Origin of the sequence: Cohnella thailandensis (genome assembly GCF_014212135.1) — a bacterium.
GTDB classification, from domain to species: domain Bacteria; phylum Bacillota; class Bacilli; order Paenibacillales; family Paenibacillaceae; genus Cohnella; species Cohnella thailandensis.
On record NZ_JACJVQ010000006.1, the window covers coordinates 171554 to 286896 of the forward strand.

Annotated in this window: 109 protein-coding genes and 1 pseudogene (2 of these 110 running past the window's edge); 64 read left to right on the forward strand and 46 right to left on the reverse strand. The window is 56.2% G+C overall.

What is annotated here, in order from left to right:
* A protein-coding gene (locus tag H7B67_RS08715) for a TetR/AcrR family transcriptional regulator (RefSeq protein ID WP_246476034.1) crosses the window boundary here: on the forward strand, window positions 1-272 show its 3' portion. It extends 250 nt beyond the left edge of the window; only the last 272 of its 522 coding nucleotides appear in the window; its start codon lies beyond the left edge, outside the window; its stop codon occupies window positions 270-272.
* A gap of 91 nt (window positions 273-363) precedes the next feature.
* Here H7B67_RS08715 and H7B67_RS08720 read toward each other — a convergent pair whose 3' ends face one another.
* Window positions 364-735, reverse strand: coding sequence for a hypothetical protein (locus tag H7B67_RS08720; RefSeq protein ID WP_185119421.1), 372 nt, complete (start codon window positions 733-735; stop codon window positions 364-366).
* A gap of 344 nt (window positions 736-1079) precedes the next feature.
* Here H7B67_RS08720 and H7B67_RS08725 point away from each other — a divergent pair, with 344 nt between their 5' ends.
* From H7B67_RS08725 to H7B67_RS08735, 3 genes are all read left to right on the forward strand, one after another.
* The gene (locus H7B67_RS08725) at window positions 1080-1427 is read left to right on the forward strand and encodes a YciI family protein (protein WP_185119422.1); all 348 of its coding nucleotides are present in this window, start codon (window positions 1080-1082) and stop codon (window positions 1425-1427) included.
* A 7-nt stretch (window positions 1428-1434) separates the two neighbouring features.
* Complete coding sequence (locus H7B67_RS08730; RefSeq protein ID WP_185119423.1) at window positions 1435-2673, forward strand: RNA polymerase sigma factor; 1239 nt, start codon at window positions 1435-1437, stop codon at window positions 2671-2673.
* Window positions 2674-3112: 439 nt separating this feature from the next.
* Complete coding sequence (locus H7B67_RS08735; protein WP_185119424.1) at window positions 3113-3484, forward strand: cupin domain-containing protein; 372 nt, start codon at window positions 3113-3115, stop codon at window positions 3482-3484.
* A gap of 6 nt (window positions 3485-3490) precedes the next feature.
* On the opposite strand, the gene H7B67_RS08740 is transcribed toward H7B67_RS08735, so the two are convergent.
* The 4 genes from H7B67_RS08740 to H7B67_RS08755 form a co-directional block, all read right to left on the reverse strand.
* Complete coding sequence (locus H7B67_RS08740) at window positions 3491-4177, reverse strand: ABC transporter permease (protein ID WP_185119425.1); 687 nt, start codon at window positions 4175-4177, stop codon at window positions 3491-3493.
* Window positions 4170-5093, reverse strand: coding sequence for an ABC transporter ATP-binding protein (locus tag H7B67_RS08745; protein ID WP_185119426.1), 924 nt, complete (start codon window positions 5091-5093; stop codon window positions 4170-4172). Before H7B67_RS08745 ends, H7B67_RS08740 begins: the two co-directional genes overlap by 8 nt.
* A gap of 73 nt (window positions 5094-5166) precedes the next feature.
* Window positions 5167-6111 carry an ATP-binding protein gene (locus H7B67_RS08750; protein ID WP_185119427.1) on the reverse strand — a complete coding sequence of 315 codons (945 nt, stop codon included), beginning with the start codon at window positions 6109-6111 and terminating at the stop codon, window positions 5167-5169.
* Between the two features lies 1 nt (window position 6112).
* Entirely contained in the window at window positions 6113-6814 is a 702-nt protein-coding gene (locus H7B67_RS08755) for a response regulator transcription factor (protein WP_185119428.1), read from the reverse strand.
* 159 nt (window positions 6815-6973) lie between these two features.
* On the opposite strand from H7B67_RS08755, the gene H7B67_RS08760 reads away from it, so the two are divergent.
* Both H7B67_RS08760 and H7B67_RS08765 read left to right on the forward strand, forming a co-directional pair.
* Window positions 6974-7885 carry an SDR family oxidoreductase gene (locus H7B67_RS08760; RefSeq protein WP_185119429.1) on the forward strand — a complete coding sequence of 304 codons (912 nt, stop codon included), beginning with the start codon at window positions 6974-6976 and terminating at the stop codon, window positions 7883-7885.
* A 38-nt stretch (window positions 7886-7923) separates the two neighbouring features.
* Window positions 7924-8517, forward strand: a complete 594-nt coding sequence (locus tag H7B67_RS08765) for a TetR/AcrR family transcriptional regulator (RefSeq protein WP_185119430.1) — start codon at window positions 7924-7926, stop codon at window positions 8515-8517.
* 57 nt (window positions 8518-8574) lie between these two features.
* Here the strand turns inward: H7B67_RS08765 and pdxR are convergent, their stop codons facing one another.
* Window positions 8575-10005: a MocR-like pyridoxine biosynthesis transcription factor PdxR gene (pdxR, locus tag H7B67_RS08770; protein WP_185119431.1), complete on the reverse strand. Its 1431-nt coding sequence runs from the start codon at window positions 10003-10005 to the stop codon at window positions 8575-8577.
* 112 nt (window positions 10006-10117) lie between these two features.
* Here pdxR and H7B67_RS08775 point away from each other — a divergent pair, with 112 nt between their 5' ends.
* Both H7B67_RS08775 and H7B67_RS08780 read left to right on the forward strand, forming a co-directional pair.
* Window positions 10118-10669 carry a GNAT family N-acetyltransferase gene (locus tag H7B67_RS08775; RefSeq protein ID WP_185119432.1) on the forward strand — a complete coding sequence of 184 codons (552 nt, stop codon included), beginning with the start codon at window positions 10118-10120 and terminating at the stop codon, window positions 10667-10669.
* Between the two features lie 76 nt (window positions 10670-10745).
* Complete coding sequence (locus tag H7B67_RS08780) at window positions 10746-11150, forward strand: hypothetical protein (protein ID WP_185119433.1); 405 nt, start codon at window positions 10746-10748, stop codon at window positions 11148-11150.
* A 136-nt stretch (window positions 11151-11286) separates the two neighbouring features.
* Here H7B67_RS08780 and H7B67_RS08785 read toward each other — a convergent pair whose 3' ends face one another.
* From H7B67_RS08785 to H7B67_RS08805, 5 genes are all read right to left on the reverse strand, one after another.
* Entirely contained in the window at window positions 11287-13341 is a 2055-nt protein-coding gene (locus H7B67_RS08785; protein ID WP_185119434.1) for a glycosyl hydrolase family 18 protein, read from the reverse strand.
* Window positions 13342-13580: 239 nt separating this feature from the next.
* Window positions 13581-14624 (reverse strand): acyltransferase, encoded by a 1044-nt coding sequence (locus H7B67_RS08790; protein ID WP_185119435.1) that lies wholly within the window; start codon window positions 14622-14624, stop codon window positions 13581-13583.
* Entirely contained in the window at window positions 14617-15465 is an 849-nt protein-coding gene (locus tag H7B67_RS08795) for a D-alanyl-D-alanine carboxypeptidase family protein (protein ID WP_185119436.1), read from the reverse strand. Before H7B67_RS08795 ends, H7B67_RS08790 begins: the two co-directional genes overlap by 8 nt.
* Window positions 15417-16598, reverse strand: a complete 1182-nt coding sequence (alr, locus tag H7B67_RS08800) for an alanine racemase (protein ID WP_342592380.1) — start codon at window positions 16596-16598, stop codon at window positions 15417-15419. Before alr ends, H7B67_RS08795 begins: the two co-directional genes overlap by 49 nt.
* Before the next feature lie 5 nt (window positions 16599-16603).
* Window positions 16604-17680, reverse strand: coding sequence for a D-alanine--D-alanine ligase family protein (locus tag H7B67_RS08805; protein ID WP_185119437.1), 1077 nt, complete (start codon window positions 17678-17680; stop codon window positions 16604-16606).
* A gap of 185 nt (window positions 17681-17865) precedes the next feature.
* On the opposite strand from H7B67_RS08805, the gene H7B67_RS08810 reads away from it, so the two are divergent.
* Both H7B67_RS08810 and H7B67_RS08815 read left to right on the forward strand, forming a co-directional pair.
* Window positions 17866-18567, forward strand: a complete 702-nt coding sequence (locus tag H7B67_RS08810) for a response regulator transcription factor (RefSeq protein ID WP_185119438.1) — start codon at window positions 17866-17868, stop codon at window positions 18565-18567.
* Window positions 18557-19651 carry a sensor histidine kinase gene (locus H7B67_RS08815; protein ID WP_185119439.1) on the forward strand — a complete coding sequence of 365 codons (1095 nt, stop codon included), beginning with the start codon at window positions 18557-18559 and terminating at the stop codon, window positions 19649-19651. The genes H7B67_RS08810 and H7B67_RS08815 overlap by 11 nt, the downstream gene beginning before the upstream one ends.
* A gap of 13 nt (window positions 19652-19664) precedes the next feature.
* Here H7B67_RS08815 and H7B67_RS08820 read toward each other — a convergent pair whose 3' ends face one another.
* The 9 genes from H7B67_RS08820 to H7B67_RS08860 form a co-directional block, all read right to left on the reverse strand.
* Window positions 19665-20957 carry an ABC transporter substrate-binding protein gene (locus H7B67_RS08820; RefSeq protein WP_185119440.1) on the reverse strand — a complete coding sequence of 431 codons (1293 nt, stop codon included), beginning with the start codon at window positions 20955-20957 and terminating at the stop codon, window positions 19665-19667.
* Window positions 20948-22624, reverse strand: a complete 1677-nt coding sequence (locus H7B67_RS08825) for a response regulator (protein WP_185119441.1) — start codon at window positions 22622-22624, stop codon at window positions 20948-20950. Before H7B67_RS08825 ends, H7B67_RS08820 begins: the two co-directional genes overlap by 10 nt.
* A gap of 17 nt (window positions 22625-22641) precedes the next feature.
* Entirely contained in the window at window positions 22642-24477 is a 1836-nt protein-coding gene (locus tag H7B67_RS08830; protein ID WP_185119442.1) for a sensor histidine kinase, read from the reverse strand.
* Window positions 24478-24506: 29 nt separating this feature from the next.
* A complete protein-coding gene (locus H7B67_RS08835) occupies window positions 24507-25319 on the reverse strand; it encodes a carbohydrate ABC transporter permease (RefSeq protein WP_185119443.1) in 813 nt (270 codons plus the stop codon).
* A gap of 15 nt (window positions 25320-25334) precedes the next feature.
* A complete protein-coding gene (locus tag H7B67_RS08840) occupies window positions 25335-26261 on the reverse strand; it encodes a carbohydrate ABC transporter permease (protein WP_185119444.1) in 927 nt (308 codons plus the stop codon).
* Window positions 26262-26392: 131 nt separating this feature from the next.
* A complete protein-coding gene (locus H7B67_RS08845; protein WP_185119445.1) occupies window positions 26393-27730 on the reverse strand; it encodes an ABC transporter substrate-binding protein in 1338 nt (445 codons plus the stop codon).
* Between the two features lie 226 nt (window positions 27731-27956).
* Complete coding sequence (locus H7B67_RS08850) at window positions 27957-29603, reverse strand: 3-keto-alpha-glucoside-1,2-lyase-like domain-containing protein (RefSeq protein WP_185119446.1); 1647 nt, start codon at window positions 29601-29603, stop codon at window positions 27957-27959.
* 170 nt (window positions 29604-29773) lie between these two features.
* On the reverse strand, window positions 29774-31570 hold the full coding sequence (locus H7B67_RS08855) for a glycoside hydrolase family 2 protein (RefSeq protein WP_185119447.1): 1797 nt from the start codon (window positions 31568-31570) through the stop codon (window positions 29774-29776).
* A gap of 306 nt (window positions 31571-31876) precedes the next feature.
* Entirely contained in the window at window positions 31877-32806 is a 930-nt protein-coding gene (locus tag H7B67_RS08860) for a helix-turn-helix transcriptional regulator (RefSeq protein WP_185119448.1), read from the reverse strand.
* 99 nt (window positions 32807-32905) lie between these two features.
* Between H7B67_RS08860 and H7B67_RS08865 the strand changes: the two genes are divergently transcribed.
* The 3 genes and pseudogenes from H7B67_RS08865 to H7B67_RS31450 all read left to right on the forward strand — a co-directional run.
* Window positions 32906-33370, forward strand: a complete 465-nt coding sequence (locus tag H7B67_RS08865; protein WP_185119449.1) for a VOC family protein — start codon at window positions 32906-32908, stop codon at window positions 33368-33370.
* 73 nt (window positions 33371-33443) lie between these two features.
* Window positions 33444-34019: a YdeI/OmpD-associated family protein gene (locus tag H7B67_RS08870; protein WP_185119659.1), complete on the forward strand. Its 576-nt coding sequence runs from the start codon at window positions 33444-33446 to the stop codon at window positions 34017-34019.
* Between the two features lie 96 nt (window positions 34020-34115).
* A pseudogene (locus tag H7B67_RS31450) lies at window positions 34116-34187 on the forward strand (uracil-DNA glycosylase); the annotation flags it as partial.
* A 22-nt stretch (window positions 34188-34209) separates the two neighbouring features.
* Here H7B67_RS31450 and H7B67_RS08875 read toward each other — a convergent pair.
* A complete protein-coding gene (locus H7B67_RS08875; RefSeq protein WP_185119450.1) occupies window positions 34210-35073 on the reverse strand; it encodes a hypothetical protein in 864 nt (287 codons plus the stop codon).
* A gap of 214 nt (window positions 35074-35287) precedes the next feature.
* On the opposite strand from H7B67_RS08875, the gene H7B67_RS08880 reads away from it, so the two are divergent.
* Both H7B67_RS08880 and H7B67_RS08885 read left to right on the forward strand, forming a co-directional pair.
* Window positions 35288-35704, forward strand: coding sequence for a DoxX family protein (locus H7B67_RS08880; protein WP_185119451.1), 417 nt, complete (start codon window positions 35288-35290; stop codon window positions 35702-35704).
* A 13-nt stretch (window positions 35705-35717) separates the two neighbouring features.
* Complete coding sequence (locus tag H7B67_RS08885; protein ID WP_185119452.1) at window positions 35718-36179, forward strand: phage tail protein; 462 nt, start codon at window positions 35718-35720, stop codon at window positions 36177-36179.
* Window positions 36180-36265: 86 nt separating this feature from the next.
* Here the strand turns inward: H7B67_RS08885 and H7B67_RS08890 are convergent, their stop codons facing one another.
* On the reverse strand, window positions 36266-37471 hold the full coding sequence (locus H7B67_RS08890) for an MFS transporter (protein WP_185119453.1): 1206 nt from the start codon (window positions 37469-37471) through the stop codon (window positions 36266-36268).
* Between the two features lie 228 nt (window positions 37472-37699).
* On the opposite strand from H7B67_RS08890, the gene H7B67_RS08895 reads away from it, so the two are divergent.
* Genes H7B67_RS08895 through H7B67_RS08905 form a run of 3 tightly spaced genes read left to right on the forward strand, consistent with a single transcriptional unit; the run spans window position 37700 to window position 40473 of the window.
* A complete protein-coding gene (locus H7B67_RS08895; protein ID WP_342592378.1) occupies window positions 37700-38401 on the forward strand; it encodes a FadR/GntR family transcriptional regulator in 702 nt (233 codons plus the stop codon).
* A gap of 31 nt (window positions 38402-38432) precedes the next feature.
* Window positions 38433-39794 carry a uracil-xanthine permease family protein gene (locus H7B67_RS08900; protein WP_185119454.1) on the forward strand — a complete coding sequence of 454 codons (1362 nt, stop codon included), beginning with the start codon at window positions 38433-38435 and terminating at the stop codon, window positions 39792-39794.
* Between the two features lie 34 nt (window positions 39795-39828).
* Window positions 39829-40473, forward strand: coding sequence for a cysteine hydrolase family protein (locus tag H7B67_RS08905; protein ID WP_245363182.1), 645 nt, complete (start codon window positions 39829-39831; stop codon window positions 40471-40473).
* A 69-nt stretch (window positions 40474-40542) separates the two neighbouring features.
* Here H7B67_RS08905 and H7B67_RS08910 read toward each other — a convergent pair whose 3' ends face one another.
* Both H7B67_RS08910 and H7B67_RS08915 read right to left on the reverse strand, forming a co-directional pair.
* Complete coding sequence (locus tag H7B67_RS08910; protein WP_185119456.1) at window positions 40543-41979, reverse strand: HD-GYP domain-containing protein; 1437 nt, start codon at window positions 41977-41979, stop codon at window positions 40543-40545.
* A 121-nt stretch (window positions 41980-42100) separates the two neighbouring features.
* Window positions 42101-42943 (reverse strand): MmyB family transcriptional regulator, encoded by an 843-nt coding sequence (locus H7B67_RS08915; protein ID WP_185119457.1) that lies wholly within the window; start codon window positions 42941-42943, stop codon window positions 42101-42103.
* 220 nt (window positions 42944-43163) lie between these two features.
* On the opposite strand from H7B67_RS08915, the gene H7B67_RS08920 reads away from it, so the two are divergent.
* Window positions 43164-43964, forward strand: coding sequence for an SDR family NAD(P)-dependent oxidoreductase (locus tag H7B67_RS08920; protein WP_185119458.1), 801 nt, complete (start codon window positions 43164-43166; stop codon window positions 43962-43964).
* Window positions 43965-43987: 23 nt separating this feature from the next.
* Here the strand turns inward: H7B67_RS08920 and H7B67_RS08925 are convergent, their stop codons facing one another.
* Entirely contained in the window at window positions 43988-45265 is a 1278-nt protein-coding gene (locus H7B67_RS08925) for an MFS transporter (protein ID WP_185119459.1), read from the reverse strand.
* Window positions 45266-45459: 194 nt separating this feature from the next.
* On the opposite strand from H7B67_RS08925, the gene H7B67_RS08930 reads away from it, so the two are divergent.
* The 3 genes from H7B67_RS08930 (at window position 45460) to H7B67_RS08940 (ending at window position 48082) form a co-directional block, all read left to right on the forward strand.
* Window positions 45460-47088 carry a GMC family oxidoreductase N-terminal domain-containing protein gene (locus H7B67_RS08930; protein WP_185119460.1) on the forward strand — a complete coding sequence of 543 codons (1629 nt, stop codon included), beginning with the start codon at window positions 45460-45462 and terminating at the stop codon, window positions 47086-47088.
* Window positions 47089-47195: 107 nt separating this feature from the next.
* A complete protein-coding gene (locus tag H7B67_RS08935) occupies window positions 47196-47615 on the forward strand; it encodes a DUF1259 domain-containing protein (RefSeq protein ID WP_185119461.1) in 420 nt (139 codons plus the stop codon).
* 50 nt (window positions 47616-47665) lie between these two features.
* Window positions 47666-48082 carry a DUF1259 domain-containing protein gene (locus H7B67_RS08940; protein ID WP_185119462.1) on the forward strand — a complete coding sequence of 139 codons (417 nt, stop codon included), beginning with the start codon at window positions 47666-47668 and terminating at the stop codon, window positions 48080-48082.
* Between the two features lie 78 nt (window positions 48083-48160).
* Here H7B67_RS08940 and H7B67_RS08945 read toward each other — a convergent pair whose 3' ends face one another.
* Together H7B67_RS08945 and H7B67_RS08950 are read right to left on the reverse strand one after the other, a co-directional pair.
* Window positions 48161-48553: a hypothetical protein gene (locus H7B67_RS08945; protein ID WP_185119463.1), complete on the reverse strand. Its 393-nt coding sequence runs from the start codon at window positions 48551-48553 to the stop codon at window positions 48161-48163.
* On the reverse strand, window positions 48550-49074 hold the full coding sequence (locus H7B67_RS08950; RefSeq protein WP_185119464.1) for a hypothetical protein: 525 nt from the start codon (window positions 49072-49074) through the stop codon (window positions 48550-48552). Before H7B67_RS08950 ends, H7B67_RS08945 begins: the two co-directional genes overlap by 4 nt.
* Before the next feature lie 187 nt (window positions 49075-49261).
* Between H7B67_RS08950 and H7B67_RS08955 the strand changes: the two genes are divergently transcribed.
* Window positions 49262-49948 (forward strand): response regulator, encoded by a 687-nt coding sequence (locus H7B67_RS08955; protein WP_185119465.1) that lies wholly within the window; start codon window positions 49262-49264, stop codon window positions 49946-49948.
* A complete protein-coding gene (locus H7B67_RS08960; protein WP_185119466.1) occupies window positions 49945-51282 on the forward strand; it encodes a sensor histidine kinase in 1338 nt (445 codons plus the stop codon). The genes H7B67_RS08955 and H7B67_RS08960 overlap by 4 nt, the downstream gene beginning before the upstream one ends.
* 42 nt (window positions 51283-51324) lie before the next feature.
* Here H7B67_RS08960 and H7B67_RS08965 read toward each other — a convergent pair whose 3' ends face one another.
* Complete coding sequence (locus tag H7B67_RS08965; RefSeq protein WP_185119467.1) at window positions 51325-52821, reverse strand: MDR family MFS transporter; 1497 nt, start codon at window positions 52819-52821, stop codon at window positions 51325-51327.
* Window positions 52822-53031: 210 nt separating this feature from the next.
* Here H7B67_RS08965 and H7B67_RS08970 point away from each other — a divergent pair, with 210 nt between their 5' ends.
* Window positions 53032-54171: a 5-methyltetrahydropteroyltriglutamate--homocysteine S-methyltransferase gene (locus tag H7B67_RS08970; RefSeq protein WP_185119468.1), complete on the forward strand. Its 1140-nt coding sequence runs from the start codon at window positions 53032-53034 to the stop codon at window positions 54169-54171.
* Between the two features lie 8 nt (window positions 54172-54179).
* Here the strand turns inward: H7B67_RS08970 and H7B67_RS08975 are convergent, their stop codons facing one another.
* Window positions 54180-54716, reverse strand: coding sequence for a dihydrofolate reductase family protein (locus H7B67_RS08975; protein ID WP_185119469.1), 537 nt, complete (start codon window positions 54714-54716; stop codon window positions 54180-54182).
* Window positions 54717-55058: 342 nt separating this feature from the next.
* On the opposite strand from H7B67_RS08975, the gene H7B67_RS08980 reads away from it, so the two are divergent.
* The gene (locus H7B67_RS08980; RefSeq protein WP_185119470.1) at window positions 55059-56249 is read left to right on the forward strand and encodes a macrolide family glycosyltransferase; all 1191 of its coding nucleotides are present in this window, start codon (window positions 55059-55061) and stop codon (window positions 56247-56249) included.
* 48 nt (window positions 56250-56297) lie between these two features.
* Window positions 56298-56630 (forward strand): antibiotic biosynthesis monooxygenase family protein, encoded by a 333-nt coding sequence (locus H7B67_RS08985; protein WP_185119471.1) that lies wholly within the window; start codon window positions 56298-56300, stop codon window positions 56628-56630.
* A 54-nt stretch (window positions 56631-56684) separates the two neighbouring features.
* Here the strand turns inward: H7B67_RS08985 and H7B67_RS08990 are convergent, their stop codons facing one another.
* The 3 genes from H7B67_RS08990 to H7B67_RS09000 all read right to left on the reverse strand — a co-directional run bounded on the left by H7B67_RS08990 (window position 56685) and on the right by H7B67_RS09000 (window position 59029).
* Complete coding sequence (locus H7B67_RS08990; RefSeq protein WP_185119661.1) at window positions 56685-57638, reverse strand: aldo/keto reductase; 954 nt, start codon at window positions 57636-57638, stop codon at window positions 56685-56687.
* 102 nt (window positions 57639-57740) lie between these two features.
* Window positions 57741-58529 carry a helix-turn-helix transcriptional regulator gene (locus H7B67_RS08995; RefSeq protein WP_185119472.1) on the reverse strand — a complete coding sequence of 263 codons (789 nt, stop codon included), beginning with the start codon at window positions 58527-58529 and terminating at the stop codon, window positions 57741-57743.
* Between the two features lie 134 nt (window positions 58530-58663).
* On the reverse strand, window positions 58664-59029 hold the full coding sequence (locus tag H7B67_RS09000; protein ID WP_185119473.1) for a DoxX family protein: 366 nt from the start codon (window positions 59027-59029) through the stop codon (window positions 58664-58666).
* Window positions 59030-59251: 222 nt separating this feature from the next.
* On the opposite strand from H7B67_RS09000, the gene H7B67_RS09005 reads away from it, so the two are divergent.
* Together H7B67_RS09005 and H7B67_RS09010 are read left to right on the forward strand one after the other, a co-directional pair.
* Window positions 59252-60799: an ATP-binding protein gene (locus H7B67_RS09005; protein ID WP_185119474.1), complete on the forward strand. Its 1548-nt coding sequence runs from the start codon at window positions 59252-59254 to the stop codon at window positions 60797-60799.
* Window positions 60800-60916: 117 nt separating this feature from the next.
* Window positions 60917-61981, forward strand: coding sequence for a permease (locus H7B67_RS09010; RefSeq protein ID WP_185119475.1), 1065 nt, complete (start codon window positions 60917-60919; stop codon window positions 61979-61981).
* A 493-nt stretch (window positions 61982-62474) separates the two neighbouring features.
* Here the strand turns inward: H7B67_RS09010 and H7B67_RS09015 are convergent, their stop codons facing one another.
* On the reverse strand, window positions 62475-62951 hold the full coding sequence (locus H7B67_RS09015) for a hypothetical protein (protein ID WP_185119476.1): 477 nt from the start codon (window positions 62949-62951) through the stop codon (window positions 62475-62477).
* 208 nt (window positions 62952-63159) lie between these two features.
* On the opposite strand from H7B67_RS09015, the gene H7B67_RS09020 reads away from it, so the two are divergent.
* The 5 genes from H7B67_RS09020 to H7B67_RS09040 all read left to right on the forward strand — a co-directional run bounded on the left by H7B67_RS09020 (window position 63160) and on the right by H7B67_RS09040 (window position 66471).
* Window positions 63160-63657 carry a sigma-70 family RNA polymerase sigma factor gene (locus H7B67_RS09020; RefSeq protein ID WP_185119477.1) on the forward strand — a complete coding sequence of 166 codons (498 nt, stop codon included), beginning with the start codon at window positions 63160-63162 and terminating at the stop codon, window positions 63655-63657.
* 121 nt (window positions 63658-63778) lie between these two features.
* Window positions 63779-64267, forward strand: coding sequence for a hypothetical protein (locus tag H7B67_RS09025; RefSeq protein WP_185119478.1), 489 nt, complete (start codon window positions 63779-63781; stop codon window positions 64265-64267).
* Window positions 64268-64467: 200 nt separating this feature from the next.
* Window positions 64468-65322 (forward strand): AraC family transcriptional regulator, encoded by an 855-nt coding sequence (locus tag H7B67_RS09030; protein ID WP_185119479.1) that lies wholly within the window; start codon window positions 64468-64470, stop codon window positions 65320-65322.
* A 98-nt stretch (window positions 65323-65420) separates the two neighbouring features.
* Window positions 65421-65882 (forward strand): signal peptidase II, encoded by a 462-nt coding sequence (gene lspA, locus H7B67_RS09035; protein WP_185119480.1) that lies wholly within the window; start codon window positions 65421-65423, stop codon window positions 65880-65882.
* 70 nt (window positions 65883-65952) lie between these two features.
* Window positions 65953-66471, forward strand: a complete 519-nt coding sequence (locus tag H7B67_RS09040) for an SRPBCC domain-containing protein (RefSeq protein ID WP_185119481.1) — start codon at window positions 65953-65955, stop codon at window positions 66469-66471.
* Window positions 66472-66572: 101 nt separating this feature from the next.
* Here H7B67_RS09040 and H7B67_RS09045 read toward each other — a convergent pair whose 3' ends face one another.
* Window positions 66573-67007 (reverse strand): DoxX family protein, encoded by a 435-nt coding sequence (locus H7B67_RS09045; RefSeq protein WP_185119482.1) that lies wholly within the window; start codon window positions 67005-67007, stop codon window positions 66573-66575.
* A gap of 216 nt (window positions 67008-67223) precedes the next feature.
* On the reverse strand, window positions 67224-69230 hold the full coding sequence (locus H7B67_RS09050; protein WP_185119483.1) for a catalase: 2007 nt from the start codon (window positions 69228-69230) through the stop codon (window positions 67224-67226).
* Between the two features lie 196 nt (window positions 69231-69426).
* Between H7B67_RS09050 and H7B67_RS09055 the strand changes: the two genes are divergently transcribed.
* Window positions 69427-70197: a TerC family protein gene (locus H7B67_RS09055; protein WP_185119662.1), complete on the forward strand. Its 771-nt coding sequence runs from the start codon at window positions 69427-69429 to the stop codon at window positions 70195-70197.
* A 59-nt stretch (window positions 70198-70256) separates the two neighbouring features.
* Here the strand turns inward: H7B67_RS09055 and H7B67_RS09060 are convergent, their stop codons facing one another.
* Complete coding sequence (locus H7B67_RS09060) at window positions 70257-71120, reverse strand: cell wall hydrolase (protein ID WP_185119484.1); 864 nt, start codon at window positions 71118-71120, stop codon at window positions 70257-70259.
* Between the two features lie 283 nt (window positions 71121-71403).
* Between H7B67_RS09060 and H7B67_RS09065 the strand changes: the two genes are divergently transcribed.
* Both H7B67_RS09065 and H7B67_RS09070 read left to right on the forward strand, forming a co-directional pair.
* The gene (locus H7B67_RS09065) at window positions 71404-72648 is read left to right on the forward strand and encodes an NAD(P)/FAD-dependent oxidoreductase (RefSeq protein ID WP_185119485.1); all 1245 of its coding nucleotides are present in this window, start codon (window positions 71404-71406) and stop codon (window positions 72646-72648) included.
* 16 nt (window positions 72649-72664) lie between these two features.
* Complete coding sequence (locus H7B67_RS09070) at window positions 72665-72814, forward strand: hypothetical protein (RefSeq protein ID WP_185119486.1); 150 nt, start codon at window positions 72665-72667, stop codon at window positions 72812-72814.
* A gap of 37 nt (window positions 72815-72851) precedes the next feature.
* On the opposite strand, the gene H7B67_RS09075 is transcribed toward H7B67_RS09070, so the two are convergent.
* On the reverse strand, window positions 72852-73574 hold the full coding sequence (locus tag H7B67_RS09075) for an alpha/beta fold hydrolase (protein ID WP_185119487.1): 723 nt from the start codon (window positions 73572-73574) through the stop codon (window positions 72852-72854).
* A gap of 98 nt (window positions 73575-73672) precedes the next feature.
* On the opposite strand from H7B67_RS09075, the gene H7B67_RS09080 reads away from it, so the two are divergent.
* The gene (locus H7B67_RS09080) at window positions 73673-74611 is read left to right on the forward strand and encodes a helix-turn-helix transcriptional regulator (protein WP_185119488.1); all 939 of its coding nucleotides are present in this window, start codon (window positions 73673-73675) and stop codon (window positions 74609-74611) included.
* Between the two features lie 8 nt (window positions 74612-74619).
* Here H7B67_RS09080 and H7B67_RS09085 read toward each other — a convergent pair whose 3' ends face one another.
* On the reverse strand, window positions 74620-75486 hold the full coding sequence (locus H7B67_RS09085) for a sigma-70 family RNA polymerase sigma factor (RefSeq protein ID WP_185119489.1): 867 nt from the start codon (window positions 75484-75486) through the stop codon (window positions 74620-74622).
* Between the two features lie 168 nt (window positions 75487-75654).
* On the opposite strand from H7B67_RS09085, the gene H7B67_RS09090 reads away from it, so the two are divergent.
* Window positions 75655-76425, forward strand: coding sequence for an SDR family oxidoreductase (locus H7B67_RS09090; protein ID WP_185119490.1), 771 nt, complete (start codon window positions 75655-75657; stop codon window positions 76423-76425).
* Window positions 76426-76476: 51 nt separating this feature from the next.
* Here the strand turns inward: H7B67_RS09090 and H7B67_RS09095 are convergent, their stop codons facing one another.
* Window positions 76477-76683, reverse strand: a complete 207-nt coding sequence (locus tag H7B67_RS09095) for a hypothetical protein (RefSeq protein WP_245363178.1) — start codon at window positions 76681-76683, stop codon at window positions 76477-76479.
* Between the two features lie 96 nt (window positions 76684-76779).
* Here H7B67_RS09095 and H7B67_RS09100 point away from each other — a divergent pair, with 96 nt between their 5' ends.
* On the forward strand, window positions 76780-77121 hold the full coding sequence (locus H7B67_RS09100) for a DUF1801 domain-containing protein (RefSeq protein ID WP_185119491.1): 342 nt from the start codon (window positions 76780-76782) through the stop codon (window positions 77119-77121).
* A gap of 63 nt (window positions 77122-77184) precedes the next feature.
* On the opposite strand, the gene H7B67_RS09105 is transcribed toward H7B67_RS09100, so the two are convergent.
* Entirely contained in the window at window positions 77185-77754 is a 570-nt protein-coding gene (locus H7B67_RS09105; RefSeq protein ID WP_245363176.1) for a spore coat protein, read from the reverse strand.
* A gap of 181 nt (window positions 77755-77935) precedes the next feature.
* Between H7B67_RS09105 and H7B67_RS31455 the strand changes: the two genes are divergently transcribed.
* The 3 genes from H7B67_RS31455 to H7B67_RS09120 all read left to right on the forward strand — a co-directional run bounded on the left by H7B67_RS31455 (window position 77936) and on the right by H7B67_RS09120 (window position 80329).
* Window positions 77936-78139: a hypothetical protein gene (locus H7B67_RS31455; protein ID WP_425489417.1), complete on the forward strand. Its 204-nt coding sequence runs from the start codon at window positions 77936-77938 to the stop codon at window positions 78137-78139.
* A 124-nt stretch (window positions 78140-78263) separates the two neighbouring features.
* Window positions 78264-78986, forward strand: coding sequence for a hypothetical protein (locus tag H7B67_RS09115; RefSeq protein ID WP_185119493.1), 723 nt, complete (start codon window positions 78264-78266; stop codon window positions 78984-78986).
* Between the two features lie 35 nt (window positions 78987-79021).
* A complete protein-coding gene (locus H7B67_RS09120; RefSeq protein WP_185119494.1) occupies window positions 79022-80329 on the forward strand; it encodes a polysaccharide deacetylase family protein in 1308 nt (435 codons plus the stop codon).
* A gap of 116 nt (window positions 80330-80445) precedes the next feature.
* On the opposite strand, the gene H7B67_RS09125 is transcribed toward H7B67_RS09120, so the two are convergent.
* On the reverse strand, window positions 80446-81798 hold the full coding sequence (locus H7B67_RS09125) for an aminotransferase-like domain-containing protein (protein WP_185119495.1): 1353 nt from the start codon (window positions 81796-81798) through the stop codon (window positions 80446-80448).
* Between the two features lie 155 nt (window positions 81799-81953).
* Here H7B67_RS09125 and H7B67_RS09130 point away from each other — a divergent pair, with 155 nt between their 5' ends.
* The 4 genes from H7B67_RS09130 to H7B67_RS09145 all read left to right on the forward strand — a co-directional run bounded on the left by H7B67_RS09130 (window position 81954) and on the right by H7B67_RS09145 (window position 85166).
* The gene (locus H7B67_RS09130) at window positions 81954-82934 is read left to right on the forward strand and encodes a DMT family transporter (protein WP_185119496.1); all 981 of its coding nucleotides are present in this window, start codon (window positions 81954-81956) and stop codon (window positions 82932-82934) included.
* Window positions 82935-83108: 174 nt separating this feature from the next.
* Window positions 83109-83462: a winged helix-turn-helix transcriptional regulator gene (locus H7B67_RS09135; RefSeq protein ID WP_185119497.1), complete on the forward strand. Its 354-nt coding sequence runs from the start codon at window positions 83109-83111 to the stop codon at window positions 83460-83462.
* A gap of 19 nt (window positions 83463-83481) precedes the next feature.
* On the forward strand, window positions 83482-84183 hold the full coding sequence (locus tag H7B67_RS09140) for a response regulator transcription factor (protein ID WP_281067794.1): 702 nt from the start codon (window positions 83482-83484) through the stop codon (window positions 84181-84183).
* The gene (locus H7B67_RS09145) at window positions 84180-85166 is read left to right on the forward strand and encodes a sensor histidine kinase (protein WP_185119498.1); all 987 of its coding nucleotides are present in this window, start codon (window positions 84180-84182) and stop codon (window positions 85164-85166) included. The genes H7B67_RS09140 and H7B67_RS09145 overlap by 4 nt, the downstream gene beginning before the upstream one ends.
* Before the next feature lie 63 nt (window positions 85167-85229).
* On the opposite strand, the gene H7B67_RS09150 is transcribed toward H7B67_RS09145, so the two are convergent.
* Window positions 85230-87200 carry an ABC transporter permease gene (locus tag H7B67_RS09150; protein WP_185119499.1) on the reverse strand — a complete coding sequence of 657 codons (1971 nt, stop codon included), beginning with the start codon at window positions 87198-87200 and terminating at the stop codon, window positions 85230-85232.
* Complete coding sequence (locus tag H7B67_RS09155) at window positions 87197-87943, reverse strand: ABC transporter ATP-binding protein (protein ID WP_185119500.1); 747 nt, start codon at window positions 87941-87943, stop codon at window positions 87197-87199. The genes H7B67_RS09150 and H7B67_RS09155 overlap by 4 nt, the downstream gene beginning before the upstream one ends.
* 240 nt (window positions 87944-88183) lie before the next feature.
* Here H7B67_RS09155 and H7B67_RS09160 point away from each other — a divergent pair, with 240 nt between their 5' ends.
* The 6 genes from H7B67_RS09160 (at window position 88184) to H7B67_RS09185 (ending at window position 95239) form a co-directional block, all read left to right on the forward strand.
* On the forward strand, window positions 88184-89062 hold the full coding sequence (locus H7B67_RS09160; RefSeq protein WP_185119501.1) for a helix-turn-helix transcriptional regulator: 879 nt from the start codon (window positions 88184-88186) through the stop codon (window positions 89060-89062).
* 120 nt (window positions 89063-89182) lie between these two features.
* Window positions 89183-90136 (forward strand): ABC transporter permease, encoded by a 954-nt coding sequence (locus H7B67_RS09165; RefSeq protein ID WP_185119502.1) that lies wholly within the window; start codon window positions 89183-89185, stop codon window positions 90134-90136.
* A gap of 16 nt (window positions 90137-90152) precedes the next feature.
* Window positions 90153-91049 carry a carbohydrate ABC transporter permease gene (locus H7B67_RS09170; RefSeq protein WP_185119503.1) on the forward strand — a complete coding sequence of 299 codons (897 nt, stop codon included), beginning with the start codon at window positions 90153-90155 and terminating at the stop codon, window positions 91047-91049.
* A 99-nt stretch (window positions 91050-91148) separates the two neighbouring features.
* The gene (locus H7B67_RS09175) at window positions 91149-92816 is read left to right on the forward strand and encodes an extracellular solute-binding protein (protein ID WP_185119504.1); all 1668 of its coding nucleotides are present in this window, start codon (window positions 91149-91151) and stop codon (window positions 92814-92816) included.
* 132 nt (window positions 92817-92948) lie between these two features.
* Window positions 92949-93950 (forward strand): BadF/BadG/BcrA/BcrD ATPase family protein, encoded by a 1002-nt coding sequence (locus tag H7B67_RS09180; protein WP_185119505.1) that lies wholly within the window; start codon window positions 92949-92951, stop codon window positions 93948-93950.
* Window positions 93947-95239 (forward strand): 6-phospho-beta-glucosidase, encoded by a 1293-nt coding sequence (locus H7B67_RS09185; protein ID WP_185119506.1) that lies wholly within the window; start codon window positions 93947-93949, stop codon window positions 95237-95239. Before H7B67_RS09180 ends, H7B67_RS09185 begins: the two co-directional genes overlap by 4 nt.
* 94 nt (window positions 95240-95333) lie before the next feature.
* Here H7B67_RS09185 and H7B67_RS09190 read toward each other — a convergent pair whose 3' ends face one another.
* Window positions 95334-97847 (reverse strand): S-layer homology domain-containing protein, encoded by a 2514-nt coding sequence (locus H7B67_RS09190; RefSeq protein WP_425353879.1) that lies wholly within the window; start codon window positions 97845-97847, stop codon window positions 95334-95336.
* Between the two features lie 256 nt (window positions 97848-98103).
* Between H7B67_RS09190 and H7B67_RS09195 the strand changes: the two genes are divergently transcribed.
* The 8 genes from H7B67_RS09195 (at window position 98104) to H7B67_RS09230 (ending at window position 112365) form a co-directional block, all read left to right on the forward strand.
* Entirely contained in the window at window positions 98104-100401 is a 2298-nt protein-coding gene (locus H7B67_RS09195; protein WP_185119508.1) for an AraC family transcriptional regulator, read from the forward strand.
* Window positions 100402-100463: 62 nt separating this feature from the next.
* Window positions 100464-102086 (forward strand): extracellular solute-binding protein, encoded by a 1623-nt coding sequence (locus tag H7B67_RS09200; RefSeq protein WP_185119509.1) that lies wholly within the window; start codon window positions 100464-100466, stop codon window positions 102084-102086.
* Window positions 102087-102332: 246 nt separating this feature from the next.
* Complete coding sequence (locus tag H7B67_RS09205; RefSeq protein WP_209649151.1) at window positions 102333-105980, forward strand: response regulator; 3648 nt, start codon at window positions 102333-102335, stop codon at window positions 105978-105980.
* Window positions 105965-106864 (forward strand): CheR family methyltransferase, encoded by a 900-nt coding sequence (locus tag H7B67_RS09210; protein ID WP_185119511.1) that lies wholly within the window; start codon window positions 105965-105967, stop codon window positions 106862-106864. The genes H7B67_RS09205 and H7B67_RS09210 overlap by 16 nt, the downstream gene beginning before the upstream one ends.
* 36 nt (window positions 106865-106900) lie before the next feature.
* Complete coding sequence (locus H7B67_RS09215) at window positions 106901-108910, forward strand: response regulator (RefSeq protein WP_185119512.1); 2010 nt, start codon at window positions 106901-106903, stop codon at window positions 108908-108910.
* A 90-nt stretch (window positions 108911-109000) separates the two neighbouring features.
* Window positions 109001-109966, forward strand: coding sequence for an AAA family ATPase (locus H7B67_RS09220; protein ID WP_245363173.1), 966 nt, complete (start codon window positions 109001-109003; stop codon window positions 109964-109966).
* A gap of 6 nt (window positions 109967-109972) precedes the next feature.
* Window positions 109973-111067, forward strand: a complete 1095-nt coding sequence (locus H7B67_RS09225; protein ID WP_185119514.1) for a DUF58 domain-containing protein — start codon at window positions 109973-109975, stop codon at window positions 111065-111067.
* The gene (locus H7B67_RS09230) at window positions 111064-112365 is read left to right on the forward strand and encodes a hypothetical protein (RefSeq protein WP_185119515.1); all 1302 of its coding nucleotides are present in this window, start codon (window positions 111064-111066) and stop codon (window positions 112363-112365) included. The genes H7B67_RS09225 and H7B67_RS09230 overlap by 4 nt, the downstream gene beginning before the upstream one ends.
* A gap of 364 nt (window positions 112366-112729) precedes the next feature.
* On the opposite strand, the gene H7B67_RS09235 is transcribed toward H7B67_RS09230, so the two are convergent.
* Window positions 112730-113164 carry a hypothetical protein gene (locus tag H7B67_RS09235; protein ID WP_185119516.1) on the reverse strand — a complete coding sequence of 145 codons (435 nt, stop codon included), beginning with the start codon at window positions 113162-113164 and terminating at the stop codon, window positions 112730-112732.
* Window positions 113165-113292: 128 nt separating this feature from the next.
* Here H7B67_RS09235 and H7B67_RS31080 point away from each other — a divergent pair, with 128 nt between their 5' ends.
* The gene (locus H7B67_RS31080) at window positions 113293-113424 is read left to right on the forward strand and encodes a hypothetical protein (protein ID WP_281067793.1); all 132 of its coding nucleotides are present in this window, start codon (window positions 113293-113295) and stop codon (window positions 113422-113424) included.
* An 82-nt stretch (window positions 113425-113506) separates the two neighbouring features.
* On the opposite strand, the gene H7B67_RS09240 is transcribed toward H7B67_RS31080, so the two are convergent.
* Window positions 113507-113848: a hypothetical protein gene (locus H7B67_RS09240; protein WP_185119517.1), complete on the reverse strand. Its 342-nt coding sequence runs from the start codon at window positions 113846-113848 to the stop codon at window positions 113507-113509.
* A gap of 149 nt (window positions 113849-113997) precedes the next feature.
* Here H7B67_RS09240 and H7B67_RS09245 point away from each other — a divergent pair, with 149 nt between their 5' ends.
* Both H7B67_RS09245 and H7B67_RS09250 read left to right on the forward strand, forming a co-directional pair.
* Window positions 113998-114942: an ABC transporter permease gene (locus tag H7B67_RS09245; protein ID WP_185119518.1), complete on the forward strand. Its 945-nt coding sequence runs from the start codon at window positions 113998-114000 to the stop codon at window positions 114940-114942.
* A 15-nt stretch (window positions 114943-114957) separates the two neighbouring features.
* Window positions 114958-115343 carry the beginning of a carbohydrate ABC transporter permease gene (locus H7B67_RS09250; RefSeq protein WP_185119519.1) on the forward strand. It continues 487 nt past the right edge of the window, so 386 of the gene's 873 nt are visible here — the first part of the coding sequence; it begins with the start codon at window positions 114958-114960; the stop codon falls past the right edge of the window.

Sequence of the window (115343 nt, forward strand, 5' to 3'; positions counted from 1 at the left end):
AATATGAAGCTTATATGCGCGAGCCGGAGATGTTTAAGCTGTATACGGCCTATATCGATAGGAATCCGGCGGTACTTGCTCGGCACATCGGCGATCTGGTGGGCAGCTTAAGGGCAGCGAGCGGCATTGAGGACGTTGGGCGTCTGCAAGCTATTTTGCTGGCTTTTTCTTATTTCTCCGCGCCGGCTTATGCAGACAATTGGCTGCGGATTGACTTCAAAGCAGAGTTCGAAGCGGTCTGGAAGCTGATCGAAGCGGGGATTGCGGGATAGTCGCATCATTAAGAAGAACTCAAACAAAGACGACACCCCCCCGGTCATCGGGACAGGTGTCGTCTTTGCGCGTTGCGCGATTCTGGATCTTCTAGGAGAAGTGCGGGTAGCTGCTCAAGTAATCTAGCGAGCCGCCGTAAGAATATTTGATAAGATACGTGCCTTGCGTAAACGTAGTATTGAAATTAATGGTATAGCTGACGGTCGTCGGATTGCTGAAGATGTTCGACCGGCTGCTCTCGACCAGCGTCTGCGTGCCGTTCTCGACGCGGTAGACATCCGCGAAGATGACCCCGGCGCCCATCGAACCGCTGAAGGATGCCGTTCCGGTAATCGTCAGAGTTCCCTGTCCCGTAATGGTATCCGTTGAGGAGAGCGGGGTTGGATCGGCGCTTGCGGCCGAAGCGAACATAAGCAGCATCACGACAGATAGCATGAGTACGACTAACTTCTTCGACTTCATTAATATCCCTCCTTTCGCACGTGAAATGGCAGAAGGGTATCATGATTCAAGAATGTCGGCTTGCTTCCAAGGGCTTGTACCCTTCTGCCGCCAGTATAACATGACGTACCAATAAATGGAATCTATATTTTGATCGTTTTACCTCATATTTGGAAAAAATCGAGGTCCGTAGAGAAGTTGTAGCGTTTTGCGAGGAGCTTGTAGAGGTATAGGGCAAATCAAAGTGAAATGTAATAAGTAACGACAAATTTCAAAAATTTTTTTTTGGGATGTAGAAATCGGAATTTTCGATACGACATCATAATGAAACCAAATTCCAATAAAGTTAAAGGAGGAGTTTTTGCATGAGTTACACATTGATGTTTTACGAGAGTCAGGAGGACTTCGCGGCCAGAACGGACCCAGCTAGGCAGCAAGAATACTTGGCGGGCTGGATGCATTATGCGCATGCTCTGCGGGAAGCCGGAATCGTGGTGTTCGGTTCTGGTCTTTACGCGCCGGAGACAGCGGCCACGATGAAGCGCCGAGGCGGCGAGATGGCGGTTCAGGACGGTCCGTTTCCGGAGACGAAGGAGCAGCTCGGCGGGATATTCGTCATTGACGTGCCGGACCTGGATACGGCATTGGAGTGGGCTGCCCGAGGGCCGGTCGATACGGTCGAGGTCAGACAGAACCTTCCGGCGTTAAAGTAATCGATCGATGGAAACGTATCGGGTCATTGAAACGACGGCGCGAGATGCTTATGGAAAATTACTGTCGTATTTAGCCGTGAATTGGCGGGATCTGCAGGCCGTTGAGGATGCGATCGGAGACGCTTTTCTCGCTGCGCTGGAGACTTGGCCGAAGGTCGGCGTTCCGGACGTTCCTGAAGCATGGCTGATTACGGCTGCCCGTAGAAGGCTTATCGACCGCGCCCGACGGGCCCGCATCTCCGAAAGCGCGCTGCCGACGCTCCTTGTCATGTCCGAGGATGCGCAGCGCCTGACTTCTTCAAGCGACGCCTTTCCGGACGAACGGCTTAGAATGATGTTTCTTTGTACGGACCCGGCCATTGATCCCGTGATGCGCACGCCGCTTATGCTGCAGACGGTGCTTGGAATCGATGCCGCTCGGATTGCGTCCGCCTTCATCATCAAGCCCTCCGCCATGAGCCAGCGTCTGACTCGGATAAAGGCCAAAATCCGCGCCGAACGCCTCGTTTTTGAGATGCCTGATGACGAAGAAATCCCGGATCGCCTCGACTCCGTTCTGGAGGCCATTTACGCCGCTTACGGAAGCGGGTGGGACGAGGCGGCAGTCGTCGATTCTCCTCGCGGGAGATTGGCGAAGGAGGCCATTTATTTGGGAAGGCTGCTTCTCCCGTTCGCTCCCCGCGAGCCGGAGGTATACGGCCTGCTGGCGCTCATGCTCCACTGCGAGGCTCGCCGCGAAGCTAGACAGGATGAAAAGGGGAACTATGTTCCCCTCTCCGAACAAGATTGCACGCGATGGGACCAGAGTTTGACCATGGAAGCGGAGCGTTATCTGTATATGGCCTCGCGGGCAGGGAGGATCGGTCGCTTTCAACTCATGGCCGCGATTCAGTCGGTGCATGCCCAACGTTCAAGCTCCGGGCGAATCGAGTGGAAGGCGATCGCACAGTTATACGAGGGCCTCATTCGAATGCACCCGACTCTCGGGGCGTTGGTCGGTCGAGCCGCCGCCGTCGCGGAGGCTTATGGAACGGAACGCGGCATGGTTTTGCTGGAAGCCATTCCTTCTACGGAAGTGGTTAACTATCAGCCTTATTGGGCGCTTGCCGGTCATTTGTACAAGCAGATGAATCGCAAGGAAGAGGCTCTTTCCGCTTATAGCCATGCTATAGGACTAAGCACGGATGCTTCGGTTCGGCAATTTCTAAGCCGCCAAGCTTCCGAGATGGAAATGCGGCAGCGATAAAGGATTTCCGGAGGCACCGAACCGAATCGATGGCCAGTAGGGGGATGCTCGAAGCTGGTAAATAGGAATCGCCACGCTTTCAAGCCGGATAGCCGAGGTTCTTACGGACATACAGTCCGTTAAAACATCGAGATGGCCTCTTAGAAATTTTAACGGACATAGGAAACCTTTAGATAGCCAGAAACCTCTTTTTAAAGGCCATTTCCGACGGCTAACGGACTGCATGTCCGTTACATCTCCAAGGGGCGATAAATCAGCGTTTAAGAGTCACCGATGTCCGTTAGCCATCCTGGGCATGAGAGTCACCCTATGATTTTCACGAAAGTCTGAGGCACCCCATTAAGTGCCTTTTCACTTGCCGTTGCGGCCAGCGGGGAGAGAACAAGGAGTCTCGGCTGGAGCTACCTCCATCCGCCGATAGTCTAGCCTTAACCAAGGCATGGAGCTGACGACGCTCGGCCTCGAGCTGGAGCATGTCACGCGCTACTTGCGGCTGCAGCAGGTGAGCTGCGAAGGGCTGTTCGATTATGAGATTCGCCGGCAGCCGGCCGAACCCGGCGTACGCCGAAGGATCGCGGCCGCAGGTACGGCCATCATGGGCATGCTCGTGGAATTCGAAGCCGGCGCGGAGGGCGCCGTGCATGCTCATCCTCACGAGCAGCTGACGTATGTCGCGAAGGGCGAGCTGGTCCTCCGGATCGGGGATTCCGAGCGCCAAGTCTCGGCGGGGGATACCGTCTACATTCCCTCCGATACGCCGCACGGAGTCCGGGCGGTGACGCCCGCACGCTGTTCGACGGTCTCTCTTTAAGCTTCTCTAAATAATATCCTTGCGCTCGATATTGCGGAACGAGGCGTAAGCGATAATCGCTCCGATCCACGACAGGGTGATGGGGATGGCGACTATCGAGTTAAGCGAGAAGTCGTTCGCACTGCCGCAGACGATAAAGACGATCAGGATGGACGCGACGACCGTCGCCGACGTGGAATACTTCCTCATGCCGAAGAACAGCGGAATCAGGCTCATGAAGCTGGCCGCAAGGGCGTTCATGAGAATGGAGAGAGCTTGCCGGCCGACAATGTCCTTCGTCAGCGTCTCGTGCACGAACTCGCGAGAATGGTTGACGGCCAGCATGAGGAGGCCGACGACCAGTTCGGTGAGCACGATGGAGAGGAACGTGAACGAGAAAACGACGATTAGCTTCGCGATCATCAGCTTCTTGCGGTTGATCGGGTACGTGAACAAGACGGAGATCGATTTGGTCCTGTATTCCTCAATGATGAAGCGAGCAAGCAGGACCGCGGCGAATACGATGAAAGTCCCTCTTGTTAAAAGGTCGATCACGCTGAACAACTGTTCGTAGCTGGCAAGCCCCTCGCTTTCCGTCGGGTCGAAGGAGATCAAGCAGATCAAACCGAAAATGCAAGCCATCGCGATAAAAGCTCCGATAACGTAGCCGGTGATCTTGTATTTTCTCAGCTCGAGTTGGATTAGCTTAAGCACTCTGCTCGCCCCCGTTCAATAAGCCGAGGAAGTACTCTTCCAGAGAGCTGTTCTTCTGATGGATCGCCTCTACCGCCACGTCGTTCATGATGAGAGTTTTGTTCACTTGCGGCAGCGGAGTAGAGAGGTCATAAACCCGAATCGTCCTGCTACCGATGACGCGAACATTTGAGATGCCCAGATGATGAGAGAGAACGTAGGCCGCTTTCACGCAATCGTCGGTCTGGAATTCGATATACTCGGCATTCGTCACGCGGACCTGCTCGAGAGAGACTTCCTTGATCAGCCTGCCGTGGTTGATGACCCCGATCGTGTTCGCCACTTGCTCGATCTCCGCGAGAAGATGGCTGGAGATGAGAATGGAGATCCCGTATTCTTGGGAGAGGATGTGCAACAGCTGCCGGATCTCCTTGATGCCGATCGGATCCAGACCGTTAATCGGCTCATCCAGGATCAGCAATTCCGGCTTCGTCGTAATCGCCCTCGCGATGCCCAGCCGCTGCTTCATCCCGAGCGAGAAGTCCTTGACCGGCTTGCCGTCGATGCCGCGCAGTTGAACCAATTCCAGCGCCTCGTCGATCGCTTTCTTGTTGTAATAGCCCATGTATTCGCAATGAAGCTCCAGGTTGTCCCGGGCCGTCAGTTTGTCGTAGAAAATGGGGTATTCGATAATCGAGCCTATTCTTCCCAGCAGGGCGTACGAGGTTGGAGTCAGCTTCTCGCCGAACAATTCGATCTCTCCGGACGTCGGCTTGACGAGATTGGTCAGCATTTTCATAATCGTGGTCTTGCCGGCTCCGTTAGGTCCGAGAAATCCGTAGATTTCTCCTTTTTTGACCCTCATGCTTACCTCGGATACCGATTCTTTGCCCTTGAACGTCTTGGATAACCGATGCGTTTGCAGGACGTAAGTCATGGCTATTCTTCCTTTCCTTCCGTTGTTACGATAATCATAACGGACGAAATGGCGCATTTTCCTTACTCGTTCCTTACGAGTTTCTTAAGTTGAGCTTCTTTAACCGCACCGAGAAAACCGTCCGCTCATGAGGCTTGCTGTTCAGCTCGATCGATCCTCCCATGGCTTCGGCAAGCCTTCGGGCGATCGTAAGGCCAAGACCGCTTCCCTGAACCTTCTTATTCCTGGAGTCGTCCAGCGTGTATAATCGTTCGAATACGAGTCCCTGATGCGCGGCTTCGATTCCTTTTCCCCGATCCCACACCTCCACAAGAACGGACGCGTCTTCCTCTCTCAGCGTCAGACCGATGACTCCTCCGTCTGCTCCGTAACGCAGCGCGTTGGAGATCAGGTTGTCCATGATCCGTTTCAAGGCCCCTTTATTGCCGAGCGCATATAGCTCCTTCGGAGGAATATCGAGGAATACCTCGAGCCCGCGGCTTTCGATCTGCTCATGGAACTGAAGAATGCTTTGCCTGCAGGATTCGCTTACGTTGATACGGCTCAAAGGGATATCCACGTCCCCGGATTCGAGCTTCGCCAAGTCGAAGAACGTATCGATCAAGCGGATTGCTTCTTGCGTCTTGCCGAACAGCTTGGCCAATAGGTCGTTCCGCTCGGCTTCCTCGATAGGAGGTCGCAAATGCAGCGTCTCCGCGTAGCCGAGAACGACCGTCAGCGGCGTCCGGAGATCGTGCGAGACGTTCGCGAGCATTCGGCGGGAGGCGATCCGGGTCCTCTCGTGCTCGGCCGACGCTCTCAGATGGCTGTCGAGCAGCTGATTGATCTCGGTCATGAGCGCTTGAAGCTCGGAATCCCGGGTCATGTGGAGAAGCTTCTCTCCCGAGCGTCTCTCCTTAATCTGCTCCAGCTTGCCGCGAACCTGCCGCAGCTCCGAGGTTCTCCGGGCATTCGATCGGATACGCGAGACGAGGAGGCCGGCGAGAATAACGATAACGCCAAGAAGGAGGACGTTCACTTCATCCGCCCTCCCATTTGTAGCCGATTCCCCATAAGGTCTTGATATAAGCCGGACGGGAGGGATCCTCTTCGATCTTCTCCCTTAACCTCCTGATATGAACGTTGATGACGTTCTCGTCCCCCATGTAGTCGTCGTTCCAAATGAGGCCGTAGAGCTGGGATTTGGTGAAAACCCGGTTTTTGTTCGTGGCAAAAAGCTTTAGAATTTCAAACTCTTTGGCGGTTAGCCGTACTTCTTGGCCTTTTTTCTTAACGGAAAAGTTCTCCAAATCCAACTCGAGCTCCCCAATGCTCATGGACGGATCCGTCTGCCGTTCCGCGCTGGAATACACCGTCGCTCTTCGAATGGCCGCCTTCATCCTTGCGGACAGCTCGATCGTCGAGAAAGGCTTCTGAATATAGTCGTCCGCCCCGAAACCGAGACCTAGCGCCTTATCGACGTCCCCGTCCTTGGCCGACATGATGAGAATCGGCACGTTGCTTTTCTCTCGGATCCTGCGAATGACTTCCATGCCATCGAGCCTCGGCAGCATCAGATCGACCAAGACCAGGTCGTAGTCCCTGCCCGAGAACAATGCCAAGCCCTCGATGCCATCCGTCGCTTCGTCGATCAGAAAGCCTTCGCGGCCAAGAGCGCTGCGAAGCATCTCGAGGATAGCAGGGTCATCTTCTATGATTAAGATGCGATGCGTTCCGGACATAATTCACCCGCCATTTTCCACATATTCTTGTTCCATCATATCAGAAATGAGGCTTAGCTTCTTAACGATGACTCAAAAGTCTTGTTGACAAATGAATGAACGGTTCATACAATAATAATAAATGAACCATTCATTCAATAAACGGAGGGAGAATTCCAAATGAGCGGAATTCATCAAGCGGACGGTCAGAACGTAAAAGGGAAATATGCGGTGATTACGGGCGCCACGAGCGGGATCGGGTTGGCGGCTGCGCAAGAGTTAGCCGCGAGAGGGGCGAATTTGGGCATCGTTGCGCGCAATGCGGCCAAAGCGAACGAGGTCGCGGCCAAACTGCGGGCGTCCTTCGGCAATTCGATTACGGTCGACGTCTTCATCGCCGACATGTCCTCCCAGCGATCCATCCGCCGCGCGGCAAACGAGATATTAGCGAAGTGCCCGAGGATCGATATTCTGATCAATAATGCGGGCGCCATGTTCGTTGACCATAAGACGACGGAGGACGGACTGGAGATGACCTGGGCGGTCAACCATATCGCGCCGTTCTTGTTAACCACAATGCTCCTTGATAAACTGATGTTAAGCGAACATGCCCGCGTCATTACGACGTCGTCCCACGGCCATAAGATGGCCGGGAAAGGCATCGGATTCGACGATTTGAACGGTAAGCGTCGGTTCGGGTTTTGGGGCAAAATGAAGGGCGGCCCTAACTTCCGATACGGCGAGACGAAGCTGGCGAACATTTTGTTTACCGCGGAGCTGGCGGAACGATTGCAAGGCACGAATGTCGACGCGTATTGCTTCGACCCCGGACTCGTCGCCACGAATTTCAATCGGGACAACGGATGGATGGCCCGGATGACGACGGCCGTCATGATGAGATTCGCCCGGACGCCCGAGAAGGGCGCGGAGACGCTTGTATGGCTGGCGGATACCGACGGCAAGAACCTGGAGAGCGGGCGTTACTATGCCGATAAGCAAATAGGGACGCTGTCGGCGCAAGCGAGCAACAGGGAAGCGGCGAAGAAGCTATGGGAAGTAAGCGAGGAGCAGATCCGTCTATCGCAGGCATAACCCGCGGGTCGACGCGCGCAAAGGAAGAAGGATAATCTATGCCAAGAATAGCAAGAGCGCAAGCCGAGCAGGCGTTCGACGAACGCAAAGACCAGATCAAGAAGGCGGCTCTTAAAATATTTGCGGAGAAAGGGCTCGCCGGCACGAAGATGAGCATGATCGCGGAGGAGGCCGGCATCAGCCAAGGTTTATCGTACCGCTATTTCCAATCCAAAGACGAGATCTTCGCGCTTCTCGTGGAAGAGGCGATCGAGGAATCCCGGAACGCCGTGCGGGATATCGGAAGTTTACCCGGTTCGCCTCTTGAGCAGCTAAGGGCGTTCACGCTGCGACTGCTGGATGAGAACCACAAGCACTATTTCCTGCTCGTTCAACAGGCGCAAACGTCGGAAGGCGTTCCGAGCCAGGCGAGGGAAGCGATCCAGCGGTATTCCCCCCAGGATACCATCGAGCAGATGATCCCGATTTTCGTCCGAGGGCAGCAAGAAGGACAATTCGCGGAGGGCGATGCCTACAAGCGATTGATCTTGTTTCTCTCGGTGGTTACCGGTCTTATGCTTCAAGATGCGAAGGCGATGGGAATGGATTGGACGCAGGAAGTCGATAGTCTGCTGAATATCTTGACGAAATAGCTGCCGCGGCAGCTATTTTCGCCCTTTCCGCCGATAAACTCGTTAAGCAGAACCGTATCATAGATAACGGCTCCATAACTCTCTCAAACGGCATATGCCTTCCTCTATCTTTTCCAACTCTATGCCTCCAAAGCCGATGATGAATTTCTTCTCTCCGCTTTGAGATTTATCATCGGAGTAGAACGGAGTGGCTGCCGCAACGCGAATCCCGTAAGGCCGTACCGCATCGACCATCTCTTGCTCCGATGCGGGAGTTCGGATCTTGAGAATGAGGTGCAGGCCTGCTTCCGCATTCATCACCTCGCCTACCCCCTGAAACTGAACCTCCAGCGTGTCGGCCAGCTTGCGATTTTTTTTGCGGTACAGATTCCGCATTCTGCGGACATGCTTCTCAAAGTGGCCTTGCTCCATAAATCGCTGAAGGGTGCGTTGATAGACCCGGGAAGATGACAGTTCGACCATCAATCTTCTTGTGATCTTGCGAAACGGCTCCAATAAGGCTTCCGGCAGAACCATGTAATGGATGCAAAGATCCGGCGCGAGAATTTGGGAGAAGCCCCCGACATAAATGACATTGGCGGACGAGCCGAGACCTTGCAGAGCGGGAATGGGCTGCCCATAGTAGCGGAGTTCTCCCCCATAGTCGTCTTCAATAATATAAGCGTGATTCTCCTTAGCCCATTCCAATAATTCCAACCTTTCATGGAACGGCATCACGCGCCCGCCGGGAAACTGATGGGAGGGGGATACGGCAACGATGCGGGCATCGGTGTTTCCGAGGCGCGATATCGAAATCCCTTTATCCGCTTCGGTTACGGGGAACAACTCGTACCCTTGCGCTTGAAACGCGTAAGGAATAAGAGGATAACACGGATTCTCCACGGCTATGCCGGGCGAGAGATCCTTCATCGTTATCGCGAGATAGTTCATGAGAAGATGCTGCTCCGCTCCGATGACAATCTGTTCCGGGCGGCAGACCACTCCGCGAAAACGATAAAGATAAGCCGCCAGCTCATTGCGCAAACCAGCTTCGCCTAGCGGATCCCCATAGTAGAGCAACTCCTTATATTCCTCAAGGAGCGTGTGATTCAGCAAGCGTCTCCAGGCGCGGAGCGGGAAGGAAATGAAATCGTTTTTGGACATATGAAAATCGTAAGAGTAAACGGGAGCGGCATCCTCGGGAGGGATAAAATTCAAGGACGAGAATGTAGAGTCGTTTAAAGCGAGTTTTCCATAAGAATCGGGCAGTTGCGTTATATAAAAACCGCGCCGCGGCCGGCTCTCCATAAAACCCTCGGCGATAAGTTGTTGATAAGCGGTTTCGACCGGCGTAGTGCTGATCGACAAATTCTTCGCCAGCGCGCGAATCGAGGGCAGACGATCGCTCGGGCGTAATTTGCCTCCGACGATGTCCCGTTTGATAGCCTCATATAGCGCAATATAGACGGGTAAATTGGAAGGGGATTGTAAATTTGGCGTGTATAGCATGTAGTCGCATCCATTCTGTCATCTGAAAAATTGCACAATCTGTATATTTTTAAGTATACAGATAATTGGTAAATTAGGATACAAATCAACACGAAGGGAGACGGGATCGAGAATGGCGCCCGTACGTTTTTTGGAAGGAAAACAGGTCTATTTAAGACCGATCGAGCTGGCCGACGCCGATTGGTATTTCGCTAATCTGTACGACAAGGACACAAGGAGACTCACCGGTACGCAAAAGCACTTTAGCCGGGAACAGATTGCCAAGTATATCGAAGGAAAGTCGCAGGACAGCTCGTCCGTGCTTCTGTTGATCGCAACTTGCGACGGCGATATACCGATCGGGGACATTGCCATCCAAGATATCGATACCATTAATCGCAATGCGAATATTCGCATTGCGATTAATAGCGGCAGTCATCAAGGCAAAGGGTATGGCACGGAGGCGCTGCGGCTCATGCTGGACTATGGCTTCGGCATCCTCAATCTTCACCGGATCGAGCTCAACGTATTTTCCTTTAACGAGCGTGCCGTGCATGTATACGAGAAAGTGGGTTTCAAGCGGGAAGGAGTTCAAAGAGAGGCACTTTTCTATGATCATAAATATTACGATTCGATTCTTATGAGTATTTTGGAAAGCGAGTATCGGTCTGGAGACATATCATGATTTAACGGCGTGCCCGAACCTTGTCCAGGGAGCAGAATAAGATAGGAGTCAACAATCCCTGACAGGAGGAATTTCTTTGGGCAATAAAGACATTCAAGGCTGTCCTGCCCCTCAGAACATCACGTTGGCTCAGCGCCTGAGGCCGGTCGTCGGCCGGACGGTAACCGTGTTCCAACCCGGGTTTCCACGGCTGACGAGAACGACAGGCAAGCTCTCCAATGTGACCCCGTCCTCTTTTACAGTGGGACGAACGGTCGTGGATACCCAAACCTCCTTCTTTATTGTCCTTAACGAGCCCGTTAGAAGAACAAAGCCATTTGAATTGACGGCCACCGCGGAAGACATCGGCGAGCTTCGCGGGAGGCTAATCCGTGTTGGAAGAAATTTTGTCGAGTTTATCAAGATGCCAGGCCGGAGGGTTCCTACTCTGTTTCCGTTAAATCTGTTCACGGGAGTCGTTTGCGAAAGCGAAGAGGAATAGGAACGGCGAATGACCCGCAAGAAGCGCGCATGAAGATAGAGCGCCTTCTTGCGGGTCGTTTCATTTGCATCAAGTATATTTACGGACTTCTCCGAAGCGACGTCCGGAATACACTAAGGTAACCTAATGGCACGACTTAGTTCAAGGACCATAAAGCCGGAACGTTCGGGGGTTCCCAACCGACCAGGGAGGTATGAGCTTGGATACAGGAGTATGCCTTGCCCCCGTAACTTACGATATCGCCGACCTTGTAGGCGACGTTTGGCGCCCAGGAAGTCGCTCCCGAGCCGGGATCGGTCGTCGCCTGGATCGATGCGCCGGCCGAGACATTGCCCGCCGAGTCGCGCGCCGTTACTATGAAGGTGTACGTCGTGCTTGCCGCGAGTCCGCTGATCGTGGCGGAAGGTCCAGTGACGGTGGTGCTGGTCGAGCCGTAGGCAACGGTGTAACCGGTGACCCCGACGTTGTCCGCGGAAGCGGTCCAACTCAGGCTGACGCTGGAGGAGGTCTTGCCCGTCACGGAGAGATTCGTCGGCGCCGAAGGCGGCGTCGTGTCGCCGGACGGCGCGTTCGTCGTCACCGTGAGCGGCGCGCTGGCAGCCGAGACGTTGCCCGCCGCATCATACGCCTTCACCGTGAAGGTATAGCTCGTGTTCGCGGTCAATCCGCTGATCGTCGTGCTGGTACCGGTCGCGTTCGAGGTGGAGGATCCATAGCTCACCGTATAGCCGGCGACGCCGACGTTATCGGTCGAAGCGTCCCAGGCAAGCGACACGCTGTTCGAGGTTTTGCCGGTGGAGCGCAGGTTGCCCGGTATGGACGGAGACGTCGTGTCTCCTCCTCCCTGGGAGGCTAAATCGCCCGCGAGCTTATTCAGCAGCGTCTTGTTGCGGTCGCCGCTAAACTCCCAAAACATCGCCCCGGCGAGGTTCTTCGTCTTGATATACGAGGCTTTGTACCCGATGGACTCCGCGTCGTCGTAAGTGATGTAGACGCCGCCCGACGGATTGTACAAGTAGGGAACCTTCGCCGTTTCATTCCAATAGCGCGTATATCCGTTCATATTGATGTAACGGGCCTGCAAGTCGCTGAAGTCGAACACGCCGGCTTCCCATGTACCTGCAGGCATGCCTGTGCAGTTCTGGTATTGTCCGTTGCCGGCCGGCGCGCATCCGCTCCATCCGCGTCCGTAGAACGGCACGCCCAAGACAAGCTTGCTTGCGGGAACGCCCGCATTCAGATGTCCCTGTACCCCGGCATCGTCGTTAAAGGTCGCCGCGTTCGGCACGCCGGCGGCACCCGCAGCCGGATCGTAGTATAGCGGAGCGTTGTGCGCGCTGATTTGCTGCCAACCGCCGTTGAAGTCGTAGGTCATGATGTTAATCCAGTCCACCGTAGCGGCGATCTGGCTCAGCTCCGTATTGTTCGCATACTGCGGGCTAGCCCCGGAAGCGATGGTCAGGAGGTAATGCTTGCCGTCCGCCGTCCCCGCCGCATCCAGCTTCTGGCGAATGGTCTGGAGCAGCAGGGTGAAATTGTGCTTATCCTCCGTTCGGTAGCTGTTGCCCGGCAACCCCCCTGAGACCGGATATTCCCAATCCAGGTCGACGCCGTCGAATTGATATTTGCGCAGGAAATCGACCGCCGAGTTCGCGAAATTATCGCGAGTGACCGCCGAAGCCGCAACGTCAGAGAACCGGTTCGACCAGCTCCAACCGCCAACGGAGATGATCGTTTTGAGATGGGGGTTCGCCTCCTTCAGCTTGATCAGCGCCCCGATGTTGCCTTTGATAGGCTTATCCCACGTGTCGCCCGCATGACTCTTCTGCGCGTCGATCCAAGGATCGCCCAGCACAATCGTTCCGTTCGGCACGTTAATCGTACCGACCTCGTCCTGGCAGCTCCAGGTTTGCGGATTCGGCGACGCCGGATCGGGATTGCCATGGATGCCATTCCAACAGATATCCGCGAAAGCATAATTGATGTGGGTAACCTTGGAGACGTCCATGTCTTCCACTTGATAATTCCGTCCGTATGCGGCCCATGCCGGGTAATAACCGACGACTTTATACGCGGACGCCGCCTGCGCCGTCTGAGATGCGAAAGACAAGGATGCAAACATGGACAAGATTAGACCGACTGCCAACGCAATGATGTTCACCCTTTGAAAAACCGTTATCCGCTTTGCCATTGTCAATGCCACCTCTCCCTCATTTTGAAATCGCTTGCAAAATGCGTGGGGTCGATTGCAATCATCACCTCCGGTCCGAATGGCACGACAAAACAGCCGCGGCCACCCCCGACTTCGAATGTGAATATTGATCCGGCGAAGAGTACAAATACTGTTGTATAGGTTCAATTTAAACCAAATTAGGGTGTAAAATTATCCAATGATGGGGTAAATTTGGTTAGCAGACATCGCGAAGAGTGTCAAGCACGGTGAAAGAGAGAGGGCCGGTCGGAGTTTCGATTGATTGCCAATAGCCGCACCGTAATGGACGACATCCCTATCGACACCACGCAAACGGCGGCAAAATGGAGCAGGCTGTTCGCGATAAACAGCCGTTCCAGTTTCAATGCCTCCGCCGCTCCGCGAACGAGCACGATGGCGATCGGGTGCAGGATATATATCCATACTCGCCACTCCCGGAACCTTTTGCTAGACCGGACCTTCCACTGCAGCGCCCAATGGAACAGGAAGTAAGCGGCTGGAATCGCGAAAACATACATGCTGTCATGCCGCGGAGCTCCTGCCGCGTGCAGAAGCGTTCCCTCGACGACCATCATTCCGAGTGAACCCGCGAACAAAGCCGCATTGGCGAACGGCGTTCTTGTCGGAGGCTTCTGCTTGGCTGCCCAAGCCCCGATCGTTAGAAATATTGGGGCATAGAACAGCCCGTTGCGCGTGTAATCGAACACAGCGAACATGCCCTCGTACAGGCGAGCGATCCCTTCGGCCTCTTGGACGATTCCAAAGTAGCTATCCCCAAGCAGCCCCACGATGTACAAGAAACCCGCCGCAGCCAGCATGGCTTTCATAGACATTCTCCGATACATAATGACCGTTATGCTCAGGCCCGCGATTAACGCCGGCAAATACCACAGATGATAGAAAGTGCCGTCGAACACGATGTCCTTGATCAAGGAATAAGCCGTGAAGGAATCGGAGAAATAACCCGTATACAAGTTCAGCGGAACGTATAGCAAAATGGCAATCGCATATAACTTGCAGGTTTTTAGCAGGTAGCCGCGCAGCACCTGTCGATCCGTCAACGGGTCCCTTGTCAGCCTGCGGAAAATGAAAAATCCGGTCGTCATGAAAAAGACAGGAACGGCAATACGGGTAAGCAAGTTGCTCAGGAGAAAATCGGCGGCGGCGCTGTAAGATAGAAACGGGCTGGTATGATTGGCGACGACCAGCAAGGCGGCAGCGAATTTGAGCCAATCGAGTCCGTTGAAATTCGGTCTAGACATGAGTGCGACTGCCTTTGACCAGAACCGCGGTGACAATGAACCCATCCCTGTTATTTCCCGATAAATAGTATCGATCGCATTCTATAAGGGGAATGGCCGTAGAAGTCCCCGCCTCCGCCGCTACATAGTAAATTTCCGTGAATGACCGCTCATTCTCGAATACAAGATGGTCGTTTTCGAAGGTGCGGCTTTCAAGCCGATCGATATATTCCTCCAGGCACCAATCGTTCTGTTCCATGATCTCGGCATGCGGATAGCCGACATAACGGAAATGCCACGGCTCGCAAGAAATTCGAGTAATGGATTCCTTGCCTTCCTTATAGCGTTGAATGAACCCATGCCGGGCGGCAAGCTGCTTAAAGCGCTTATAGACGCCGCTGTCGGGGAATGCCGGCGCGATGAAATCCACGTCCTTGTTCCGCTTGCCGACGTCGATGGCCAGCCCGGTCTGATGCTCGCTCCGATCGGGCAATGCGACATAGCGTGCGGTGTATTCGGCTCCGTTATCGGCCAATGAGGATTCATAAATCTTTTCTTGCTCTAATTTGGTCCGATAGCCGCTGACGGCGATAATCTCGTTCATCCCCTGACAAGCCTCAAGCAGAATCGCCAAATTCCGCAAGCAGGTCTTATCTAGCAGCATTCCATCGTGCAGAGTATGGATAGTCGGGATCGAGCTAAGCGGCAGCAATCGGTCGGAAGAAATCGTCTGCCGAATGGGGTGCTCGGGATTGATTAAGACCAGATGTCCTTGGTGGATCTCGGAATTAGCCGTTTGAACGGAGGAGTACGTCAAACGACGGCCTGTTTGAATTCGTTCCGTCGGATTTGGTTGTCCCATCTCGCGTGTACCTCCTCGGTATCGGTATATGTTCTTGCAACTCTGGGGCCAAGCGAAGCGGATATTTCCTGCGCCACGTTTCCGATATGGGCGGCAAGCTCCGCAAACGTAATGCGCTGCTCTCCCTGAAGCCCGATCAAGGTCACTAGAGCACCGTCCGCGCACGGTCCCGGAAGCTTGATCATCAGCTGGTCCATGCAGATTTTGCCGACGATAGGGGCGCGCTGACCTTCGATCAGCACCTCCGTGCCTTGCATCCGCTGCGTCCAGCCGTCGGCATAGCCGATCGGTACCGTTCCGATCCATTCGTCCTCGTCGGCCCGGTACGAATTGCCGTAGCCGAGATAGTCCCCTTTGGCCAGCTTCTTCACGTGGATCAGACGGCTATGAAGGCTTAAAGCCGGCTCCAGCTTGACGGATCGAACGAGCTGCTCCGGATAAAAGCCGTACATCGCCGCTCCGATCCGAACCATATCCATCGCCAGATGGGGAAACCTCAGCGCCGCGGCGCTGCCCGCGCAATGATAATGCCGGATCGTCAAGCCGGACGAACGTCCCCATTCCTTCATCTCGGCGAACCGCGCGGTCTGCCGCTCCAGAAAGGCGGTGTCCGCTTGCCCTGCCGTCGCGAAATGCGTGTAGAAGCCGTCTACCTCGACATCCTCCGCTCTAAGCCACGGAACAAGCTCGTCCCATTCCCTTTTTGTCCGAATGCCGATCCGCCCGAGCCCCGTATCCATTTTCACATGAATCCGCAGCTTTCCCGCCGAGGCGAAAGGCTTATAGACACGAACATCGGCAAGCCATTTGGCGCTTGCGACGGTTAAGCTCAAGTCGAGCTTCAGCGCCAATGGCGTCAGTTCCGGCCGTATGGGGGTCAAGACGAGGATGGGCAGCTTCATGCCGGCATCGCGCAGCCGGATGGCTTCCTCCAGATAGGCGACCGCCAAATAATCCGCTCCCGCCTGTTCGGCCGCCGCGGCCGACTCGATGTCGCCGTGCCCGTAGCCGTTCGCCTTCACGACGGCCATCAGCTTGACCGAATCCGGCAGCGACTTGCGGATGTTCAGCATATTCTCGCGTATGCGGCTTAAACTAATTTCGGCCCACGTGTCGCTTAATAGTCCATCCACCTTGATCACCTCGTATAGCGAATCGTTTGTTTGGCTTCATGACGAGCAACGGCATGACCGATCAACTTCTCGATCAGCTCGGAATAGGACGTTCCGTCGGTACGTTCCCACATGACCGGATACATGCTGAAATTCGTAAATCCGGGCAAAGCGTTGATTTCGTTCAGATACAACTCGCCTTCCCCGTCAAGGAAGAAGTCGACGCGGGCGAGGCCCTCGCAGCCATGGGCTTGATAGGCCAGAACGGCCAGTTCCCGGATTCGCGAAGTCAAGCCGTCCGCCAGCTTGGCGGGAATCGACATCGTAAGCCGCTTGTCCATGTACTTGGATTCGTAATCGAAGAAAATATGGTCATGGATGAATTCGCCGGGCAGTGAGGCTAGAGGCCTTTCATTGCCGAGGACGGCCACCTGAATTTCCCTGCCATTCACTTCGCGCTCGATGACGAGCTTCTTATCGTAGGCGAACGCCTCCAGAATACCGGTGAGGAGTTCTCCACGGTTCGTGCATCTGCTGATGCCGATACTGGAGCCGAGGGAGGCTGGCTTCACGTAACACGGATATCCAATAGAATTCTCAACATCATGCAGAATCGCCGCTTTCTCCGCTCTCCACTCCTCGAATCGGCACACCCGATATTCCGTCTGTCGAATGCCGGCTTGGGCCAAGATCTGCTTCGACATCGCCTTGTCCAAGGTAAGCGCGGACGACAGCACGCCGTTCCCGACGTACGGAACGTTCAGCAGCTCCAGCAGTCCTTGTACCGTGCCGTCCTCCCCATTAGAGCCGTGCAGCAGCGGCAAAACGACTTTCGGACCGGGCAAAGCCATCATGCCCGACAGGACATCTCCGATTGACCGGGCCGGATCGCGAAACGCGGGAATCGCCATTAACCGTTCGACCGATAATCCCTCCTTGGAAAGTTGTCCGGGCGAGCACCACAAGCCGTCGCGCGTAATGTAAACGGGATAAGCCTCGAATCGGCTTTCGTCAATGGAATGAAGGACCGTAACTGCTGTTTTTAACGACACTTCGTGTTCGACGGATTTGCCGCCGTATAGAACGTATAGCTTTGTTTTCATATGTTGGCCCCCCAGGTAGAAATCTTTGTCCGATGCTTTATCTCCAAGATAACGCGCAAGGCCTGGGAAGTTCGTAAATCAACATAAAGGAAACCTTAAGTTTTTCTTATTTGTGGATGCGAGCGGTCGGTTGGGAAGGCGATTTCTGATAAACTAAAGCCACACTAACGAGACGGGGAGATCCCATGAATTCCATTCGAATATTGATTGCTGACGACGATCCTGAAATCGCCCAACTGATCAAAATCTATTTGACCAACGAAGGATATCAGGTGCTTACGGCAAGCAACGGCCGCGAAGCCATGGATTTGATCTCCAAGGAATCCATTCAACTGATTATCCTCGACGTCATGATGCCGGAGATGGACGGCCTGGAGGTTGTGCGGGCGGTGCGAGCGGAGCACGGGATTCCGATTCTGATGCTGAGCGCCAAAGCCGAAGATATGGATAAGATCATGGGGCTGACGACCGGAGCGGACGACTATATGGTCAAGCCGTTTAATGCCCTCGAGCTGCTTGCCAGGGTGAAGTCGCTGCTCCGCAGGTCTATGTATTTGAATGCGCAGATCCAACCGGCACAGGATCAAGACGAAATTCAGATCCATTCTCTGAATATAAGCAAGAAATCGCATACGGTTACGGCGGAGGGCCGGAACGTCAATTTGACGTCGACGGAGTTCGATATTTTGTACCTGCTGGCAAGCCATCCCGGACAGGTGTTTAGCGCGGAGGCCATATTCGAAGCGGTGTGGAAGGACAAATTCCTGGAGTCCACCAACACCGTCATGGTTCATATCAGCAAGCTGCGCGATAAATTGGAGAGCGAGCTGGGCGGCGTCAAGCTGATCCAGACCGTATGGGGAGTAGGGTATAAAATTGAACAGTAAACCTTGGAAAAGCCTTCGTTTCAAAATGCTGAATTTGTTCGGCTTAAGCGCGTTGGCTTCCGTCCTAACGGCCGGATTCCTTGTCTTGATCGCGATCGCAGCGTACAAGACCGATTTTCCTTACCTCGCCTCGCTCATGCAGTTGATGAGGGATGAGATCGGCATTCCGGTCTTGTTCACTTCAGCCTGCCTTGTCTTTTTTATTTTCTATTTGTTCGTTCTCAGCCGTTCGACCATTCAATACCTGATGGAAATCTCGAAGGGGATTGAAAGGATCGCCGCGGGGAATTTCGATTACCGCTTTCCGATTCGGGGGGACGACGAGCTTGGGGTATTGGCGGCAAATATCAATGCCATGACGGCACGGCTGAAGCAGTCTATCGAGGAGGAACGGCGCGCCGAGCGGACGAAGGTCGAGTTGGTTACGAATGTGTCCCATGATTTGCGCACGCCGCTGACATCCATCGTCGGGTATTTAGGGCTGATCGAAGAGGACCGTTACCGGGATGAAGTGGAGCTGAGGCATTACGTTCGAATCGCTTACGAGAAAACGATGCACCTGAAAACGATGATTGATGATTTATTCGAATTCACGAGGACGACGAGCGGCGGAATTGGGCTTCGGCTGGCGCGGATCGATCTCGCCCGGATGCTCGGGCAATTGGCGGCCCAATACCGTTTGCAATTCGAACAGGCGGAGATGGAGTGCCTCTTGTCTCTCCCCGATCATTCGATCTTCGTCGACGCGGACGGGGACAAGCTTGTCCGAGTGTTCGAGAACTTGATCGTCAACGCGATTAAGTACGGCAAGGATGGCAGGCGGATCGATATCGCCGTATGGAGCGACTCTGAACAAGCTGCCGTCGAGATCGGGAATTACGGCGAGCCTTTGCCGGCATCCATTATTCCATTATTATTCGAACGGTTTTATCGCGGCGAGCAATCCCGTTCGCGGAATACGGGCGGCTCGGGACTCGGCCTCGCGATTGCCAAGAACATCGTTGAGCTGCATAACGGAGCGATCTCCGCAGCGAGCGACCAAGGGAGAACCTCGTTTACGGTGAAGCTTCCGCTTGCGAAATAGCGGTGGACTTGGGCTAATTGGCCAGAATCTGATTCAGCTTATTCTCCGCTTCCTTAAGGCCCGCTTCCGGGTCTATCCGGTTCTTGATGATGCTCTGCAGGCTCTCGGATAACGAGGTTATCAGAGCGGCGTATTTATCGGTCTTGGGAGCGTGCTTTACCGTTTCCAACGATTCCAGCATGTAGTCGCGGTAAGGCAGCTCCCGGTAGGCGCTGCTCTCGAAGATCTCCCGATTGGCCGGAACGTGGCCGGCTTGTCCCCAGAGAGCGCTGCCGACCTCGGAGAAATACTTGATGAACGTCATCGCGGCTTCCCGCTTCGGTTCCGCCAAGTAGGACGGGAGGATCAGCGTGTGGGAGCTGCCCCAATGCGCGGAGCTGCCGAAGAAGCCGGGGAGCGGCACGAGGCCGACGTTCAAGGAAGGATTGTTCATATAGTGGCCGATCTCCCACGTTCCCCCGATCCACAGTCCCGCCCGTCCCGAATCGAACGTATCCCAAGGAGTTTTATCGTTCCGGTCGCTCAGCCCTTCGTCGAAGAGCCGATTGAAGAACTTCAGGACCTGAACGGCTTTATCATTGTTAATCGCTGCCGTCTTCCCATCCGGGCTCAGCAGCTCGCCTCCCGCCTCGTAATACAGGTCCAGGAACGTTTCTTGAAAATAAGGCGTGTTCACCGCGAAAGGCTGCGTGCCCGGCACCCGATCCCGAATGAGCTGCAGCAGCTGCACGAAATCATCGGGCGTCGTCGCTTCCGCGAGCTTCGGCATCCCGTCGGCGTTCAGCAGTCCGGCTTTGGACAGGATGTCTTTGTTGTAATAGAGCATGTGAAAATGCGTATCCAGCGGCACCGCGTAATCTGCTCCGTCGAATCGAACGTCCTGCCGATTCGTCTCGTTGATGCTGTCGAACGAGAAGGAGACTCTGTTCGCCAGATCGTCCAGCGCAAGCACCTGCCCGGCCTTGACGTAAGGGGAGAGCCGTTCCGCATGCGCGACGGCCACGTCCGGTCCGCTGCCGAAGGAGAGCGCCGTCCCGAGCCGGGCATAATACTCGTTGGATTCGAGTCGCTGCTGCTTCACGACGATATCGGATTGCGAAGCGTTGAAGTTGTCTACGATTTGCTCCACGAACTCGCCTTCCCCTCCGCCTAACGGATTCCAGAAGGAGATGGACACGGGCGCCGGGCGGTCGGGGCTCTGTTCCGGAGAGTTGCCGCCCCCCGCGATCGAATCCTGGCATCCGGACAAGAGAAGCATGCACAGCGGCAGAGCCGGAAGCGCCCAATGGCCGAGTTTTATTCGCATTCCAGCTCTCCTTCCCTCAATTCTTCCGGTAGCCCGTGCGTTCCTGCGAGATCGGACCCTCCCCCTTCGGATTGGCGGGCGGACCGGACAAGGCTGCGGTATTCCGACGGAGACAAGCCGACAATCTTCTTGAACACCTTCGAGAAGTACTTGGGATCGTGAATGCCGACCCGGGTGCCGACGTCCGTGGCCTTCAAGTCGCGCTTCAGCAGTTCCTTGGCGTTCTCGATGCGGATTCGCGTCAGGTATTCCAGGAAGCTCTCTCCCATCTCTTTCTTGAACAGGTTGGCGAAGTAATTTTTGCTCAAGTGGACGTAATGGCTGATCGCTTGGAGCGAGATCTCCTGGTGGTAATATTGCTGGATGTATTGCGCGGCCTTCATGATGCTGTTGCGGTCGCTGTTGTACATGAGGGCGATGTGCTGCGCCAGCGCTTCGAACGATTCGGTGAACCAGGCCTCGCTCTCTTGAAGCGTCTCAAGCCAGGACAGCTGGTCGTAGTATTGCTTCTTCAGCTCCAGTACCTGCCGATCGTCGCTTGAGACGTCCGGCCATAGCGTCGTCAGAATCATCAGCAGCTCCAGAGACACGATATGAACCAGGTCCGGATCCCGGCGAGCGGACAGCTGACCGAACAGCGACTTCAGATAGGCCGTCAGTTCCCGCGATTGGGAGGCGTACGCCATCGCTTGAAGCTGGGCGGAGGCGACGCGGACCTGCTCGGAAGGCTCCGATTGGCGCCGGTGCGCTTCGCCGTCGTACAGGAGGACGCGGCCGGTTCCGAGGAACATCTTCTGGCGGGCCGCCCAGACGGCTTGCGAGTACGCTTCCTTCGCTTGATCCCAAGCGCGGATGGGGCCGCCGACTCCTATCGTCGCCACAAGCCGGTATTGCTCTGCGAGCAGCCGAATGAACTCTTCGCCCCTTGCGGTCAGCCGGGGGAGGGCGTCCTCGTCGGAGACTCCGCTTGCTTCGTCGCCCATGAGCAGGAGGTTCAGGTCTCCTTGCTTGTCCGGGAACACCTCGCATCCGGGCTGCCCATACGGCCACGCCTGGCCGAGCGCCTCCGTGACCGCGGCCCGCTTCTCCGTGAATCCCTGCTCCGAGGCGTTCAGGCTAATGTGAAGCACATAGGCCGAGCGGAGCCGGCCTATCCCCAGGCTCTCCGCCGTGAGGTCAGCGGAAGCGGGATCGTCGGTTCCGGCCTCGATCAACTCGGTCAGGAATTTCTTCCGCCGAAGCGGTACCTCCTCGGAGACCCGAGCCAGCGCGGCGGACTCGCTCCGGGCCGCGTCCAGCCCCACCTTCACGTTCAGCAGCGCCTGCTCGAAATCGCGCGGCATCATGTCAGACTTCACCAAGTATTCGGAGACGCCGTGCCGAATCGCTTCCTTGGCATAATGGAAGTCTTCGAGATTGCTAAGAATAATGATCTTCATCTCCGGATAGCTCCGGCGGACGTGCGAGATCAACTCGATGCCGTCCATGACCGGCATCTTGATGTCCGTAATGAGAATGTCGAGCGGCTCTTTGCTTATCCACTCCAGGGCTTCCTTGCCGTTGGCCGCTTCCCCGGCGAGCTGCAGCCCGATCATCTCCCAATCGATCATGGAGCGGATGCCGTACCGCACGATGAATTCGTCTTCGACGATAAGGACTCGATACATAGGGGCATATTCTCCCTTCAAATCATTCGGGGCAGCCGGATGCCGATCCGCGTGCCGGCTCCGGGCTTGGTGTCGATGCGGATGCCGTAGGCTTGCCCGCAGATGAGCTTCACCCGTTCATCGACGTTGGCGAGGCCGATCCCGCCGCTGCGGCCGGGGTCGTCGGCTTGGCCGCTGAGCAGGGTGCCGGCTTGTTCCGGGTTCATCCCGACGCCATTGTCCGATACCGTGAACTGAATGCCGCCGCCCGGCTCCGTCTCGCAGCGGATGAGAATTCGGCCGCCGGTCTCCCGGTCGACGAAAGCATGCAGGATGGCATTCTCGACGATCGGCTGCAGAATGAGCTTGGGCGTGCGCAGCTGCTTGACGTCCTCCGCGATCTCGACGTCCGTCTCGATATTAAAGTTGAAGCGAAACTTCTGGATGCCCAGGTAGCATTGGACGTGCTCGATCTCTTCCTCGACGGTCACGGTCTCTTCGCCCTTGCCGATGCTGATCCGCAGCAGCCGCGAGAGCAGGCTGACCATCTCCGCCGCTTGGTTCGCCTTCTGGATGAGCGCCGTCCACTTGATGATATCCAGCGTATTGTACAGGAAGTGCGGATGGATCTGCGCCTGAAGCGCTTTCAGCTCCGCGACCCGCTTCTGGTCCTGCTCGACGTAGACGGCGTGCAGCAGCTCCTCGATTCGCGTGACCATATAATTGAAGCTGTTGCCCAGCACGTCGAACTCGTCGCGGCGCTGCTTGCCCTTGTAGCGAACGGACATGTCCCCCGACATGACGCGCTTCATCAGCTTGATCATCTGCAGGATCGGCTTCGTGATGGAGTTGGTCAGAAGGAGAGCTGTCACGATCGAGAAAAGGATGCAGACCAGGGCGATGGCGACGCTGATCTGCAGCAGCCGGTTGGAGTCCTGGTATAGCGCGGACTTGGAGATGACGTTGACGACCTTCCAGTCATTCGTGTGCAGCTTTTGGACGTTGACGATGAGCCGGTTATGTTTATAGGAGAGCGGGAACTTCACGCCGTCCGATCCCGCGCTCGAGATCCGTTCATACCCGTCCGGACCGAGCACCTCGGCTACGCTCTTCCCGATGAGCGTATCGTCCGGGTAAGAGACCAGCCTCCCGTTGCCGTCGACGATAAAGCTTTGCATGTCGCGGTCGTTGCTCACGGCCTTCAACACCAGATCCTTGATTACTTCCTCGCGGATGTCCAGCACGGCGACGATGCCCAGAGGGCTGTCGTCGGATATCTTGTACACCTGCTTGGCCAAGGAGAACACATACGAGTTCTGGGAATTCAGGCTGTCCACGAAGGTGGCATAGCGGGTCGGATACCAGCGGAAGTTGCTGCCGTCCTCGATGGTCTGCAGGTAAGGGGCCGCGTCCGCCTTCTTCCGGCTGCTCCAGCGATAGATGCCCTTGATATAATGCCGATCGGAGACGAAGGAGATGGACTGCACGTCCGGATTGGTCGCCACGATCGTCGACAGCTTCGTCGTCAGCGACAGGCTGTCCAGGTCGAATTGGGCGGCGTCCGCGTCGTTCAGCTTGCGGAGCATTCCGACGATCTCGTCGTTGCCCACCACCTGCATCATCATATCTTTGTAAATGCCCAAGCGCGTGTCCAGATTATCGGCCGTCTGGTTCAGCAGATGCTCGGAATATTGCGTCGCCTTGTCGTTGATAGTGGAACGAGAGATGGAAAACGAAATAATCCCCATGACCAATAGAGGCGTCAAGGAGAATAGAAGTAAAAGCAGCATCCATTTGGAACGCATGCTGCTTCGCCATATGAACAAACGGGAGAACGCCCGCCTCCAAGCGGGCTTGACGATCGATTCGGGCATGATGGGTCACTCCTGATGCCTCTCGCTGCTTATCCTTTGACGCCGGACATGGATACCCCTTGAACGATATGACGCTGAAGCAGGATGAACACGACAATCGTCGGGATCGCCGCGATCGCGCTCGCCGTCATGATCAAATTCAGGGACATTGTATTATTCGACAAAAAGGTGGGCAGCCCTGCCGAGAGGACCATGTTTTCCGCGGAAGTGATGGATAAGTAGGGCCATAAGAAGTTGTTCCAGGACAGAATGAAGTAGAAGATGCCGACCGACACCATCGCGGACTTCGTCAGCGGAAGACATACCCTCCACCACAAGCCGAAGGAGCGGCTTCCGTCGATCTGAGCGGCTTCGATATAATCGCGTGGCACCCCGTCCATGAACTGCTTCAGCAGCAGCACGCCGATCGGGTTGGTTAGCCCCGGCAGAACGATGGCCCAGATGTTGTCGATCAATTTGAGGTGGAGCGCGGTCTCGTACAACGGAATCAGAATGGCTTCCGTCGGGATGAGCAGCCCCGATATGATGACGATATAGAATAACCCTCGCGTGCGGAACGGCAGCTTGGAGAAGGCGAACGCCGCCAGCGAGCTGAACGCGATGGCGATGACGGTCGTGAGCACCCCGATGACGAGGCTGTTCCAGGTCCATCGCAGGATCGACGAATCGCGGATGACCTTCACGTAATTGTCCGTATTCAGATCCGACCAGCGCACCCAATCGGCCAGAGAGTACACGCTCGTGCCGTCGGGCTTAAGCGAGACGAGGATCATCCATGCCAGAGGGAAAATAAACAGCAAAGCAAGCAGTACGGCAAACGCGTTAAACGCCCATTTTCTCATATAGCGCTTCTCTCCTTACCCGTCTTTCCGATCCGTGATTTTGAACTGGATCGCGGCAATCATCAGCATGATGACGCAGAACAAGATCGATTGCGCGGATGCCAGTCCGAACATGTCCTTCTTGAACCCGGTCACGTAGATATAACGAATCATCGTATTGGTCGTATCGCCGGGTCCGCCTCCGGTCATGATCTGGACCTGGCCGAACAGCTTCAAGCTGGCGATGATCTGATAGAAGATCTGAATCTTCGTTACCCTGGATAGCCCGGGCAAGGTGATATGCCGGAAACGGGCCCATGCGCCGGCGCCGTCGATCTTGGCTGCCTCGTAATGATCGGGCGGGATCTCCTGAAGGCCGGCCAGGAACAGCACCATGACGAATCCGACCGTCCACCAGTCCGTCGCGATCGTGAGCGCCCACCAGACGAAATGGCGGTCGGTCAGCCAGTTGATATCGCCGGACGAGCCGAATAGACGAAGGAGCGCATTCACCGGGCCGTTCTTGGGGTCGAACAGATGGAGCCAGATGAAGCTGATGACCGAAACCGACAGGACGTACGGCAGGAAGAAGGCGGAACGGATGAACGTCCGGAAGCGTAGGTTCTGGTTAATGATCAGCGCTAGTACCAACCCCAGAACGATGACGGTCGGAGTGCATAGCAGAACGAAATAGAAAGAGTGCCAGAGATAAGAATAGAAGTCCGGGTTGTCCAGGATCTTCCGGTAGTTGGCGAATCCGACGTACTTCTCCATGCCCTGTATGCCCCATACGTGCAAGCTCATCCAGGCGCCGTTCAAGACGGGCCATAGATAGAACGCGGCGAAGGGGACCAGGAATGGAATCAGATAGAGGATCGCCCTCAGCTCTAGACGCCAGACCGACCGGCGTTTCGGGCGGGAAGGGGCGGCGTTCGGTCGCGCGGAAGGTTGCCAGGTATCCATAGTGAAGCTCTCCCTTGGTATTAAGCGATTCTTATGCGAATGCGAGATGTGGGAAGCGAGAAGGCAGAAGTTCAAAGAGAAGGAGAAGAAGCGCCCGAATTTATCGGGACGCTTCCGCTCCGCGCTTGCGGTCAGTCGGCCAGCACTTCGTTGATCTGCTTCTCGATGTCCTTCAAGCCGTCTTCAGGCGACGTGCTGCCGAAGATGATGTTCTGCAGCGATTCGGCGAGAATGGTGACGATCGTGTTGTACTTGTCGGTCTGCGGCGCGAACTTGACCGTCTTCTGCGCCTCGATGAATTCGCTGCGATAAGGAAGAGCCAGATAGTCCGAGCTCGACGTCACGTTCTTGTTGGCCGGCACGTGGCCGGCCTTGCCCCAAGTCGATCCGCCGACTTCGGAGAAGTACTTCATGAACTTGGCCGCGGCTTCCTGCTTCTCGGCCGAGACGTAAGACGGAATGACGAGAGTATGAGAGCTCGCCCAGTGCGTCGAGCTGCCGAAGATCGGAGGCAGCGGCATGGCGCCGATGTGCTTGGATTCGTCGCCGAGAAGTCCGCCTGCTTCCCAGACGCCGCCGAACCAGAAGGCGGCCTTGCCGTTGCTGAAGCTGTCCCAAGGATTCTTGTCGTTCAGGTCCGCGTATTTCTTGTTGTACAGGTCCATGTAGAAGTTCAGGACGCTGAGCGCCTTGTCGTTATTTAGAGCGGCCTTGGTCATATCGGCGTTCAGGAATTCCCCGCCCGCTTCGTAATACAGGTTCAGGAACGGCTCCTGGAAGTAAGGCGTATTGACCGCGATCGCCTGGACGTCCGGCACCTTGGCTTGAATCGTCGCCAGCGTCTGCTCGAAGCCCTCCGGCGTCATGTCGCCGAGCTTCGGCGTGCCGTCCTCGTTGAGCAAGCCCGCTTGCTGCAGCAGATCCTTGTTGTAGTAGAACATGTGGAAGTGCGTATCCAGCGGCACGGCGTAAGGCTTGCCGTCATAAGAGACGCTGTCGAGATTGGACTGCGTGATCTGGCTCAGGTCGAAGCCGACCTTGGAGGCCAGATCGTCGACCGACACGACTTGCTTGGCCTTGACGAACGGCGAGAGACGGTCGACGTGGGCGATGGCCACGTCCGGACCCTTGCCGGAGGACAACGCCGTGCCCAGCTTCGCGTAATACTCGTTCGACTCCAGCCGCAGCTGCTTCACGGCGACTTCCTTCTGCGAATCGTTGAAGCCCTTGATGATCTGGTCGACGAAGTCGCCCTCGCCGCCCCCGAACGAATTCCAGAACGTGATTTCGACCGGGTTGCCGCCCCCGGCCGCGGTGCTTGCGCTAGCCGAGGAAGAGGACGAAGCGCTCGGAGAAGCGCCGTTGCCGCCGGCGGCGTTATTGCCGTTGTTGGACGAGCAGCCCGAAAGCGCCAGAGCCAGCGTGACGCCGGCCGCCAGGACGGGGACGGATTTCTTGCGGAGTTGCATGAACAACCACCCTTTCAAGATATGTGTAGGTGAGAAAGCGCTGTCGATCTTTTTTGTAAGTGCTTTCTTCATCCCTAACTTTACCGTGGCCCGCCATCCCGAGGAACCGACAAAACGCCGCATCCGCTCGAACGATCTACAGATGTTCGAAGCGCTTTCACCAACCGAGGGTGTCGAATGTTACGATGGGGGCAAAATGTACAGCAGCAGCTTTAACGCAGTTGAGTTAATACAGACTGATATTGTCGAAGCTGACGCTGTTGCCGAACCCGCCGCGTACGCCGATCGTGCCTCCGGTGTATGTGGCGTCGTTCACGTTGATCTTCGGCGTCGTCATGTCGCCGACGTAGAACTTGATGTTGCCGCCGCCTACGACGATCTTCACGTGGTACCAGGTATTCGTCGAGATCGTCGAGCTTACGGTTTGCAGCGGCGTCCAGCCGTTGTTGAAGCGGCCCAGCCAGATGACCCCGGTCGAGTCGATGCCCGCGCCGTAGCCGGACTGGGAATCCGCCCCGGTGCCCGGATTCGTCACGTTGAAGACGAGGCTGCCCTGTCCGGCGTTGTTCAGCCGGATATCCCCTTCCAGCGTGTAGCTCGCCCGGGAAGGATAAGGCGTCAGCAGCGACTTGTCGGCATTCGCGGAAGTGACGTTATACGTCCCGCCGCTGACGGCCCAAGTGCCGCCGTAATGCACCCAACCGCTCTCGTTCGCGGAGAAGTCGTTCGAATAGGTGCCGCTGCTCAACGTGCCGAACCGAACCTGGATGTTATGTCCGCCGACGCTGCGGTCCACCGAATTGATAAGGGCGATTTCGTTCGGGCCCGTCTGGTACAGAGCGGCCCACAGCGAGTTGCCGAAAGCAGGCAGGTCATTGTCGTACCACGTGTTGCCGAAGTCGTTGCTCAGCGAGACGACGTTCGAATTGGAGGTAAGGACCAGCCGTCCGTCGCTGAGCGACAGCAGGTAAGGCCCGCCCTGCTGATTGGTGGATACCCGGGAGCCGATGCCGCTGGCCCATGTTTTGCCGTCCGCGCTCTTCTTGGTGTAGATGTGGCAGCTCTGCGTGCCGCAAACCTCGTACGTGACGATGTATTGCCCGTTGGTCATCTTCGTCCATACCGGCATCCCCGGGCGCGCGGCCGAATTGGAAGGGTCCCAGGCGACGTAGATCTCGTTGCCCCAGCTGGCGCCGCCGTTCGTCGAGATCTTCTGCGAGATCACCTGGCTGTAGGACGGGTTCTCGGTCACGTGCTTCTCGTTCGCGTACATGACGGCGAGCGAGCCGTCGTCGAGCAGCTGCATATGAGGCTCGTAGACGCCTTTGTCCGGATTGCCGAGCGCGCCGGCGGCGCCGTTATTCTCGTCGATGGTGCTCAGGAAGCTCCAGTTGGATCCTAAGTTCGTGCTCTTGTACACGCGAAGTTGGTAAGATTCCTGCCAGCGGACGGATCGCATGGCGAGCAGAACGTCGCCGTTCGCCAATTGGATCAGCTGCCCGTTGTCGAGGTCGCGTCCGTCCTCCCACAGCGTGGCCGCGAGCGACCAGGTGCGGGCATTGTCCGTGCTGCGGAATACTTGCAGCCGCGTACCGCCCCAGGACACTTTCGTATAGCCGTTGTTGTCGTAGATGGCGGCGACGGCCAGCCAGGTGCCGTTCGCCAGCTTGAGCATCCGGGGATACTCCGCCCCGAAGGTTCCGGGACGGATGCCGCGCGCGTCGGTGCCGGCGTCCGTGAACGTGTTGATGTTCGTGACCGTGGAGGTCGTCCCCCAGGTGATGGGTCCGTTCGCCGCGAAGGCAGGAATCGCGGCGGCGAGCAGGATAAGGCTTAACAGACCGGAGAATGAGGCGAAGAGCTTGCGCAACATACTGAATTCCCTCCCATGAGATTAAGAATGGCCAAACGGGTTGCCGCTGCTTCTATCCGCTTGCTGGGCGCCTCCCTTCCGATAGGGTGATGTAAGGGCTTACAAAGCATAGTTTAAAAGGCCCGCCGAAGCGGGCCAACAGACATTCTGCAGGTTTTGGGTGGAAGATCTTACGAATCTGTATCCGAGGGAATGGCTTGGCGGAGATTGATGGCCTTGATGACGTTCAACGGAATCTTCGGCTTCCGGTCTTCCGTCAGCAGGCCGTTCACCTCTTGCTGGACGTCCGTAATCTGGGTGTAGCAGTAGCCGCATATATAATCCGTGTCCTGGATGGCTTGCGTAATGGAACGGAATCGTTCGATAAACGCTTCGTCTCCTTCCACCTGATTGCCGTAGCCCCAGCCGGTGCCGGATTGGAAGGCGATGCCGCCGAATTCGCTGACGATAACCGGCTGGCCGCGATAAGCGTATCCCCGCGCCATGGCGTATCGCGCAAGATTGAACGCGATGCGGCCTCCGAGCACGGCCTCGGCATCCTCGTATCGCTTCAGTAGCGCTTCGCCGCGTTCCTCGTAATCGTGAAGGGTAACGATATCGCTGACCGTATGCTCCCATCCGTCGTTCACGATGACCGGGCGATGCGGATCGAGCGACTTGGTCAGGTGATAGATGCTCTCCGTGAACTTCTGCTGCTTCTCGTGGGTCAGCACTTGCGGAATGCCCCACGATTCGTTGAACGGCACCCAAGTCACGATGGAAGGGTGGTTGTACTGCTGCCGGACGATCTCGGCCCATTCCGCCGAGAAGGTCTGAACCGCCTCATCGTTGAACTCGAACGTGGCCGCCATCTCCGACCAGACGAGCAGGCCCTTCACGTCGCACCAATAGAGGAAGCGGGAGTCCTCGATCTTCATGTGCTTGCGCACGCCGTTATATCCCATGGCCAGAATGGCGTCGATGTCCGCGATCAGCGCTTCTTCGGAAGGCGGGGTCAGATGGCTCTCCGGCCAGTAGCCTTGGTCGAGGATCAGCCTCTGATAGATCGGCATGTTGTTGAGCAGCACCTGGTTGCCCTCGATCGAGATTTTGCGTAAGCCGAAGTAGGAGTAAACCTGATCGACGATCCGGTCGCCTTGATAGAGCGTAAATTCCACGTCATACAAATTCGGTCGTTCCGGCGACCAGGCGGTCAGCATCCAAGGTCCGTTGGCCAGGTGCGTCAGATCCACCTCCAGCTGAAGCCAAGGGCGGTCGATCAGCAGTTGAACCTGTTTCATCGTCTGCTGCCGATAGCTGATGCGGGTCTCAAGCCGCAGCGTATCGCCGTCAGCAGGCGCAAAGTGCGTCTGATATTCGAACCGGACGGAGCGATTGTCCAGGTCCGGGGTGATTTTGACATTCTTCAGGTGGGCCGGGGAGACATATTCCAGCCAGACGCTCTGCCAGATGCCGGTCGTCTGCACATAGAAGCATTCGAAGTTGTCGGGAACCCAACGCTGCTTGCCCCGCGGCTGGGTGCAGCTCATGCTGTCTTCGACTTTGACGACGATGCGGTTGGAGGCGCCCGGCGCCTGCTCCAGGCTGTCCGTAATGTCGAAGGAGAAGGCCGCATAGCCTCCCTGATGGCGGCCGGCGAATGCGCCGTTCACCCAGACCTTGGCCACGTAGTCGACGGCCTGAAAGTGAAGGATAACCCGTCGGTCGCCCAAGTCCGTCGGGGCAACCCATTCGCGTTGATACCATACATACGGGTGGAACTTCTCTTCCCCAATGCCGCTTGCGCTCGTCTCGTACGTGAACGGCACTTGGATGGTGCGGTCGCCTTGCAGATTCTCGTACCATCTGGAGCGCTCCCCGATATTGCCGTCGTCGAAGCGGAAGTCCCATCCTCCGTTCAGGCTCAGCCAGTTGTCGCGAACGAATTGCGGACGCGGATAATCTTTAACATAATGAGCGGTTGTCATGCGGCAGTTATGCCCCTTTCGAACAATAAATTCGTTTTATTACATATAAATTGTAACAATAAACAAAGCATAGAGGCTCGCCGCAAGAATGTCAACAGCGAACCGTGATGCCTTTCAATGCGATATGGATGCAACGTTTTCCCTGCAGGAATGGGGTGTTTCGGGAAGTTTTGAACTATACGGATTGAGGGAAAGCCGTGAACGGCGAGGCTTCGCCTACTCGGATGAAGACCTTAAACGTTCTCATTCCGCCTGTTTAATAAACAAAATTATTGTAATGATCGTTTGATTTTATAAGAACAATTATCATGCCGGAGGGGTCCCGCGAGAATATTTCCCCAGCATTTCGCTTAAATAATTCCGGAATTCTTCCACGAACGGTTGCGGCTCTAAGATTTCTATATTCGTACCGAGCCCTGCCAGAAACTGAAATCCCGCACCGTTCTGCGGTATATAAATCGTGGCTAAGTAAAATTCGGAACTGTAATTCTCAATGCTTTTTCGACCGTATCTCTCGATGAATTGGTCTTTAACGCTAGGGGAGATCAACGCCTTAACGGCGACTAGCTGCGGTTGATACCCCGTTTCCTGTTCTAGTTCTAACAAGTCATCTCTAGGGTCAAATGTTTTGATATCCATTTTGAGATTATCGATCCTGGATAATTTAAAGGTTCGATAGCCCTGACGGTGCAAACAGAATCCCTTCAAGTACCAGCTCGTCTCGCTAAAATGAAGCTGATACGGCTCGACCGTTCTATTCGACTTAACGCCGTTTTTATCCACGTAATCAAACGAAATGAACTTCCTCTGCGCTATCGATTCTTGGCATGTCCTCAAGGCTGGAAGGATCTCCGTCCGCCCCTCCCAATCGTAAAAGGACAAGCGGATCGAATTTTTCAAGGACAGCGGGCTGACCATGGCTTCTATTTTTTTGATTGTCACTTCGACTTCTTCGCTTATCAGAATTTGTTCCAATCCCCCGAGCGCAGTCAGTATGTTCTCTAAGTCGGAGTTGCTTAAAAGGCGTTTATCGAACTTGTATTCCTCCATAATGCCGAAGCCGCCATTCACTCCATTGACCGCGTAGATGGGGATGTTGGATACACTCAGCGTCTCCATGTCGCGAAGAATAGTCCTTTTGGAAACGTTGAATAATTGCGCGAATTCGGTTGCCGATACGATCTCTTTTTTCAGCAATATCATGATTATGGAGATGAGCCTCTCGACTTTGTCCATAGGGCCTCCTCATTTTGCGCTATATTTAGAAAGGGTGACAGACAGCTGTCACCTTTTCTACATTATACTGCAATTATCACAAGGAGGAGGTATTGTTCTATGTCAGCTATCGCTTATTTGAACTTTGATGGAATCGCCGAACAAGCGATCGAATTTTATTCGGAGGCTTTGCATGCGAATGAAGTAAAGAAAGTTAAATTCGGGGACATCCCGCAAGATCCGAACTATCCCCTGCCGGAAAACGAGCAGAATATGATCATGGAGTCATCCATCGAATTCGCGGGCGGGAAAATCATGATGTCGGATCTTTTGCCTTCGATGAAGGCGGTAACGGGCGAGCTGGCGACAGGAAATCATATTCTGATCAGCTTGGTCATGGACGACAAACAAACGCTGGCAAAATACTTTACTAACTTGTCCGCCGGCGGCCATGTCGCGATGCCGTTATCCGATACTCCGTGGTCTTCGTGCTTCGGAATGCTGGTCGATAAGTTCGGAATCGGCTGGAAATTCAATAGCGACGCGGATAAATTTCTGGACAAAGTCCTTTCCGCCAAACAGTAACTTCATTAGAAAAATGGCCTTGTAATTAAAGGCCATTTTCTATTCTTTTTAGAAAGGAAAATGTATTTTGGCTATGGAAATCGAGAATTTGATTCCAGTAAAGACGAGAGAAGATTTGCGAATTTGGCTGCACGATAATAGCGAGACGGAAAAGTTTTGCTGGATACTGGTTAGAATGGCGCCGGAACCCAACTCCAATACGTTGTTGTATTTGGACGCGGTCGAGGAAGCGTTGTGCTTCGGATGGATCGATGGAATCAAGAAAAAAATCTCCGAAACGGAGCTGGCTCAGCGACTCTCTCCTAGAAGCCGAAAAAGCTCATGGACCGAATTGAATAAAGAGCGTGTCCGCCGCCTCGAAAAGCTAGGGCTCATGAGAGACGAAGGAAGAAGGGTCCTTCCCGATATGGATCGCGATTCCTTCAGAATAGATACGGTTATAGAGCAAAGGTTGAAAGAGGAAAAGCAAGTCTATGAAAACTTCATGGCCTTTCCGGATCTTTATAAAAGAGTTCGGATCGACACGATCCAAAGCATGAAGAATCAGCCGGACTTATTTAAGAGCAGGCTAGACAAATTCATCGCGAACGCGAGGGAAAACAAAATGTACGGCCAGTGGAACGATTATGGACGTTTGCTGGATGATTAATAGATAACGACAAAGGCAATTTTTGTATTGGGTGCGCATAATGGATTCATTGCGAGTAAACGAAGGAGCTGCAGATAACGAAAATGGATCATTCCTTTGTCATCGATTCTGGATAATCCCGGAGCCCGGGAGGATCGGCAAGGAAATTCGTTTCTGTGCGGAACCCGATGGAGCTTCGACTCGTTAAGTTTTAAAGGAAATTCGGACTTGCCTGGCCCTGCCTTAACCAATAAGCAATTAAAGCGACGCAGGCATAGGATCCAATGATTTCGGCCAAAGAAACGGGAAAGAAAAATCCGCTCTTAAACGATTGAATCCCGATTTCGACGAGCAAGGCCTGCACGCCTAAAATCCCCGCGAAAGCGATCGCTTTCCACCGCCATCTCCATCCCGCGCGATATAAAATCATCATCAACAGGACGATAATCGTTCGGTAGGAGACGATCATAACGGCTTGATTCCTATAGTAATCGTTAGGAAAGACAACCGGATGGAACACATGAATTTTGTAGGTAAACTGGATAAAGACGATAGCTACGGAGAACAGGGCGCTTGCTCCAAGAAATAACGTTAGATAATAAACGAGTCTGTTAGGGAAGCGAGCCAAATAGATATGCCATACGTTCGCCATCCATAACAAAAAGAGCAGCAAAACAAACGTCATCCAAGTCCGGTACCATTCATGCTCGTAAATTCCGAGCTTCAAGAACCATTCTTCGATTCCTACGATTGCCGCCGCAATAATGAAGCGCCAAATTCTCGACAGCTTCTTGATCAAAACCAACAGAACGGTAACGGTGATCAAGAACTGCGAGAAATAATTGCCGATGATCGAGTCCAAGAAGGGATCGCTGCTTATTTTCGGAATGTACTTGTAGGCGTTAAGAAAGGTTAATATCCCCGTTTCAAAAACGAACGTCGAACCCAGCACCGCAAATCCGAATCCGACCCAATGCTTGGCGTTGTCCGTCTTCGCGAATGCGTAAATAGCGGCCAGGATGGATAGTAACGCCAAGAGACAATACCATATCGTATTGCTCCAGAAAGCCTCCATGGTTATCCCCCCTATTGCGCCGGCTCCTGTTCAAGGATTGCCCATTTCAAAAGACAAGTATTCATAATTTTTCAAATGGCTATTGACGAGACACCAAAAGGTGTCCTATAATCAAATCGACACTAAATGGTGTCCAATTAGGAATCAACCATCGGAAAGCTAGGAACCTGAATAAGTTTCGCTTGCAAACCAATTATGAGGAGGTAAAAGGAATATGGTCATCGGCGCCGAAACAACAGCTAAGGCGGAAACTCTTCCCCGAGGAAAAACGATTGCTTATTGGTCCGTCACGGCCCTGCTCGCAGCAGCCATTCTGATGAGCGGGATCGGGCAACTGATGCGATTAGGGGGAAACGTGGAGTTAGTGGCAAATCTGGATTACCCCCTATACGTCCTGAAGATTCTCGGGATCTGGAAAGTCCTTGGAGCCATCGCGCTTCTCGTGCCGGGTTTTCCTCGGCTTAAGGAATGGGCCCACGCCGGCATCTTCTTTCTAATGACCGGTGCCGCATTCTCCCATGCGTTGGCCGACGATTACGGGGATGCCGGGTTCAATCTGATTCTTCCGCTTTTCTACGCAGCGCTGAATATCGCCTCGTGGGCGCTTCGCCCGAAGAGCCGCAAACTTTAAAGGAGAGATGAACATGTCCACAATCGTCGATTTCAAGAATGTGTCCACCGTTGGTTTGGAGTCTTCGTCCGTAGCCGAAGCGCTTGCCGGCTTGCGCGCCAATGAAGCCCGTTACTTTATGAACAAATACAAGCATGAATTTACGGTCGTGCCGGCTAGCGAAAGCCAAGAGACCCTGGATTATGTGAACCGGGTTCTGAAGGAAGAACGCAACATCGAGTTTGCGGCCAAACCGTTGGAGACGTCGAGGTTTCAAGTGGAAAATATCGATTGGGCCTTCGTTTTCTATGAGGACGGTCTAGGGATCAACGTCTTGTACACGATAGATGACCCTAAGAAGCGGGCCGTAGGGTTTAAGCTTTCCGAGGGGATGGAGGTACCCAAGGAGTTAGAGAAGTTTAAGTTCGCCAGACAGAAGTCTAAGCTAGCCGGAACGATCCGGGGCTCGTTCTTTGTCATCAAAGGCGAATATTAAAGAAAAGAAGAGTATCGGCAGGCGAGAAGCACCCTTCGGGGTGCTTCTTTTGTATTGCTTTGCATGGCTCAGACTCTCGCTACGACTCAAGGAGTACGCGGAGGATGCTTGATAAACAGAGAATGGATCAGGCCGACGGCAAGCAGGCCGGCAAAGGCCAGGAAAGGCAACGCATCGGGCTGCCCGATGCTCAGGACGCGGACGGATACGATCGGTCCAAGGCTGGCGCCGACGAACAGGATGAACGTGTACAGCGACGTGGCGACAGCCCGCTGCTTGCCGCCGATGTCTCCGACCAGCGAGATCAAGGACGGCACCAGGACGGCGATGCCGGCGACGAAGACGACGCTTAGCGCCGAGTAGGAATAGATGGAGCGGACGAGCGACATCAGGAATAGCGAGGCAATCGACAGCAGCAGCCCGCCTCGCAGCACCGTCAGGCTTCCCCATCTGGCGCACAAGGGTCCCGATACGAAGCAGCACAGCATTCCGATCATGCCGAAGGAGCGAATTCCGAGCATCTCCATATTGGATAGCTCATACGGACGGCCTTGAAGGATGCTGCCCAGCGCGGTATACATGCCCACAAAACAAAGGAGCAGCATGACGGCTACGCCGTAGCAGAGCCATAAATGGCGATTGGCGAGGACGTTCCGCCACTCCGCCCGGCGGCTGCCGGGTACAGAGGCGTTCTTGCGGACAGCCGGGCTTGACGGAAGGAACAAGGCCAGCGCGAGGAACGTCAGGCCATAGACGGCGGACAACAAGGTGAACACGGCATGCCAGCCGAGCCTCTCCTGGAGATAGCTGGCCCAGACCTGGCCGAGGATGCCGGCCATCAGGAACCCGGCGCTGATCATGCCGATGGCCGATATCCGCTTGTGCGGCGGGAACACTTCGCCTGCGTAGGTTAAGGCGACGGGAGAGAACGTCGCGGCGGCGGCCCCTTGGATGCAGCGGAATGCGATCAATGCCTTGAAAGATGAGATGAGGCCGGTCCCAAGCGTAGCTAGCGATAAAGCGGCAAGCCCCAGCACGATGACCCGTTTGCGTCCGAGCCGGTTCGATAACGGTCCATACACAAGGCAACCGAGGGCGAAGAAGAGGGAGAAGGCGCTTCCGCTCCAAGCGGCTTGCTCGAGCGAGATATGGAACTCCTCGGCGAATACCGGGATGAGCGGAACCGTGACATAGAGCGCGGAGAGGACGAATAGAGCCGGGACAAACAGCAGGGTGCCGGTCACCCGGTAATGAGAATGAACCCACGGCGGGGCGGCGGTCAGGTTGCTCATGGCGGGCTCCTTTAGGCTTACGGATTTAGAGTCAAACATTAGATCATCAGATGTTTAATCTGTCTATAAACTAGCTGGAAACGAGTTTTGTGTCAAGTTTAACGTAATAAAAACTGACACCAAACTAAAATAATGCTTGTGTTTGCCTTAAACTGTCCATATAATGTGCGATATAACCTTACAAACATCAGATGTTTCAATCCGGGTGTAAAGTAAAATCACAAGGCGGTGAGGTTCATTTCTACCCAAGCGGGACTGCAAGCCGTTCAAAGAAGAAAGCTGGTCGATGAGGTGCTGGACCAGCTGATGGGATTGATTCAATCCGGGAAGTACAAGAAAGACGAGAAGCTGCCGCCCGAGCCCGAGCTGATGAAGCTGCTCTCCGTCGGCAGATCGACGGTGAGGGAGGCGGTGAAAATTCTGGTGCACGCCGGATTCCTGGAGGTGCGCCAAGGGGACGGTACGTATGTGAAGACACCGTCCGTCGGCTTTCAAACCGTGCAGTCTACCCTGATTCCGCAGAATTTCAAACAGGTGCTCGAGGTGCGCCGCATGCTGGAGATCGAAGCTGCCGGACTGGCCGCTCTTCGCAGAACGGAGGACGATATTCAGGTCATGCGCTCCAGGTTGGACCTGAGAAACGAGTATTTGGACAAGGGCAGATACGCGGAGTACGTGGCGGCGGACATCTCGTTCCATATGGCGGTCGTGGAGGCTTGCCACAACGATGTTTTCTCGGCGATGTACAAGGTGATCGCGGACGGATTAAGGGAATTGCTCAGTCAGTTGATTCTGGATACTCGAGGTTATGAGGACAATACCATCTACCATGAAGCGATTTATATGGCGATCAAGGCCGGAGACAGCGAAGGAGCGAAGCGCTACACCGCTCAGAACCTGGATGCCGTGACCTTAGGCAAAAGATTATAGAGAACAGATTACGGATAGGAGCGGGATCATTATGCATAGCACGCATTCGGAGGAACAAGTCCTGACCGTGGGCATTGAAGAGAAGCTGTCCCTCGGCGCCAATATCACATACGGGTTCCAGCACCTGTTGGCCTTAACCGGCATCTTCCTGTTCCCCGTTCTAATCGGACAGGCCCTCGGCTTGGATGCCGGCGTTATCGGGTATATGATTCAGGCGTGTTTTCTAACCACGGGGATCGTTACCGTCCTGCAGTCTGGCAAGATGCTGCGGCTTCCGGTCGTGCAGGGGCCGACGGCGGCCTTCTTCGTCGCGGTCATGTCGGCGGGAGCTTCGGTGGGACTGGGGACGGCGTTCGGCTCCATGGCGGTGGCCGGATTGATCTTTATGCTGCTGTCCATTCCGATCCGCCGATTCGGTCTGATCGGCTACGTGAATAAATTTATCTCGCCGCCGATCGTTTACGGTACGCTGCTCGTGATCATCGGGGCGCAGCTTGCCGATATCGGACTGAAAAACTGGTTCGGCAGCGCCGATACGGGCATCAACTTTATCGCTTCCCTCGTGACCGTGATCTGCGTGCTGGCGCTGCTCGTCTTCGGAGGCAATACCATCCTGCGCCGCGGCGCGCTGCTGTGGGGGATCATTGCCGGTACGATCTTCTATTCGATCTTCGGCACGACCGACTTCTCCTCGGTTACGACGGCCGGATGGTTCAGCTTCCCGGAGATCTTCCCCTTCGGATTCGGCGTATCCGTTCCCGTTGTCATCCTGATGCTGCTCGCGTTCCTTCAGGCTTCGGCCGAAGCGGTAGGCATGTATACGCTGCTGACGAAGTGGGGCAAGCAGAAGCTGGACAACGACCGCGTGAACCGCGGCCTGTTCGGAGAATTCTTCGGCTGCACGCTCGGTGCCGTGTTCGGCGGTCTGGGCACGACCTCTTACCCGGAGAATATCGGAATCGTCCGCGTATCCGGGATCGGCAGCCGGTTCGTGACAATGACGGCCGGTATCCTCGCGATTATTCTAGGCCTCATTCCGAAGGTAGGCATGTTCATCGCCTCGCTTCCCGGGCCGGTGCTGTCGGCGGCCTCCACGATCCTGTTCGGCATAATCGCGATCAGCGGCATTCAGATGGTCGGCAAGGTCGTCTGGGACGAACTGAACCTTGCGGTGGCAGGCTCTTCCTTCATTATCTCTCTGGGCACGATGTACCTGCCGGCCGAACTGACGCAAGACCTGCCGCTTGCCATTCAGAGCGTCGTTACCCAGCCGATGCTGGTCGGCGTGGTGCTGCTGATCGTGCTGAATACGGTGGTGAACATCTGGATTCGCCCGCTGCTCGAGCGTCGCAACGCGACGGGATTATCCGAAGCGACGAGCGAGGCCGTATAGGGGACGCAAATAATCGACACATGGGGGAATGACAATGAAAACGAAAGTGAAATGGGATATTCGGCCGGAGAGAACGGCCGTCATCGTCGTCGATATGCAGAACGTGTTCTGCAAGCCGGAAGGCGCTCTCTATGTGCCGCGGACGGAAGGAATCATCGGCAACATCAAGGAGCTTACCCAAGCGGCCAGAGCCGCGGGAATGCCGGTCGTCTATCTTCGCCATATCGTGAGGGGCGACGGCAGCGATACGGGCCGCATGCGGGATATGTACCCGAATGTGAACGAGATCCTGAAGCGCGGCACGCCGGGAGTGGAGATTATCGAGGAGCTGGAACCCGAGCCGCAGGACATCATCGTCGATAAATTGTTTTACAGCGGCTTTCACGATACGGATTTGGATACGATTCTGCGGGCGCACGACATCAACACGATCATTATCTGCGGGACCGTCACGAATGTTTGCTGCGAGACGACGGTCCGCGACGGCGCTCATCGCGAGTACAAGGTGATTTTTCTCAGCGACGGCAACGCGGCCATGGATTACCCCGACATGGGCTGGGGAGACGTCTCCGCCGAGGACATTCAACGCGTGACCTTGACGGTCGTTGCCTACGAATTCGGGCAAGTATCGCCGACCGCCGACATTATTCAAGAGATACGATCGAAGACGCGCAGCTAAAAAGCCGAAGACGGCCCTTGAACGAATCAGGGGCCGTCTTCGTTATCTGAGATGCCTGTGGCTGCCTTTTTATATCGCTCTCCCATACGGTTGCCCCGAAGCTTCGGGGTCGATCAACTCTCCTCTATTGCATAACCCGGCGAAGGCGGCGACGCATTCCGGATCGAAGTGGGTGCCGCTGCCTTCGACGATCGCCTTCAACGCGCGTTCTTGTGGCCAGGGATCGCGATACGCTCTTCGCGAGGTCAGCGCGTCATATACGTCCGCGACGGCCAAGATTCTGGCGAGCAGCGAGATTTCTTCGCCTCGCAGCTTGTCCGGATAGCCCGTCCCGTCCCATTTCTCGTGATGGTGCCGGATGACGGACAGCTCTTCGGTCATGAAGCCGATATATTTGCACATCTCGTATCCGATCACGGGATGCTGCTCGATCACGGTCCGTTCATGCGTATCCAATTTTCCCGGCTTGTTCAGAATTTCGCTGGGAATCCGTATTTTCCCGACATCGTGAATGAGACCGCCCCTAGCGAGGGCCCGCATCTGTTCCGTATCCAGGTTCATGGCTCGGGCCAGCTGCAAGCCGTACATGGCTACGCGGTAATTGTGGCCTGCCGTATATTCGTCTTTGGTCTCCGTGGCGACGATCAGGTTATGCATGCTGCCGGAGATAAAGACGCGAAGCGGATCCGAAGACGGTTGGCGATTGGCCTGCCGCAGGGCATGGGTGATCGAGATGTTCGACCGATATTGGGCTATAACGCCGTACAACAGCATCAACGCCGACACGGCGAGGACGATATGATACAACCACCAAGCGAGCGTCCACATCATGGTGGTGACCATGACGAGTTCGGTAATCATAAGCAGGACGGAACCGAACACGATGGCCGCATGCAAAGGAAATTGAACGAGCCGAAATTGCTGAAAGTATCTCTTGGCCGCCCAAAAATACAGAAGGCCCGTAATCAGCGCCATCAGATAATTAATCGGCGTAATGTGGATCGGGACGAATTCGGAAATATCGGGGTATGCAAGAGAAGCGATATTCAAAAGGACGATGAAGGCTACCCAACCCGCGACGATTCGCTTGCGATGCTTCGACACCATGCGCATGAAGGCGTGGTCGGACGATAAGGTCGAGAGGTAGATCCAGATCGCGCACGAGGTCATTCCGATCTGCGAGGCTACGCCCGCCAAGTGGTAGGGGTCATGAACGAGGAACCCGGGGGTCGAGAGCGCGTGAATGAGAAAGAATCCATTGAGAGAAAAAATGGCCAAGGCCAGCATAAGCACGCTCATATCCCGAAGCCGGAGCCCCGTCCAGCCGACGGCAATGGCGCTGATGGCCAGTGCGAAGAGCGTCGGAGTGAGAACGTAAAAGTGGAAGCGGGGGAGATCCCACATCGTATCGCGTCCGGGGAACGTCAGAAGATAGGCAAATCCCAGAAGGATAGCGGCGGCGGTTATTGACACCATGGCGATTAATGAGCGAGTCGAACGAGGCATCCTCATTCCCACCTTCCATATATAGGCTGCTGATCTGTGTTCAAGATTCGACACGGGTTGTGTCGATTCCTGCCGAGTATACCGCCCTTATTTATAGGGAAGGAAAGCCATTCCTATTAAACTATTCCCGTTCCAGTAAACGCAATAACCTCTCTTCGGTGCCCGTTCCGGGCACAGGAACGTAGAAACACCAATGCAGGCCCGGGTCGTTATCGACTACGGAAGCAGAATGGATCACGAACTCCAGCTCCTGCGAGTCCGGAAGACGGATTAAGGCGGTCGCGACCCGCCTGTGCTTGATTTCATAGAGCTCCCAATAATGAACAAACTCCTTGCTTTCCATTCTCAAACGTTCCAACCGTTCCATGTATAGCGGATTATCCTTGTAACGCTCTAAGTTCGCCCTCAACATCGCCGTGGAGTATTGGGCATACGCCTCCCAATTCACCAGTCTTTGACGGTAGTCCGAATGACAAAACAGAATGTTCATCATATACCGTTCGCTTTGCGGCAGACTGCCGAAATCGGCTATGACCCGTTCTGCCGCCCGATTCCAGACGATGACATCCGTCCCTTCGTCCGTCACGAAGGAAGGATAATGCAATTGATCCACGATCGATTGCAGAAATCCGGTATCCGATCTTTCGTTTGTTGGCGCTGCACCCGCGTTCGCCGGGTCCATATTGGCCAGATCGAACAGATGCTTCCGCTCGTCTTCGTCCAGCATCAACGCGTTGCTGATATTCAGCAACACTTCCGGCGAAGGATTAACCTCTCTGCCTTGCTCCAGCCAAGTATAGTAAGTGACGCTTAAATTAGCGAGATAGGAGACTTCCTCTCTTCGTAGCCCAGGGGTGCGTCTCCGTCCGGGAAGAGGCTTAATCCCCGCTTTTGAAGGCTGCAGCCGTTCCCTGCGCGATTTAATGAATTCGCCCAAAGCGGATGAGTTGCGATTTGTTTTCACGTAGGGCACCTCCGATTCTTCCTATGCGAGCATTCGCAATCTTATACGATCATTATAAACGCTGCTTAGCATCTGTTGCCACGACACGGATTTTTAGTCGAGAATGGATGCTGTTAGTCTTGTTAATAGGATAAACAGGATGTGGTTAACCCCCCTTATCGACGCTACGATTAAGATTACTTACGACAGAGGATCGTCATCGATAGGAGGGTTTCGTTTCATGAACAAGTATATCTATAAGAACAAGCTGGCTTTAGTCACCGGCGCTTCGTCCGGAATAGGGAAAGCGTATGCCAAAGAACTGGCGTCGCGAGGCTGTCATGTCGTGCTGGCAGCGCGCTCCAAGGATAAGCTGGACGTATTGGCTAGGGATATCAATCGCCAATACGGCGTACAGGCTCATGCGTTGGCATGCGATTTGTCCAAACCGAATGCCCCGCGTCAACTGGCCGAGCAACTCTCGGGACTCGGCTTGTCGGTCGACATTCTTATCAACAATGCTGGCGTCGGCACTCACGGCCTTTTCGAGGACATAGAACCGGAGCGCGAGCAAGATGAGATTAGGCTGAACACGGCTTCGCTGGTCGACCTTACGCACCGGTTATTGCCCGATATGCTGAGGCGGAAGGACGGAATCGTCGTCAACGTGGCTTCGATGGCCGCGTTTATGCCTTGCGCTTACTCGGCCGTTTACGGGGCTACCAAAGCATTCGTATTGTCCTTCTCCGAAGCGCTATGGGCGGAGACGCGCGGACGGGGCGTTCGCGTGCTCGCGCTGTGCCCGGGCGCAACCGAGACGGGCTTCTTCGATGCGGTCGGCAGCCAGGACATGGCCGCGGGCCAGAAGCTCTCGACCCCGGAAAGGGTCGTACAAGCCGGATTTCGCGGGATTGATCAGGGGCGCAGCTATATCATCGATGGCCGTAACAATTACTTGATGGCCCAATCGATCCGTTTTTTTAGCAGGCGCCAGGTGGCCTTGATTATGGAACGCATGTCGCGCCCCAAAAGGCAAGGATAGGCTAAAACGCGATGTTCGGAAGATTATTCGTTAACGGCTTCCGGGGCAGCCGCCCGGTGGAAGCCCCTTCTGCCGAGCAAGCCAACCGCTAGCGCCAATAAGGTGAGGCCTGCCGCGGACAGATAAAGATTCACGATGCCGAACTTCTCGGCTAGGCCGGCCATGACCAGCAGCGAGATACAGAACGTAAGATGCAGCAAAGAAGCCTGGGCGGACAGCACTTTGGGCAGCAGCTCCGGGGCCGCGCTTCGCTGAATCAAGGTTCGGCGGTTGACGATCGACAGCTCGGCGAACGGGCCCATCAACAGCACAAGGATAAGCGCGATGAATGGCTGGGTGGTAAGCGCGTAGAAAGCGGTCAGGACGCCGTAACCCGCCATGCCGATCAGCATGGCGGCCAGCGACCGGTTGCCGATCGCCCTTGCCAGCGCAAGCACCAGCAATCCGCCGCCGACCGTCCCGGCGAAATAAGCCGCATTAATGAAGCCCCACCACTCTTCGCCCTGCCCAAGCGCAACTTGAACGAAGGCAAGCGTAAAGGCTCCGATCCATACCGATCCGCCCAGCATGTCGATCATATCCATGAACGTAAGCAACCGTAGGCGGGGCGTTTTCCATATCGTTTTCCAGCCTTCGGTAAGGGTGTGCCATTTGGACGATGAAGAAGCTGTGTTATCGTCAGGCAGCACCTCTGTCTGCCGCCGAACCGGATTGACGTCCGACGGATCCTTGACGCCGAGCGTAAAAGCCGCCGCCAACCCGTAGATAACGGCCGTCAGCAGCAATGAGTGACTGGCGCCCAGCCAAGCGACGACGATGCCGCTAAGCCCCCAGCCCGCAAACTGCACCGCTTGGTCGCTGACGCTGATCAGGCCGTTCGCCTTGAGCAGGCCCTGCTCGTGAGCGACAAGCCTCGGAACGAGGGCATTGCGGGCGGGAACCGTCCATCCGTCGAGGAAGGACATGCTGAAGACCAACAATAAAACAAGAACCAGCGAGGAATCCTCGCCGATCAGCTGCAGGTATGAGGCCAAGCACACGAACAGCAGGAACTGGCCCGTCTGCGACAGGAGCAGCAGGGCGGTCAGCTTGAAGCGGTTGATCAGCAGCGGCGCGACCAGACCGCTCAGCATTTGCGCGCCGCTGCGCATGAGCGGCATAAACGCGGCGGATACCAGCGAATCCGTCTGGTTCAGCACCAGCACCGTAAGCGCCATGATATAGAGAACATCCGCGGCATTCGCCGCCGTTTGGGTGGTCAACAGACAATAGAAAGATCGGGTCAAGAACGATGATTTCATTGCGGGAGTAGCCCTCGATTCTTGAAGCATGTCGAATAAGGTGCAATAAGAATCAGGATACGGGAATATGAAGGTTTTTACAATTGAGGCCGTCAGAGAAGACCATCCGCGCAGGATGGTTTTTAATTATTGTGAAACAGGCACATGGGAAGGGGAGGGGAAATAGGCTACATAAGCTTAGTGGAGGTGTTAAGGTGGGGAATAAAATCCTATTCGACTACATCGTTATCGGAACGGGGCCGGCCGGGGCGGTGATAGCCAAAACGTTATCGGACGATAGAAAGACGTCGGTCCTTCTTGTAGAAGCAGGCGAGAATAACGATAAGGATAAGCCGATTAGAGACTCCGCTTTTGCGCCGGAATTGGAAGAGAGCTATTTCCCTCAGTATTTTTGGCAAGGAGAGGGAGTGCCCCAAGAAGGGGTCGATGACCGCTCGTTCGAATGGACAACGGGGCGGCTTCTGGGCGGAGGCTCATCCATTAACGGGGAGCAATACGTGCGGCCTACATCGGCTGTTTTCAGAGAGTGGGAGAAGCTGCTTGGACCGTTATGGTCGCCTAAACGCGCGATCCTTCGCTTCAAGAAATTAGAGAAGTATAACGGCCAAACGGACGATCCGCAATTTCGCGGATATAGAGGGCGAATAGACATCCGGCAGGCACCGAGAACTCCGACGACGATGGCCGATAAATTAACGGAAGCCATCGAACGGGCTGCCGGGTATCCGGAGATCGTCGACTATAATGATCCCCGTACTCCGCTAGGACCGTTTACGCGTTGGCAGCTTTATCAGAATCCGGACGGAACGAGAGAGAGCTCGTCGAGAGCGTTCTTATCGCCGGATATTATGCTCCCAACCGGGCGCGGCGTTAAAGGGAGGAAGCTGCGGGTATTCGTCAAGACGACCGCGCTCCGCGTTCTTTTCTCGAATCGACGCGCGAGTGGAGTCGAGCTCCTCAAGGCAGGCAAGCGCCTTAAAGTTTACGCTAGGAAGAAGGTAATTATTTCGGCCGGAATCAATAGCGCGCAGCTATTGATGCTGTCCGGCATCGGACCCGCTAGACTTCTTCAGGATAAAGGCATACCTGTCGTATTCGATAATCCGAATGTAGGCAAGAAATTAAGAAACCACACGCTCAACTTTGCCGCTTTCACAACTAATCCCGCCGATCGAGCCTTGCCCCCGAGCGATCCGGATGCTTTATATACGGGCGGAGCTTTCCTGCCGGACCCTTCCGGCCGAAATCCCCACAGACGGGCCGTTCAACTTGTCGGCATAGCCGCTGACGAAATGCTGAACATCGCGATCTTATGGTTGCGTCCTAGAAGCCGAGGAAGCATTAAGATCCAGAACAATGATCCTTTAAAAATACCCTTGGCGGATGAAGGCTTTCTGGTGAACTCGGACGATTTGGAATCGATTAAAAATGTTTATAGAATTTATATTAAGGATATCGCGGCGAAGCTGGAAGCCATCGATCCTTCCTATCGATTAGTCGAACCGACGTTGGACGTGATCGATGACGATTCCCGATTGGAGGAATTTATTAAACAAAATTTTGAGCATAACCACCATCAACAAGGATCCTTGCGTATGGCCCCTTTAACCAAAGGAGGAGTCGTGGATCGACGAGGCCGCGTTCATGGGGTAAAGGATTTAATCGTAGCGGATGCGTCCATTATTCCGTTTACCGTCGACGGGAACACCTCGGCAGCGGCTTTTCTTATCGGTTATACGATCGCCCGGCAGCTTAAACGGCAGTCGAACAAAAATCCCAAACGCCGGACCATCCCTATACGGCAAGAAACTAACGAGGAATAATCGCGTCCGCCCGGATGCGTTTTTTTTTTGGAAGCGTGCAATTTGTCCAATTCAAATCTCCTCCCTGGAACATAGCTTATCCAGAACACGACTAAAGGAGGAGCCATATGGCAGGACATGTGAAGGTGAGTCCGCAATTCAGAAGACTCTGTGCCCAATTCGGGAGAATTCTCGGGGGCGAATCGGAGATCGAGGCAGGTCCGGTTTGTTTTGTCACGCGGATGACGAATCTCCGGGAAACGATCTTGAACAGGAGAACGAGATCTCCTCTCGTTCAAATGCAGATGTTCTCGTTCGAATCTCTCGACAGATCGGGTCGCGCTCTTTGCCTGGGCGAAACGGCCGTCCATCAGAACCAGGTGAATCGATTGATTTCGAATCTCCGCAGACGAGGGATTAAAGTGACCGCGATTCATAACCACTGGCTCAAAGAAAATCCTCGCTTAATGTATATGCATTGGGAAGCCATCATGGATCCTGTCGTATTCGCCAGAAGAACCAAAGACTCCATTGCGTTTCTGGGTTAATGGCCGAGCAATGACTATATAGGTTAAGAAACTATGGGAGGATGATACGTATGGCGGTGAAAGCCAGCCCGCAATTTATAAGGCTATGCAACCAATTCTCGTCTATTTTAGGTGGAACGGAGCATGAAATTACGAAGGGACCGGTCTGTTTCGTCACTAGAAACAGGAGGGTCAACGCCGCAATCTTAGGAAGACGCACCACGTCCCCTTTGGTCCGATACCAGCTGTTCTCGTTCGAGTCCTTGGACTCTTCGGGACGCGCACTCTGTCTGGGGGAGACGGCGCTGTTCCAAAATCAAGCGAACCGGCTGCTTTCCAATCTTCGCAAGAACGGAATCAAAGTAACGGCACTCCACAATCACTGGCTGTTCGAGAATCCGCGTCTTATGTATATCCATTGGGAATCGATCGATAATCCCATTGCCTTCGCGAGAAAAGTAAAACGTTCCATCGCGTTTTTGGGTTAATCGCGGGCGGATTACGTTCAATATTCCCAATAGAGGCCATCCCGCCATGGGATGGCCTTTGCCGTTGGTTTCACGGCATTATTTATTACGTCTTATTGCATTAGCCATTCCGCCGATCAAGAGTCCCCATATCGCATTCGTCGCGAATACGCTCACTAGCGCCAGAGGGTTTGTCAGCGGGCCTTCGAGTTTCCCGTCAAGAATGGGAGATAAGATACCGCTAAGCAAGATGGCGAACAACGCATAGCTCAATCCCGCGCCGATAAGGATAGGGATGGGATTCGGGACTTTTCTAACCAAGACAATCGTCAGCCACGCCAAGGAGATCAGAATCGTCATGAGGATGCTGCCGAACGGTTGGCCGATGTATTCAATCGCTCCGGTGATCTTCAAGACGGGCCTGATGAGCGCTAAAGCGCCTAAACCAATCATAAGAGGCCAATTAGCTTTCACAAGTTCTTTTGCATTCATTTACGGTCCTTTCCTTTCCCCTTTTTAATCCTCCCGAATGGCTTGTAGTACGTAATGAAGACCATCAGCAGAAGGCAAAATAAATTAAAGCAAGCCATAATAAGGATGGACAACCATGTCGACTGGAAGGTCTGGCTTTGCAAGGTCGCGAATTCCATATCGGCAATCAGATCCGCCAGGGAGGCTGTCCAATTATCCAGAAAGAAGATTCCGAGCAGGATCGTAATCACGGTGAGAGCCAGCTTGATAACGATCCAGTAATGCTTGACCAATCCCCATTGCGTCCATAATGACAGCAGAATACCCGTAAGCAGCGTCAATAGTGCCGGATATTTCAGCAGGTTCTCGTCGATCACTTCCATGCTGGATAACGTATAAGCCAGCTGTTCCCCATTAGCGGCGCTTTGCAAATAAACGGCCAGCAGAATCATTCCAAGCGTCCCGCCAATCCATGAGGCAACCGCAATAACGTGGATAGCGACTACTAGTTGTTTTTTCTTCTGACCAAGTTTATAGGCCATGTCGTCATGAATCCCCCTCGCTTCGACCTTGTCGGTGTCCGAATAACGCTGCGTATCCCCGCGCCATTTAATTTAGCAAAGAAATGTTGTGAACTTATGACGATGCTTTGCGATTACGGTGATATCGACGTCGATCTTGAAATCTTCGGCTATAATGACAAGAGTTATGGGAAAAGGGGGCTGCGCCATGTCCGATACGATCTTATTGGTAGACGATGAAGAGAAGGTTCTTGAATTCATGAGCTCGTTCCTAATGAATGAGGGTTATCGAATCGTCACGGCCAGGACGGGAGCGGAGGCTCTTGCCCTAACGAAGGAGAAGAAGCCGGCGTTGGTGGTCCTGGACTGGATGATGCCGAACATGAGCGGGCTCGACGTATGCAGGGAATTGCGCAAGAACAGCCGCGTAGGAATTATTATGCTGACCGCCAAATCGGATGAGGTCGACAAGATCATCGGCCTGGAGGTGGGAGCGGACGATTATATCACCAAGCCGTTCTCGTTGAGAGAATTATTGGCTCGCATTCGCTCCGTGTTGCGCAGACTGAACGGGGATCCCGAGATTGATGATCAATTGATCAGAGGCGACTTGATCATCTCCATCCCGGAATGCCGCGCGTGGAAGCGGGGGGTAGAGATCGGCATGACGCCTACCGAATTCAAGCTCTTGTTAACGCTGGCGGTTAAACCGGGTATCGTCTACAGCCGCTTGCAATTATTGAAAGCCGCTCTGGATGACGATTTCCTAAACGTGGAGAGAACGGTCGATGCCCATATCAGCCGTTTGCGCAAAAAGATAGAGGACGACGTCTCGAGCCCGAAATATATCGAAACCGTTTACGGATTCGGGTATCGGTTCGGTGGCCAACCATGAAGTTCCATTGGAAGCTATTCTTAACGATGGCTCTAACGATCGTGGGGATCAGCGCGGTTTATGTCGCCCTTACCCACCTCGTGGTGAAGCGGTCGATCGACGTCATTATCGATGAGTCTAGAGGACAAGAAGTGGCTATGCTCGTCTCCGAGCTGAAGGATTACTATTCGAGCCATGGACAATCCTGGGAGGGAATCGGGCTTGTCCCTCTTCTGAAGGATATCGAGCAGAACGACCCGTCCATCGCCGTCAAGGACAGCCGCGATCATCAAGTGATTGTCCGGCAAGGCAATGCGCCCTTGAAATTAATTGCCCGTCTCGGGATTGAGCAAGAAATCGTCGTTCAAGGAGATTCGGTAGGGCAACTTTATTATTATGACCCGGAGATCGCCAATTTCAATAAAATCCTGATCGGAGTTCCGATATCCGTCGTCTTTGTCTTGGTCGGAAGCGGAATTGTGCTCCTGGCCATCGCCCTGTTTATCGCGTATCAATTATCGAAGTGGCTGGCTTCCCCGCTGAGGGCGCTTCTCCCGTCCATCGAACGGCTTGGCAGAGGAGAGCTTGGCGTACAAGCTCATGTCAACGTTAACGACGAGTACGGGAAAATAGCGGGCGCGTTTAATCGGATGTCGACGCAATTGGAGCAAGCGGAGAAGCAGCGGCGGAATCTGACGGCGGATATCGCCCATGAGCTGAGGACGCCCCTTACTATTATTGGAGGAAAGCTGGACGAATTGCAGCAGAAGGGGCAATCCGTCGCCCCCGAGATGCTATTGCCGCTGCAAGACGAGCTCATTCGATTAAACCAATTGGTCGAGGATTTAAGAACGTTATCTTTGGCCGAAGCAGGGAAGTTAACCTTAAACAAATCGGATACCGACATGGCCGATTTAGCGCGTCGTCTCTGCGAAGCCCTATCGCCTCTAACCGAGGAGAAGGATATTTCTTTGCAATTGGAGGTAGCCACGGATCGAACGACCTTATTCGTGGATCCGAACCGAATGAAGCAAGTCCTGATAAACTTGCTTACGAATGCCATCCGCTATACGCCAAGCAAAGGGAGTATCTTTTTCCGCTTGAAGAAGGATGGGGATTGGCTGACGATCATCGTGCAAGACACCGGTATCGGGATCCCTGCCGAGCATCTCCCGCATCTGTTCGATCGTTTCTACCGCGCCGACGAAGCGCGTGCGCGAAATAGCGGAGGAACGGGCTTGGGGCTGGCCATTGCCAAGCAATTTGTCTTATCCCATCAGGGAAGCATTCATGTCGATAGCGAGGTTAATCATGGGACTCGTTTTAGGATTCGGCTGCCGTATCGTCAACAATAAATGCGCACGGGTAAGCTTTCGGCCGATTCTCCGCAAGACGAATTAGTGCGCGGTTGCGATTTGTTCGCCTTCGGCGACCGGATCCATCTTCTCCTTCGTCATCAGGAATGCCGCAATCAGCGCCAAACCGGCGGGGATGAGGCTCCAGGCGAAGGTTGCTCCGATGGAGCTCGACAGCCCGGCGGTAATCGTATCGAGAAGCTGAGGATCGATCGATTGGCGGAACGCCGGGTTCAGAAGCGAATGGGGATCGCTTAGGTTCAAATCGGCCGGAACCGCTATATCGCCCTTGCCAACCGATTCGGTGAGCTTCGACAGCAGGCTGTGGCTTTGGATAATCCCGAATACGGTAATGCCAAGCGCCATGCCGAGCGAGCGGTTGAAGTTCAAAGTCGAGCTTGCCGCCCCGCGTTGAGTCGCCGGGAACGAATGGAGCACGGAAGTGCTTAACACCGAGAAGGAAGCGCCGATCCCCAGGCCGATTAGAATCATGATCGCCGTAATGAGAAGGCGGGAAGTATCCGCGGTAATTTGCGAGAGAAGAACAAGGCCTATCAGCAGGATCGCTAACGTCCCCATCATAATGGTACGGTATTGCAGCTTGGTCATCAGGAACCCGCCAAGCGTCGCGGTGACGACCGAACCGGCCATCATCGGCAATAAGGTCAGCCCCGAATTGGAGGCGGAGCCGCCCAGCACGCCCTGCACGTAGATCGGAATAAAAATCGCCGCCGTCATGTAGGCCGCGCCGCTGAGCATGGCGACCAGATTGCTGGTCGCGTACAGTCTGCTGCGGAACAAGCCGAACGAAATGATCGGCTCGGCGGCTTTTTTCTCTACCGCGACAAGCAAGGCGACCAGAACCGCGAATCCGGCGAACAGTCCGATAATTTGCGGGGAATCCCAGGCATACGTTTTGCCGCCCAGCTCCAGTCCGAAGATAAAGCAGACGACAGCCCCGACGAGCAGAATGGAACCCGCCCAATCGATTTTTTGCCGCGAATGCTCTGCCGACTCCTTGTAAAACAAAGCAATCATCAGCAAGGCGATAAAGCCCAAAGGCAAATTGATGTAGAAAATCCACGACCAGTCGAGATGATCGGTGATGTACCCTCCGAGCAGCGGACCGACCACGCTCGACAACCCGAACACCGCGCCGAATGCCCCCATCATCTTCCCGCGATCCTTGGGCGACACGACATCGAACAGAATCGTGAACGCAATGGAGACCATCGCTCCGGCTCCGACCCCTTGTACGGCGCGGAAGATACTCAACTCTACGATGGATTGCGCCATTCCGCACAACGCGGAGCCGGCCATAAACACGACGATTCCGAAGATAAAAAACCGTTTGCGCCCGTACATATCGGACAGCTTGCCGAAGATCGGCATGCACGCCATCTCCGCTACCATATACGCCGTAGTGACCCAAACGAACTTGTCGAGGCCCCCCATCTCCCCGACGATCGTGTTGTCCATGGACGCCATCAGAATCGCGAGCAATAGTCCTCCGACGATGGCCGCCAGTTTGTTTGTCATAGGTTCCATTCCTTCCTTATCCCTGAATTGATGGGTGAACCATCATCTGAAACCATCATAAGCTGCCCTTGTTGACAACTGTATGTCAAGGAAGAACGGAATCCGTTATAGCCAATAGCTATAGCAAGCTATTATTTATTCGTAGAACCGTATAGGGAATCGAATATGCTATATTCGTTTTACTAATCATTTTCCGAGGGGATTTAACTTATGAGCACCCAGACCGAACCGAGCAAACGAACCGCAACTCCATTTCGATACGATATCGTCGGCAGCTTCCTGCGCCCACGCGAGCTGAAAGAGGCACGATTAAAGTTCCAGAACGGCGAAATCGACGCCGAACAGTTGAAGGAAGTCGAGAATGCCGAAATCGTGAAGCTCGTGCAGAAACAAAAAGAGGTCGGCCTTCAAGCCGTAACCGACGGCGAATTCCGCCGCTCCTGGTGGCATCTGGACTTCTTCTGGGGATTCGACGGCGTGGAACGGACGGTCATCGATCAGGGCTACCGATTCAACGGCGCCCAATCCAGACCGGAGACGGCTCGCCTGACCGGCAAAATACGGTACAGCGGCCATCCTTTTGTTTCGCATTATGCATTCCTAAAGGGAGTGGCAGGGGAGGACGTCGTTGCGCGCCAATCGATTCCCGCCGCCGCGCAGTTCCTGTTCGAGCTGGACCGGGCGGAAAATCAGGAGAGCACGAAGGCCGTCTACCCGAACCGGCAAGAGCTTCTTTCGGATATGGCCAAGGCCTACAAAGCGGCGATCCTTGACCTCTATCAAGCCGGCTGCCGCAGCGTCCAAATCGACGATTGCACGTGGGGAGCGCTTTGCGACGAACAGTTTATGGCCTTCATGAAGCAGATCGGCGTGAACGTGGCCGAATACGCGAACGAATTCGCGAAGCTGAACGAGGAAGTCGTCTCCGGGCTGCCGGACGATCTCGTGGTCACGACGCATGTATGCCGCGGCAATTACGTTTCGACCTATGCCGGAGTGGGCGGAGGCTACGAGCCGATCGCGCAAACGCTCCTTGGCATCAATAACTACTCCGGTTACTACCTGGAGTTCGATACCGAGCGGGCGGGCGACTTCAAGCCGCTTCGTTACCTGAAGGACAACCAGCAGGTCGTGCTTGGCCTGTTCTCCTCCAAATTCGGCGAGCTTGAGAGCAAGGAGGACATTCTGAAGCGGATCGAGGAAGCGAAGCAATACGTCGATCTGAACCGGATTTGCCTGAGCCCGCAATGCGGCTTCGCTTCAACGGAGGAGGGCAACCACCTGACCGAGGAGCAGCAATGGCGCAAGCTTGCTTTCATTAAAGAAATCGCAGAGGAGATCTGGAGGTAATCCAATCCTTATCTGTCGATCCCATAGCGAAGCTGAACGATACCGCCGCCGAGAGGCTTGCAGTCCAGCAATTTCACTTTCTTATACCGGTAGTTATCCTTATCGATCAGAAGATTCAATCCTTTCCCTTCCACCACGGGCGCTACATTGAAGATCAGTTCATCTACAAGGCCTTCGCCGAGAAACGAATTGTGGATGTCCGCGCCGCCGCTGACGAGCGCGGTTTTATGGCCTTTTTGCCGCAGGCAGTCCAAGGCTTCCCGGGGCGATCCCGCGATCGTCAGACCGGGGATGGCTTGGATGCTCTTGGACATCACCACGATGTCCATCCCGGCGAAGGGGCCTTCCGCGTTTGTCTGCTCCTCCAGGGAGACCCTGCTCGGATCCTGCATTCCCTCGAACGTCTTACGACCGACAATGAAATTTCCCGCCGCTTTGGCTTGTTCCGCGAAGTCGCTTAATGCTTCTTGGGTCGGCGGGTTGTCGGGTCCGGATTGCGCATAGTTGCCGTTAGCGGTTAAAGTTGCCCACAGAATGGTTTTCATAAGTAGATTCCTCGCATTCGTAATGGTGTGCTTTGCTTGAATCAAATCGTAATCGAGCGCGATACTTTTGAAAAGTAGTTATATTTAAGTGCAATAGTTTCAAAAAATGAACTATTGGAACATCGGGCTTTCCGGGGTATACCTTGATTGGAATATTCTTTATATAGTATATTTCATGCAGGAAATGATACACGTAAACCGGAGGGGATTTCCGAAAGGGTTCGAAGGGCCCGCGGAACGGAAGTGGATCAAATTTAAGCGGGTCGGCTATTGTATAATAAGTGGATATCCTATTAAGATCTCATGCAGCAGCAAATGCAGGGACACGAAGGAGCGGTGGACATGGCGCGCGTATTATTTGTGAATACGGGATCGGAGGGACACATCAATCCGACCCTTGGAGTCGTGCGGGAGCTCGTTTCGCGCGGAGAAGAGGTCGTGTACTTCTGCGTAGAAGCCTATAGGGAACGCATAGCGATGACGGGAGCTTCCGCGCGAACCATTGACGGCCAAGCTTTTGTCCGGGCATTTATTTCGGGAGGACGGAATTATATGCTCGAGAGAATCAACGGCTTGTTGCTAACCGCGGATGTCGTCCTGCCAAGCGTTCTCGAACAGATCCGAGGCGAACATTTCGATTACGTTGTCCACGATTCCATGTTCGGTTGCGGACGTCTGCTTGCTCAGATCCTTAAGCTTCCCGCGATCAGTTCCTGTACTTCTTTTGCGCAGACCGAGGAGTCGTTCGATAGCCAGTTGGAATCGTTCTACGAGGAAGTCCCTGCCGATATAGTTAAACCGATATACGATAAGTATCTAAGCTTGACGGAAAGGCTGAAGGTAAACTACGACGTAGAGATCCGTTCTCCTTACGAAGCGTTCTGCAATCCCGCACCGCTTACCATCGTTTATACGATAAAGGAGCTCCAACCTCATGGGGAAGCCTTCGACCAATCTTATAAATTCGTTGGCCCTTCCCTCTCAGCGCGGTTAACCTCCGGGAACTTCGATTTTGCCGCAATCCAGGGGAAGAACCTTATTTATATCTCGCTGGGCACCGTGTTTAACCAGGCCGTCGAATTCTACAGGCTTTGTTTGGAGGCATTAGGGAATTCGGGCTATTCGGTTGTTATGGCCATCGGGGATAAGGTCCAAGGTTCCGAGCTAGGGGAGATTCCTCCAAACTTCATTGTAGAAGGGTATGTCCCGCAAACGGATGTCCTGAAGCACGCGAAATTATTCATTACGCATGGGGGAATGAACAGTACCCATGAAGGTCTCTATTACGGCGTCCCGTTAATCGTAATCCCGCAAGGCGCGGATCAGCCGGTCATTGCGAGGCAGGTCGCCGAGGTCGGAGCGGGAATCCCGTTGCCTATGCAAGGACTGACTGCCCCTCGACTGCGCGAGGCCGTCGATCTAGCGTTAAGCCGCGCCTCCTATACGAAATGCGCCTCCCGAATTGGCGAAGCCTTGAGGAATTCGGGCGGGTATTCTCAAGCGGCGGATGAGATTTTGGAATACGTGCGGTAATATAATGGGTATACCCGAATGAACTTATTTTCTTTATCGGAGGGACCTATGAGCGGAATTGCCAAAACTCCTCAACCCCCTTATTATGCGGTCATTTTCACATCCGAACGAACTAGCGGCGATCATGGCTACGGAAAAATGGCCGACAAGATGGTTGAGCTGGCCGCGACGCAACCCGGCTTTCTAGGCATAGAAAGCAGCGATCGGGACCAGGACGGGCTTGGGATTACGGTTTCCTATTGGGAATCCTTGGAGGCCGTTCGGAATTGGAAAGAACACTCTATGCACAAAGTGGCGCAGGAAAAGGGAAAGACGGTTTGGTATCAACGATTCGGCCTAAGAGTATGCAAAGTCGAACGCGACAATTTCTTTGAAATGTAAGCTGAAAAGATACGACCCTTCTACTTTGGCGTAGAAGGGTCGTATGTCTAGTCTTCAGAAGGCGCCGAAGCGGCTGCCTGCGGCCACGCCTTTGGGGGATATGCGTTCAATCTCCGCCAGATCGTCGGCCGTCAGAGTCACTTGCAGCGCGTCAAGGTTCTCTTGCACGCGGTCCAAACGCTTCGTTCCCGGGATGGGAACGATCTGCTCGTCTTGCGCCAGAAGCCAGGCTAAACTCAATTGGGCGGGGGTACAGCCCTTTTGAGCGGCCATTCTCTCGATGAGAGAGACGACCTCAACGTTCTTGGCGAAGTTCTCGCCCTGGAACCGCGGGTAATGGCGCCGATAGTCGTCCTCCGGCAAATCCTCGAATTTCTTGATCTGTCCGGTCAGGAAGCCGCGGCCAAGCGGGCTGTAAGGAACCAGGCCGATCCCCAGCTCCTTAAGAACCGGTAGAACCTCATCCTCCACTTCCCTGCTCCAAAGCGAGAATTCGGTTTCGACCGCGGTAATCGGATGCACGGCATGAGCTCGTCGGATCAGATCGGCCGGAGCCTCCGATAATCCAATGTATCGAATCTTTCCTTGCTTAACGAGGTCAGCCATCGTGCCGACCGTTTCTTCGATGGGGGTATTCGGATCGGGGCGATGCTGGTAATAGAGATCGATGTAATCCAGACCCAGGCTGTAGAGGCTGGCATCAACGGATTTCTTGATGTAGGCGGGGTCCCCTTTCGGGCCTTGCCCGTGCGTAATTCCGAATTTGGTGGCAATGATGGCCTGATCGCGTCGGCTTTTAAGCGCGCGCCCAACAAGCTTTTCGTTTCCCCCGAAACGCCCGAGCATGAACTCCGACCCGTAAAGGTCGGCCGTATCGAACATCGTCACGCCCGCATCCAATGCTCCTTGAATGGTGCGCACGGATTCGTCGTTGTCGGGCATCATCATCGTTCCGAGGCCGATGGCCGACACTTCAAGCCCTTCATTACCTAGTTTCCTCTGTTGCAGCATAGGGTTCCCCTCATTTCTAACGTAGGATCGATCGAACATGAGCCCATTCTAATCGTTCCTTGCCGAGGCAACCACACAACGTTTTTACTAGTAATAATTTTAACGGTCAGCATTCGGATCCTCTATCGTCGGCGTGTAAATGCAGATGTGAATATCCGGCCGGTCGGTCGGATTCACCAACGAATGGATATCATAAGGAACGGGCTGATGGGCGCCGGGGAGCCGCAAAATAATCCGTTTGACTTTTTTGAGTTGAATGTCGTACTGGCTCCAAAGTCGTTCGAACTCGGCGCTGTTCCGGATCAGACGCTCCACCGTCGCCTCGAACCAAGGATCATCCCGGTGTTTATCGTAATAAGTCCGGAACACGGCCACCGAATAACTCGCGAATTCTTCTATGTTCACGATGCGATGCCGCATATCCGTATCTTCAAACAACATCCGCAGGAAATTACGTTCTTGGACGGGAATGGAGGCGAAGTCGGCAAACGCCTCTTGGGCCGCCTTGTTCCAAGCGAGCACTTCGCACCTCTCATTGGTAATATGAGAAGGGTAAGGCAATTGATCGATAATCCTCTGCATCTGCGGGTCCGCGGCGGCCGGGGCCGCAAGAGGCGTCTCGGCTGCATGAGGGTTCCATAACTGATATAAATGGCTCTTCTCGGCCGAAGTTAATCGGAGCGCTTGGGCGATGCTGTCGATCACGTCTTTGGATGGGGTCAAATCCCGTCCTTGTTCCAGCCACGTATAGTAGGTGACGCTTACGCCTGCCAGAACGGCGACTTCCTCGCGCCTTAGTCCCGGCGTCTTCCGCTGCCCGTGGGCGAATTCCAAGCCCGCATCCTCCGGTGAAAGCCGCTCCCTTCGCGATTTAAGAAATACTCCCATCGCTTTTGCTTTGCTGCTGGCAACAGTCAAAAGTCGATCACCGCCCCTTACATATAATCGCCTTAGAATGACGATAACATTTTACGGGTTCTTCGCTCAACTTGTCGGTCAGAACTCTGCTTAGTGCGCCCTGATCAGAAGAGATCGGGCAGATCGCTCCAGTTGATGGTTAGGATAACGATGTTCAATACGGCGAATACGAGCGCGGGCGCCGTTTGGCCGAAAGAATCCCGGGCCTTGAGATGGACCAGGCAAGCGGCCAGCATGGTGATTCCAAGCCATACGCCGGCCCATGCGGTTGCCCAGCCGTACCAGTAGCCGGCTAAGAGCGCGGCGGCACCGGCCAATTGGACGAAACCGGTCAAGACGCGGAATCCCCGGGACAACCCGAGGTGCGCGAAGATATCGGCCCAGTACTTGGCCCCGACGACTTTGGCCGTTCCCGAGAAGAGATAGTACGCCAACAACAAGCTCTGAAGGACGATCGAGAAAATAAACAAGCGAATTCCTCCTCTAAACTATAAATATTTAAGGTCTTTATTGGACTGACGTTTGAGAACGAACGGACGTGACAAGAAGACCTCAGCGAGTCGGCATTTGCAATTTTCGGCCTATTCTGTCTAGTAAAAGTTCTTGGAGACTATGTATACTATAAGTAAGTTAGGTCCAATACATTACTATGCTCCTATGTCAGCATTAGGATAGATCGGAGATCGTTCGGGATGCGGGAAAAGGAAGGCTCTATCGACAACAAAAGAAACGAAACCCACTTGAGCCATTTGGCATCCGTCGGGCAAATCGCCGCGGGTATCGCCCACGAGGTCAAAAACCCGCTGACGGCGGTCAAAGGATTTTTGCAGCTGCTAAAAGAACGAAATGAAATCAAATACATAGAAATCGCCGAGTCGGAGCTGGGCAACGCGATCGACATCTTGCAAAATTTGCTTCACGTGTCCAAGCCCGATCTGGAGGACGAGCCTTACGTATCGATCGATCTGACCGTGGAGCTGGAGTCCTTGACGCAGCTGTTCCAGGACCAAATGTATCGGGTTGCGGTTCATAAGGATTTGCGGGATCCGGGCTCCTACATCTTCGGCAAGAGGAACCAACTGAAGAAGGTGTTCTTCAATTTGCTGAAGAACGCCTTCGAAGCCATTCCGGAGAAGGGCTCCATCCATATCGAGCACCTGTCGACGGAGAACGAGGTGATCGTCCGCATCCGGGACACCGGCGTAGGAATTCCGCAGGAAAAGCTCAACATGCTGGGCACGCCTTTCTTCACGACGAAGGAAAACGGCACCGGAATGGGACTGACTCTCGTTTTCTCCGTGATTTATCAGCACAATGGGTCTATCGATGTTCAGAGCGCCGAGAACGCCGGAACCCAATTTACCATCGCTTTTCCCAAAGGGACAAGGAGCATGAAGTTAAAAGAGGTGGTTTATCTGGAGTTGGAAGCGGCGACGGACTTAAAAGATTTTTTCATCGCGAATCGAAATCATTTCGAACAGCGGCTGCTGCTGGAAGCGGTCAACGTTCGGGATAAAATCGACGAGATCCTGGCGATAGGCAATATTGACTTGTTGGATAACGCCCATAAGCTGGTGTTGTTTATCATCGAAGGGAAAGAGTACGAGGTGATCGCCTTCGCCAAGCAAGAAGGGGTTACTTGGGCGAAGCATTCGTTAACCCTCGCTTTTAAGCTGGAATGGATTCAAGCCGTCCGGCGCGTCCTGTGGGATTTCCTGTACAATTACGACCGCATGAGCGACCGTAACGACGACAAGGAACATTATTATAGCTTGGAGAAGAGCATCAACCAGTTAATAGACCTCTTCCTCAATCAGTTCTTTATCAGCTATTCCCAATTCAAAGACGATTTGATCCGGGCACAGCGGGAGATGGTGGCGGATCTGTCCGTCCCGATTATTCCGCTCACGCGGACGACTTCCATTCTTCCCTTGATCGGCACGATCGACGGCTTCAGGGCCAACGCCATCGAAGACAAAATCATTGCCCAGATCGGCCATGACCGGATCGAGACGTTAATCGTGGACCTGTCGGGCGTGATCGAGATGGCACCCGATGTCGTCAAACAGCTTATCAACGTCTTTGACGGGATCCAGATGATGGGCTGCCGTCCGATCGTCACCGGGCTCAGGCCGGAGATCGTGAAGATGATGATTCGGTCCGGCTTGTCCTTCGAGCAAAAGGCCGAAACGAAAGGGACGCTGCAGCAAGCGCTGGTGGATCACCTGACCGCGCATTGAGAGCTAGGGTCGCCGGTTTCCTGATCCGACAAAGGATGGAAACGCGTCTCGATCGATATCGCCTGTGCTATAATTCAATAGGTTATAGCGCCAAGCATGCAATCGGAGGGATATCGAATGTCTCAAATGAGCGGGCTGAACATCAAGCCCGAGCCGAATACTACCGCGAAGACGGTCGCGATGGTCATTCTCTTCGTCGCAATCGCCGCAGCGGGATTGATGTACGTCAAATGGTCGCCGTATTATCATAAAGCGCTGACTTCGGCAGATACGCATTCGATCGGATCGTCCATTCTGGGAGATCCGTCCGGCCAGGTCGGGAATCCGACATGGAGCGGCGCGTGGGAGTACGCGAAGAAATATTTCGAATCCATCTGGAAGGCGGCCGTGCTGGGCATCCTGCTAGGGTCTCTGGTGCAAGTGCTCATTCCGGCACGCTGGCTGGAACGCGTGCTTGGAGGCGGCCGGACCAGCGGAGTGTTCTACGGGGGAATCGCCTCGCTGCCGGGCATGATGTGCACGTGCTGCGCCGCCCCTATCGCGGCCGGGCTACGCCGCCGCAACGTCTCCCCGGGGGCCGCGATCGCGTTCTGGCTCGGGAACCCTCTGCTGAATCCGGCGACGCTGATCTTTATGACGTTCGTTCTGTCCTGGAAATTCACCGCGCTGCGGATCGTCTTCGGCATCTTGGTCACTTTCGGAACCGGGTACTTGGCCAACCGCATGACGAGGAACGCGGGGGTCGACGTTCCGGAGGCCATGCGGCAGCCGGCTTCGAACGATTCCGGATCCTTCCTCGTACGATGGGCCAAAAGCTTGGGCATCATGCTGCTGCAGGTGGTGCCTGCCTATGTTGCGGCCGTTCTTCTGCTAGGCGCCCTGAAGGTTTGGATGTTCCCCGTTGCGGAAGGCTCCGGCTTCGCGATCCTCGTCTTATTCGCGGTCATGGGAGCTCTCTTCGTGATTCCGACCGCGGCGGAGATCCCGATCGTGCAATCGTTCTTGGCGGCCGGCGTCGGTACAGGTCCCGTCGCGGCGCTGCTGCTTACGCTTCCCGCGATCAGCCTGCCTTCGATTCTAATGGTGGCCAAGTCGTTTCCGCGCAAAGTCATTTTTCTCGTGATCGGGTCCGTCATCCTTGCGGGAATTTTGGGCGGCGCGGTCGGGTCGTATTTCTTGTAATCCCCGATCGGCCCAAAGACGAGAGAGCCGCTTGACGATAATCGCGCTAAGCGAGAAGACGAACAAATAGACCAAGGCCGAGAACCCTATGTTCCATCCGTTCAAGTATGCGAACACGTTAAATTTGACGGATAGGGCCTCCAGAAGAACCGTTGTTAAGCACCACGCAGGAATGAGGAAGAAGAGCCGCTTCTTCCTCATTTCGTATTTATAAATCAAATACGTAAAATAATATCCGTATATAGGATAATTAATAAAATAGATAAACACATCGAACAGCTCGAGCTTCGATGAGTCCATAATGTTATAGAAGTCGACGATATAACCCGTTCCTAAAATCAAATCGGCGGTGAATCCAAGCGAGGCAAAATACAATAGGACCGTTACGGTCAAGCTTCTGGACATGACTTTGGGAACCGCGATAAAGCCGATCAGCAAGATTAACAAAGAAACGAGAACGAACCACTCGTTCTTATCGAAACATAAGGGCAGCTTAAGCATGTTTGCCTCCCCTCTGCAGGAAGCCGGAATTCAAGAAACGATAGAAGCCCAGCGACAGGCACAGGAGCGCCAGCCATAGGGGAAGGGAATACCACGGGCTCCAATTCACGTAAGTAACGATGCCGATCCGCACCGCCACGGCTTCGCCTCCCCACAAGAGAAAACTTCCCAGAACAAGCGTTATTCCTTTAAGAAGGGACTTTGGTTTCCCCGCAGGATAGATGGCAAGGATGAGAATGACCGCCAAGGGCAAATACAGGGTTTGCAGCAGCAGGAATGAGAAAAAGGAGTCGAAGGTCTTGGGCTTGGATATGTCCTGCAGATTCATGATGATCGAGTTGAATGTAAGCCCGAAGATAAGGTCGATGAAGAGCCACAAAGGGATGACGGTCGTCATCGGAAGTTTATCGACTCGGCGTAAGACGATCGCAAGCAACACAAACACGGCAGCGAGAACGGCTGTAACCACAAGATTTCACCGCGTTCCGGGAAAGATGGAATACCGAACTAGTCTTTCCTAATAATCGACTGAATAAAACGAAATCAATTAGGGAACGATTTACAGGCTCGCGATTGCATCCTTTCGCGGGCTTTTTGGCGTCTATTTAAAAAAATTCGAATCCCGGTGAAAAATAGCAGCGCGCTCAGTTGTATATAAAGCGAAAGGAGGTGCTGAGGTGTACGATTCATCTGAGCTCAATGAATCCGTACGACGGGCCTTGGTTCTATATTCGCAAAGCTTGATCAAAGTCGCTTTCGCCTACTTGAAAAATATAGCCGATGCGGAGGAAGTGGCGCAGGAAGTCTTTCTCGCCTACTTGCAGAAGCGCCCCGTATTCGACAACGTAGAACACGAAAAAGCGTGGCTGATTCGAACCGCCATCAACAAAAGCAAAAACATGCTGAAGGCCGGGTGGTTCAAAAGCAGAAACCCCGTTCCCGAAAACCTAAGCTACCTCCCGGCGGAAGAAAACGAGGTTTTGCAGGCCGTGCTGGCGTTGGACAAAAAGTATCGGATTCCGATTCATCTGCACTATTACGAAGGATACTCGATCCAGGAGATCGCGGTTATTCTGCGGGCCAAGCCGGCAACGGTAGGAACGTGGCTTGCGCGCGGACGCTTGCTCTTAAAAGAGAAGATCGGAGGCCTGGAGCATGAAGAAATCTGTTTATAAATCCGCGATGTCCCGCGTGAGAACGAGCGAGGATTTCCACGAGGAAACCTACCGGAAGCTGATGCGGGAGATAGAGAAGACTGCGCAACCCAATCTTATTCATTCAAAGGAGAGCTTACACATGGAGAAAGCACAGAAGAGAAAGCTTACGGGTTGGACGGCCGGGATCGCGGCTTGCGCGGTTCTCGCGATCGGCGTCTTCGCGATGAACCGGAACGATTCCGGGACGAGCATCCCGCCGGCCAGCGCGCCGACGGCAAGCTCCCCGGCAGCGAGCACGCCGTCGGCGAGCGCCCCGGCAGAGACGACCCAGCCTTCGGACGTCGCGTCGAAGCCTCCGATCATGGGGAAGGTAGCCGTCAATATCGACGGCGTCATCACCGAAGTGAGCGAAGACGGCAAGAGCTTCAAGGTCGGCGACCTGTGGGTGACGGTAACGGACCAGACGAGAATGGGCAGCAACGAGCCGACGGCGGCGCCTCCTTCCGAGGAGCTGCTGCAGAAGGAATTCAAAGTAGGCAACATCGTATCCGGCTATACCTCGCAGGACGTCAGCACCGGCAAGGTAACCGCGGACGTGATTTACAACAACATGGCTCCGCAGAACTAAGGAATTTTCCGGAGCCGATAAGAGCAAGGGCGTCTTCGATTCGAAGGCGCCCTTTTGTATTGAACAAACGGCCCATGCCCCCTAAAATAGGAAGAAAATCAGGATCGTGATCGTGACTCCCTTGCAGATTGGTGCATGAAATGCAAGGCGCCGACTCCGGCCAGGCTTTATATTGGGAAGCGAAAGGATGATCGGCGGGGATGGATTGGGTTTCGAGAATGAACGAGGCGATACGCTATATCGAAGACCATATTACCGAAGAGATCGATTACTCCGAAGCGGCGAAGATCGCATGCTGCTCCACGTACCATTTTCAGCGCATGTTCTCCTTCATAACGGACGTCGCCTTATCGGAATACATTAGACGGCGTCGCCTTACGCTAGCGGCCTTCGAGCTTCAGAGCGGACCCGTCAAGGTGATCGATCTCGCGCTCAAGTACGGCTACGATTCGCCCGAGGCGTTCACCCGAGCTTTTCAGAGCATGCATGGGACAACCCCTACGGCGGCGCGAAGCGCGGGAACGAAGCTCAAAGCATACCCGCCCATGACCTTTCAACTCTCGATTAAAGGAGCTGCGGAGATGAATTACCGAATGGAAGAAGCCGGTCCGTTCGCCGTTGTGGGAGTCCGGAATCGCGTGAACACCGAGATGGCCTTCGATATCGTGCCGAAACTGTGGGCGGAGGCCGCGGAGAATGGGTTGTTCGGGAAGCTGTGGGACATTCGCGACGAAAGCCGCAAGGTGAGGGGAATCCTCGGGGTTTGCGCGGGAGGGGATTTCGGCAAGAGCGAGGAGTTCGACTACATCTTGGCGATAACCTCCGAACAGTCGCCGCCAGAAGGCATGGCGAAATTGGACTTTCCCGCGGCCGCATGGGCCGTGTTCGAAGCGCCCGGCTCCCCGGACAACCTTCAGGACATCTGGAGGCGCCTCTACACCGAGTGGGTGCCCGTATCCGCCTACGATCTTGCGAACCTGCCGGCTATCGAATGCTACTTGCCTATCGAGGAAAATAAAAACGAGCTGTGGGTACCGGTCGTGAAGAGAAAGTGACCGTTGTCAGGCAGTCGTCCGTAGAGGGAATCCTGTTCCCCGCCGAGAAATGGTATAATCGGGATAGTCGGCCGTAAAAAGCATACGAGGTGATTCCTTTGTTTTACTTCATTCTGTCGCTCGTCGTTTTGCTTGATCAGGCCGCCAAGCTGTGGGTCCGCGTCCAAATGAAAGTGGGCGAGTCCATTCCGGTGTGGGACGGTTTCCAATTGACGTATTTTCGCAACTCAGGAGCCATGGGGAGCAGCTTCGAAGGATACGGAAGATGGTTCGTTATCCCGGCTGTTCTGGTCGTCGTCTGGGCTATCTATTATCTGAACAAAGGAAGGCTGAACGGGGTCCTGCTGCAAGCCGGCGCGGCTTTATTCGTCGGCGGCGCCATCGGCAACGCCATCGATCGCGTGATTTACGGTTGGGTAACGGATTTCTTGGACTTCGGCAGGGGGATCTCGAATTTCGCCGACCATGCGATTACTCTGGGCCTGGTGCTTATCTTGCTGCAAGAGCTGGTCATTCACCCGCTGAAGAAAAAAAGGGCGGAGAAGCCGTGTTTTCATTAAATATTCCTTTGCGAGAATATTCCTTGTGTGGTATATTTGAGGCATGAGGAATATAAAGGAGGATTTAATCATGTCCAACAACGCCATGCTGTCCCGAGTGGAGAATGACCGAGTGCTTGTGCTGGAACGCGTCTTCAACGCCCCGCGCGAGCTCGTATTCCGGATGTTTAAGGAGCCTGAGCACATGAAGCGCTGGTGGGGACCGCGAGGCTGGGAGCTTCCGGTATGCAACATCGACTTTCGCCCGGGAGGCGTGTGGCACTACTGCATGAAGTGCGTCGATCGGAATCAGGGCGATTTCTATGGCATGGAGTCTTGGGGCAAGGGCGTATACAGCGAGATTGTCGAGCCGGAGAAGATCGTCTACACCGATTACTTCTCGGATGCCGAAGGCAATGTCACCGAATCTATGCCATCGACCGAAGTCACGATTGAGTTCGTCGCTCTCGAAGGCAAGACCAAATTGGTTAACCGTTCCGTGTACGAGTCCGCGGAAGCCCTCAAGACCGTCATGGAGATGGGCATGCTGGAAGGCATCACCGATACCTGGGATCGCCTGAGCGAAGCGCTCGAATCGCTAAAGGGATAAAGAAGGAAATCATACACATGACCGCTCAACGCCTTGGCGCGTGGGCGGTTTTGTTTTACCGGCGAAAGGAATGGAACGTTCGGATGAGGAAGTCGTTAGCTTTAACCCGCCGCTAGGATCGCTGCAAGAAAGATGAGCTGCAAAACGGTACGAATAGGCAGCTTCGGTACGGGCCTCCCTCCGATCGTTAATTTCTCCTTGGCCGCCCGCATGTTAGCGGGGAACATAGCGATCAGCAGCGCCGCTAAGCCTATCGAAGCTATCCTGGAGGTGGCGGGGAACAGGATGCCGACAGCTCCGGCGATTTCCAGCACCCCGGTGATTGTCACGATCCAATCCGGTCTTGGGAAAGCCGGCGGAACCATGCGGATCAGGTCGGGGCGTCGGGTCCCCCAGTGGGCGGATGCCGTAAGGAGAAGCATGATAAATACCGCCCCCTGAAGAGACGTATGCCAGCCTTCGTAATAAGTAATACCGATCAGTCCAAGAGCTTTGAACAACAGCAACGCTGCAACCAATACATAGAATGGCAACATGAAGATCACTCCCGATAGCGGTTTGTTAGTCGAAAAAAATCGCGTCTGCACGTTCATTATATAAACCGACTGTCGGTTTGTAAATACAAATATTGCCGTCTGACTAAGCGGAAGTCGGAATAACGGGCGATAGCGAAGCTGGCACCGACGGCAGGAGCACCCGGATGGGGTGCCCCTGCCGTCGAATCCCGCTGTGCCGCTTGTCGATCCGAATATTTATAATTTCCGTTCCCAGAACCTCCCTTGCGCGATTCCGTTTATAAAGGCTTGTATCGTGGAAGCCGATAAATCGTAAACTCCCGCCTCGTCCGTCTTGACTCTGGCCTTCTTCAATACCCGGTTATCAAGGAGAGCCAGAGCCAAGGGCTTATAATGCTTAAACGTCATCTCGATGAATTCCAAGGCGGGCGTCGGAATAGAAGGCTCGCTGCTGATCAATAAGACGCCATCGAAGAGAGCGGGGTCCGCCGTGTCGAACGTGGCCGTTACCTTAAGCGGGTTAGGCAGGTCGTGAAGCTTCTCCCCGACGATCGTATAATTTAGCCGATGCTCGTTGAAAGCCATCGTCCAATCGGCAAGACGTTCCAGATCGGGGTCGCCTATCCTCACGATCGCGATGCTCTTCGTATCCGGCTTGCGGACGGTATCGGCCATGCTGAGCGCGGGAGATTTCTTGTCGGATTTCACCTCCAGGTTCTCCGCCGGAAGGGGGGCTCCGATAGGGTCGGCCACCGCCTGCGCCAAGGAACGGTCGATATGATTCAGCAGCGCGACCGCGTTGGCTTTGACCAATTCCGATTTGCACTTGCCCAGCTCGAAGCTGAACGCTTTCTTTACATGCTCTTGCTCGTAAGGGGCGAGACTGTTGTAGAAAAGCTTGGCCTGCGAATAGAAGTCGAGGAAGCTGTCGCTGCGTCCCCGGATCTTGCGCCCGTCAATCTTCTCCTGGTAGTGCTCGTATCCGCCTTGTTCAACCGGGACCGGCGCAGGCAGGCCGGCGTTCAAGCCGTTACGGTGATAGCTCGTTTGTCCTTGGTGAATGGTCATCTGATGCATGCCGTCGCGTTGATTGTTATGGAACGGGCATACGGGCCGGTTGATCGGAATTTGGTGGAAGTTAGGACCGCCTAACCGAGAGAGCTGCGTATCGGTATAGGAGAACAATCGCCCCTGCAAGAGAGGATCGTTCGAGAAATCGATGCCGGGCACGACATGTCCGGGGTGGAAGGCCGCCTGCTCCGTCTCGGCGAAGAAATTGCTGACGTTCCGGTTCAGGGTCATTTTGCCGACCAATTTCACGGGGATCTCTTCCTCCGGCCATAATTTGGTCGGGTCCAAGATATCGAAATCGAATTTATGCTCGTCCTCCTCGGGAATAAGCTGCAGGCCAAGCTCCCACTCCGGGAATTGTCCCCTCTCGATGGCATCGTACAGGTCCTCTCTATGGAAGTCGGGATTTTTGCCGGCTATCTTCTGCGCCTCGTCCCAGACCAGGGAATGAACCCCCAGGACGGGCTTCCAATGGAATTTGACGAAGTGCGACCGCCCTGCCGCGTTCACCAACCGGAACGTGTGCACCCCGAAGCCTTCCATCATCCGCAGGCTGCGAGGAATGGCGCGATCGCTCATGACCCACATCACCATATGGGCCGATTCCGGGTTCTGCCCGATAAAATCCCAGAACGTATCGTGGGCGCTGGCGCCTTGCGGGATTTCGTTGTGCGGCTCGGGCTTGACGGCATGGACGAAATCGGGGAACTTGATGGCATCCTGAACGAAGAAAACGGGCATGTTGTTCCCCACCAAATCATAGTTGCCCTCATCCGTATAGAATTTGGTCGCGAATCCGCGAACGTCCCGGACGGTGTCGTTCGACCCTCTAGAACCCTGCACCGTGGAGAAGCGCACGAATACGGGCGTGACTTTGGACGGATCCGTAAGGAAGTCCGCCTTGGTGTAATCTTCTAAGGATTCATAGAGTTGAAAATAGCCATGAGCCCCTACGCCGCGCGCGTGAACGATTCGTTCGGGAATGCGCTCGTGATCGAAGTGGGTCATCTTCTCGCGGAAGTGGAAGTCCTCCATAAGGGTAGGACCGCGCTGGCCCGCCTTCAGAGAAAACTCGTCTTCGGCCATTTTTACGCCTTGGTTCGTCGTCAACCCATGCTTTTCTTCGTTGTTAACGGTGAAATTTCTCAATTGCTCCGTCTTTTTGTTCTCCATATGAATCCTCCAATCTTGTTATAAAGAAAGAAGCCTGTCTTCATAAGTACCCCGTTCGGGCGGAGGTGTCCCGGTTCAGAACAGAAAATGAACCTTTTTGGAGATCTTGCACGTATTACTTTTTCTGAGGAAGAAAATATTATCTGCATAGGAAGCAAGGGATCAAAACACTCGGTAATAGAGGGGAGAATTTCTGCTGGACTCATTATGGTTGGAGTATGCATGGGCATTACTGATTCTTATCGGATTGGAAGGTTTGCTTTCCGCGGATAACGCGCTTGTTCTGGCGGTCATCGCGAAGCACTTGCCGGAGGATCAAAAGAAGAAAGCGATCAACTACGGGATCATCATGGCCTTTGTTTTCCGTTTCGGCGCGCTATTCGCGATATCGTTCATTGCGAATGTCTGGCAGATACAGGCGATCGGAGCCGCTTACCTGCTTTACCTCGGGTTAAAGCACATCATTAAAGCGCGTTTCGGCAAAGAAAACGAGAACATTCGCGAGGACGTCAAAAAGGATGCCGCAGGGAAGGGATTCTGGCCGACCGTGGGTAAAATCGCGCTTGCGGATCTCGCCTTTGCGATTGATTCCATCCTTGCCGCGGTAGCTCTGGCACTCGGTCTCCCGGATTCGCCGCTTGGTAATTTCGGCGGGATGGACGGAGGCAAGTTCCTGGTCGTCGTACTTGGCGGTATCGCAGGGCTCGTGCTCATCAAATTCGCGGCCACATGGTTCATCAAGCTGCTTGCCCAGCGTCCTGCCCTCGAGACGACCGCTTACGCGATCGTGGCATGGGTCGGAGTAAAGCTCGCGGTCATCACTTTGGCTCACGAAGACATCGGCGTGTTGGATCATCATTTCCCGCATGGGACAACTTGGACCGTTATTTTCTATGGGGTGTTGGTTGCGATCGCTCTTCTCGGCTGGTTCGCTCCCGCGAATAAGAAACAGGCCGAACGACTCTAGATTGCGTTATTCATGATTGATTTCTGAAGAAAGCTGCCGGCATGCCGGCAGCTTTTTCGTTATTTCGCGAACACATGATTGCCGATCCGGGCCGTGACCGGGCGGCTTCGCACCCAGGCATTGTCCGTTTTGTCCGGATTATAGAAGACGACGGCTCCCAGCCCCGGGTCGGAACCGTTCAGCGCGGCCTGCACGGCGCTCCTCGTCTCCTGGCTTGGCGTCACCGAATAGATGCGTTTGTCCAATACCGGAGAGTACTGATAATAGGCTGTGCCGTTTATATATTCGACTTGGAAAATCGTATCGGTAATCGTATCCGGCCAATCGGGACTGGCCACCCGGTTCAAGATCGAAGCCGCGACCGCCACCTTGCCGGCGTAGCTCTCGCCTCCCGCCTCCGCCTCCGTAATCTTGTACAGCCAGTTAAGCTCTTCGGCGGACGTTTGGGTACTCTGCGCCTTCACGACGAGACCGCTGTCCCCCGTCGAGAGAACCGCCGAACGCGTCCGCTCATCGTAATGAACGCTTAAACCGATCTTCTTAGCCGTGTAGGCCAGCGGCACATAAGCGCTTCCGCCGATCAGCGTCGTTCGCGTATCCAAGCTGTCGCGAAGCCATGCCGCTTCTCCGGCACGTTGATAATCGGCGTAGCGCTCGCCTGCGGCGAACCCGATCTGAATCGAGGCTGTAGTGATTACCGCCGAGCGATAACGCTCGCTCCAACCGACCGAGGCGTTAAGCCCGCGGAAGAAGGCTGCCGGCACAAGCTGCAATCCGTTCTGCATGATCGCGCTCGTCGTAACCCGTTGACCGTCGACATAGACCGTCGTGCTGCCGGGCGTTTGGGCCGAAGCGCCCTGAGGCGGCCATGTCAAGAGAACAACCAATACTAGCGCCAAAGGCGACAACCAACGTTTTAACACAACGAGATCCCCCTCTCTCACTCGCCCCATTTTACGATAGAATAGCCGGTCGCCCGACTGACAATTTGAGGATAATGAGAATCGGCAACAGGGCTCCAAGCGGCGCTAAAGCCTCGCCAAGAGCGGATTTCTTCCGCCGATGAAGCCGTTCTTTTCTGATAAGGCTGAGAATATTTTAATGGTTGAAAATCTTCCCGGACGATTTTCCCGGCCTACCGGGAAACCGACCCTTGTTACCGGGAATACGGGGGTTCTACGATGGAGGTAAAGGAGGGAGGATCGAATGGACCGTCATTACGATGTCATCATCGTCGGAGCCCGGGTTGCCGGGTCGTCGCTCGCTTATGAATTATCGAAATCCGGCTATAAGGTGCTGCTGGCGGACAAAAGCTCGTTCCCGAGCGATGTGTTGTCGACCCACAATTTCTTCGGCAATTCCGTAGCGAAGCTGAGGGAGATGGGCGTCCTGGATCGTCTGCTGCAGACGGGAGCGCCTTTGTACAAACGAGCGGTCATTCAATTCGAGGATGTCGTCATCGACGGGCAGTTTCCCGAGGTGGACGGAGAGACGGAATGCTTGTGCGTCAGGCGGGTGCATCTGGATCATATCTTGTTCGAACACGCGTCGTCGCAGCCTGGCGTGACTTCGATCGAAGGGTTTCGAGTTACGGACGTGATCCGGGAGGGGAATGCGGTAACCGGGATCGCGGGAGTTCGCCGCGGCGGGGAAGAGGAACGGTTTACGGCCAAGCTAGTCGTCGGCGCCGACGGGCGCAACTCGACTCTGCGGGAGAGGGTGAACAGCGCGCGGGCGATGGCCGTTCCGACGGACTTTGCTTCCTATGTCGGCTACTTTAAGGGCTATGAGCAGGCTGGCGATATTCATGTGGAGCTGTACAAAATCAGGGACAAAATCGGCATCGTCTTCCCGACGGACGACGATCTGCACGTTGTCGGCGTCATGTTTCCCCTGGATGATCAAGGTTGGAGCGAGAGGTTCGCCCGGTCTCCGGAGAATGCGATGCGCGAGCTGATCGACGGCGGATTCGCGGATTCCCCCCTCCCGGAACGGCTGCGCCAAGCCTCCCTTGTCGGCAGGGTGCGAGGCTTGCGCGGTTACGACAACGATTGGCATCAGGGGATGGGAGAAGGGTGGGCGCTCGTCGGCGACGCTTTCTCGTTCAAGGATCCCGCCGTCGGACAAGGAATGCAGGATGCGCTTTATAGCGCGCGAATCTTAACCGACGTCCTATCCAAATACGACGACTGGGGAGAGCATTGGGAGGAGATGGCCCAAGCGTATCAGAGCCTGATGGAAGCGAAGATGATGTCCCGGTTCCATATGGCCTGCCAGTTCACGAAGAACGTTCCGTTCGGGCCGGAGCAGACCGCGGTTAACCGGCTGGTTGCCGCTCATCCCGAGGCGACCCGGGCTTTTCTCGGGATCTACAATCACGCGGTCGAGCCGCAGGAGTTCGAACAAGTCATCGGGGGGTTGCTGGCGGGGAACCAGGAATTTGAACCTTAAGGAGGATTCGTGAAGAATGAAGAAGCTCTCGAAGAGCCGCAGGAGGCGGATTTGGCTTGCGGCCGCAACGGCTATGACGGTAAGCCTGTGGTGGAATGCCGTTCATTCGGACGACGGCCAAATCGAAGAAGCCCGCCGTATTATCGTTTACAGCACGACAAGCTAAACGGACAATCCTAACAAGCGTCCGAGGTTCGTCCCGGTTAAGGGACGGACCTCTTGAATTCTTCCAAGATAGCCCTTAGCCCGTCCGGGTCGCCGATCATCGGCAAGTGTCCGGTGTCGAGGCTTCGAACGGATCCCGGAGCAAGGGCCGCGATCATTCGGTCCTGCAGGGAGGGGAGGATCTCTTTATCCTTGGTCAGCTTCACATAAAGCCGCGGCACGTCCGGGATAGACGCGCGTACCCGATCGGTAAACAAGCGCACGGCCTCCGGAGTAAATCCTCGGACAATCTCCGAAGCTTGGTCCGAAGCGAGATCGCTGCATAATCCCGCCCGGAGGGCGGCCTCCGGAGGCTTCGTTCCCAGGATTCGCATGATGGCGGCCAAGATTATTCTTTGAGGGAACGGCATCGCGGACAAGAAGGAACCGCCGGCCTTCGGAATAATGGCCCCGACGGCGACGAATCCCGCCAGCCGATTCCCGAGTTCCGAGGCAAGTTTAAGGGCCAGGACGCCTCCGATGGAATGAGCGACAAGGACGATGCGCCGAGCTCCCCAAGCCTCTATTTGTTTTTTTATGCCGATCGCGTAATCCTCCAGGGACAGCCGCTTCCGCGAATCGGCGGAGCCTTGCCTCAAGGGATACTCCGCCAGCAAGTAAGGGTGATTGAACCCCTCCGCGACTTTCCTCCAAATCCGATTGTCCAGCCCGGCCCCATGGATAAAAACGAAGCCTATGGAATCCTGCAAGTCCTTGCTCATAGGTGTCATTCCCCTCTATTCTTCACGTTTTGGTTTCTTCTAAAGGCATGGTATCATGAAAACAAGACAAATCATGTCTTATTTTAATGAGGTGGACCATGCAGAAGTCGCAGCGACTCATTCAATTGATCATGAGGATCAATGCGAAGCCGTCTTTTACCGTAGGCGAGTTGGCCGCCGAATTCGGGCTGTCCACGCGGACGATCACGAGGGATCTTCAGGAGCTAAGCGAGCTCGGCGTTCCCGTTTATTCCGTTCAAGGAAGGGGCGGAGGCTATCGGCTTCTTCGGGAAAGGCTGCTGCCGCCTATCAGCTTTACGGAAGGAGAAGCGCTCACCCTATTTTTTGCCTGCCAGACGTTGGATTATTTCGGCGCCTTGCCTTTCGGAGAGGGGGCGGATACCGCGCTTCATAAGTTTTATCACTATTTGCCCGCGGACCGTAAAGATCAGATCGATCGGCTTAAGGACAGGATCATGTTCTGGAGCCCCTTTCGGCCGATGTCGGCGGACATTCTTCAAACCCTGCTGCAAGCCATCATGACGAACGTCGTCGTGACGATAACCTATAAATCCGGAAGCGGAGAATCCGAGCGGAACATTCAGCCTATCGGCCTATATGCCAACTCCGGTTATTGGTATTGTCCCGCTTATTGCTTCAGCCGCGGCGACATCCGGCAGTTCAGGGCGGACCGGATTCTCTCCGCCGCGCCGAACGAATCGATTCCGAGCCGAGCGGACATCAGCCGGAAGACTTTGTCGGACAAGCCCGATAAGGACCGTCTGGAACAGACGATCCTTCGACTGAATTTGACCCCCAAAGGGGTGTTCGAGCTGGAATCCAATCCGCGCATCGCCCCGTTTATCCGGCGGAAGGAGGACGGCAGCGGAACGGCAAACGTTCAAATAGCGGCGGAAGACTTGAGCTTCTACGCGGACTTGATTTGGCGGCTGGGGGGCGAAGCCCAAATAACGGGGCCCGCGGAAGCGATCGAGTATATGAGGCAGAAGCTCGAAGCGGTTCGTAGGCTTTATTAGAACGGCCGTCAGTCGCTCAGCGAGATCAACTCGAGCTCCCTTAACCGCGACTCGTCGGTGATGACGTCGACTCCTGCGATCTTGCCGTTCGCGTAAGCGAGAGCGAGTACAAGAAGCAGTTGTCCGCCCGGGGATACGACGACGCCGATCTCTCCGTCGACGAGCGCCGGCCGCGCGGCCTTGGCGCGTCCGCCCATAAGCTGCGCGGCCACCTCCCGGATGCCGCGAACCTCGTTCGGAGCGTCCTTGCGATCGCTACGCAGCACCACTTGAGGATCGAGCACGGCGAGCAGCGCTTCGAAGTCCCCTTTTCTCGCGGCCGCCAGGAAGGAGTCCACAAGACTCCGTTGGACGTTGAGGTCGGCGCCCGAGGACGCTCTCGCTCCCTGCAATCGCCGGCGGGCTCGACTGGCTAGCTGCCTAGCGGCAATCTCGGAGCGCCCTACGATGGGAGCGATCTCGGCATAGGGGACCGCGAAGATGTCGTGCAGAATGAACGAGATCCGCTCTTCCGGATTCAAGGTGTCGAGCACCACATGCAGCGCCAGGCCGATCGAATCGGCGAGGATCGCCTCGCGTTCCGGATCGCCCTCCGCTTCATCGTCCAACGGCCGCTCGGCGTCATGGGCGTCCATCCCTTCTTCTCGCCGCGACTTTCGGGACCTCAGCATATCTAGGCATACCCGGGAGACGACGGTCGTCAGCCACCCCCCGATGTTCTCGATTCGGTTCCCATCGGAGCGGCTAAGCCTCAGCCAGGATTCTTGAACGGCGTCCTCCGCCTCGCTCCAGCTCCCCAGCATTCGGTACGCGACCGAACGCAGATGACTCCGATGGCCTTCGAACTGTTCGGTAAGCCGATTCATTTCGCTCATCGATAAGCTCCCTTCTTAACTGCTCTTACTGGATTGACGTATGAAACTTCAAGAACGTGACGGCGGTAGCGAACTTTATCGAGAACAGAATTGCGATCGCTCCTTGACTTTCCCCTTGAGGGGAGGGTTTATCTTAGGATTAATTCTAAGAGAAGGAGTGGAGTCGCAATGAATGCCAAACGCTTGGAAGGTAAAATCGCGCTTGTCACGGGGGCAAGCAGAGGGATCGGCAAAGGAATCGCGCTGCGTCTTGCGGCCGAAGGGGCGCTTGTCGCGGTTCATTACGGCGTTCGGTCGGATGCGGCGGCAGAGACCGTCTCCGAGATCGAGGCGGCGGGCGGCCATGCGTTCGCCGTCGGCGCCGAGCTGGATTCCTTGGACGGCGTAGAAAGGCTCCTTCAAGCCATGGATGAGGAATTAATCCGCAGAACGGGCAGCAACCGATACGATATCTTGGTCAACAATGCCGGTATCGGCACATCCCGAGAATTCGAAGAAACGAGCGAAGAGGACTTCGATCGGCTGTTCTCGGTTAATGTCAAGGCGCCGTTCTTCCTCGTTCAGCGATCGCTGGGACGATTGCGGGACGGCGGGCGAATCATCAACATATCCTCCGGGGTGACGCGCATTGCTTATCCGCATATCATGACCTACAACTTGACCAAAGGCGCTCTCAACACGTTCACTCTGCACTTGGCTCAGCTTCTAGGTTCGCGGGGAATAACCGTGAACGCGGTCATGCCCGGCATCGTCGATACCGACGTTAACGCGCCGTGGCTGCATACGCCCGAAGGACGCAAGCACGCGGAAGAGATGTCGGCGCTTGGACGCGTCGGCGAGCCCTCGGACATCGCGGATATCGTCGCCTTCGCGGCGTCGCCGGACGGCCGGTGGGTAACGGGACAGATGATTGACGCGACCGGAGGATCCCATTTGTAAGGCAGCTAGGAAGCATAAGGCGACGGTATCGCGCGAAACCGACGGTTGATCTTACCGCGAGAAAATCCTCTCGCTGATCTGACGAAGAAACCGAGACCACCTTTGTTGAAATTCCGGGTCGTCGGGCTCGAGTCCGGTGATCATCCGCGTTACAAGGCCGTTGAGAAGCGGATAAATCGTCAAGCTGGAGAGCATTAAGGTAATCATGGCAGGGTCAAGCTCCTCCGGTACCAGCCCCATCTCTTGTTTGGATTTCATATCCTCCGTATAGGAACGGAGGACCTTCGTCCTCTGTTCCTCCCCGTTGATCCCGCCGGGCAACGTATCCATCCCTTATCGAAGGAGCGATTAAGAATGAACCCGGAAGTCACCGATTTTATTGAGTCTTTGAAGGAGCCCTGGCAGGCCGAGCTTGCCGTTGCCCTGCGCGGGACGGTTCATGAGGCCGTCGGCGAAGTCCAGGAGCGCATCCAGTACAAGAAGCCCCATTTTCTCAAGAACGGAAAGTACCTGGCCGTCATCTCCCCTTCGAAGGAAGCGATCAGCTTCACCTTGTTCAACGCTGCCGGTCTGGAGCTTCCGGAAGACCGTTTCGAAGGACCGCCGGAGAGAAAAACGCTCAAGCTCCGCAAAGGCCAAACCGTCGACGCCGACGAAATCAAGACGCTGCTGAGCAAGGCTGCCAGCACGCTTTGATTGGACTCGATAAGCTGCAAAAAAGCGAAAGCCGGAAGGACGCTCCGGCTTTCGCTTTTTTTGTTAAGTGTATAGCTGCGCGGGATTATGCTGCGAAACCGGCTGGTAAATCTGCTGCATGGCTTGGAGGGCCGTATTGGTTGCGTATTCGACCGGGTAAAGGCCTTTGCGCGCCATGTAGCTCCATACCTCGAAGGCTTGGTGCGAGCACATGCGGAAGGCGTCCTCGAGGAAAGCGCGCAGCTGCGGCGTCGAGCATTCCATGGCCGACCACGCGTATTCCCGGCCCGCGCGCTTCAGCGTCAGAAGATAGGAAGTGACGATCGCGCGGTCGTCCAACTGCTGCAATTGAACCCTGGGCTGCAAGCCCGGATAGGCGTAAACGGGATTTTCCGCCACGGGGCTCATGCTTAACGCTGGAATGTTCAGCTGGTCCCGGGAGATCATGCGGTTGGCGTATTCGACCTTCATGTTGTAATCCTGCACGTGCACGGAATAGTGCCGGACGATCATGTCTCTCAGCTCAGGATCCTGCGCTTGATTGATGAAGAGCGCCATGGATTGAATCGAGTTCGTGCAGCTTAGCAGCAGCTCGTTAAGCTCGTGGGCTTCATGGGAACCTAGTCTCATCATTATCTCGTCACCGCTTTCTATGTTTTGGCTCTTTTGGACCGCCCCCTATATAATGGTTAACCGGCTTGGTTTTATACAGGAATCCAAGGCTTGCGCAGGACGCTGGATATGGTGTATTTTGGAAAAAAACAGTGCGATTCAGGAGGAACGGAAGCGGGTTCTGCTGATATTCAGATCGTGCATGGCAACCGAAATTCGGCCTCTCATGAAGGAATATCTGAAGAGCCTGTCATCGCCCTTCGACTCCTTTTTGGAAGGGTATATTTTATCGTCGGCCTTTTACTCGATCCTGGACGGCGAGCAAGAGGTCGGCTTTTACGCGATCCATAACAACGCAAGAAGGAAACGGAATAAGATGGAACCTAAAGGCCCCTGTGTCTTTTAGCCTAATATCAGGTATACAAATCGGTACTTTAGCCCTGCTTAATCCGTTGGAAAATTAAACTATAATTAAAGAAACTTAATTTTCGACAATGATCAACATTCCCTTAGAAAAGGTGAGTTCGTCTATGTTTTCTCCTTTCCAGAAGAAAAAGAACGGTCTTGAGCAGCAATCGCGAGAGGATCTTGACATAAGGAGGGAGTTAGAGGACTCGCAGGAGGAAGTGACCGCGGCTTCGGCTGCCAACGAGGTCGGCGAGGAGCAAACCGGTCCTATTTTCACCAATAAGGGTCATATGGATAAGAGATCGCTCGATCTGGTCTTCGCCGTGGAGCAGATGATTAAGGCCAAGCAGCAAGTCGAAATGAGCCACAACGATCTTCAGGACCGGCTGGGCCATTCGAACGGGCAGATCGAACGCTTGAACAAGGACTTGAAGAACCTGGGCAAGGTTATCGAGGAGCGCGAGAAGAGCATTCTTGAGCTGGAGCAGAGGCTGAGCGACAAGAACCTGAAGGTCGATCAGATGATGGAGGATTACCGCGAGCTTCACTCCTCCTTGTCCGGCCAGATCGAAGAGCTTAAAGCCGTCATCGAGCTGGAGCGACAGAACTATGCCAGCCTGCTTCAGAAGCACAACGAGACGACTTCCGACAAGAACAAGAGAATCGGCGAACTCGAAGAGAAGAACTCGAGGCTCGAAGCCGAGCTCGCCCAGATGAAGCAGAAGTACGATTCTCTTCGCCAGGAGAAGACGCATCTCCTGAATATTGTTAATGACTTCACCAGCCGATTGACGACTCCGTTCGGATCGGGCTCGGGTTCGCAGGGCGGAGTATCCAACGAGTAAGACCAGGTCTGACGAGGCAGAAGGACGTAGAGGGCATGGAGCCATACAGCGCGCAAGTCATGGAGCTGCTGTCGCTAGGGAAGACGTCCGAGGGTGCCTATCGAATCAAGGTCGCCGTTACCCATGAAGACAGGCAAGCTTCTTACATAATCGATATAGACGAATTTACATACCTAGGTCTTGAAGCTTTGCGGCCGGTGGACGGAGGAAGAGCGAGGCTCTCTCCATACCCCAAGTGGGACCCTTACCATAATACCTACTATAGCGCCGTAGTCCGGATGTCCGGCGTCTCCCGGGAGACGCTGTATTTCGCGTGCAGCGAAGAATTCATCCAAGCGATCAAGCGCCTTCAGCAAAATGAGCTTCCGCCCGTTCCGATTGGCGAGGAAGCGCTAGGGAACGGAGGAGAGGAGTCCGCGCGACGGAGATCTCCTTCGCGGCGCCGATTCGCCGCAAGAGCGTCGAGATTGGCCGGCCTGCTTCTGGCTTTGGTCGTGATCGGCTTGCTGGCTCTGTCTATCCCGACCGAGGGTCAAGAGGATCCCGTGCGCCTTCCGGGAGGACAGATCGGCGTCGCGAACGCGGGAGCCAAGACGGAGGTTTCGACGGCAGCCGCGGCTCCCGTATCGGCGAGCCAACCGCAGAAGAACGATGCGCACGAGGACGAAGCGCCGATCGCGGCGGTTACGGCCGATCGTCCCGCGCAGACGCAAGCTTCGGTCAAGCCCGCCGCGCAGCAGGCGCAAGCGGGCTACCAGGTCATCGAAGTCGAGGACGACAAGAAGTTCTTCGGGCTGCCGAAGGAATACGTCGCCTTAACCTTCGACGACGGGCCCTCTTCGCTTACGAAGAAGATCGTGGACATTCTCGTCGAGAACAAGATAGCGGCGACTTTCCTGTTCGTCGGGAAGAACGTGGAGAGGCATCCGGATGCCGTTGCCTATGCTAGCGAGCATGGGATGGCCGTCGGGAATCACTCCTGGGATCACAGCGTGTTGACGAAATTCACGCCTAAGGCCCAGAACGCGACCCTATCGAAGACGAACGCGGCCATCGAAGCCCTGACCGGAGAACCCGTTACGTTGTTCCGCCCGCCGTACGGCGCGGTTAACGACGAACTGATCTCCTCGGCGGAGAAGCTGAACATGAAGACGCTCCTGTGGAATAGGGACCCGGAGGATTGGAATGCGAAGAAGCCCGAAGACATCCTTCGCTACTTCCGTGAAGTCGAAGCCGCGGGCGGCGTATACGTGCTTCATGAAGACAAGTTCACGGCGGAGGCGCTTCCGGAAATCATCCAATACTTGAAGGACAAGGATCTGAAGTTTGCTATTTTTAAGTAACGGGACGAGACCAAGCGGCGGAGCCGGCCCTCAACCATTGAGGCGCCGGCTCCTATTTGCATTTCTTCGTCTCTCTCTTCGGACCTGTCCTCGGATGTTCATTCGCCTCTTTTATCCTAAGACTTCGCTAACTGCCTTCGGAATTCTTCTCCGATGAGGCCGATGCCGGTACGAATATCCTCCTCCCGGACCGTCGTCGCGTTCAGCTTGAGCAGATGCCGATTCGCCGTTCCCGGCAGGTAGTGCTTGTCGATCCTCTCCAGCAGAATCCTCTTCCCGAGACGAGCAACGACTTGAGGGACCGAGATCCGTCCGTCCAGCACGAGGTGCGTATGAATGGCGGGGTGCTTCGACTCGGGATAACGAAAGGCGCCGATGCACCGGTCGGCCTCCTCCCGGAGCGCTTCCGCCAGAACCTTCGCCCGCCGCGCGTAGGAATCCCGTATCATCCGCCGATGCCGCTCGAACATGCCGCTCTTTAAGTAGATCGCCAGCGCTCCCTGGGACAGCAAAGGGCTGTCGATGTTCCACATCCGCTTGACCCGGCGGAACGGCTCGACGAGCGCCTCCGGCAGAACCGCGACCCCCGCGCGCAAGCCGGGAAACACGATTTTGGAATAGCTCTTCAGATAGATCACCCTCTCGTGAACGTCCAGGGAGTGAAGCGGGTCGGCTTTGCCTTCCGTCTCCAGATCCGCCATGTAGTCGTCCTCCGCGACATAAACGTCGTGCTTGCGGGCGAGCTCGAGGATTTGTTTTTTCTGTGCCGTCGTGTAAGAGGTCCCTAACGGGGCGTGAAAGCGCGGGATCGTGTAGAAAAACTTAATGTCGCCCGAGCGGAACTGACGCTCCAGCTCCTCCATATCGATCCCCTCCGCCGTTCGCTCGATTCCCCGCACGGGTATACGGTGATCAAGGAGACGGCTGATAAAAAGGTGATAAGTCGGCTGTTCGATCAATACGCCGGGCCGGCCGTTCGGGAATTCGGTCGCCGCGAGAATCGCCAGCGACTGCTGGATCCCGGACGTAACCACGATCCGCCGCTCCGCGGCGAACACCTGGGAGGAAGCGAGCTGCTTCGCCAGGATCGCGAGCAGGGGGCGAAGGCCTTCTTCCGTCTGATAGACGAACAGGTCGTTCTTGTACGTATCGATCGCCTTGTTGACGCAGTGTTGAAAGTCGAGATAGGGGAACAGCGCGGGATCCGGCGCCGAAGCGACGAAGTCGATCGGCCGGGCCGAAGCCGGCTCCGAGCTCGGCTTGGCGTGCACGACGTAGTATCCGCTGCGGGGAACGGAGTACGCGAGGTGGCGCCGCTCCAATTCTTCCAGCGCGGCGATCGCGGTGCTGTTGCTGCAGCCGTATTGCCTCGCCAGCTCTCGAATGGAAGGCAGCTTGCCGCCCTGCTTCAGCGTTCCGTCCCGGATCCGGGCTTCCAGTTCGCCCAGCAGGCTCTCGTATTTATGCATCGGATCTCCTCCCGCCTCCGAATGTCTTGTACCGGTACAGATGGCTTTTTTACAAATGGTAACAGAGAGCGGAAGGATTTACGATAGGATAGCGGTCGCAAGTTAAGCGGCCGCGAATCGTTCTAACGTTGCATAATCGAAGGGAGATTATCGTTATGGCCAACAAATCCGCCTCGGGCGTCGTCTATCTCGCGGTCGCCTGCTATACGGGCATTATCGGGTTCGCCTTCCTGTTTATCAAGCTTGCGCTGGAGACGGCTCATCCGATCGACGCCCTCGCCCATCGCTTTACGATCGCGCTTGCGGCCATCGCCGCCGTGTTCTTGATCTCGCGCCGCCGATTGCGCTTGAGCGGGAGGATGCTGCTGTCCATGCTGCCTCTCGTGCTGTTCTACCCTTATCTCTTCTTCACTCTGCAGACGTACGGGTTGACGTATACGACTTCGGGAGAAGCGGGCATTATCAATGCGACCGTGCCGATCTCCACGATGGCGCTCGCGTCCGTCTTCCTGAAGGAACGTTCGGATTGGCTGCAGAAGGGGTTTACGCTGCTGTCGGTGGCCGGAGTCGTTTATATTTTCCTGATGAAGGGCGCCGCCTTCCAAGCCTCGGGCATTCGCGGCATCGTCCTCATCCTGCTGTCCGCCGTGTCGCTCTCCGCCTACAACATTCTTACCCGCAAGCTGACGCAGAGGCATCACTACCTGGATCTGACGTTCGCGATCCTGCTCGCCGGTTTTATCGCCTTCAACGCGATGTCCGTCACCCGTCATCTCTCGGAGGGCACGCTCCCGAATTACTTCGACGAGTTCCGGTCCGCGACGTTCTCGGGCTCCATCCTGTACCTGGGCATTCTGGCGTCGATGGGGACCTCGCTTCTTACCAACTTCGTATTGACCCGGATGGAAGCCTCGCGCATGGGGATCTTCAATAACGCGGCGACGGTTCTCACTATCCTCGGAGGCGTGATCTTCTTAAACGAGCCTCTGGCTTACTATCACATCATCGGCGCGTTTCTCGTATTGGCCGGGGTCGTCGGCGTCGGTTGGGCGGGGAAAAGAAAGAAGGCGTCCCAAGGGGAGGCTCGAGGAGCTTCCTTGGCACGGGGAGCAGCGGCGGCGGATCCTGCCAAATGACGGCCTTAAGCCGGAGTCCGGATTCAAGGATTGCGCCATTTCAGCAGCTCCCATCGACAGCCTCAAAGACCCCTGATCAGGGGTCTTTGGCGTCTCCGGGCTTTATGGTATATTTGAAAAGCAGTGATATGAAATTGCCATAATTTCAATAAATGAACTACGGAGGAATGGCCGATGATGGATAACTCCTGCCCGGGCAAGGTCGAGCCGATCCTGGAGATTCTGGACAGCAAGTGGATGCTTCTGATCCTGTTCGAGCTATTCAACGGAGTCAAGCGCTTCGGGCAGCTGCGCCGCAAGCTTGAGCCCATCAGCCCGAAGACGCTGACCGATCGGCTGCGTCTGCTGGAGGAGAAAGGTCTCGTCACTCGCACCCTTTATCCGAGCGTGCCCTTGCATGTCGAGTACGAGCTGACGGAATCCGGGCAGGGGCTGCAGCCGATTTTCGCTGCCATGTGGCAGTGGACCCAGCAGTACGGCGCCGATCCTCGCCTTACGGCGAACGCTTCGGCGGAGAGCTCGTTATAAAGGGGCGAATAAGCCCCGCATGATACCCATCGAACCGGAGGGAGCCTCCTTGTTCCGAATCTTTATCGTCGAAGACGACGACAAAATCCGCTCGATCGTGGCGGACGCGCTGCGCAAATGGCAATTCGAGGTCGTGGAGACGGCTTCGTTCGACAACGTGCTGGAGGAATTCCAGGCGAGCCAGCCGCATCTGGTGCTGCTGGACGTGAATCTGCCGATCTACGACGGGTTCTACTGGTGCCAGAGGATTCGCGCCGTCTCCAAGGTCCCGATCGTCTTCCTCTCTTCCCGGGATCAGAACATGGACGTCATCATGGCGATCAACATGGGCGGAGACGATTATATCCAGAAGCCGTTCGACCTCGGCGTGCTCGTCGCGAAGGTCAGCGCGCTGCTCCGGCGCAATTATACGTACCAGGACGAGAACCTGCAGCTTACCCATCGGGAGCTCGTTTTGTACCTGTCCAATTCCTCGGTTCAGTACCGGGGCCGGACGGCGGAATTGTCCCGCAACGAATCGATCATCATGCAGACGATGATGCGCCGGGCCGGGCGGATCGTCTCGCGGGACGAGCTGATGCAGGCGCTGTGGAACGACGAGCAGTTCGTCGACGACAACACGCTGACCGTCAACGTCAACCGGCTAAGACGCAAGATCGCCGCGCTCGGGCTGGAGGAATTCATCTCCACCCGCAAAGGAATGGGGTACATCGTCGAATGAGCTTCCGCCGGTTCTTGAAGTACGAGCGGCCGTATCTTCTCCTGTATGCCGCCTTGTTCTTAATGACGATCGCGGTCTTCTGGGTGGATCCCGAGATCGACCTGCACCGGAAGACGCTGCTCTACGCTCTCGTTCTGGCCTCGTTCCTTCTCGTCGTTTTCCTCGTTTACCGTTATCAGAAAGTGCTGTATGCCGTGCGGAATCGGAACGGCGAGGATGCCGAGCCGTTGTCCCTGGAGGCCGAAGCCTACCGGGAAGCGATCGAGGAGGCGGGAATCGCGCACATCCGGGCCATGAACGAGGCGCAGGCGAAGCAGAAGGAGTATTACGACTTCATCGTCTCCTGGTTCCACGAGATCAAGACGCCGATCTCCGTGCTTCGGCTGATGCAGCAGACCGAGGTCGACCCGCGCGGCGTCGAGGAGGAAGTGTCGCGCATCGAGCATTACGTGGACCAAGCGCTCTATTATGCCAAGCTGGACAGCTTCAACCAAGACTACGAGATCGTAAGCTGCGACCTCGAGCCTCTCGTGAAGGACGCCGTCAAGGCGCACGCCAAGTCGTTTATCGCGAGAAAAGTGAGAATCCGGCTGGACCTTCCGCGCACGACCGTGCAAAGCGACCCGAAGTGGCTGCTGTTCATCGTGAACCAGCTGTTGTCCAACGGCTTGAAGTATACCGGGGAGAACGGGGAGATCCGGATCTCTTCCCGCGCCACGCAGGACGAGAAGCAGCTTATCGTCCGCGACGACGGCATCGGGATCGAATCCAAGGACTTGCCTCGCGTCTTCAACCGGGGCTTTACCGGCGCCAACGGGCGCACCCATGCGAAGTCGACGGGGATGGGGCTTTATCTCGCCCAAGAGCTGTCCAAGAAGCTGGGGCACTACCTCACTTGCGAATCCGTCGTCGGGGAATACACGGAGTTCACGATTCACTTTCCGAAGAATCACGATCCTTATTTGTACACGGTACGGCGATAAAAAAACGGTTGGACAGGATATACCTGGCCAACCGTTTTTGCGTTGTGCCGCGCCTAATTCGAATCAGGACTGCCGGCTGACGATCTTGTAATACAAATTCGCGGACGAGAGATAGAGCAGCAGGTACACGAGGAAGTAGACGCCGATGATGCCCCACGTGATGCCCGGCAGCTCGGGGATGTCGCTCACCGACTCGAGAATGTAGGATTTGATGATCGACCAGCTGTACGCGATTCCGAGCGCTAGCGGAGGCAAGAACACGAACAGCAGCTGCTTGCGGATGACGCTTTTGATCTGCCGGTTGTCGACGCCCATCTTGCGCAGGATGGCGTATTGCAGCTTCTCGTCCGTCGCCTCGCGCAGCTGCTTGAAGTAGATGACGCTGGCCAGCGCGAAAGTCGCGACCAAGGCGAGGAAGCCGCTCGAGAACAGCATGAGGGACGAGCCCTCGATCTGCCTGGAGTAGACGTCGGCGAACGAGGAGTAATAGGCGCCGGGCGTCCGGGCGACGATCGCGTGAGCTCGCTCGGATAAGGCCTCGGCGTTCTTGGCATCCTTCACGCCGTAAATTTCGAACTTCTTCTTATTCGCGACGCCTTGAAGGCTCGAGTAGGCTTCGTCGGAGACGACCAGCACCGCCGGCTTCTTTATCATCGACTCGACCGGACTCGTCGACCAGCCCAGATAGGCATAATCTTTCTTCTCCGTAAGGAAGAACTCCTTCTCTTCTCCCGCGCCGAGCTTCACGGCGAAGCTTCGAGTCTCGCTTGCCGCGAACGTCTCCGGGAAGTCCGAGCCCTGCGACAGGGAGACGGCTTCGTTTCCGCTCAGCTCCACCTTCCGGTCGTCTCCGCGGATCCCGACCAGTTCGTTGTAGGCGGCTTCCGGCACGAGCAGCACTTCGGGGGTGAAATACTCCGGATTATCGAACGCGGCGTCCATGCTCGTCAAGGGTTCCGCCGTAAGCGCCTCGTGAGTCAGATGATAGCGAATCCCGTGCTCGGAGCTCCGGATCAAGTCGTCGACCTGGCGGTTCGTCCCGGTATCGAGCGACTGGAACGCGATGTCGTTCGGAATATTCCGGCCGACGGCTTCGAACTGAACCTTGTAATTGATCGTCATGAAGCACATCAGCATCATGATCGCCGCGCCGAACAGCGTAATGAACGATAGGTTGAGCGTGTTGCCGCGGATCTGGAACCGCAGCGACGACGTCCACAGCACCGTATTGCCTTCGTGGTAGTTCTTGCGCCGTCCGATCGTCCGCAGCAGCCAGCCGGCGAATTGACGGAAGAACAAGTACGTTCCGGCGACGATGCCGACGGACGACACGATCAAGCTGGGGGTCGCGTATTCCTGCCAGACGACCGAGCCTTTGCCGCTGTAGATGAGCGCGAAGGCGACACCGATCATAAGGACGGCGAGGATCGCCCAGAACGCGGACACGCGCACGGGCTTCTCGGCCTTCGATTTCGCGTGGAACAGCTCGGTCAGCTGCAGCCGGTTGACCATGAACCAGCTTTGCGCGCTGATGACGATCGCCAGCAGGAGCAGCAGCCCGGCGGTCGACGCGATCGCTTCGACCGGGAAGGTCAGCGAGACCGGCTGATCGTATTGCATGAGCGACATGAGCAGCATGCCGAACAGCTTGGAGAACAGCCCCCCGAGCAGAACGCCTGCCGCAAGGGAGACCGCGCAGATGACGAGCGTCTCCCAGAAGATCATCCGCACGACCTGCTTCTCGGTTAACCCGTACAGCAGGTACATGCCGAACTCCTTTTTGCGCTGGCGCATAAAGAAAGAATTCGCATATAGGATGAAGAAGACGATAAACAGAAATACCGTCACCGAGGCGATCATGGAGCCTACCCTGAAGTTATCCCTATTCTGCAGGGCATCCAGAACGTCCTCGTTATACATCAAGGAAGAGAACGTGTATTGAACGATGACGCCGGCCACCATGGAGAACAGATAAATGGAATACAGCCGGAAGTTGCGTTTCACGTTGCGCAGCGTAAGCTCGAGCAGGCTCATCGCGTCTTGCCCCCCATCAGGCTCTGGGCGTCGAGAATGCGGTCGTAGAACGCTCTCTGGGTTTGCTCGCCCGCGTAGAGCTCGTTCACGATGCCGCCGTCCCGCAGGAAAATAACCCGTTTGCAGTAGCTGGCCGCGTAACCGTCGTGCGTGACCATCAGAATCGTCGTGCCGAACGTCTCGTTCAGCCCTACGAGCTGTTCGAGCAGCTGCGTGGCGGACCGAGAGTCGAGCGCGCCGGTCGGTTCGTCCGCGAAGACGATCGCCGGGTTCGTGATGATCGCCCTTGCCGAGGCGACCCGCTGCTTCTGCCCGCCGGACAGCTCGCTCGGATATTTGGTCAGAATGCCCGCGATGTTGAGAGCTTGGGCGATCGGCGCCAGCCGGCGCTCCATCTCCTCGGCCTTGAACCGGCGAAGCGAGAGCGGCAGCAGGATGTTCTCCTTGGCCGTCAGCGTATCGAGCAGGTTATAATCCTGGAAAATGAACCCCATGCGCTCCTGGCGGAATTGCCTGGCCGCTTGCTTCTTCATGTCGAGCAGCGACTTTCCTTCGAGCCACACCTCTCCGCCGGACAGCCGGTCGATCGTCGACAGCACGTTCATCAGCGTCGACTTGCCGGAGCCCGAAGGACCCATGATCGCCGTCAGCTCCCCCGCGCGAACCTCGAGATCGATGCTCTTCAGCACGGGGGTCGTCCCGTAATTCTTGGATAAGTTTTTCGTTTGAATAACCGTTTGCATTTTCTGCTCCCTCCTCTTTATACCCTTAATATAAATGGGGCCGAAGCTCGTATCCATCGATCCTTGCCGATCCTGAGTGACGGTTTTGTCACTTGCGATCCCCGGGGCGGGCAGGACTTCTTCAAAATGAAAGCGAATACATTTAGAATAGAAGAGGTCGCTGCGTTTGACAGGTATTCTTACATGGACTTATCATTAAATTGGTTTCCCGGATTCAATCTCTAACTTGGGGGAGATAATATGACGCATCATCGTTCGCCCGATATTCCGAGGGAGAAGACCAACCTGGACAAAAGGTTCCCGATCTTCATCGAGGATACGATCGGGGTCGACTCGGGGTACCAGAAGCTGCACTGGCACGACGCGCTCGAGATCAACCTGATCAAGTCCGGCACCGGCTACTATATCATTAACGGCGAGACGTTCGAGTTCCGGCAAGGGGACATCCTTCTCATCAATTCGAACGATCTGCACTGCGCTTACGAGACGAGCGATCTGGTCCTGCAGGTCATCTCGTTCGACGGCTCATGGCTGACCGGAACGCTTCGCTACGATCCCGAGATTCTCTCCCCGTTCAAGGAGATGGGCGTCAGCTTCACGAACCTGCTCGACCGCGAGCATCCGCGCATCGGCAAGCTCCGCTCGCTGCTGCTCGAGATGCAGCAGGAGCACGCGGGCGCGCTTCGCTCGCATACGTCGCTCGTCTTCGCCTGCCTGCATCAGTTCCTGGCGTACGTCAACCGGGATTTCCGGTTCTCCGCCGCGGATGGCGCGAGCCGGTCGCAAGTGAATGCCGCCCAACTGGATAAGGTCCGGCTCGTCATCCACGCCATGGAATCGGATCTCGTCTATCCCTGGACGCTGAACGAGCTGTCGGAGCTCGTCTTCCTGAGCCCCTCCCGGTTCTGCGACATCTTCCGGCGCACGGTCGGCGTGCCCCCGCAGCTTTATCTTATCCAGCTTCGGCTGGAGAAGGCGGTCAAGCTGCTCGGGACGACCGACCTCAAGATCGTGGACGTCGCCATGGAATGCGGCTTCCGCAATTTGTCCAACTTCAACCGCCTGTTTAACCGCCACTTCGGCTACGCTCCCCGCACCGTCCGCCAAAGATCGTCTTAAGTGTCAGATTTCTTCTCACCTACAGGAAGATAGTATCAGTTTTCGGTTGAATTGGCGAAGAGCCCCCGCCCCCCGGCAGGTAAGATAGAGAAAATAAACGACGGGGGGCTGATTATAGCAATGGCTCAGACGGAATCCCGCAACTTCGGGCATGCCACGGAGAAACCGCCCGGAATCGTTCGCTTCTTCCGGCAGTGGGACATTCAACTGATGGTATGGCCGGGTTTGCTCTTCTTGCTTGTCTTCAGCTACATCCCCATGTACGGCGTGCTGATGGCCTTCCAGGACTACAGCTTGTTCAAAGGCTTCTTCGGCAGTCCCTGGGTCGGCTTCAAGCACTTCGAGATGTTCTTCGGAGCCCCCGAATTCTGGAACGTTATCCGCAATACGATCGTCATCAGCCTGCTGAAGCTTCTGATCGGGTTCCCCGCGCCGATCCTGCTCGCCCTCATGCTGAACGAGATTCGCGGCCGTGTCTTCAAGCGGTCGATCCAGACGATCAGCTACCTTCCCCACTTTCTCTCCTGGGTCATCGTATCGGGCATCGTCGCCTCGATCCTGTCGACGGAGAACGGCAGTCTCAACATGCTGCTTCAGAGCCTGAACCTGATCCAAGAACCGATCAATTTCCTCTCCATGCCCGAGTATTTCTGGTCGATCCTCGTCGTCACCGACGTCTGGAAGGAGATCGGCTTCTCCTCCATCGTCTATCTGGCCGCGATCGCGGGCGTCGATCCCCACCTGCACGAAGCCGCCGCGGTGGACGGGGCCAGCCGGCTGCGGCAGATGTTCTCGATCACCCTTCCCGCGATCATGCCGGTTATCGTCGTCTTCCTGATCCTGGCCATCGGCAGCCTGCTGAACGCCGGATTCGAGAATATCCTGCTGCTCGGCTCGAACCCCGTGCTGCGGGACGTCAGCGACGTGCTCGACACGTACGTCTACCGGATCGGCATCCAGAACTCCCGCTATTCTTACGCGACCGCGGCGGGATTGTTCAAGGCCGTGATCAGCGTCGGCTTGCTCGTCGCGGCCAACTATCTGGCCCGTCGTTCGGGCAACAGCCTATGGTAGGAAGGGGGAGAGCATCATGATCAAACTGTCGACCGGAGACCGCGCGCTGCTCATCGGGATTTACGCGTTCCTGATCGTCCTGGGCTTCGCCGCCTTCTACCCGTTCTGGAACGCGGCCATCGTCTCCTTCAACGAAGGGACGGACACGATGAAGGGCGGCGTCACGTTCTGGCCCCGGGAGTTCACGCTGGACAATTACCAGATCGTATTCGAAGACAGCCGACTCGTCAACGCGTTCGTGATCTCCATCCTGAGGACCGCGGCCGGCACGCTGCTCGGCATCCTGCTGACGGCTATCTTCGCTTACGGCATGACCAAGCGCGAGCTGATCGGACGCAAGTATTACATGATTTTCTGCATCGTCACGATGTATTTCAGCGGCGGCCTCATTCCGAGCTTCCTGCTTATCCGCGAGCTCGGGCTGTTCAACACCTTCTGGGTCATGGTCATCCCGGGGCTCATCAGCGTGTGGGACATGATCATCTTCCGGACGTTCTTCATGGGCTTGCCGGGAGGATTGGAAGAGTCCGCCAAAGTGGACGGCAGCTCGAACTGGGGCATTCTGTTCCGCATCGTGCTTCCGCTGTCGGGTCCCGTCATCGCCACGCTGTCGCTTTTTACGGCGGTCTATCATTGGAACGAGTGGTTTACGCCCAGCATCTATATCAGCAACGCGGACCTGCTCCCGATTCAGACGAAGCTCCAGCAGATTCTCAACTCGAACATCATGAGCGAGCAGATGCAGCAGATGGATTCGGCCGCGCAAGGACGCATCAACAAGATGCGGACGATCACGTCGAAGTCGCTGTCGATGGCGACGATGATGGTCGCGACGCTCCCGATTCTGTGCGTGTACCCGTTCGTTCAGAAGTACTTCGTCAAAGGCGTTCTCGTCGGCTCGCTCAAGGAATAGCATCGCACGGCCGTCTTAGGGTTCAACGGCGCTGGCGCCTTAACCGGGTCCCTATTGAGGACTCCTATATCTACCCATACCGGAGGGAGAGAAGAGCAAATGAAGGTTCGAAACAAACGCTTTACGTTATCCATGACGGGGGTATTGTCGGCAGCTCTTATTCTATCGGGGTGCAGCTCGGACAACGGCAACGAGGCTTCGCCCTCCCCGAGCGAGCCGCCGGCAAGCGGCAGCGCTTCGGCGGAAGCGACGGGAGAGGTCTACCAACTCGGCGCGAAGGATCTGGAGTTCTCCTTCTACGGCAACTACGACTGGTATACGATGCCCAACTGGGGCGAGGACGAAGCCTCCAAGTGGATCAAGGAGAACAAGAAGGTCAACGTCGTCCCGGTCGGCTCCGGCGGCAACGCGGCGCAGAAGCTGAGCACGATGATCGTCTCCGGCGAGCTGCCCGACGTTATCTGGACGGAGCGCGGGGCGGACGTCGAGAAGCTGCGGGCGGCCGGCATGCTGGTGCCGTACGACGATTACCTGGAGAAGTATCCGAATCTCAAGAAGTGGGCGGGAGAGTCCACCCTGGACATGCTTCGTTCGCCCGACGGCAAAATCTATCAATTCCCGAACTGGTACACGACGCAGCCGAACGGCAACACGGGCTATCTGGTGAACAAGAAGATCTACAACGAGCTGGGCGCCCCCAAGCTGGAGACGATCGACGACCTTTACGATTATCTGAAGCTCGTCAAAGAGAAATACCCGAATATCATTCCGCTGGAGGGAGGCCAGTCGGCGGAAGCGATCGACATTCTATCCTCCGCATACGCCGAGAACCGCCCATATTTGTTCAGCGCGGCCGGCATGATGGCGATCCCCCAAGACGGCAAGATGACATCCGTATTCAAGGACGAACCGTTCCGCCAGTCGGTCGCGTTCGGGGCGAAGCTGTACCGCGAGAAGCTGCTTAACGCGGACACGTTCAGCCAGCCTCTCGAGCAGGTGGAGCAGAAGATCGTCAACGGCCAAATCGCGGTGTATGCCGCTTCGAGCCCGACCGAGTTCGGAGCGATCGGCAACGCCATGCTGAAGGAGAAGGATCCGGATGCCGGCTACATCATGGTCTGGCCGATCCACAAGGAAGGGCTCGACAAGAACAAAATTTTCACCGGTTACTATAACCAGCTTGGCTGGAACGTCAGCGTCATTACGAAGAGCGCCAAGGATCCGGAAGCGATCTTCGCCTTCCTCGACTGGATGACCGGGCCGGAAGGACAGCGCGTGATCATGTGGGGGCCCGAGGGAATGTATTGGGACGGCGTCGACGGAGAGGATGCGCCGCTCTTCACCGACAAGTTCACGAGCGACACGAAGGGCCGCGACGAGCTGATGAATTCGACGGTCAACCTGCAATGGGTCGGCAACACGGTCTACGTCGACAATTCGAAGATGAAGTTCGAATCGACTCTGCCCGAAGACAAGAAGAGCTGGGAGACGAAGTGGCAGTCGGAGATCACTTGGAAAACGCAGTACAACACGACGGAGTTCGTGAACCTCGAACCCGCCGGAGACTCCGACGAAGGCATTATCGCGCAGAGCGTCAAGGAGATTTACGAGAAGGCGCGGGCTCAAGCGATTCTGAACACCAAGAGCGACGAGGAAGTATTCGCCGTTCTGGACAAAGCCGAAGAGGATGCCCAGAAGGTCGGCTACGAAAAGCTGCTAGCTTATAAGACGACCAAATGGCAGGAGAACTTAAGCAAGCTGAAATAACGGCCTTGTCATCATCATCTTGTCATAACCATCACGGAAAACGGAAGGCGGCGAAGTCGGTTGGCCGGACGGCATGGCGCTTGTGGGGCGCGGTTCGGCGGCCGGCTTCGTCGCGCGTAAGGAGGCGAAGTCGTGACTTACTATATGGGCGTAGACGGAGGCGGCAGCAAGACTCTCGCGGTCGTCTGCGACGAAACCGGGACGATCGTGGGCCGCGGCTACAGCGGCTGCGGGAACCATCAGCTCGGGCCCGAGCTCGCCAAAGCGAGCATTCGGGAGGCGGTCGAAGGGGCGCTCGGCGCGGCGGGCCTTGCCCGCGGCGATATCGCGTACACCGTCTACGGACTGGCGGGCGCGGACAGGGAAGCGGATTTCCGGATCCTGCGCCCGCTGCTCGCCGATCTGGGGCTGGAGCCGCACGCTATCGTCTGCGACACCGTTATCGGCTTGCGGGCGGGCACCCGGCAGCCGGACGGGGTCGTGCTCGTCTGCGGCAGCGGCACCAACTGCTACGGCATGAACAAGAGGGGGGACTCGCTGCAGTGCGGGGGCTTCGGCTATGTTTACGGGGACTTCGGCGGAGGCGGGGACCTGGCGGTCGAGGCGTTCCGCACCGTGATCCGGGCGTGGGAGGGCCGCGAGAAGCCGACCCTGCTGACGGACGCCGTGCTGAAGTCGCTCGGATATGCTTCGGTCGAGGCCATGTTCCACGACTTCCTCGATCGCGGAGCGAACGTTCCCCGCCGTCTCGCCGAGCAGCTGTTCGCCGTGGCGGAGCGGGACGAAGCGGCCCGCGCGATCCTGCGCCGGCAAGGAACCGAGCTGGGCCTCGCGGCCGTCGCGACGATTCGCCGCCTTGGCATGGAGGCGGACCGGTTCGATCTCGTGCTTGTCGGAAGCGTTCTGACGCGGGGCGACAGCCGGTTCGTGGTCCCTTACATCAAGGAGCTCGTTCAAGAGATCGCTCCGGGCTGCGCCCTTCGCGTTCTGGAGATCGAGCCGGTCGGCGGCGCCCTTCTTCTCGCGATGGAGCGCCGGGGAGTCGAAGTGCCGGATTCCGTCTTTGACCGATTCGGTCTCTCGTTGGCCGTGAAGGCCTCAATCTCGGAAGGTCAAGGAGGAGAAGACGAATGAAAATAGCGGTGATCGGCGGGGGCTCTTCCTACACGCCGGAGCTCATCGAAGGATTTATTGCGAACCATGACAAGCTTCCGGTGACGGAGATCGTCCTGGTCGACATCCCGGCGGGAGAATGGAAGCTGAATATCGTCGGCAGCCTGGCGCAGCGCATGGTCGCGCGCTCCGGCTTGCCGATCAAGGTATCTACGACGTTGGATCGCCGTTCGGCGCTGGCGGGGGCGAGCTTCGTCTCGACGCAGATGCGGGTGGGCTTGCTGGAAGCGCGCGCGTGGGACGAGACGATTCCGCTGCGCTACGGGATGATCGGGCAGGAGACGACGGGACCCGGGGGCATGATGAAGGCCCTGCGGACGATTCCGGTTCTGCTCGATATCGCGCGCGACATGGAGGAGCTGTGCCCGGACGCTTGGCTGCTCAACTTCACGAATCCGGCCGGCATGGTGACGGAGGCGATCCTGAAGCACTCCCGCATCCGGTCGGTCGGGCTTTGCAATTCTCCGATCGGCGCCTACAAGTGGCTGTCGGGGCTCTACCGGGTGCCGGCGGACCGCATTCATTGCGAATTCGTCGGGCTTAACCACCTGCACTGGATCAGCGTCATCGAGATCGACGGCGAATCCAAGCTGCCCGAGCTGCTGGCGAACCGCGACGGCTATTCCGCCAAGAACGTGCCGCAATTCGGCTGGAACGCGGAGCTGCTGAAGTCCCTCGGGGCGATTCCTTCCTATTACTTGAAGTATTTCTACCTGCACCGCGAGCTTCTGGCGGAGCAGCAGGCCGCCGCGGCCAAGGGCGAGACCCGCGCCGAGACGGTCAAGCGGCTGGAGGATGAGCTTTTCGACATCTACCGGGACGAGCAACTGGCGGAGAAGCCGAAGCAGTTGGAGCAGCGGGGCGGCGCGTATTATTCCGAGGCGGCGGTCAACTTGATGGTGTCGCTGCACAACGACACCGGCGACGTTCAAACGCTGAACGTTCGCAATGACGGCATCCTCGGCTTCCTGCCCGACGACGCCTGCATCGAGGTCAACTGCGTCGTCACCGCGAACGGACCGGTTCCGCAGCCGGTCACGGTCGTGCCGCCGTCGGTCGTCGGCCTCATCCACGCGGTGAAGACGTACGAACGGCTGGCGATCGAGGCGGCCGTGACCGGAGACGCGGGCAAGGCGCTGCTCGCGCTGTCCCATCACCCGCTCGTGCCTTCGGCGAACGACGCGCAGCGGATGCTGGAGGAGATGCTGGAGAGAAACAAGGCTTACCTTCCGCTCTTTTTTCCATCCTGATTTGTTTCCTAATAAGCGACAATGACTTGAATAACGCAGAACGGCGGCTCCGGGATGAACTCCCCGGAGCCGCCGTTTTATTCGGATAATGCCGTTACAGACCCGCGATTAATTCCTTGATCTCGCTGTCGGTCTCCAAGGCGCGGATAATAAGCGTCACCGCTTCCGCGCGGGTAACGCTGTTGCCGGGAGCGAACAGGGAGTCCGAGATCCCTTGCACCAGACGGGCCGCGGCCGCTTGCTTAATCGCATTCGCTGCCCAGTAGCTGCCGCTCAAGTCGGCGAAGCTGGCCGGCGTGCCGGTCGAGATCGCGCTTAGATTCACGATGCGAGCAATGATTGCAACCATCTCGGCTCGGGAGATCGTATCGTTCGGTTTAAAGCTGCCGTTCGCATAACCGGTCACGATTCCCTTCTCCGCAAGGGCGCCGATGGATCCGGCGGCCCAATTGGAGCCCGTATCCGTGAAGGGGGCCGAGGATGCGCTTGGCGGCAGCCCGAATGCGCGGACGATCATGGCTGCGAACTCCGCCCTCGATACGGGAGCGTTCGGCCGGAACGTATTGTCTTCGTAGCCGGAGACGATGCGAAGCTTTATCGCTTTGGCGATGGAGCTGCCGGCCCAATGATTACGGGTATCGCCGAACGTCTTGTTCTCGTTCTTCGTGGCGGCAATGGAGTCGCTTGCTGCACGCAGAACCGCTTCGCGGCTGACCGCGTTGGACTGGAACGGATTCGTCCGAGTCGGCGTCGGGGTCGGATCCGGCTTCGAAGCACCGCCGGTTTGTTGCCCGTCCGTATTGCCTGAAGGATCGGTCGTGCCCGCTGCAGGAGGCGGCGTCGCCGTACCCGTCGAGGCGGCGAGGTTCAGTACGATCCGGTCGGATTGGTAAACCAGTTGAGCGCTGTACGAGCTCGGAAGTCCGTTGATCTCGACGGAGGAGAACTGCCCGGTCCGTTGGTTAGCTCCGTGGCTGATCAGGGTGACGGCTCCCGTGCCCGGCACATAGCCGTCCGCGAAGTTCACGCGCAACTTCCCGCCCGCGTCGACCGCTCCCTTGACCTCGAGCGCGTCGGCCGCGCTCGCCACGTTCAGCTGCAGGGTGCCTTCCGCGGACTGTTCATAATCTCCGCCGACGGTAATCTTGCCGATTACGTTCTCCGCGAGCGTGCCGCCGTTGTTCGCGACGTCGCCGGTGCCGAAGGCCGTCGCCGAATCGCCTTCGAGCGTGCCGGCGTTCAGAACGGTGCCGCCGGAATAGGAATTGCCGCCGGTCAGCTTCAGAGTTCCGGTGCCTTCCTTCGTCAGCTTGCCGGATCCGGAGATGTCGTTCTTCCAGCTGTCGGAAGCGTGGAAGCCGCCCTTGCTAGCGTCCATCGCGACCGTGACGTCGTTTGCGAAGGAGCCGTATCCATCCGCCGCGGCGAACAGGTTCAGGCGTCCCCAGCCTTCGGGGTCGTCAAGCAGCGGGTAGCCGGACGACAGGCCGGTCGTTCCCAGAACCTCGCGGCGCTGCTCGCCGCTCAGGTAAGGCAAGCGGGTCTCCAGCAGCACTTCGGCGCCCTTCGGAACGACCATGGCTTCCGTCGTGGAGGCGATCGGCGCGAAGCCGTAGGTCAGGCGCTGGGTGAATTGGGCTTTGTTCTTCCCGTAATCGCTAAACCGGTCTTCCGCCGTGCCGGTTTGCTTCAGCAGGATGTCATGAGCTTGATCGTAAGCGGCTTGCTTCAGCTCCGCGTTGTCCGGATCGGCGAGCGTCGCCGCCGCGAGAGCGGTGGCCATGACGCGCCCGCCCATGACGTCGAGCGGGGAGTGCATGCCGGCGACGATGCGGTTGTTGCCCATCTCGGAGGCGCGGGTCAACAGCTCTTGGAACCGCTCGGGCACCGCATACGCCAGCGACAGCGCGGCGAGATACGAAGCGTTCGTATGGCCGCTGGGGAAGCCGCCGTCGGTGGCCGGCGTGGTGCTGATCGCGGGAACCAGGGCGGGCACGATGGCGGAAGTGTCGTTCAGCCAACGATAAGGGCGCATATAGCTGTAATAGTTTTTGGCCGGAGTCGTCGAAGCGTAGTTGCCTCTAAGCATTCCGATCAGGTCGACCATCTTGCCGAGCTCGGAATCGGAGTCCCCGCCTTTGTTCGTTCCGTTGCCGTCGTTGTACTTCACCGTCGTTGCGTCGTCCGGGATGCTCGTAATCGTCGTGTACGTCTTCGTCTTCTCGCGATAGACGTCCGCCAGCGAGCCGAGGCCGTCGATAGCTCCGTAGGTTTGGTTGCGGCGGTCGTCGTAATAAGCCGCGACTTCCTCTTCCGCCGTGCGGGTCTTGGCCAGGTCGGCCACGTATTGAATGTTGGCGTTCAGCACTTCGGCGTTCCGCTTCGTGCCGTTGTCCCAGGAAGTTCCCGGCGTCCACAGATCCAGGAAGCCGGACAGCGTTCCGATCGCCGGGTTGGAATAGACGGCCATATTCGCGGAGACGTTGTTCTTGTAGTTGTCGACGAAGTATCCCCATTCCGGCGCCGCGGGCAGCCGGGAGGAAGCTTCTTCGGGAGCCCCGTGGACGACAATTCCGCCGACGGAATTGGAGAGCAGCAGCACGCCCATCGCAGCCGATGCTAGCTTGTTTCTGGATTTCGTTTTCAAGTCGAGTCTACTCCTATCTCTTGGTTTCTCGGGCCGAAGCGCCCCGGAATCGGTCTCAATGTAGCACCGGGCCGCGACGGGCGGCAATATAACAATTTCCCCTTTCTATCGCTTTGGGAGGAATGAGAGAGTTATTTTACATTGGCTTAATAGAGATGCGGGATTATGGAGTAAAGGACTGAGGTATACTCTCAGCGGAAGGAGAGGAGGAGACGTCATGAAGAAGTGGAACTCCGTGTTTGCCAACCTGGCCATTTCCTATATTTCTATAGTTCTGGTCCTCGTGCTCCTGCTTTGCTCCGTCTTCTATATGTATTTCTCGAGAAATTACAAGGAAGAGCTGCGCACCCGAAACCAGCTGATCCTGGAGAACGCGGCCCAAACGATCGAGACCTCGGTGCTTCGGAGAGCCCAGCAGATCTATCTCGATATCGCCCTCAACAAAACCGTGAACGTACGCTTATTCGCCGATTCTTCCTATCGGAGCAATCATAGCAAGACGATCGACCTGCAAGAGCTGCTTAAATCGGAAGTCGTCAGCAACTCGGATATCGTGCAGGCCGTGCATCTGTACTACCCCGGTCAGAACGTCTTGCTGTCCTCTGCCTACGGCTTGAGACTCAACGCCGACCGGGAGAAAAGCAAATCTTACCTCGCGGATTGGATCGAGGGGATGCGAAACAACAAGGAGAGCAGCCTTTGGACGCCGGCTCGCATGGTTCCGCAGGACATTTACTCCAATGCGGAGGGCGGCGGAAGCCAAGCCTTGATCACTTACGCTCACGGCTACCCCTTCCAGTCGTCGGGCGAGAACAGCGACGTCATCGTTGCGATCGACGTGAAGGAGAGCGCGGTCAGCGGAGTTATTCGCAACATGATGCCATCGCAATATGCAGGCGCGTTTATTCTGAACCGCTTCGGCAACACGGTGTCCGACGCGGATAAAGAGAAGCTGGGCCGACCGAGCGACGTCAGCGCCGAAGAAATTCAGGCGGCAAAGGGGAGCGGTACGATCGATCAAGCCTCCCGCGTCGTCTCCTATCAAACCATTCCGTCTACCGGATGGAGGTTATACAGCGTCGTGTCTTCCGGCGCCTTTTACGAGAAGTCGATTTTTATCCAGAAGCTGATTCTGGGCATTTGCCTGCTGGCGATCCTGATCGGCCTCATCATGTCCGGCATTCTGGCCCGAGCCAACTACGGACCGATCAAGCGCCTGACGGCCAAGATCAAGGGTCTCCTCGGCTCCGCCTCCGAGAACGTCGCCAACGAATACCGGCTGATCGACACGGCCTTCGCCCAACTGAACGCTAAGGTTGCCAGCCTGGAGGAGACGCTGGAGGCCAACAGCTCGGCGATCCGGCACAACGTCGTCCTTAATCTGATCCGCAATGGCTATGCTCGCGAGGAATTGGCGGAGGAGTTCCCTTTCCTTGGCTTATCCCGCGAATACGGCCGCTATTGCTGCTTGATCCTCGATCCGGGGAGCGCCTTCGCGGGGATGAACTCCCGGAACTTGCAATACGCGGTATACCAGATGATCGGCCGTCTGGAGACGGCTTCGCTGCCGGACAGCCGCATCCTTGCCGAAGCGCTCCCGGATAAGAAGGTTGTCGTCATCCTTTGCGCCGATCAAGCGAGCGACGAACTTCTGCAGAGGGTCTCCCAATTCGTGGTGGCGGAGGGGAGGGAGCGGTTTAAGCTCGACTTCCAAGTGTCGTGGGGGTCTTGGGTGCAGGAGATGATCGGGCTCCATAAGAGCTACGACGAAGCCCGGATCTTGATGAAATACGCTTATTTGCTGCCGGAGACGCCCATTCTGAACGACCGCGGGCTGCTGGATCGGGAGAACAGCACGGACGAGATTCCGCAGGTCCTTCTGACGAAAATCAAAGACAAGCTGCATGCCCGGCAATCGGAGGAGCTCGCGGCGGCCGTCGAGCAGCTGGTGACGGTCATGCGGGAAGGAAGGTATTCGGCCGATTATTGCCGCTTTATTCTGGCGAATACCGTCTTCGTCTTTTCCGATTATTTGAAGAGCGTCCGCTATAAGCACCCCGACCAAGAGCATCGGGATCTCTTCGGCCAGTACAGCGAGCTGCCTCACATTCTGGCTTTTCAAGAATGGTTGTCTTCTTCGGCAGCTCTCTTTATCTCCCATATGGAGAAGCGGAATAGCGAGAGGGCGGTGTCCAGCCTGGAATCGGTCAAGCGATACGTTCATGACCATTTGTCCGAGGACCTATCCCTGGAGGCGGTGGCCGCCCAGGTATATTTAAGCCCCAAATACCTAAGCAAGCTATTTAAGGAAGAGATAGGCGTCACCTACACCGACTATGTCACGAGCCAACGCATGGAGAGGGCCAAAGCCCTGATCGAGACCAACAAGATGACGATCGAACAAATCGCGAGCACGGTCGGGTACGGAACGGCGGCATACTTCATTAAGAAATTCAAGGAAATGCACGGCTGCACGCCGGGGAATTACTTGCGCGCGATGGCTAAGCAAGTCTAGCCGAATCAACAAACAACCGGCGGAAGCGGCGTCTGGACGCAAGGGACCAAGGGAGGGTAATCATGGCCAAGAAGGAAGCAAGGCGCGGCGCGTTTGCGTTGCTTGCGTCGGCTCTAATGCTAGGATTCGTTGCCGGATGCGGGGGGACGCCGATGTCCCCGTCCGCCGAGGAGCCCTCGCAGGCCGCAGACCTTTCGTCCGCTCCGAGGTACGTCATATCCTGGACGATGCATCAGAACCTTCCCGTTCCCGAGGATGCGGAGATGATTCGTTACGCGGAACGGATTTTTAACGTCGATCTCGACGTCTGGAACCTGGAGAACAACCAATACGAGGCGCTCCTGGACCTGAAGCTGGCGCAGGGCGCCATCCCCGATCTGTTCCGGATCCGGCAGCCGCAGGATCTTCTCAAATACCGGCAGCAGGGCGTCTTGGCCGAGATTCCGGAGGAGATGCTGAACGAGTACGCTCCGAACCTCATGAGGGCGATCCGCGAGAATGCCCCGGACTATCGGGATTATGGCAAGATAGACGGAAAATACTACGGCATCCCGGTCATCAATCCCACGAATATTTACCGCATCCCCGTCGTCTACCGGCAGGATTGGCTGGATAAGCTCCATTTGCGGGTTCCCGAGACGCTGGCCGAGTTCGAGAAGGTCATGTACGCGTTCGCGAACGAGGATCCGGACGGCAACGGCATAAAGGATACTTACGGCCTCTCCATCGAAGGGATGAATGTCGTCTTCGGGGCTTTCGGGCAGATCGTCTTCGCCGACCAGCTTTATTTCGGGGAGAAGGACGGGAAGCTGGTCATCGGCGCCTTGGAGCCGGAGATGATGGAAGCTCTGGGCTATCTTCGGAAGTGGTACCGGGACGGGGTCGTCGATCCGGAGTTCATTACCGGAGAGAACAAGGGAGGCTATAAGCATCTCTCCCATTCCTTCATTAACGGAACCATCGGCATGACCTCCATGGGCAACTATTATCATTGGATTCAGGACGGCGATTATCAAGCCTGGGGCTCGAACGGCGAGGAGACGCCCGTGGAAGCGACCTTCAACGCAAAGGAACTGACCGCGATTCATCCGCAGGCCCGGATCGCGTTCGGCCGGCCCTTCAGCGGCCCGGAAGGCAAGCGCGGCTCCAAAGCCTACGACATGCTCATGAGCTTCACGGCGATCGGAGCCGACGCCGCCAAGGAGCCGGGCAAGCTGGAGACGATTCTGCGGATTCTCGACTACGTTAGCGCCAATCCCGACCCGGATGAATCCGCTTCGATGGAATACGGGATCGAGGGCACGCATTGGCAATGGGCAAGCTCCGCCAAGGAGGACGTTATCGTGCTCCCTCCGTACGACAAGGCCTTCAGCTATCAGAATACGATCGGCGCCAATCTGGGCATGACCGTGCCTCTTATGCCTTCCGACCGAAGAGAGAAATGGGCGGCCACCCTGGGCTTGGACGCGGACGGCATCTACAATGCGCTGGAGGTCGCGACCCCTTCCTTGATCAAATACGGTCCCGAGTTGATCAAGCTTAAGAACAAAGCCTACGTGTCCATCATAACCGGCGACAAGCCTCTGGAGTATTTTGACGAATTCGTCAAGGAGTTCATGGCGGCCGGAGGAGCCCAAGTGCTTGGGGAAGCGAACGAATGGCATGATCTTCATGCCGCGAAATGAGGGGCGGGCAAGCGCGGCCAGCGCGATAATGCGATTAGAGGAAGGCATTCGCCCGGAAGGCCTTCTTTTTTTCCGTTCAGGCGGTTCAACTGCCCCCGAAGCGGGTAAGGGGTAATGAATGGAGTCTGCGCGGTCGGAAGCGGGAAGCTTGCTTGGACGCCGGAATCGTTTCGGTTGGATTGTAGGCCTTATCTACTAGAATTATAATGTTTAATAACGAGAGTCTTATGGGAGAGGAAAGTGAGCATGCTTCGCAGGGGAAGGTTTACGATTCGGGCCAAGATCGTCACGGGATACATAGTCGTACTCCTATGCTTGGGGGCGGCGCTGTTCCTGCTGAGCAGTCGGATCACTTCGATGGAACGGGCCATCGATTTCGTCACGGAGCACGATATCGAGGTTCACGAGCTGTCGAGTCAATTGGAAAAGCACGCGTTGGATATGGAGACGGGAATGCGGGGGTACGTCATTACGGGGGAAGACCGTTACCTGGTCCCCTATACGAACGCGAAGTCGGGTTGGTCCTCGGACTACGAGAAGCTATACGGGCTTATCGCCGATAATCCGGGCCAACTTCAGCGGTTGGAGACCATCCGGTCGAATATCGAGGAATGGATCGAGACGGCCGGAGAGCAGGCGATCGCCTACAAGCGGGAAGGTCGGACGGAGAGCCTAGACGCATTCTTCCGGGAGGATACCGGCAAAAAGATCATGGATCGGCTGAGAAGCCAGCTGGAGGAGTTCCGGAACGTAGAAAGGGAGCTAACCGCTCAGCGGGTCGACAGCCTGGATAAACAGAACGAGGACCTCCAGCTTACCCTGTCCATCATCTTCTTGCTGATCGTCGCGTTATCCGTCGCCGCCGCCGCGACCATATCCGGCTCGATCGTGCGGACGATCCAGGCGGTCATCGGCGCCATCTCCGATATCGCCGCGTCGGAGGGCGTGCAATCGGGCAAGCGGATCGAGGTCCATTCCCGGGACGAGATGAGCGACCTGGGCGAGGCGACCAACCGGCTGCTTGAGAGCCAAGAAGGCGAAAATTGGCTGCAGAGCGGCATTGCCGAAGTCGCCGTCTCGTATCAAGGACAGTCGCAGGTCGATCAGGTCGCCCGGACCTTCATCGCCAAGCTGGCCGAGCTGCTGGGGGCCTCTTACGGGGTGTTCTATCTCCGCTCCGGGGACGTGCTGACGAAGCTCGCTTCCTATGCGGCGTCCAAAGGCGACCCGGGAGCCGAGAGCTTCCGCCTGGGAGAAGGGTTGGTCGGCCAGTGCGCCCTCGAGAATAGAATCCATGCGATCGACGAGGTGCCGGGCGGTCATGTCAAGATCGCGACCGGGCTGGGAGAGTCGCCGCCGCGAAGCATCCTGATCATCCCGGTCCATCACGAAGGCAGGGTCGAGGGGGTCATCGAGCTGGCTTCCCTGGATGCCTTCACGTCCTTGCACCTGAAGCTGGCCGAGCAAATCCGCGGTACGCTGGGCATGGCCATCGGCAGCGTGCTGGCGCAGATGGAAGTAAAGCGGCTGCTGGAGGAATCCCAGACGATGGCGGAGGAGCTCCAGGCGCAGACGGAGGAGCTTCAGCAGCAAGCGGAAGAGCTGAAGGCGCAGTCCGAAGAGCTGACCGCCCAGCAGGACGAGCTGAGAGCGGCCAACGACGCGCTCAAGAAGTCCGAGGACGACTTGAAGCGGCAGCAGGAGGAGCTGGAGGACAGCAATCTCGAGCTCACCAAGCGGTCCGAGCTGATCGTGGAGCATGCGCGCCGCTTGGAAGAGATCAACGAGCGGATCGAACAGCAGAACAGTCTGCTCGAACGGCAGGCTTCCGACCTCCAGACCGCTTCCAAGTACAAATCGGAGTTTCTTGCCAATATGTCCCACGAGCTGCGGACGCCGCTGAACAGCCTGTTGATCCTGTCGCAGCTGCTCGCGGAGAACAAGGAAGGCAATCTGTTCCCGAAGCAGGTCGAGTTCGCCCACACGATTCATTCCTCCGGCAGCGATCTGCTTCGGTTGATCGACGAGATACTGGACCTGTCCAAGGTGGAGGCCGGCAAGATGAAGATCGAGATGCAGCCGCTCGTCTGGGAGGAGATCCTGGACAGCCTGCGCCGCGGCTTCCAGCCGCTCGCTCAGCGCAAGAACGTCGAATTCCTGCTTAACCTGGAGGAATCGCTGACGGATCGGCTGCTCCTGACGGATACTCACCGGCTGCAGCAGGTTCTTAAGAACCTGCTCTCCAACGCGTTCAAGTTCACCGCCCGGGGCAAAGTCGAGCTCCGAATCTATCCAACCGCTCATGGGGAGATCGCCGACGCCGTCGCTTTCGAGGTATCGGACACCGGAATCGGCATCCCGGAGGACAAGAAAGCGATTATCTTCGAGGCGTTCCAGCAGGCGGACGGATCGACGAGCCGCAAGTACGGCGGAACCGGCCTGGGGCTCACGATCAGCCGGGAGCTGGCCGGCTTGCTCGGCGGACGAATCGAAGTCGAGAGCCGGGAAGGAGAGGGCAGCACCTTCACGTTCCTGCTCCCGGCTTCGCGGCCGGACGCGGAAGCTCCGACCGAAGGGGAGGTTGCCGCGGCGGAATCGCCCCTTGCCGCTTCCGCGCCGCAAGCGGCGTCCGACGTTCTGGCTCCGAGCGTCGAATGGACGAGTCCGGAGCTGGTCGCGGATGCCGACGTGCCGGACGATCGCCATGCGCTTGAGCCGGGAGATAAAGTGCTGCTGATCATCGAGGACGACGCGAGCTTCGCGAATATCATGCTGGATCTGGCCCGTTCGCGGAAATTCAAAGGACTGGTCGCCCTTCAGGGGGACAAGGGCCTTGCGCTTGCGAAGGCCTACAAGCCGGACGCCATCATTCTCGACATTCAATTGCCGGTCATCGACGGCTGGTCCATCCTAGAGCGCCTGAAGCAGCACCCGGAACTGCGCCATATCCCCGTGCACGTCATTTCGGTCGTGGACGAGCCGCAGCAAGGGCTGACGAGAGGCGCCATGGCCTACTTGAGAAAGCCGGCCGACAAGGAGAGCATGGAGAACGCCCTGTCCCGCATCGAAGCGTTCCTGGACCGCAGCCTGAAGCGGCTGCTCATCGTCGAGGACGACGTCGCCCTCCGGAACAGCATGGTGGAGCTGATCGGGCATGACGACGTGATCATTACGGCCGTGTCCACCGGAGAAGAAGCGCTCCGGGAGCTGGAGACGGAGCGGTTCGATTGCATGGTCATGGACCTGGGCTTGGCGGACATCTCCGGCTTCGAGCTGCTCGACCGCATAAGGAAGAACGCGCAGCTGAGACAGCTTCCGATCATCATCTACACGGGCAAAGAGCTGGACATGAGGGAAGAGATCGAGCTTAAGAAATACGCGGAGAGCATCATCATCAAGAACGTCAAATCGCAGGAGCGCCTGTTCGATGAGACGGCCCTGTTCCTGCACCGGGTGGAGGCCAACCTTCCGGAGGACCGGCGCAACATCCTCAAGAAGCTGTATAACAACGAGACGGCGTTCGAAGGGAAGCGGCTGCTGCTCGTGGAAGACGATATCCGCAATATTTTCGCGCTTACGAACGTGTTGAAGTCGCATCACCTGAACGTCTCGTTCGCCGAGAACGGGAGAGAGGCGCTCGAGCTGCTCGAGAAAGACCCGGCCTTCGACTTGATCCTGATGGACATCATGATGCCGGAGATGGACGGGTACGAGACCATGAGGGCGATAAGGCGGATGCCGCAGTTCGACAAGCTCCCGATTATCGCCTTGACGGCGAAGGCCATGAAGGAAGACCGCCAGCGCTGCATCGAGGCCGGGGCGTCCGATTACATCAGCAAGCCGATCGATATCGACAAGCTGCTGTCCCTGCTCAAGGTATGGCTGTACACGTAGAAGGAGGAGGAGGGCTTATCCCAGCGAACTGGAACGGCGACCCGGAGCCGTCGGGAACGGCGGCCGCGGAGGGCCGCGAGAAGCTTGAAATCGAATTGCTCCTGGAAGCCATTTATCGCGCGTACGGATATGACTTCCGCAACTACGCCTACGATTCGATCCGAAGAAGAATCCGGCACGGGATGCAGACGCTGGGCGAGAGCTCGGTGTCCGCGCTGATCCCCCGGATCCTGCACGAGCCGGAGCAGATGCGGCGCCTTCTGCAATCCCTCGTCATCAACGTCACGGAGATGTTCCGCGATCCTTCCATGTTCAAGGCGTTTCGCGAGAAGGTGGTGCCGTTTCTCCATACGTATCCGCATATTCGGATTTGGCACGCGGGCTGCTCCACCGGCGAGGAAGTGCTGTCGATGGCGATTCTGCTGGAGGAAGAGGGACTTTACGACAAGGCCCGCATCTACGCCACGGACATCGACGAGAGAGCGCTGGAGAAGGCGAGGGCGGGCATCTACCCCCTGCGGAACATGAAGCTTTATACTCAGAATTATATCCGCGCCGGAGGAACCCGGGAATTCTCGGACTACTATACGGCCGATCGAGACGCGGTGAAGTTCCACTCGTCGCTTCAACGGAACGTCATGTACGCCCGGCATAATCTGGCCACCGACCAATCCTTCAACGAATTCAACGTCATCCTGTGCCGGAACGTGCTCATCTACTTCGACCGCAAGCTGCAGAACCGGGCCCGTCGGCTTTTCCACGAGAGCTTGGCCATGTTCGGCGTGCTGGCCCTGGGCAGCCGGGAGACGATTCGCCACAACGATTATTCGGAATGTTACGAAGCGATAGACGATGGCGAGAAGCTGTACCGGAGAATGAGATAGGAGCCTAAATCAGAGAGAAAAGAGGACGGAGGACCATTGGAACGCGATTATCCGGTTAATATTCTCGCGGTGGACGACCGCCCCGAGAACCTATTGGCGATCGAAGCCGTTCTGGAGGGAGAGCCCTACCGGCTCGTTCGCGCCCATTCCGGGCCCGAAGCGCTGAAGTGCCTGCTCCGCGAGGAGATCGCCGTCATTCTTCTGGACGTTCAGATGCCCGGAATGGACGGCTTCGAGACCGCCGGCCACATACAGGCCTACGATCGTTCGAAGCATATTCCCATTATTTTCATTACCGCCACCAGCAAGGAAGCGAAGCATTTCTCGGCGGGTTATTCGGCGGGCGCCATCGATTACATGGTCAAGCCTTTCGTTCCCCATATTCTGAAGTCGAAGATTCGGGCTTTCGTTCGTTTGTACGATATGCAGAAAAGGCTGCGGCAGCAAACCGAGCAGCTGGAGAGGATCAACGGTCATCTGACGCGCGCGACGCAGGAGTTGACCAAGGCGGAGGCCCAGGCCCGAGTGGTCATGGAGACCTCGCTGGATGCCGTGCTCGTGTTCGATTCCGCAGGCCTCATTCTGAGAGCCAACCCGGCCACGGAGAAGATGTTCGGCTATTCCCCGGGCGAGCTCCCGGGTCGTCCGCTGGAGCTGCTGCTTCCCGGTCTGACGCGGGGAAGTCTCTCGGACCTGGAAGGCAAGGTTCGGGAAGTCGAGCCCAAGAGGAGGGACGGCACGGGATTCCCGGCCGAAATCCAGGTGGGTCGTTCCCCGAACGATCCTTCTCTCCTGGCCTGCTCCATCCGGGACATCACCGAGCGGAAGCAGGCGGAGGCGAAGCTGCTCGAGGCCAAGGAGATCGCCGAACGGGCTTCGACCGCCAAGTCGGAATTCCTCTCCTTCATGAGCCATGAGATCCGCAATCCGCTTAACGGAGTGATCGGCATGCTGGACCTGCTGCTCGATTCCGGACTGAAGCCGGAACAGCGCGAGCTGGCCGAGATGGTCTTGCAAAGCGGGAATGCCATGGCCCGGATCATGAACGACGTGCTCGATTATTCCAAGCTGGAATCCGGACGCATGGAGATGGAAGACGAGCCTTTCCTGCTGAAGGTCTGTCTCGAGCAGGTTAGGGACATCTTCGCCGCCCAGCTGCGGGCCAAGCGGCTGGAATACGTCGTCGTCATGGATCCGGAGCTTCCCGGCATCGTCCGGGGCGACATGTCGCGGCTGCAGCAGGTTCTTCTGAACCTGGTCGGCAACTCGGTTAAGTTCACGAGCGAAGGCGGCATCTACATATTCGTTGCATTGGCGGCGTCCGACGAAGATTCGATCACGGCCGAATTCACGGTGAAGGATACCGGAATCGGCATTCCGGAGGGCAAGGGCGACCTGCTCTTTCACCCGTTCACCCAAGCGGAGGCGTCGACCAACCGGAAGTACGGCGGTTCCGGCCTCGGGCTCGCCATCTCCAAAACGCTGGTCGAGCTGATGGGCGGAACCATAAGGATCGAGCCCTCGCAGGAGCCGGGCGCCACCTTCGTGTTCACCGTCCGCTTCCGCCGCTGCGAGGAGCCCGCCGACGAGCTTCTCCTTATCGAGCAAGCCATGGAATCGTCGGAGGCCGCGGCCTCGGAGCCGGAGCAGGGCAAACGGATCCTGATGGTCGAAGACCAGCGGTTGAACCGGAAGCTTCTGGAGCACATGCTGAGGCGCCTGGGGCACGATGTCGAGATCGCCGCGAACGGAGAGGAGGCGTTGCGGGCGCTTGAGGCCGGCGATCGGTACGACGCGGTGCTCGCGGACATCCATATGCCGGTGCTGAACGGGCTGGAGATGGGACATAGGTGGCAAGAGCTGAGGCGAACCCTTCCGGCCGAGGAAGCACCCGCGCTGATCGCGGTATCCGCCGATCCGAGGGACGACCTGGAGCAGGTCTGCTTGGAGGCGGGCTTCAGCGAGCTGCTCCGGAAGCCGATCCGGATGGAGAGCTTAAAGCAGGTCATCTCTCGTCATGTGATGGCGGGAAAACGGTCGGGATAGGGGAGGCCGGGGAACTTCCGGTTTGTCAGCCCCACCGCCTGCCTGTAAAATGAAGGTATTCTTTGCTCCATGGGACAGGAGGCCGAACCATTGAATCCGTTATTCGATATTCGAGAGCAAGCGAACGCCGTCGCCGGCCAGATCGCGAAGGCGGTCGTCGGCAAGGCGGACGTCGTCGAGCTGCTTCTGATCGCGCTGCTGGCGAACGGGCACGTCATTCTGGAGGACGTTCCCGGCACGGGCAAGACGCTGCTCGCCAAGTCGCTGGCGCGGACTCTCCGCTGCGAGTTCAAGCGGGTGCAATTCACCGCCGACCTGCTGCCTTCCGACATTACGGGCATTCATTACTACAATCAGCAAGCGGGCAAGTTCGAGCTGAGGCAGGGTCCCGCGTTCACGAACATTCTGCTGGCGGACGAGCTGAACCGCGCGACGCCCCGCACCCAATCCAGCCTGCTGGAGTGCATGGAGGAGCGGCAAGTCACGATTGACGGGGACACGTATCCGCTGGATTCGCCTTTCCTGGTTATCGCCACTCAGAACCCGATCGAGAACCATGGGACGTTCCCGCTGCCGGAGGCGCAGCTGGACCGCTTCATGATGAAGGTGTCGATGGGCTATCCGGCGCTGGAAGAAGAGATCGAGATTCTGCGGCGCTTCTCCGCCGGCGATCCGCTTCCCGGCTTGACGCCGGTTCTGGACCGGGAGCAGCTCGCCCGCCTGAAGAGCCTCGTTCCGGAGGTAAAGTTCAGCGACGATCTGCTTCGTTATCTGCTCGCGATCGTCGCCGCGACCCGGCAGCATTCCGAGATTGGAAGCGGTGTCAGTCCGCGGGGCAGCCTCCAACTGGTGAAGGCCGCGCAAGCCCGCGCCTTGCTGCGGGGGCGGGACTTCGTGCTGCCGGACGATATCAAGGCGTTGGCCGTTCCGATATTCGCCCATCGCATCCAGCTGAAGGACATGCTGATGAACGAGCGCGGACGTCCGGAGAGCCTCATCGGGACGATCGTCGATGCCGTTCCCGTTCCGACCGAGCCGGCGCTGGAACGGAGCTGAGGCGGAATGGCGGTTGTATGGCTGCTTACGGTGTTCGCGGGAATCTATCTTCTGCAACGGATGGCGTTCCGGCTGTGGGGCGCCAAAGGAGTCCGTTATGAGCGTTTCTTCAGCGAGGCTTACGCGTTCGCCGGACAGCGCGTCGTGCTGAACGAGCGTCTGGCCAACGCCAAGCTCCTTCCGCTCCCGTGGTTTCGAGTGGAGACGGTGATGCCCGCCATGCTGCGATTCCATAACGAGAACGCGGAGATGGCGGTCAGCTCGGGAGCGCTGCTCCAGAATCACGCCAGCCTTTTCAGCTTGTCTCCTTTTACGAGAGTGCTGCGCAAGCATGAGGTGACGTGCGTCCGCCGAGGAGTTTACCGGCTGTCCAGCCTGACCTGCACGATCGGCGACGCGCTGGGGGGCAGCGCGAAGACGTTCGGCATGACCGCCGAGTGCGAGCTGACCGTGCTTCCGAGGCTTAAGGAAGCGGGGCAGCTGCCCGTCTCCGTCCGCAAGTTCATGCAGAGCGTGCTGAGCATGCACGACGCGTTCCGCGAGGATCACGAGCACGTGGCCGGCGTGCGCGACTATCGCAGCGGCGACCCGCTCAAGCAAGTGAACTGGAGCGCGACGGCCAAGGCGGGGCGAATGCTCGTGAACAAGCGGGAGAGCATGACGGACAACGATCTGATCGTCGTCCTGAACGCGGAGCTGATGGACTCGGCCGCGAACCGGCGGGTGATGCCGGAGGTCTTCGAGGAAGCCGTCAGCTATGCGGCCTCCGTTCTGCATTCGCTGATCCATAACGGCGGCAAGGCCGGCCTGATCTTCAACGGCAGGGTCGTCGGCCGCGAGGAGACGCCGCTTCGGGTCGAGCCGCGTGCCGGCCGGGAGCATCTGTTCAAGCTGCTCCATCTGATGGCCGTGTTCGAAGCGGAAGTACGCCGCGAGCTGAGCTACGTTCTGGAGGAGCTGGCGGCTTCCGGATTGCGGAACGCCAACCTGCTGCTCGTGACGGCGTTCCTGACACCCAAGCAGCGGCAGCTCGTCGATCGTCTGCGGCACGCCGGCAATCGGGTCGAGACGCTCCTTCTGTACCGGGAGGCGGTCGTATGAAGGGGCAAGCGATATCCTCGGCTCTGCTGCGCGCGATCGGCCAATGGCTGGCTTGCTTTCCCGCGACGCTGGCCCTCGCGTCGTATGCGGAATTCGATCGAACCTGGGCCTGGATGGCCGCCGTTCTCGTCGCCGCGCTGTTCGGGACGGGACTGTCGGCCGCCAAATCCGTTAAGCCGTGGCTGTTCTACCTGCTGCTGTTGCTGCTGCTGACAGCCGCCGTTGCCGGCGCCATCGGAGCTTTGGGCGTTCACGGAGCGCTGCCCGCACTATATGGCGGGGCTGTCGCCTGGTTCGGTTGGAGGAGATTCCCTCCGCTCGCGATTCCCTTTACGGGAATCGCGACGAACGGCGTTTGCCTGATCGCGGCGATCTGGGATGCCGATCTGGAGCCGTACCGGACGCTGTTCATCGTCTCCGGAGCCGCGTGGTTCGTGCTGGCCGCGTACATCGGCCATGCCGGCTTGCTCGATTCCGCCGGCCTGCACGACGGCATCGTCACCCGGCTTGTCCTGCGGTCCAGCCGTCGCTATCTGACGATCCTGGTCGGTGTGGTTCTGATCGTCTACCTGCTGACAAGCGACTTCCACCTATGGCGGACGATCGCGCGATGGGTGAGAGAGCTCATGCCGAAGGGATCGTCCTCGCCGCCGGAGCCGAGCGTCATGCCGGAACCCGCCCCAGCCCTGCCGCCGATGCTTGGCGAGCCATCCCCTCGCCCCGAATGGGCGAAGTGGCTGGACTACGCATTCTACGCTCTGGCCGCCGCCGCGATCCTTGCCTTGCTCTGGCTGCTCGTCAGGCGCTTGTCCAAGGATCGGGAATGGCTCCAAGAGCTTGCGGCGAAGGCGCGCAGGCTGCTCGCCAGGCTGCTGCGGCGTCGCGACCCTCCGCCGTCTCCGGCTTACGTGGACGAGAAGGAGAGCATGCTGGACATCGGCAAGACGATTCGTCGGGCGCAGACGCGCTGGCTGCGCAGAAGCGAGAACAAGCCGATCCGCCGGGCGGAGTGGGAGCGGCTTGGGGCCGCGGAGAAGGTGCGGCGCCTTTATCGGGATGCCGTGCTTCAAGCGATCGAAGCCGGTTATAAGCCGAAGCCTTCGGCTACGCCGAACGAGACGCTGGATTCGGTGGAGCGATGGTACGAGTCGCGCTCGAAGGAGCGGGATGCCGCCCTCGCTGGCTGGCTGAGGCAGACGAGAGCGCTGCTCGGCGATCTGTACGGCGGCGCCAGATACGGTTCCGCGGAAGCGTCGGCGGCGGAACTGGAACGGCTGGCGGCCGAGTATCCTTGGTAAATTGCAGAGCGAAGTGACCGCGGGAACGCCGATGGAATGTCCATCGGCGTTCCTCGCTGTTGAGAAAGTCATGCGGCGACTTTTATGCCCGGTAACCGCTAACGGACACTGGCGACTCTTAAACGCTGATTTATCGCCCTTTGGAAATATAGCGGACATACAGTCCATTAGCGTACGGAAATGGCCTTGCAACGGCGTTGTTACCGTTCTAAGGGTTTTCTATGTCCGTATCATTTTAAAAAGGTCATTTCGATGTTTTTAACGGACTGTATGTCCGTAAGAATCGCGGTTAACCCGTTTGAAGGCGCGGCGATTCCTTTTTTCCGGCTTCGTGCTTCCTCTTCTTGCCTCATGCGTATGAACCTTACCTGCAGTTTTCCTCGATTATGACGTCGTCATTATTTATTGTCACAGTCGAATAACCCGAAGCGTACTCGGTATAGGAACATATGGTTCGTTGTCTGCTTTCGCCGCGGGAATCTATAAATTTCATATAGATTCCGCCTTCGCCGGCAATGACGAGCTTTGGCTTGATTGTTTGATCCTGGCCGGTTTTTATTGCTTTCGAATAAGTATGTTTAGAGCCGCTTTCCATGGTTTTTCCGGATGAATCGCTTGTCATGATGCCCGTCTCGACGGAAACGATGTCGTAATCGGACTGATTGTCGATGGTTAAGGTGTAGCTTTGAAACTGCCGAAATAATTCGCTTTTCCACAAAGACGAAATGGCAAGGATCAACAGTATGGCAACTAAAAGCACTGCGTTTGCAAGAATGGATCTTTTAGCCCTAACGCTCATTGTATTCCTCACCTCCGTCCGTATGGTCGACATCCTTTACTATTTGGACGTCTAAATGGAATAATTGGTTCCGTCCTTGCGATACCGTTTCTTTCGGGGGCGATCGTATCCGGGAACTTCGCGTGGGGATGTTCGGAAAAGCCGCCGACATGCAGGAGACGGTTTATAAGCCGGGAGGCGGACACGGCTTTAAGTTTCACGATCCCGACGGCAACCGGCTTGGCGTCAGGGGAGGCTGGCCGAAGGAAGAGACGAATTGAAGGCAGGCGAATTAACGAGCAAAGGCCATCCCGGGGAGAATGGCCTTCACTTTATTTATGGGAATCTCGTCCGGTTGGCGATTCATCGCTGTAATTCGCTTCGGCCGACCGCTTCCCGCTGGCGATCTACCGGATCGTGAAGAGTCAGCGTCCGGGCGTTGCGGTAGAAGCGGTCCGGATGTTCGACGGGCCGAAGCTGGCCTCGACGACGAGATTGCTCCCCTTCAGCTCGTTCCGTTTCGATCTGGCTGGACAAGAAGGAGAGCTGCTTGATGTTCGAAGCCCGGATCTCCTTGCCGATGACGTCCGTGGCGACGTTGTTGGAGTACGCGAACAAGAGGCCGATCGGTATGAAAAGCAGGACGATGAGCCCCAAGTATTTGGCGAACAGGCTGATCTGCCAAGGTTGTCTAGTCGTCTTCATGTGAACCGTTCCCCCCGAGGATATCCCTAACAAAACCCTATCGATCCTAACAATGTCTTATAGTTGGACGGCACGCTTGGTTGCTACTATAGCTAAACAAGGGTTTGCTCCCATTATAACGGTTACCGATATCGAGATAGGAGAGAGCTATGGAAGCAAATACATCCAATATCAAGTTGAAGTCGGAGCGCCGGCTCGGCCGAAGCGGCTACAAGCAGCCATGGATTCTCCACTTCATGGTACTGCCGGCCGTCGTGCTCGCGTTTATTTTCTCTTACGTCCCGATGGCGGGCATCGTGATGGCGTTCCAGGATTATAAAGCCCGGCTCGGCTTCATCCATTCCCCATGGGTCGGCTTCAAGCACTTCGAATACATGTTCTCCAACGATTATTTCGTGAAGATTATCGGGAACACGCTCATTTTTGCCAGCTCGAAAATCGTTCTGAACCTCATCATCCCGTTCGCGTTCGCGCTGCTGCTCAACGAGGTCCGCAACATGGGGCTGAAGCGCTCCATCCAGACGCTGGTATACCTGCCGCACTTCCTGTCCTGGGTCACGCTGTCCGGCATCCTGATCGACGTTCTCGGCCAGACCGGCATCGTTAACCAGTTCCTGACGAACGTCTTCGGCATTCAGCCGATCTTCTTCCTGGGCGACGGAACATGGTTTAGGCTCACGATCGTTTTCAGCGACGTCTGGAAGGAATTCGGCTTCAACACGATCGTTTTCCTAGCGGCGCTGTCGGGCATCAGCCCCGCCCTGTACGAGGCGGCGGAGGTGGACGGAGCTTCCCGCTGGAGGCAGACGATGAGCATCACGATCCCTTCGCTGCTGCCGATGCTGATCGTGGTCGCGACGCTGGCGATGGGCAACGTCCTGAACGCCAACTTCGACCAAGTGTTCAACCTGTACAGCCCGATGATCTACCAGCAAGGCGATATCATCGATACGTTCGTCTACCGCGAGGGCTTGCTAAGCGGGCAATTCAGCTTCGCTACGGCGGTCGGCCTGTTCAAGTCGGTGATCAGCCTGATCCTGATCGTCATCTCGTACCGGATCGCCTACAGGTTCGCCGGCTACCGGATCTTCTAGAAAGGGGGATGCCTCATGTATCACAAAACGCTTTCTTACCGCGTGTTCAGCGCGTTCAATAACGTGTTCCTTCTGGCCATCGGGGTGCTGTGCCTGCTGCCGATGTTCCACCTGCTCATGGTATCCTTAAGCTCCAGCGCCGCCGCCAACGGCGGGCTGGTCACGTTCTGGCCGAAGGGCTTCACCTTCGAAGCCTACGCCAAGACGTTCGAGAACAAGAACTTCCTGACGGCTCTGTGGGTCGCCATCGAACGGACGGTTCTCGGAACGGCGATCGGCATGTTCGTGAATGCGATCGCGGCGTACGCGCTGTCCAAGGATACTCGCGTGTTCCGTGCGAGAAACTTCTACCTCTGGTACTTCGTCATCACGATGCTGTTCGCCGGCGGCTTGATTCCCAG

Coding starts and splice junctions, on each gene's coding strand:
- H7B67_RS08720 (WP_185119421.1), bottom strand. CDS start 735: ATGAAGTCGAAGAAGTTAGTCGTACTCATGCTATCTGTCGTGATGCTG.
- H7B67_RS08725 (WP_185119422.1), top strand. CDS start 1,080: ATGAGTTACACATTGATGTTTTACGAGAGTCAGGAGGACTTCGCGGCC.
- H7B67_RS08730 (WP_185119423.1), top strand. CDS start 1,435: ATGGAAACGTATCGGGTCATTGAAACGACGGCGCGAGATGCTTATGGA.
- H7B67_RS08735 (WP_185119424.1), top strand. CDS start 3,113: ATGGAGCTGACGACGCTCGGCCTCGAGCTGGAGCATGTCACGCGCTAC.
- H7B67_RS08745 (WP_185119426.1), bottom strand. CDS start 5,093: ATGACTTACGTCCTGCAAACGCATCGGTTATCCAAGACGTTCAAGGGC.
- H7B67_RS08755 (WP_185119428.1), bottom strand. CDS start 6,814: ATGTCCGGAACGCATCGCATCTTAATCATAGAAGATGACCCTGCTATC.
- H7B67_RS08760 (WP_185119429.1), top strand. CDS start 6,974: ATGAGCGGAATTCATCAAGCGGACGGTCAGAACGTAAAAGGGAAATAT.
- H7B67_RS08765 (WP_185119430.1), top strand. CDS start 7,924: ATGCCAAGAATAGCAAGAGCGCAAGCCGAGCAGGCGTTCGACGAACGC.
- pdxR (WP_185119431.1), bottom strand. CDS start 10,005: ATGCTATACACGCCAAATTTACAATCCCCTTCCAATTTACCCGTCTAT.
- H7B67_RS08775 (WP_185119432.1), top strand. CDS start 10,118: ATGGCGCCCGTACGTTTTTTGGAAGGAAAACAGGTCTATTTAAGACCG.
- H7B67_RS08785 (WP_185119434.1), bottom strand. CDS start 13,341: ATGGCAAAGCGGATAACGGTTTTTCAAAGGGTGAACATCATTGCGTTG.
- H7B67_RS08790 (WP_185119435.1), bottom strand. CDS start 14,624: ATGTCTAGACCGAATTTCAACGGACTCGATTGGCTCAAATTCGCTGCC.
- H7B67_RS08795 (WP_185119436.1), bottom strand. CDS start 15,465: ATGGGACAACCAAATCCGACGGAACGAATTCAAACAGGCCGTCGTTTG.
- H7B67_RS08805 (WP_185119437.1), bottom strand. CDS start 17,680: ATGAAAACAAAGCTATACGTTCTATACGGCGGCAAATCCGTCGAACAC.
- H7B67_RS08810 (WP_185119438.1), top strand. CDS start 17,866: ATGAATTCCATTCGAATATTGATTGCTGACGACGATCCTGAAATCGCC.
- H7B67_RS08820 (WP_185119440.1), bottom strand. CDS start 20,957: ATGCGAATAAAACTCGGCCATTGGGCGCTTCCGGCTCTGCCGCTGTGC.
- H7B67_RS08825 (WP_185119441.1), bottom strand. CDS start 22,624: ATGTATCGAGTCCTTATCGTCGAAGACGAATTCATCGTGCGGTACGGC.
- H7B67_RS08830 (WP_185119442.1), bottom strand. CDS start 24,477: ATGCCCGAATCGATCGTCAAGCCCGCTTGGAGGCGGGCGTTCTCCCGT.
- H7B67_RS08835 (WP_185119443.1), bottom strand. CDS start 25,319: ATGAGAAAATGGGCGTTTAACGCGTTTGCCGTACTGCTTGCTTTGCTG.
- H7B67_RS08840 (WP_185119444.1), bottom strand. CDS start 26,261: ATGGATACCTGGCAACCTTCCGCGCGACCGAACGCCGCCCCTTCCCGC.
- H7B67_RS08845 (WP_185119445.1), bottom strand. CDS start 27,730: ATGCAACTCCGCAAGAAATCCGTCCCCGTCCTGGCGGCCGGCGTCACG.
- H7B67_RS08850 (WP_185119446.1), bottom strand. CDS start 29,603: ATGTTGCGCAAGCTCTTCGCCTCATTCTCCGGTCTGTTAAGCCTTATC.
- H7B67_RS08855 (WP_185119447.1), bottom strand. CDS start 31,570: ATGACAACCGCTCATTATGTTAAAGATTATCCGCGTCCGCAATTCGTT.
- H7B67_RS08860 (WP_185119448.1), bottom strand. CDS start 32,806: ATGGACAAAGTCGAGAGGCTCATCTCCATAATCATGATATTGCTGAAA.
- H7B67_RS08865 (WP_185119449.1), top strand. CDS start 32,906: ATGTCAGCTATCGCTTATTTGAACTTTGATGGAATCGCCGAACAAGCG.
- H7B67_RS08870 (WP_185119659.1), top strand. CDS start 33,444: ATGGAAATCGAGAATTTGATTCCAGTAAAGACGAGAGAAGATTTGCGA.
- H7B67_RS08875 (WP_185119450.1), bottom strand. CDS start 35,073: ATGGAGGCTTTCTGGAGCAATACGATATGGTATTGTCTCTTGGCGTTA.
- H7B67_RS08880 (WP_185119451.1), top strand. CDS start 35,288: ATGGTCATCGGCGCCGAAACAACAGCTAAGGCGGAAACTCTTCCCCGA.
- H7B67_RS08885 (WP_185119452.1), top strand. CDS start 35,718: ATGTCCACAATCGTCGATTTCAAGAATGTGTCCACCGTTGGTTTGGAG.
- H7B67_RS08890 (WP_185119453.1), bottom strand. CDS start 37,471: ATGAGCAACCTGACCGCCGCCCCGCCGTGGGTTCATTCTCATTACCGG.
- H7B67_RS08900 (WP_185119454.1), top strand. CDS start 38,433: ATGCATAGCACGCATTCGGAGGAACAAGTCCTGACCGTGGGCATTGAA.
- H7B67_RS08905 (WP_245363182.1), top strand. CDS start 39,829: ATGAAAACGAAAGTGAAATGGGATATTCGGCCGGAGAGAACGGCCGTC.
- H7B67_RS08910 (WP_185119456.1), bottom strand. CDS start 41,979: ATGCCTCGTTCGACTCGCTCATTAATCGCCATGGTGTCAATAACCGCC.
- H7B67_RS08920 (WP_185119458.1), top strand. CDS start 43,164: ATGAACAAGTATATCTATAAGAACAAGCTGGCTTTAGTCACCGGCGCT.
- H7B67_RS08925 (WP_185119459.1), bottom strand. CDS start 45,265: ATGAAATCATCGTTCTTGACCCGATCTTTCTATTGTCTGTTGACCACC.
- H7B67_RS08935 (WP_185119461.1), top strand. CDS start 47,196: ATGGCAGGACATGTGAAGGTGAGTCCGCAATTCAGAAGACTCTGTGCC.
- H7B67_RS08940 (WP_185119462.1), top strand. CDS start 47,666: ATGGCGGTGAAAGCCAGCCCGCAATTTATAAGGCTATGCAACCAATTC.
- H7B67_RS08945 (WP_185119463.1), bottom strand. CDS start 48,553: ATGAATGCAAAAGAACTTGTGAAAGCTAATTGGCCTCTTATGATTGGT.
- H7B67_RS08950 (WP_185119464.1), bottom strand. CDS start 49,074: ATGGCCTATAAACTTGGTCAGAAGAAAAAACAACTAGTAGTCGCTATC.
- H7B67_RS08955 (WP_185119465.1), top strand. CDS start 49,262: ATGTCCGATACGATCTTATTGGTAGACGATGAAGAGAAGGTTCTTGAA.
- H7B67_RS08960 (WP_185119466.1), top strand. CDS start 49,945: ATGAAGTTCCATTGGAAGCTATTCTTAACGATGGCTCTAACGATCGTG.
- H7B67_RS08965 (WP_185119467.1), bottom strand. CDS start 52,821: ATGACAAACAAACTGGCGGCCATCGTCGGAGGACTATTGCTCGCGATT.
- H7B67_RS08970 (WP_185119468.1), top strand. CDS start 53,032: ATGAGCACCCAGACCGAACCGAGCAAACGAACCGCAACTCCATTTCGA.
- H7B67_RS08975 (WP_185119469.1), bottom strand. CDS start 54,716: ATGAAAACCATTCTGTGGGCAACTTTAACCGCTAACGGCAACTATGCG.
- H7B67_RS08980 (WP_185119470.1), top strand. CDS start 55,059: ATGGCGCGCGTATTATTTGTGAATACGGGATCGGAGGGACACATCAAT.
- H7B67_RS08985 (WP_185119471.1), top strand. CDS start 56,298: ATGAGCGGAATTGCCAAAACTCCTCAACCCCCTTATTATGCGGTCATT.
- H7B67_RS08995 (WP_185119472.1), bottom strand. CDS start 58,529: ATGGGAGTATTTCTTAAATCGCGAAGGGAGCGGCTTTCACCGGAGGAT.
- H7B67_RS09005 (WP_185119474.1), top strand. CDS start 59,252: ATGCGGGAAAAGGAAGGCTCTATCGACAACAAAAGAAACGAAACCCAC.
- H7B67_RS09010 (WP_185119475.1), top strand. CDS start 60,917: ATGTCTCAAATGAGCGGGCTGAACATCAAGCCCGAGCCGAATACTACC.
- H7B67_RS09025 (WP_185119478.1), top strand. CDS start 63,779: ATGGAGAAAGCACAGAAGAGAAAGCTTACGGGTTGGACGGCCGGGATC.
- H7B67_RS09030 (WP_185119479.1), top strand. CDS start 64,468: ATGGATTGGGTTTCGAGAATGAACGAGGCGATACGCTATATCGAAGAC.
- H7B67_RS09040 (WP_185119481.1), top strand. CDS start 65,953: ATGTCCAACAACGCCATGCTGTCCCGAGTGGAGAATGACCGAGTGCTT.
- H7B67_RS09045 (WP_185119482.1), bottom strand. CDS start 67,007: ATGTTGCCATTCTATGTATTGGTTGCAGCGTTGCTGTTGTTCAAAGCT.
- H7B67_RS09050 (WP_185119483.1), bottom strand. CDS start 69,230: ATGGAGAACAAAAAGACGGAGCAATTGAGAAATTTCACCGTTAACAAC.
- H7B67_RS09065 (WP_185119485.1), top strand. CDS start 71,404: ATGGACCGTCATTACGATGTCATCATCGTCGGAGCCCGGGTTGCCGGG.
- H7B67_RS09070 (WP_185119486.1), top strand. CDS start 72,665: ATGAAGAAGCTCTCGAAGAGCCGCAGGAGGCGGATTTGGCTTGCGGCC.
- H7B67_RS09075 (WP_185119487.1), bottom strand. CDS start 73,574: ATGAGCAAGGACTTGCAGGATTCCATAGGCTTCGTTTTTATCCATGGG.
- H7B67_RS09080 (WP_185119488.1), top strand. CDS start 73,673: ATGCAGAAGTCGCAGCGACTCATTCAATTGATCATGAGGATCAATGCG.
- H7B67_RS09085 (WP_185119489.1), bottom strand. CDS start 75,486: ATGAGCGAAATGAATCGGCTTACCGAACAGTTCGAAGGCCATCGGAGT.
- H7B67_RS09090 (WP_185119490.1), top strand. CDS start 75,655: ATGAATGCCAAACGCTTGGAAGGTAAAATCGCGCTTGTCACGGGGGCA.
- H7B67_RS09095 (WP_245363178.1), bottom strand. CDS start 76,683: ATGAAATCCAAACAAGAGATGGGGCTGGTACCGGAGGAGCTTGACCCT.
- H7B67_RS09100 (WP_185119491.1), top strand. CDS start 76,780: ATGAACCCGGAAGTCACCGATTTTATTGAGTCTTTGAAGGAGCCCTGG.
- H7B67_RS09105 (WP_245363176.1), bottom strand. CDS start 77,754: ATGATGAGACTAGGTTCCCATGAAGCCCACGAGCTTAACGAGCTGCTG.
- H7B67_RS31455 (WP_425489417.1), top strand. CDS start 77,936: ATGGCAACCGAAATTCGGCCTCTCATGAAGGAATATCTGAAGAGCCTG.
- H7B67_RS09115 (WP_185119493.1), top strand. CDS start 78,264: ATGTTTTCTCCTTTCCAGAAGAAAAAGAACGGTCTTGAGCAGCAATCG.
- H7B67_RS09120 (WP_185119494.1), top strand. CDS start 79,022: ATGGAGCCATACAGCGCGCAAGTCATGGAGCTGCTGTCGCTAGGGAAG.
- H7B67_RS09125 (WP_185119495.1), bottom strand. CDS start 81,798: ATGCATAAATACGAGAGCCTGCTGGGCGAACTGGAAGCCCGGATCCGG.
- H7B67_RS09130 (WP_185119496.1), top strand. CDS start 81,954: ATGGCCAACAAATCCGCCTCGGGCGTCGTCTATCTCGCGGTCGCCTGC.
- H7B67_RS09135 (WP_185119497.1), top strand. CDS start 83,109: ATGATGGATAACTCCTGCCCGGGCAAGGTCGAGCCGATCCTGGAGATT.
- H7B67_RS09140 (WP_281067794.1), top strand. CDS start 83,482: ATGATACCCATCGAACCGGAGGGAGCCTCCTTGTTCCGAATCTTTATC.
- H7B67_RS09145 (WP_185119498.1), top strand. CDS start 84,180: ATGAGCTTCCGCCGGTTCTTGAAGTACGAGCGGCCGTATCTTCTCCTG.
- H7B67_RS09150 (WP_185119499.1), bottom strand. CDS start 87,200: ATGAGCCTGCTCGAGCTTACGCTGCGCAACGTGAAACGCAACTTCCGG.
- H7B67_RS09155 (WP_185119500.1), bottom strand. CDS start 87,943: ATGCAAACGGTTATTCAAACGAAAAACTTATCCAAGAATTACGGGACG.
- H7B67_RS09160 (WP_185119501.1), top strand. CDS start 88,184: ATGACGCATCATCGTTCGCCCGATATTCCGAGGGAGAAGACCAACCTG.
- H7B67_RS09165 (WP_185119502.1), top strand. CDS start 89,183: ATGGCTCAGACGGAATCCCGCAACTTCGGGCATGCCACGGAGAAACCG.
- H7B67_RS09170 (WP_185119503.1), top strand. CDS start 90,153: ATGATCAAACTGTCGACCGGAGACCGCGCGCTGCTCATCGGGATTTAC.
- H7B67_RS09175 (WP_185119504.1), top strand. CDS start 91,149: ATGAAGGTTCGAAACAAACGCTTTACGTTATCCATGACGGGGGTATTG.
- H7B67_RS09185 (WP_185119506.1), top strand. CDS start 93,947: ATGAAAATAGCGGTGATCGGCGGGGGCTCTTCCTACACGCCGGAGCTC.
- H7B67_RS09190 (WP_425353879.1), bottom strand. CDS start 97,847: ATGGGCGTGCTGCTGCTCTCCAATTCCGTCGGCGGAATTGTCGTCCAC.
- H7B67_RS09195 (WP_185119508.1), top strand. CDS start 98,104: ATGAAGAAGTGGAACTCCGTGTTTGCCAACCTGGCCATTTCCTATATT.
- H7B67_RS09200 (WP_185119509.1), top strand. CDS start 100,464: ATGGCCAAGAAGGAAGCAAGGCGCGGCGCGTTTGCGTTGCTTGCGTCG.
- H7B67_RS09205 (WP_209649151.1), top strand. CDS start 102,333: ATGCTTCGCAGGGGAAGGTTTACGATTCGGGCCAAGATCGTCACGGGA.
- H7B67_RS09210 (WP_185119511.1), top strand. CDS start 105,965: ATGGCTGTACACGTAGAAGGAGGAGGAGGGCTTATCCCAGCGAACTGG.
- H7B67_RS09225 (WP_185119514.1), top strand. CDS start 109,973: ATGGCGGTTGTATGGCTGCTTACGGTGTTCGCGGGAATCTATCTTCTG.
- H7B67_RS09230 (WP_185119515.1), top strand. CDS start 111,064: ATGAAGGGGCAAGCGATATCCTCGGCTCTGCTGCGCGCGATCGGCCAA.
- H7B67_RS09235 (WP_185119516.1), bottom strand. CDS start 113,164: ATGAGCGTTAGGGCTAAAAGATCCATTCTTGCAAACGCAGTGCTTTTA.
- H7B67_RS31080 (WP_281067793.1), top strand. CDS start 113,293: ATGTTCGGAAAAGCCGCCGACATGCAGGAGACGGTTTATAAGCCGGGA.
- H7B67_RS09240 (WP_185119517.1), bottom strand. CDS start 113,848: ATGAAGACGACTAGACAACCTTGGCAGATCAGCCTGTTCGCCAAATAC.
- H7B67_RS09245 (WP_185119518.1), top strand. CDS start 113,998: ATGGAAGCAAATACATCCAATATCAAGTTGAAGTCGGAGCGCCGGCTC.